110 protein-coding genes and 1 riboswitch (2 of these 111 only partly in view) are annotated in these 115343 nt (G+C 45.9%); of the genes, 74 read left to right on the top strand and 36 right to left on the bottom strand.

All coding sequences use genetic code 11. From position 1 onward, the window contains the following. The 16 genes from FHS17_RS18540 to FHS17_RS18615 form a co-directional block, all read left to right on the top strand. Positions 1–1533, top strand: partial view of a glycoside hydrolase family 95 protein gene (locus FHS17_RS18540; RefSeq protein ID WP_167279906.1) — the 3' portion only. 831 nt of this gene lie to the left of the window's left edge; 1533 of the gene's 2364 nt are visible here — the last part of the coding sequence; its start codon lies off the left edge, out of view; its stop codon occupies positions 1531–1533. A 98-nt stretch (positions 1534–1631) separates the two neighbouring features. Next, positions 1632–2177, top strand: coding sequence for a hypothetical protein (locus FHS17_RS18545; protein WP_167279907.1), 546 nt, complete (start codon positions 1632–1634; stop codon positions 2175–2177). Between the two features lie 215 nt (positions 2178–2392). Beyond that, positions 2393–4204, top strand: a complete 1812-nt coding sequence (locus tag FHS17_RS18550; RefSeq protein ID WP_167279908.1) for a sensor histidine kinase — start codon at positions 2393–2395, stop codon at positions 4202–4204. Further along, on the top strand, positions 4182–4949 hold the full coding sequence (locus tag FHS17_RS18555; protein WP_167279909.1) for a response regulator transcription factor: 768 nt from the start codon (positions 4182–4184) through the stop codon (positions 4947–4949). The genes FHS17_RS18550 and FHS17_RS18555 overlap by 23 nt, the downstream gene beginning before the upstream one ends. Positions 4950–5045: 96 nt before the next feature. Continuing rightward, the gene (locus FHS17_RS18560) at positions 5046–6371 is read left to right on the top strand and encodes an ABC transporter substrate-binding protein (protein WP_167279910.1); all 1326 of its coding nucleotides are present in this window, start codon (positions 5046–5048) and stop codon (positions 6369–6371) included. A gap of 110 nt (positions 6372–6481) precedes the next feature. Further along, complete coding sequence (locus tag FHS17_RS18565) at positions 6482–7366, top strand: carbohydrate ABC transporter permease (RefSeq protein WP_341805854.1); 885 nt, start codon at positions 6482–6484, stop codon at positions 7364–7366. 15 nt (positions 7367–7381) lie between these two features. Then, positions 7382–8209: a carbohydrate ABC transporter permease gene (locus tag FHS17_RS18570; RefSeq protein ID WP_167279911.1), complete on the top strand. Its 828-nt coding sequence runs from the start codon at positions 7382–7384 to the stop codon at positions 8207–8209. Beyond that, positions 8157–10478 (top strand): FAD-dependent oxidoreductase, encoded by a 2322-nt coding sequence (locus FHS17_RS18575; protein ID WP_341805855.1) that lies wholly within the window; start codon positions 8157–8159, stop codon positions 10476–10478. The genes FHS17_RS18570 and FHS17_RS18575 overlap by 53 nt, the downstream gene beginning before the upstream one ends. A 130-nt stretch (positions 10479–10608) precedes the next feature. After that, positions 10609–11010: an RrF2 family transcriptional regulator gene (locus FHS17_RS18580; RefSeq protein WP_167279913.1), complete on the top strand. Its 402-nt coding sequence runs from the start codon at positions 10609–10611 to the stop codon at positions 11008–11010. Positions 11011–11061: 51 nt separating this feature from the next. After that, a complete protein-coding gene (locus FHS17_RS18585; RefSeq protein WP_167279914.1) occupies positions 11062–11712 on the top strand; it encodes an MBL fold metallo-hydrolase in 651 nt (216 codons plus the stop codon). 33 nt (positions 11713–11745) lie between these two features. Continuing rightward, positions 11746–12849, top strand: a complete 1104-nt coding sequence (locus FHS17_RS18590) for an AbrB family transcriptional regulator (RefSeq protein WP_167279915.1) — start codon at positions 11746–11748, stop codon at positions 12847–12849. 222 nt (positions 12850–13071) lie between these two features. Further along, on the top strand, positions 13072–13527 hold the full coding sequence (locus FHS17_RS18595) for an SRPBCC domain-containing protein (RefSeq protein WP_167279916.1): 456 nt from the start codon (positions 13072–13074) through the stop codon (positions 13525–13527). Between the two features lie 235 nt (positions 13528–13762). Continuing rightward, entirely contained in the window at positions 13763–14728 is a 966-nt protein-coding gene (locus FHS17_RS30920; protein WP_279590368.1) for a hypothetical protein, read from the top strand. A 359-nt stretch (positions 14729–15087) separates the two neighbouring features. Further along, complete coding sequence (locus FHS17_RS18605) at positions 15088–15474, top strand: GIY-YIG nuclease family protein (protein ID WP_167279917.1); 387 nt, start codon at positions 15088–15090, stop codon at positions 15472–15474. Positions 15475–15599: 125 nt separating this feature from the next. Continuing rightward, on the top strand, positions 15600–16205 hold the full coding sequence (locus tag FHS17_RS18610; RefSeq protein ID WP_167279918.1) for a pentapeptide repeat-containing protein: 606 nt from the start codon (positions 15600–15602) through the stop codon (positions 16203–16205). A 27-nt stretch (positions 16206–16232) separates the two neighbouring features. Next, positions 16233–17090: a TolB family protein gene (locus tag FHS17_RS18615; protein WP_167279919.1), complete on the top strand. Its 858-nt coding sequence runs from the start codon at positions 16233–16235 to the stop codon at positions 17088–17090. A 67-nt stretch (positions 17091–17157) separates the two neighbouring features. Here FHS17_RS18615 and FHS17_RS18620 read toward each other — a convergent pair whose 3' ends face one another. The 4 genes from FHS17_RS18620 to FHS17_RS18635 form a co-directional block, all read right to left on the bottom strand. Next, entirely contained in the window at positions 17158–18354 is a 1197-nt protein-coding gene (locus FHS17_RS18620; protein ID WP_167279920.1) for a Ger(x)C family spore germination protein, read from the bottom strand. Continuing rightward, the gene (locus FHS17_RS18625; RefSeq protein WP_167279921.1) at positions 18347–19450 is read right to left on the bottom strand and encodes a GerAB/ArcD/ProY family transporter; all 1104 of its coding nucleotides are present in this window, start codon (positions 19448–19450) and stop codon (positions 18347–18349) included. The genes FHS17_RS18620 and FHS17_RS18625 overlap by 8 nt, the downstream gene beginning before the upstream one ends. 22 nt (positions 19451–19472) lie before the next feature. Then, entirely contained in the window at positions 19473–21101 is a 1629-nt protein-coding gene (locus tag FHS17_RS18630; RefSeq protein WP_167280078.1) for a spore germination protein, read from the bottom strand. A gap of 98 nt (positions 21102–21199) precedes the next feature. Then, a complete protein-coding gene (locus FHS17_RS18635) occupies positions 21200–22108 on the bottom strand; it encodes a LysR family transcriptional regulator (RefSeq protein WP_167279922.1) in 909 nt (302 codons plus the stop codon). A 168-nt stretch (positions 22109–22276) separates the two neighbouring features. Between FHS17_RS18635 and FHS17_RS18640 the strand changes: the two genes are divergently transcribed. Genes FHS17_RS18640 through FHS17_RS18650 form a run of 3 tightly spaced genes read left to right on the top strand, consistent with a single transcriptional unit; the run spans position 22277 to position 26191 of the window. Beyond that, a complete protein-coding gene (locus FHS17_RS18640) occupies positions 22277–23407 on the top strand; it encodes an ABC transporter substrate-binding protein (RefSeq protein WP_167279923.1) in 1131 nt (376 codons plus the stop codon). Between the two features lies 1 nt (position 23408). Then, positions 23409–25106 carry an ABC transporter permease subunit gene (locus FHS17_RS18645; protein WP_167279924.1) on the top strand — a complete coding sequence of 566 codons (1698 nt, stop codon included), beginning with the start codon at positions 23409–23411 and terminating at the stop codon, positions 25104–25106. Then, positions 25103–26191 carry an ABC transporter ATP-binding protein gene (locus tag FHS17_RS18650; RefSeq protein WP_167279925.1) on the top strand — a complete coding sequence of 363 codons (1089 nt, stop codon included), beginning with the start codon at positions 25103–25105 and terminating at the stop codon, positions 26189–26191. The genes FHS17_RS18645 and FHS17_RS18650 overlap by 4 nt, the downstream gene beginning before the upstream one ends. Before the next feature lie 75 nt (positions 26192–26266). On the opposite strand, the gene FHS17_RS18655 is transcribed toward FHS17_RS18650, so the two are convergent. The 3 genes from FHS17_RS18655 to FHS17_RS18665 form a co-directional block, all read right to left on the bottom strand. After that, entirely contained in the window at positions 26267–26941 is a 675-nt protein-coding gene (locus FHS17_RS18655) for a cupin domain-containing protein (protein ID WP_167279926.1), read from the bottom strand. A gap of 81 nt (positions 26942–27022) precedes the next feature. Beyond that, positions 27023–28261, bottom strand: coding sequence for an oxalate decarboxylase family bicupin (locus tag FHS17_RS18660; RefSeq protein WP_167279927.1), 1239 nt, complete (start codon positions 28259–28261; stop codon positions 27023–27025). Between the two features lie 111 nt (positions 28262–28372). After that, entirely contained in the window at positions 28373–29254 is an 882-nt protein-coding gene (locus FHS17_RS18665) for a pirin family protein (RefSeq protein WP_167279928.1), read from the bottom strand. Between the two features lie 442 nt (positions 29255–29696). Between FHS17_RS18665 and FHS17_RS18670 the strand changes: the two genes are divergently transcribed. Genes FHS17_RS18670 through FHS17_RS18685 form a run of 4 tightly spaced genes read left to right on the top strand, consistent with a single transcriptional unit; the run spans position 29697 to position 35492 of the window. Continuing rightward, positions 29697–29993: a hypothetical protein gene (locus FHS17_RS18670; RefSeq protein ID WP_167279929.1), complete on the top strand. Its 297-nt coding sequence runs from the start codon at positions 29697–29699 to the stop codon at positions 29991–29993. A gap of 29 nt (positions 29994–30022) precedes the next feature. Next, on the top strand, positions 30023–31918 hold the full coding sequence (locus tag FHS17_RS18675) for a putative thiazole-containing bacteriocin maturation protein (protein WP_167279930.1): 1896 nt from the start codon (positions 30023–30025) through the stop codon (positions 31916–31918). Then, a complete protein-coding gene (locus FHS17_RS18680) occupies positions 31915–33855 on the top strand; it encodes a TOMM precursor leader peptide-binding protein (RefSeq protein ID WP_167279931.1) in 1941 nt (646 codons plus the stop codon). The genes FHS17_RS18675 and FHS17_RS18680 overlap by 4 nt, the downstream gene beginning before the upstream one ends. Before the next feature lie 56 nt (positions 33856–33911). Beyond that, complete coding sequence (locus tag FHS17_RS18685) at positions 33912–35492, top strand: SagB family peptide dehydrogenase (RefSeq protein ID WP_167279932.1); 1581 nt, start codon at positions 33912–33914, stop codon at positions 35490–35492. A 62-nt stretch (positions 35493–35554) separates the two neighbouring features. Here the strand turns inward: FHS17_RS18685 and FHS17_RS18690 are convergent, their stop codons facing one another. The 8 genes from FHS17_RS18690 to FHS17_RS18725 all read right to left on the bottom strand — a co-directional run bounded on the left by FHS17_RS18690 (position 35555) and on the right by FHS17_RS18725 (position 42621). Then, positions 35555–36190 carry a hypothetical protein gene (locus FHS17_RS18690; RefSeq protein WP_167279933.1) on the bottom strand — a complete coding sequence of 212 codons (636 nt, stop codon included), beginning with the start codon at positions 36188–36190 and terminating at the stop codon, positions 35555–35557. Positions 36191–36499: 309 nt separating this feature from the next. Continuing rightward, positions 36500–38254, bottom strand: a complete 1755-nt coding sequence (gene ptsP, locus FHS17_RS18695; RefSeq protein WP_167279934.1) for a phosphoenolpyruvate--protein phosphotransferase — start codon at positions 38252–38254, stop codon at positions 36500–36502. A 9-nt stretch (positions 38255–38263) separates the two neighbouring features. Beyond that, on the bottom strand, positions 38264–38527 hold the full coding sequence (locus FHS17_RS18700; protein WP_167279935.1) for an HPr family phosphocarrier protein: 264 nt from the start codon (positions 38525–38527) through the stop codon (positions 38264–38266). A gap of 96 nt (positions 38528–38623) precedes the next feature. Further along, on the bottom strand, positions 38624–40069 hold the full coding sequence (gene nagE, locus FHS17_RS18705) for an N-acetylglucosamine-specific PTS transporter subunit IIBC (protein WP_167279936.1): 1446 nt from the start codon (positions 40067–40069) through the stop codon (positions 38624–38626). A gap of 25 nt (positions 40070–40094) precedes the next feature. After that, positions 40095–40583 carry a PTS sugar transporter subunit IIA gene (locus FHS17_RS18710; RefSeq protein ID WP_167279937.1) on the bottom strand — a complete coding sequence of 163 codons (489 nt, stop codon included), beginning with the start codon at positions 40581–40583 and terminating at the stop codon, positions 40095–40097. A gap of 46 nt (positions 40584–40629) precedes the next feature. Continuing rightward, positions 40630–41493, bottom strand: coding sequence for a PRD domain-containing protein (locus FHS17_RS18715; protein ID WP_341805857.1), 864 nt, complete (start codon positions 41491–41493; stop codon positions 40630–40632). A gap of 193 nt (positions 41494–41686) precedes the next feature. Beyond that, positions 41687–41980: a hypothetical protein gene (locus FHS17_RS18720; protein ID WP_167279939.1), complete on the bottom strand. Its 294-nt coding sequence runs from the start codon at positions 41978–41980 to the stop codon at positions 41687–41689. A gap of 38 nt (positions 41981–42018) precedes the next feature. Then, positions 42019–42621 carry a hypothetical protein gene (locus tag FHS17_RS18725; RefSeq protein WP_167279940.1) on the bottom strand — a complete coding sequence of 201 codons (603 nt, stop codon included), beginning with the start codon at positions 42619–42621 and terminating at the stop codon, positions 42019–42021. 228 nt (positions 42622–42849) lie between these two features. Here FHS17_RS18725 and FHS17_RS18730 point away from each other — a divergent pair, with 228 nt between their 5' ends. The 6 genes from FHS17_RS18730 (at position 42850) to FHS17_RS18755 (ending at position 49223) form a co-directional block, all read left to right on the top strand. After that, entirely contained in the window at positions 42850–43614 is a 765-nt protein-coding gene (locus FHS17_RS18730; protein ID WP_167279941.1) for a glycosyltransferase family 2 protein, read from the top strand. Continuing rightward, positions 43611–44507 carry an NAD-dependent epimerase/dehydratase family protein gene (locus tag FHS17_RS18735; protein ID WP_167279942.1) on the top strand — a complete coding sequence of 299 codons (897 nt, stop codon included), beginning with the start codon at positions 43611–43613 and terminating at the stop codon, positions 44505–44507. The genes FHS17_RS18730 and FHS17_RS18735 overlap by 4 nt, the downstream gene beginning before the upstream one ends. 205 nt (positions 44508–44712) lie before the next feature. Next, a complete protein-coding gene (locus FHS17_RS18740; protein WP_167279943.1) occupies positions 44713–45768 on the top strand; it encodes an LLM class flavin-dependent oxidoreductase in 1056 nt (351 codons plus the stop codon). Between the two features lie 83 nt (positions 45769–45851). Continuing rightward, positions 45852–46015, top strand: a riboswitch (FMN riboswitch). A gap of 126 nt (positions 46016–46141) precedes the next feature. Beyond that, a complete protein-coding gene (locus tag FHS17_RS18745; RefSeq protein WP_167279944.1) occupies positions 46142–47074 on the top strand; it encodes a DMT family transporter in 933 nt (310 codons plus the stop codon). Positions 47075–47150: 76 nt separating this feature from the next. Next, complete coding sequence (locus FHS17_RS18750; protein WP_167279945.1) at positions 47151–48137, top strand: Gfo/Idh/MocA family protein; 987 nt, start codon at positions 47151–47153, stop codon at positions 48135–48137. Between the two features lie 519 nt (positions 48138–48656). After that, on the top strand, positions 48657–49223 hold the full coding sequence (locus FHS17_RS18755; protein WP_167279946.1) for an NUDIX domain-containing protein: 567 nt from the start codon (positions 48657–48659) through the stop codon (positions 49221–49223). 74 nt (positions 49224–49297) lie between these two features. On the opposite strand, the gene sigZ is transcribed toward FHS17_RS18755, so the two are convergent. Continuing rightward, positions 49298–49894, bottom strand: a complete 597-nt coding sequence (gene sigZ / locus FHS17_RS18760; protein ID WP_167279947.1) for an RNA polymerase sigma factor SigZ — start codon at positions 49892–49894, stop codon at positions 49298–49300. A 112-nt stretch (positions 49895–50006) separates the two neighbouring features. Here sigZ and FHS17_RS30315 point away from each other — a divergent pair, with 112 nt between their 5' ends. Together FHS17_RS30315 and FHS17_RS18765 are read left to right on the top strand one after the other, a co-directional pair. Then, positions 50007–50165 (top strand): hypothetical protein, encoded by a 159-nt coding sequence (locus FHS17_RS30315; protein ID WP_208420450.1) that lies wholly within the window; start codon positions 50007–50009, stop codon positions 50163–50165. After that, positions 50119–51033: an aldo/keto reductase gene (locus FHS17_RS18765; RefSeq protein ID WP_208420451.1), complete on the top strand. Its 915-nt coding sequence runs from the start codon at positions 50119–50121 to the stop codon at positions 51031–51033. The genes FHS17_RS30315 and FHS17_RS18765 overlap by 47 nt, the downstream gene beginning before the upstream one ends. Positions 51034–51337: 304 nt before the next feature. Here the strand turns inward: FHS17_RS18765 and FHS17_RS18770 are convergent, their stop codons facing one another. From FHS17_RS18770 to FHS17_RS18785, 4 genes are all read right to left on the bottom strand, one after another. After that, positions 51338–52282, bottom strand: coding sequence for a ribose-phosphate diphosphokinase (locus FHS17_RS18770; protein WP_167279948.1), 945 nt, complete (start codon positions 52280–52282; stop codon positions 51338–51340). 194 nt (positions 52283–52476) lie between these two features. Next, positions 52477–53787, bottom strand: a complete 1311-nt coding sequence (locus tag FHS17_RS18775) for an ABC transporter substrate-binding protein (RefSeq protein ID WP_167279949.1) — start codon at positions 53785–53787, stop codon at positions 52477–52479. Positions 53788–53900: 113 nt separating this feature from the next. Next, complete coding sequence (locus tag FHS17_RS18780) at positions 53901–54731, bottom strand: carbohydrate ABC transporter permease (RefSeq protein WP_167279950.1); 831 nt, start codon at positions 54729–54731, stop codon at positions 53901–53903. Then, positions 54732–55589 (bottom strand): carbohydrate ABC transporter permease, encoded by an 858-nt coding sequence (locus tag FHS17_RS18785; protein ID WP_167280079.1) that lies wholly within the window; start codon positions 55587–55589, stop codon positions 54732–54734. A gap of 161 nt (positions 55590–55750) precedes the next feature. On the opposite strand from FHS17_RS18785, the gene FHS17_RS18790 reads away from it, so the two are divergent. Beyond that, positions 55751–57583 (top strand): cache domain-containing sensor histidine kinase, encoded by a 1833-nt coding sequence (locus FHS17_RS18790; RefSeq protein WP_167279951.1) that lies wholly within the window; start codon positions 55751–55753, stop codon positions 57581–57583. Beyond that, entirely contained in the window at positions 57580–59193 is a 1614-nt protein-coding gene (locus FHS17_RS18795; RefSeq protein WP_167279952.1) for a response regulator transcription factor, read from the top strand. The genes FHS17_RS18790 and FHS17_RS18795 overlap by 4 nt, the downstream gene beginning before the upstream one ends. A 268-nt stretch (positions 59194–59461) precedes the next feature. On the opposite strand, the gene FHS17_RS18800 is transcribed toward FHS17_RS18795, so the two are convergent. Both FHS17_RS18800 and FHS17_RS18805 read right to left on the bottom strand, forming a co-directional pair. Beyond that, entirely contained in the window at positions 59462–60223 is a 762-nt protein-coding gene (locus FHS17_RS18800) for an SDR family oxidoreductase (RefSeq protein ID WP_167279953.1), read from the bottom strand. After that, entirely contained in the window at positions 60220–60594 is a 375-nt protein-coding gene (locus FHS17_RS18805) for a MerR family transcriptional regulator (RefSeq protein WP_167279954.1), read from the bottom strand. The genes FHS17_RS18800 and FHS17_RS18805 overlap by 4 nt, the downstream gene beginning before the upstream one ends. Positions 60595–60782: 188 nt before the next feature. On the opposite strand from FHS17_RS18805, the gene FHS17_RS18810 reads away from it, so the two are divergent. Beyond that, a complete protein-coding gene (locus FHS17_RS18810; protein ID WP_167279955.1) occupies positions 60783–61538 on the top strand; it encodes a hypothetical protein in 756 nt (251 codons plus the stop codon). 53 nt (positions 61539–61591) lie between these two features. On the opposite strand, the gene trhO (FHS17_RS18815) is transcribed toward FHS17_RS18810, so the two are convergent. From trhO (FHS17_RS18815) to FHS17_RS18830, 4 genes are all read right to left on the bottom strand, one after another. Next, positions 61592–62485 carry an oxygen-dependent tRNA uridine(34) hydroxylase TrhO gene (gene trhO, locus FHS17_RS18815; protein ID WP_167279956.1) on the bottom strand — a complete coding sequence of 298 codons (894 nt, stop codon included), beginning with the start codon at positions 62483–62485 and terminating at the stop codon, positions 61592–61594. A gap of 4 nt (positions 62486–62489) precedes the next feature. Beyond that, a complete protein-coding gene (locus FHS17_RS18820; RefSeq protein WP_167279957.1) occupies positions 62490–62744 on the bottom strand; it encodes a DUF1450 domain-containing protein in 255 nt (84 codons plus the stop codon). A 6-nt stretch (positions 62745–62750) separates the two neighbouring features. Further along, the gene (trhO, locus tag FHS17_RS18825) at positions 62751–63674 is read right to left on the bottom strand and encodes an oxygen-dependent tRNA uridine(34) hydroxylase TrhO (RefSeq protein ID WP_167279958.1); all 924 of its coding nucleotides are present in this window, start codon (positions 63672–63674) and stop codon (positions 62751–62753) included. Positions 63675–63774: 100 nt separating this feature from the next. Further along, complete coding sequence (locus tag FHS17_RS18830) at positions 63775–64668, bottom strand: LysR family transcriptional regulator (protein ID WP_167279959.1); 894 nt, start codon at positions 64666–64668, stop codon at positions 63775–63777. Between the two features lie 107 nt (positions 64669–64775). On the opposite strand from FHS17_RS18830, the gene aroC reads away from it, so the two are divergent. From aroC to FHS17_RS30925, 4 genes are all read left to right on the top strand, one after another. After that, positions 64776–65831: a chorismate synthase gene (gene aroC / locus FHS17_RS18835; protein WP_167279960.1), complete on the top strand. Its 1056-nt coding sequence runs from the start codon at positions 64776–64778 to the stop codon at positions 65829–65831. A gap of 82 nt (positions 65832–65913) precedes the next feature. Next, complete coding sequence (locus FHS17_RS18840) at positions 65914–66603, top strand: TerC family protein (RefSeq protein WP_415639887.1); 690 nt, start codon at positions 65914–65916, stop codon at positions 66601–66603. Between the two features lie 126 nt (positions 66604–66729). After that, positions 66730–67161 (top strand): DUF4830 domain-containing protein, encoded by a 432-nt coding sequence (locus tag FHS17_RS18845; protein WP_243865425.1) that lies wholly within the window; start codon positions 66730–66732, stop codon positions 67159–67161. A gap of 198 nt (positions 67162–67359) precedes the next feature. Then, positions 67360–71037 carry a rhamnogalacturonan lyase family protein gene (locus FHS17_RS30925; RefSeq protein ID WP_167279962.1) on the top strand — a complete coding sequence of 1226 codons (3678 nt, stop codon included), beginning with the start codon at positions 67360–67362 and terminating at the stop codon, positions 71035–71037. 54 nt (positions 71038–71091) lie between these two features. On the opposite strand, the gene acnA is transcribed toward FHS17_RS30925, so the two are convergent. Then, a complete protein-coding gene (acnA, locus tag FHS17_RS18855; protein WP_167279963.1) occupies positions 71092–73800 on the bottom strand; it encodes an aconitate hydratase AcnA in 2709 nt (902 codons plus the stop codon). A 273-nt stretch (positions 73801–74073) separates the two neighbouring features. On the opposite strand from acnA, the gene FHS17_RS18860 reads away from it, so the two are divergent. Beyond that, the gene (locus FHS17_RS18860; RefSeq protein WP_167279964.1) at positions 74074–75093 is read left to right on the top strand and encodes an LLM class flavin-dependent oxidoreductase; all 1020 of its coding nucleotides are present in this window, start codon (positions 74074–74076) and stop codon (positions 75091–75093) included. A 196-nt stretch (positions 75094–75289) separates the two neighbouring features. Here FHS17_RS18860 and fabV read toward each other — a convergent pair whose 3' ends face one another. Together fabV and FHS17_RS18870 are read right to left on the bottom strand one after the other, a co-directional pair. After that, the gene (fabV, locus tag FHS17_RS18865) at positions 75290–76480 is read right to left on the bottom strand and encodes an enoyl-ACP reductase FabV (protein ID WP_167279965.1); all 1191 of its coding nucleotides are present in this window, start codon (positions 76478–76480) and stop codon (positions 75290–75292) included. Positions 76481–76679: 199 nt separating this feature from the next. Further along, positions 76680–76886 carry an alpha/beta-type small acid-soluble spore protein gene (locus tag FHS17_RS18870; protein WP_167279966.1) on the bottom strand — a complete coding sequence of 69 codons (207 nt, stop codon included), beginning with the start codon at positions 76884–76886 and terminating at the stop codon, positions 76680–76682. A 53-nt stretch (positions 76887–76939) separates the two neighbouring features. Here FHS17_RS18870 and FHS17_RS18875 point away from each other — a divergent pair, with 53 nt between their 5' ends. Both FHS17_RS18875 and FHS17_RS18880 read left to right on the top strand, forming a co-directional pair. Then, on the top strand, positions 76940–77380 hold the full coding sequence (locus FHS17_RS18875; RefSeq protein WP_243865426.1) for a phasin family protein: 441 nt from the start codon (positions 76940–76942) through the stop codon (positions 77378–77380). A 14-nt stretch (positions 77381–77394) separates the two neighbouring features. After that, entirely contained in the window at positions 77395–79062 is a 1668-nt protein-coding gene (locus tag FHS17_RS18880; RefSeq protein ID WP_167279967.1) for an ABC1 kinase family protein, read from the top strand. 267 nt (positions 79063–79329) lie between these two features. Here the strand turns inward: FHS17_RS18880 and FHS17_RS18885 are convergent, their stop codons facing one another. The 4 genes from FHS17_RS18885 to FHS17_RS18900 all read right to left on the bottom strand — a co-directional run bounded on the left by FHS17_RS18885 (position 79330) and on the right by FHS17_RS18900 (position 82540). Beyond that, complete coding sequence (locus FHS17_RS18885) at positions 79330–79692, bottom strand: hypothetical protein (protein ID WP_167279968.1); 363 nt, start codon at positions 79690–79692, stop codon at positions 79330–79332. A 41-nt stretch (positions 79693–79733) separates the two neighbouring features. Beyond that, positions 79734–80426, bottom strand: coding sequence for a metal-dependent hydrolase (locus FHS17_RS18890; RefSeq protein WP_167280082.1), 693 nt, complete (start codon positions 80424–80426; stop codon positions 79734–79736). A 222-nt stretch (positions 80427–80648) separates the two neighbouring features. Continuing rightward, positions 80649–81536 (bottom strand): VOC family protein, encoded by an 888-nt coding sequence (locus tag FHS17_RS18895; RefSeq protein WP_167279969.1) that lies wholly within the window; start codon positions 81534–81536, stop codon positions 80649–80651. A 227-nt stretch (positions 81537–81763) separates the two neighbouring features. Then, a complete protein-coding gene (locus FHS17_RS18900) occupies positions 81764–82540 on the bottom strand; it encodes a Cof-type HAD-IIB family hydrolase (RefSeq protein ID WP_167279970.1) in 777 nt (258 codons plus the stop codon). 216 nt (positions 82541–82756) lie between these two features. On the opposite strand from FHS17_RS18900, the gene FHS17_RS18905 reads away from it, so the two are divergent. Then, positions 82757–83686, top strand: a complete 930-nt coding sequence (locus FHS17_RS18905) for a manganese-dependent inorganic pyrophosphatase (RefSeq protein WP_167279971.1) — start codon at positions 82757–82759, stop codon at positions 83684–83686. Positions 83687–83739: 53 nt separating this feature from the next. Here FHS17_RS18905 and FHS17_RS18910 read toward each other — a convergent pair whose 3' ends face one another. Both FHS17_RS18910 and FHS17_RS18915 read right to left on the bottom strand, forming a co-directional pair. Beyond that, entirely contained in the window at positions 83740–84243 is a 504-nt protein-coding gene (locus tag FHS17_RS18910; RefSeq protein ID WP_167279972.1) for a GNAT family N-acetyltransferase, read from the bottom strand. Between the two features lie 122 nt (positions 84244–84365). Then, positions 84366–84851, bottom strand: a complete 486-nt coding sequence (locus FHS17_RS18915; RefSeq protein WP_167279973.1) for a C40 family peptidase — start codon at positions 84849–84851, stop codon at positions 84366–84368. Between the two features lie 290 nt (positions 84852–85141). Between FHS17_RS18915 and FHS17_RS18920 the strand changes: the two genes are divergently transcribed. From FHS17_RS18920 to FHS17_RS19050, 27 genes are all read left to right on the top strand, one after another. Next, entirely contained in the window at positions 85142–85615 is a 474-nt protein-coding gene (locus FHS17_RS18920) for a MarR family winged helix-turn-helix transcriptional regulator (protein ID WP_167279974.1), read from the top strand. A gap of 3 nt (positions 85616–85618) precedes the next feature. Further along, on the top strand, positions 85619–87346 hold the full coding sequence (locus FHS17_RS18925) for an ABC transporter ATP-binding protein (RefSeq protein ID WP_167279975.1): 1728 nt from the start codon (positions 85619–85621) through the stop codon (positions 87344–87346). Next, entirely contained in the window at positions 87343–89223 is a 1881-nt protein-coding gene (locus FHS17_RS18930) for an ABC transporter transmembrane domain-containing protein (RefSeq protein WP_167279976.1), read from the top strand. Before FHS17_RS18925 ends, FHS17_RS18930 begins: the two co-directional genes overlap by 4 nt. Before the next feature lie 643 nt (positions 89224–89866). Then, positions 89867–90226: a hypothetical protein gene (locus tag FHS17_RS18935; protein ID WP_167279977.1), complete on the top strand. Its 360-nt coding sequence runs from the start codon at positions 89867–89869 to the stop codon at positions 90224–90226. A 10-nt stretch (positions 90227–90236) separates the two neighbouring features. Further along, entirely contained in the window at positions 90237–90695 is a 459-nt protein-coding gene (locus tag FHS17_RS18940) for an NUDIX domain-containing protein (RefSeq protein ID WP_167279978.1), read from the top strand. A gap of 168 nt (positions 90696–90863) precedes the next feature. After that, positions 90864–91160 carry a DUF4362 domain-containing protein gene (locus FHS17_RS18945; protein WP_167279979.1) on the top strand — a complete coding sequence of 99 codons (297 nt, stop codon included), beginning with the start codon at positions 90864–90866 and terminating at the stop codon, positions 91158–91160. Between the two features lie 21 nt (positions 91161–91181). Beyond that, positions 91182–91742, top strand: coding sequence for an AAA family ATPase (locus tag FHS17_RS18950; protein ID WP_167279980.1), 561 nt, complete (start codon positions 91182–91184; stop codon positions 91740–91742). 72 nt (positions 91743–91814) lie between these two features. Next, positions 91815–92228 (top strand): GNAT family N-acetyltransferase, encoded by a 414-nt coding sequence (locus tag FHS17_RS18955; protein ID WP_167279981.1) that lies wholly within the window; start codon positions 91815–91817, stop codon positions 92226–92228. A 24-nt stretch (positions 92229–92252) separates the two neighbouring features. Further along, a complete protein-coding gene (locus tag FHS17_RS18960; protein WP_167279982.1) occupies positions 92253–92552 on the top strand; it encodes a hypothetical protein in 300 nt (99 codons plus the stop codon). Then, positions 92542–93198 (top strand): HAD family hydrolase, encoded by a 657-nt coding sequence (locus tag FHS17_RS18965; protein WP_167279983.1) that lies wholly within the window; start codon positions 92542–92544, stop codon positions 93196–93198. The genes FHS17_RS18960 and FHS17_RS18965 overlap by 11 nt, the downstream gene beginning before the upstream one ends. Positions 93199–93238: 40 nt before the next feature. Continuing rightward, positions 93239–93706: a DUF2691 family protein gene (locus FHS17_RS18970; protein WP_167279984.1), complete on the top strand. Its 468-nt coding sequence runs from the start codon at positions 93239–93241 to the stop codon at positions 93704–93706. Between the two features lie 262 nt (positions 93707–93968). After that, positions 93969–95285, top strand: coding sequence for an ABC transporter substrate-binding protein (locus FHS17_RS18975; protein WP_167279985.1), 1317 nt, complete (start codon positions 93969–93971; stop codon positions 95283–95285). A 26-nt stretch (positions 95286–95311) separates the two neighbouring features. Further along, entirely contained in the window at positions 95312–96289 is a 978-nt protein-coding gene (locus FHS17_RS30640) for an ABC transporter permease subunit (protein WP_167279986.1), read from the top strand. 1 nt (position 96290) lies between these two features. Beyond that, the gene (locus FHS17_RS18985; protein ID WP_167279987.1) at positions 96291–97103 is read left to right on the top strand and encodes a carbohydrate ABC transporter permease; all 813 of its coding nucleotides are present in this window, start codon (positions 96291–96293) and stop codon (positions 97101–97103) included. Positions 97104–97161: 58 nt separating this feature from the next. Continuing rightward, entirely contained in the window at positions 97162–98982 is a 1821-nt protein-coding gene (locus tag FHS17_RS18990; protein WP_167279988.1) for a cache domain-containing sensor histidine kinase, read from the top strand. Positions 98983–98996: 14 nt separating this feature from the next. After that, positions 98997–100568, top strand: coding sequence for a response regulator (locus FHS17_RS18995; protein ID WP_167279989.1), 1572 nt, complete (start codon positions 98997–98999; stop codon positions 100566–100568). A 61-nt stretch (positions 100569–100629) separates the two neighbouring features. Continuing rightward, positions 100630–101883, top strand: coding sequence for an ABC transporter substrate-binding protein (locus FHS17_RS19000; RefSeq protein ID WP_167279990.1), 1254 nt, complete (start codon positions 100630–100632; stop codon positions 101881–101883). A 56-nt stretch (positions 101884–101939) separates the two neighbouring features. After that, positions 101940–102320, top strand: coding sequence for a GNAT family N-acetyltransferase (locus tag FHS17_RS19005; protein WP_243865427.1), 381 nt, complete (start codon positions 101940–101942; stop codon positions 102318–102320). A 420-nt stretch (positions 102321–102740) separates the two neighbouring features. Further along, positions 102741–104381, top strand: coding sequence for a type 2 periplasmic-binding domain-containing protein (locus tag FHS17_RS19010; RefSeq protein WP_167279991.1), 1641 nt, complete (start codon positions 102741–102743; stop codon positions 104379–104381). Between the two features lie 142 nt (positions 104382–104523). Beyond that, positions 104524–105378: an ABC transporter permease gene (locus FHS17_RS19015; RefSeq protein ID WP_208420472.1), complete on the top strand. Its 855-nt coding sequence runs from the start codon at positions 104524–104526 to the stop codon at positions 105376–105378. An 11-nt stretch (positions 105379–105389) separates the two neighbouring features. After that, positions 105390–106271 carry a carbohydrate ABC transporter permease gene (locus FHS17_RS19020; protein WP_167279993.1) on the top strand — a complete coding sequence of 294 codons (882 nt, stop codon included), beginning with the start codon at positions 105390–105392 and terminating at the stop codon, positions 106269–106271. A gap of 29 nt (positions 106272–106300) precedes the next feature. Further along, complete coding sequence (locus tag FHS17_RS19025; RefSeq protein ID WP_167280084.1) at positions 106301–107431, top strand: glycoside hydrolase family 88 protein; 1131 nt, start codon at positions 106301–106303, stop codon at positions 107429–107431. A 187-nt stretch (positions 107432–107618) separates the two neighbouring features. Beyond that, positions 107619–109988, top strand: coding sequence for a helix-turn-helix domain-containing protein (locus tag FHS17_RS19030; protein ID WP_167279994.1), 2370 nt, complete (start codon positions 107619–107621; stop codon positions 109986–109988). A gap of 19 nt (positions 109989–110007) precedes the next feature. After that, entirely contained in the window at positions 110008–111612 is a 1605-nt protein-coding gene (locus tag FHS17_RS19035; RefSeq protein ID WP_167279995.1) for an extracellular solute-binding protein, read from the top strand. 93 nt (positions 111613–111705) lie between these two features. Further along, positions 111706–112101, top strand: coding sequence for a phage holin family protein (locus tag FHS17_RS19040; RefSeq protein WP_243865428.1), 396 nt, complete (start codon positions 111706–111708; stop codon positions 112099–112101). A 75-nt stretch (positions 112102–112176) separates the two neighbouring features. Continuing rightward, the gene (locus tag FHS17_RS19045) at positions 112177–112563 is read left to right on the top strand and encodes a YhjD family protein (RefSeq protein ID WP_167279996.1); all 387 of its coding nucleotides are present in this window, start codon (positions 112177–112179) and stop codon (positions 112561–112563) included. 143 nt (positions 112564–112706) lie between these two features. Next, on the top strand, positions 112707–113096 hold the full coding sequence (locus FHS17_RS19050) for a cytochrome C oxidase subunit II (RefSeq protein ID WP_167279997.1): 390 nt from the start codon (positions 112707–112709) through the stop codon (positions 113094–113096). A 48-nt stretch (positions 113097–113144) separates the two neighbouring features. On the opposite strand, the gene FHS17_RS19055 is transcribed toward FHS17_RS19050, so the two are convergent. Continuing rightward, positions 113145–113402: a hypothetical protein gene (locus tag FHS17_RS19055; protein ID WP_167279998.1), complete on the bottom strand. Its 258-nt coding sequence runs from the start codon at positions 113400–113402 to the stop codon at positions 113145–113147. A gap of 109 nt (positions 113403–113511) precedes the next feature. Between FHS17_RS19055 and FHS17_RS19060 the strand changes: the two genes are divergently transcribed. From FHS17_RS19060 to FHS17_RS19075, 5 genes are all read left to right on the top strand, one after another. Further along, complete coding sequence (locus tag FHS17_RS19060; protein ID WP_167279999.1) at positions 113512–113802, top strand: Dabb family protein; 291 nt, start codon at positions 113512–113514, stop codon at positions 113800–113802. Positions 113803–113827: 25 nt separating this feature from the next. Continuing rightward, complete coding sequence (locus FHS17_RS30930; RefSeq protein ID WP_279590370.1) at positions 113828–113950, top strand: hypothetical protein; 123 nt, start codon at positions 113828–113830, stop codon at positions 113948–113950. A gap of 3 nt (positions 113951–113953) precedes the next feature. Then, positions 113954–114373 carry a DUF86 domain-containing protein gene (locus FHS17_RS19065; protein WP_167280000.1) on the top strand — a complete coding sequence of 140 codons (420 nt, stop codon included), beginning with the start codon at positions 113954–113956 and terminating at the stop codon, positions 114371–114373. Between the two features lie 76 nt (positions 114374–114449). Beyond that, positions 114450–115109, top strand: coding sequence for a helix-turn-helix transcriptional regulator (locus FHS17_RS19070; RefSeq protein WP_167280001.1), 660 nt, complete (start codon positions 114450–114452; stop codon positions 115107–115109). A gap of 124 nt (positions 115110–115233) precedes the next feature. Further along, a protein-coding gene (locus FHS17_RS19075; protein WP_167280002.1) for a DUF948 domain-containing protein crosses the window boundary here: on the top strand, positions 115234–115343 show its beginning. The gene runs 352 nt beyond the window's last position; only the first 110 of its 462 coding nucleotides appear in the window; it begins with the start codon at positions 115234–115236; the stop codon falls past the right edge of the window.

Here is a 115343-nt window from a genome sequence, read left to right on the forward strand (position 1 = left end):
CAAGCTGCTGCTGCACTTGGATTTGAGGCCCTTCGCGAACGTCATACAGCGGATCATCGTGCACTGTTTGACCGAGTATCCTTTTCTTTAACAGAAGTGGAGTCAGAAGACGATAAGCCAACTGATCAGAGACTGACTGATTACCAGGCAACTAAAAATGATCCGCATTTGGAAGCGCTATATTTCCATTACGGCAGATATTTGCTGATGGGAAGCTCAAGGCCGGGTACACAGCCAGCTAATCTTCAAGGCATATGGAATCCTCATGTTTCGCCGCCGTGGCATAGTGACTACACGATAAACATCAATACACAGATGAACTACTGGCCAGCGGAAGTATGTAATTTAAGCGAATGTCATGAGCCGCTCTTTACAATGCTGGAAGAGATGAGCGTGGTTGGCTCCCGTACAGCGAGAATCCATTATGGTAGCCGGGGTTGGACAGCGCATCATAATGTAGACTTGTGGCGGATGACGACACCAACTGGAGGAAGTGCAAGCTGGGCATTCTGGCCTCTAGGTGGAGCATGGCTTGTCCGGCAGGTATGGGAAAGCTACTTGTATAACATGGACAAAGTATTCCTGGGTGAAAAAGCATATCCGCTTCTGAAAGGTGCGGCATTGTTCTGTCTGGATTGGTTGGTTGATGGTCCAAATGGAGATCTGGTTACGAATCCTTCCACATCACCGGAGAATAAGTTCCTAACTGCTGATGGTGAGGCATGTAGTGTATCGTTTGGATCCACGATGGATATCGCCATTATCCGAGACTTGTTCCAGAACTGTCTAGAAGCAATTAATGTGCTTGAAGTCGACGAGTCAACGTTCCGTGATGAGCTTCTTGCCGCGCTTGATCGACTGCCTGCCTATAAGATTGGTCGTCACGGCCAGCTGCAAGAATGGTACGAGGATTTCGATGAGAGTGAACCGGGTCACCGGCATGTCTCCCATCTGTATGGTGTGTACCCAGGCAACGAAATTAATGAAGGTACGCCAGAGCTGCTCGCCGCAGTTATTGCTTCCTTGGACCGCAGGCTTGCCAATGGCGGCGGGCATACCGGCTGGAGCTGTGCATGGCTGCTTAATTTGTTCGCCCGCTTGAAAGATGAGAAACAGGCATATGGTGCTGTTCAGACCCTGCTTGCAAGATCAACGTACCCGAATTTGCTTGACGCCCATCCACCGTTCCAGATCGATGGAAACTTCGGCGGCAGTGCCGGCATGGCTGAGCTGCTGCTGCAAAGCCATTTGGGCGAAATTGAGCTGCTGCCTTCTTTGCCAGCTGCATGGGAAGCTGGTCAAATCAATGGCTTGAAGGCAAGAGGTGGATATATCGTTGGAATTCAGTGGGCAGACGGCAAGCTGAAGCAGGCTGTTATTGAGGCGAAGAAAAGCGGCTCATGCAAGATCCGATATACCGAGTCCGTGCAGGTTGAGGATGATCAAGGCACTACGATTGCCCTATTAGATGGAAGGTTTGAAGCGGAAGAAGGGCGCACCTACTTCGTAACTTTGACTTCTGCTGTTTTCTAGAAAAATAGGTGTCACCTCTTAGATGAATGCGGTAACAGTCTCCTCTCTCTAAAAATATGATGCTAGTAACTGCTCATAGCGAGAGAGGAGATTTATAAATGAAGAAGGCAAAAATCAGTTTATCTCCGCCTGAATTCACTTATTTTAACGAGATTAAGTATTCGATAGGCAAGGACCCGCTTGTACGGATCGGTCCCCTAGCGGATCTGGGGGACGGTCAATTCGAGGTCACCCTTTATGTCAAAGGTTTGAAAAAAGCTAAAGCGCTCGCTACACTGATTGCCCCTGATAAAGTGATTGGGGGAATTAACATTCATGTGAAGGTAGTAAATAACGGGAAAGTAGTTAGTCCAATTGAACGTGAATTATCTCCTCAAGAAATAGCAGCTTTGTACAGAATTGCATTCCGTACGAACCGTTTCTTTCATTTTGTTACCTTAAGAAGCATTTTTGGAAATACATTCGTATATCCGGTGTTCCGAATCAGAGTCATTCAGTTCTTCAATGATGATCTGTCTGATTTCTACGGCAACTATAATAACGTAGCAGCACTTGTGTTCCGAAACGTGCTTCGTACTGTTATTGATGACATTCCGATTCAATTATCGACTGATAAGAAGAAGTCTTGCAAAAAGAAGAAATAATATAGAGGAGGGGCTTTCCTTACGTCTTAAATGACAATGGGAAAGTCCCTTTAATATGCTTTATGGATTTGTGATGCTCTCAAAACTAGCCCGTTTTCCTGTAATAGCAGGAAGGCGGGCTTTTGTTTCTTTGATTGGGCAAAAAACTCACTTGCGGACGGGCATACCTGTCAAGTAAATTGAGAGGTATAAAAGCCTTGGAGGACTGAGCTGTAATGCTGACACGATGGTTCCGCCGAATTACACCGGATACGTTTAAACACCGGATACTGCTTTCCTTCCTGTTATTCCTCCTTGTTCCGATCGCGCTGTTATTTCTCTACAATTTCCGGGAGACGGAAGTGCTGCTTCAGCGGAATGCTTCGGACAAAAATATTGAGCAGCTGGAGGGAATCAAGAATGATCTTGTTGATCTAATGAGCCTTGTGATGAAGACAGGGATGCTGCTTGAGCAAGATTCTGTTCTTCGTCAAGTGATGCAGGAGCCGGGGAATTATGATGCCATTAATCGCAAAAGAATCGTAGAAAATAAATTCGCAGGAATTGAAAACAGCTTTTTCCTAACGGGAGCTACGGTGTACTATACCTTAATCGACTTAAAAGGAAACGCTTACACTTCTTATGCGCCAGAGAATTCCTTGAATTACGCGGCTATAAGCTCGGAGGATTGGGTCCAGGAGCTGAAGCGGGAGGGAGGGCAGCGATACATTTGGAAGCCAAATGATGTGTCGACTGTTGTACGGGAGAGAAATGGCGATCGAATGCTCAGCCTTTACGAAGTGATGCGGGACGATGGACTTAAGCCTTTTGCTTACGGACGGTTCAGTATCGATTATGAGGAATGGTTCGCTATCAAAACTACAGGCGGCGAAGGAGAAGGGACTTACTTCTTGCTGGATGCCAAGGGCAATCTCATGCTTCAATCGGATTCCGATGAGCAGGTACCGGCGGATGTAACTACTAGTATCGTTCAAACCGCTCAAAGCGGGGATGCGGACCCTTCGTCCAAATCGATTGTGAATAATCATATGATGTACACCTATAGCAAGATTCAAGAGCTGGACGGGTACTTTGTGAAAAAGGTTCCGCTTTCCTTATTGTTTGAAGAAGTAGACAAGCAGAAAAAACGATTTTTTGCCGCGTACGGTGCCATACTGCTCCTGTTCGTACTTCTGACTTACTTTATTTCATCAACCGTTACCGGACCTTTGAAGCTCCTTCAACGCAAGATGGAAACGACAGTGAAGTCGAATCTGAAGGCGAAGCTGCCGGAGCAAGGAAGGGGCGAGATTCTGGCCTTGACTTCAAGCTTTAACTCTATGATCACAGACATTAATGATTTGCTGGAGCGTTTGAAGCTGGAGGAGCGGCAGAAGCAGTTCGTCAGGTTCCAAGTGCTGCTGGGGCAGATGAATCCTCACTTTCTGCTGAATACACTAAACACAATTAAAAGCATTGCACTAGATAAGGAAGAAGATGATATTTATGAGATTTGCGTAGGGCTTGGGAAGATCTTAGAAACGTCACTGAATATGGAGGTCGACCTTATTCTGCTGAAGGATGAGCTTGTCCTTAATGAATCGTACATGGACATCCAGCGCAAACGGTTTGGGCATGGCATCGAGCTTCGCTATGAGATAAGAGGAGAATTGGAATATGCCTTGATTCCGAAATTTTGTTTACAGCCATTGGTGGAAAATGCGTTGCTGCACGGCTTTGGGCAATCACAGCGTGAAGGACGTATCGATATTCGTGCAACAACAAGGAACAAGCTGTTGATTCTGGAAGTAGAGGATAATGGTATCGGGATGAGGAAAGCGCAGGAGAATCAGTCAACGAGGAAACGAAAGAGCATTGGTGTTCAAAATCTGCGGGAGAGCCTAGAGCTTATGTTCAAAAATCAGCCTTCAGGACTTGTCTTAGAATCAACAGATGAAGGAACGAAGGTCATGATGCATTTTCCGCTATTATTGTCCAAGCCATACGCAAAGGAGGGGATTACCGATGTGGCGAACATTGATCGTTGAAGATGAACAGCATGCGAGGGCAAGTCTGCGCAAATTGTTCAAGAAGGCAGATATCCCGTTTGAAATTATAGGTGAAGCGGTAAACGGGGAAGAGGGCTTGCAGCTTATTCGGGAACTTCAACCTGATGTTGTCATCTCTGATATCTTTATGCCGGTTATGGATGGTGTCCGATTATTGCAGCTGACAAGGGAAGAAGGCTACGAATGCCGCTTTGTCATGCTGACGGCTGTCAGTGAATTCGAGTATGCGCGGCAGGCGGTTGAGCACGGAGCTTCGGGTTATTTGATGAAGCTGTCTCTTGATTTGCCGGGTCTAAAGCAAGCGATGGAGAAAGTGTCTGCGGAGCTGGCGAAAATGGAAAAGCTTCGCCGGGCGGACAAGTGGTTCCCAGACAAGTCTGCCAAGCAACCAACCGATCATCCCGAGATGAACCGGATTATTGCATATATTGAAGAGCATTTCGCCGAAGAGATTACACTTAAAAGCCTAGCTGACTTCATCCGTATGGATGCGAGTTATGTGAGTGATTTGTTTAAGAAAAAGACGGGCACAACACTTATACACTACATTCAGAACCGCCGCATTCAAGCGGCGAAGATGCTGCTCACCGAGACGGAACGCACGGTTAGTGATATCGGTCACTCAGTTGGATTTGAGAATGACAACTACTTCATCAAGATCTTTAAGCGGTGGTGTGGTGTTACGCCTAATGAATACCGGAAAGATCAAAAATTCGTTCTATGAATATCCAAACGCTGTTCATCCCCCGATCGCCGGGCTGGTGATAAAGTTAAAGACGTAGCAGACGAGAGCTTATCATCTTCATAAGGGGGAAGACGAATGATACGAAAAGGTTGGTTAAAGGTTGTACTCATCACGACTTTGGCTGCTTCAATCCTTGGAGCATGCGGAAGCAACAACAATAACAATAATGGGAATGCTGGTCAAAATGCTGGTACGGCAAGCGAATCGCAAGCGGGTGAGAAGGTCAAGCTCACTATGTGGGGTGCCGTTCCTGCTGAAGCAGGTCCGCAAGAAGTCATCGACACTTGGAATAAGGAAAATCCGAATATTCAGGTCGAATACATCCGTTATGTCAATGATGATCCAGGCAACCTGAAGCTGGATACGGCGCTCATGACGGGCCAGGATGCAGACTTGTTCATCAACTATACGGTTAACCTTTTACAGAAAAGGGTAGATGCGGGTGTTGCTCTGGATCTTAGCAGCAAGACGGACTATAACATCGATGAGCAAATGGGTGTGGATGCCGCTCAGTGGAAAATCGACGGAAAATATTATGGCATTCCGACCAAGAAAAATATGCTGTTCATCTGGTTTAACAAAAACATGCTGGATGAAGCAGGGCTTCCGGTTCCGCCAGTGGATTGGACATGGTCGGATCTGAGAGAGTATGCCAATAAACTGAAGAAAGATAATGTATACGGGCTTTTACAGCATGATGCCGCCTTTACAGCTACGATTGACGGAACGATTGCCGGACTTGGCGTAACGAAACCGGATGGTACCTCGAACTTCGATAATGACTTGTGGAAGCAGCAGCTCCAGATTTTGCATGACATGATGTTTGTCGACAAATCAACTCCTGAGTACGGCGAGCAAGTGACAAGCAAGATGCCGGTAGATACGATGTTCCTGAAGGGTGAAGCAGCAATGCTGAGCGCAGGGGAGTTTATTTTCCGCAATGCCAATAACCTGAAGGATTATCCGCATGACTTCAAAATTGCCTTTGCAACAATTCCACAAGTGACGGCAGATCAGAAGGATTACAAATATGCAGGCGGCTTGGGGGATTTCCTCTCGGTTAACGCAAAGTCGAAGCATCAAGAGGCAGCCTGGGAATTTGCGAAATGGTATGCGGACGGCGGTATGCTGCCGATGGCAAGCGGCGGACGTATTCCATCCTCAAAGAGTGTGGATAACAAACAAGCGATGGATTTGCTCCTGAAAGGCTTAGAGGATAAATATGATTCGGAATCGATGAACAAGGTTGTGTTTGGACAATTCCCATCCTTCCAACTAAATGTTCCAAAGCAGGCAATTGATGCCCGTAAAGAAGAGTATGAGAAGTATTTCCTGAACGAGCAGGATATCGATACAACGCTTAAAAATATGGCTAAGCGTCATCAGCAATATATCAAGTAACCGGATACAGACATTAACCCTCCAAAGAGAGAAGAAGGATCATCCGCTTCCTTCTTCTCTCTTTGCTATATTCAGAAAGCTCTTAACGATAAAGAAAGGCGGCGATTTCTGTGAAAAGGAAAAGCTGGATTCAGAAGCAAGGCTGGATTGGTTATGTGTTTATTTTGCCTAATATGCTGGGTATCCTGGCATTCTTTATTTTACCAGCCCTATTCTCTTTCGGGATGATGTTTACGGATTATCAATTTGCTAATCCAAATTGGAAGTTTACCGGGATGGATAATATTAGCCGTATGTTCGGTGATGAACAGTTCTATGCCTCAATTAAATATACAGTCATATTCTTATTGTCAGTTCCGGTATCGCTGGCTATTGCATTCCTTGTCGCTCTTGTGCTGAATCGCAGTGTGTATTTGAAGGGATTGCTCAGAGGAATGTTTTTCCTGCCTTATATTTCGAGCGGCGTTGCCGTTGCATTCGTCTGGATGCTGTTGTTTCAGCCATCTCAAGGGCCAATTAATGAAGTCCTTCGCCTGATCGGTATCGTATCGCCTCCAGGCTGGTTTGCGGATTCTGACTCGGCTATGTATGCGATTGACGTGGTGCAAATCTGGTTCATGTTAGGCTACAACATGATCATTTATCTAGCTGCGTTACAGGAGATTTCAACTGAGCAGCTCGAAGCGGCAAGGATCGATGGTGCGAGCAGTGCGACTATTACATGGAAAATTGTATGGCCGCTCGTTAGTCCAACGACCTTTATGCTGTTGATTACGGGTCTGATTATGACGGTTAAATCCTTCTCTCTCATCCAGGCGATTACGGGCGGTGGACCAAGCGGAAGTACTACGATTTTGTCTCTGTTCGTCTACAAAACGGCTTTCAGCTATTACGAGATGGGTTATGCGTCAACGATTTCCTGGTTCCTGTTCGCTGTTATTCTCGTCATTACCATCATTCAATGGGTCGGCCAAAAACGCTGGGTCCATTATTAGAGAGGAGCTAGCCCTATGATTGAAACAAAAAATAACCTCTCGGTTAAGCTTTCCGTCACGATTCTTATGCTTCTCGCAGGATTGTTTATGATTGTCCCTTTCTTATGGATGATCAGCACATCCTTCCAAACACCAAGTGAAGTGTTCCGGCAATGGCTTCCTTCGAGGCTTGATTGGAGCAGCCATCAGCGGATTTGGACGGGGAGCTATAATTTTCTTCCCTATTATTTGAATTCGATCAAGATTGCGGTTATTGGTACTGCAGGTGCCGTCCTCTTGTCAGCGCTTGCTGCTTATGGCTTTGCACGTACGGAATTTAAAGGGAGGAATACACTTTTCATGGTATATTTATCCATGATGATGATTCCGCCTCAGGTGGTCTTTGTTCCGAAGTTTATTATGTTTAACTGGCTTCATATTTACAACACGCATTGGGCATTGATCTTGCCCGCTATGTTCTCGATTTTCGGAGTATTTATGCTTCGTCAGTTCTTTCTTAGTATTCCAAAGGAGATTACAGAATCTGCTTTTCTCGATGGAGCCGGCCATTTCCGGATATTTTTCAAGCTGGTATTGCCGTTAGCCAAACCAGCACTTGCGACATTCGCTATTATCGACTTTTCCTGGCAATGGAATGATTATGAGAATGCACTTGTGTTCCTGCAAAGTCCAAAGCTGTACACGATTCCTCTTGGCCTCCAGAATTTCGTTCTGGAAAACAATGTTGACTATAACGGTATGATGGCAGCCTCATCGGCAGCAATTATTCCTATGATTCTAGTATTCCTGCTTGGTCAGAAATACATTATCCAAGGCGTATCCAGCTCGGCAGTTAAAGGCTAATCCAAAGGAGGCTTATTTCATGAGACAAGAGATTGTGAAGTCCGATGTAACGGTTATTGGTGGAGGCTTGGCAGGTATTAGTGCTGCAATCGCGGCGGCAAGGTTAGGGCAAAAGGTTGCGTTGGTTCATAATCGCTCTGTACTTGGAGGCAATTCCAGCTCCGAGGTACGTGTGTGGGTATGTGGTGCAACAGGACATGGTGTTAATCGCTATGCACGGGAGACCGGTATTATGGGAGAATTATTTATTCAGAACCAATACCGGAATCCGGAAGGTAATCCTTATCTCTGGGATCTTACGCTGCTGGAGGCTGTAAAGGCGGAACCAAATCTTACACTATTCCTGAATACGGATGTAAGAGAAGTCGAAGCAGACGGTGAACTGGATAACCGGATTATCCGAAGCGTGAATGGATGGATGATGGGATCAGAGCGGGAGATCACATTCGAAAGCGAGGTTTTTCTTGACTGTACCGGGGATGGACTAGTCGGATTCCTGGCGGGAGCGGCGTATCGCATCGGGCGTGAAGCTCGTGATGAGTTCGGGGAAGACTGGGCGCCTGAAGTGGCTGACGATATCACGCTTGGCAGCACGCTGCTCTTCTACACGAAGGATGTAGGCAAGCCAGTCCGATTCGTTGCACCAGCCTTTGCTAAGGATATTACGACAACCTCCATTCCACTTAAACGTGTTATTCGGAGCGGTGACTCCGGTTGTCATTACTGGTGGATTGAATGGGGCGGTGAACTTGATACGGTTCATGAGAATGAACGTATCCGGGATGAACTATGGTCTGTTATTTATGGGATCTGGGACTTCATCAAGAACTCTGGCAGGTTTGAAGCTGAGAACATGACGCTGGAGTGGGTAGGGTCGATTCCAGGTAAACGCGAATTCCGCAGGTTCCTTGGAGATACGATTCTGACGCAAAATGATGTGATCTCCCAGGTGCCATTCGAAGACCGTATTGCCTTTGGCGGCTGGTCCATCGACCTTCATCCACCACAAGGGGTGTATGCGACCGAAAGCGGCTCCAAGCATCTGCATGCAGACGGGATTTATCATATTCCGTTTGGTTCCTTGTACTCCCGGAACGTCAGCAATCTGCTATTCGCAGGACGTAATGTCAGTGCCTCGCATGTAGCCTTCGGAACCACTCGTGTAATGGCGACTTGCGCAGTAATGGGTGAAGCAGCTGGTGTTGGTGCAGCCTTGTCGGTAATCAAGGGCGTTACTCCGCGGGAACTGCGGGAAAAGCATCTGAACGAGCTGCAGCAAACGATGCTGCGCACCGATGCTTCGGTTATCGGCCTGCATAATACTGATTCTTCTGACCTTGCAAGAAAAGGGACAGTCATGTCATCCAGCACAATGACAGGCATTTTGCTTGACCGGGCTTCGGAGGAGTATGCTCTTAAATCCGATGTTGGTTTCATCTTCCCAGCGGAAGATGGTTTTGCTGGACTAAGTCTACTTGTGACTTCCCTTAAGGAGACAAGTTTAACCATAGAGCTGTGGGATACAGGACGGGCGGAAAATTATGTGCCTGCCAACTGCAGACAAGAGCTTCAGGTTTATGTGGGTACAGGAGAAAAACAATGGATTGATGTGCCAGCGGACGCTACGAGGTTCGCAGGTGAGTCATGTAATGTATTCGTTATTGTACGTGCGAATGAAGAGGTAAGCTTGTATAAGTCGGATACGCCATTATCTGGTGTACTCGCCTTCGAGCGTGGAGTCAAACCTGTTGTCAGCTCCGATTTGGAAGACCATCAGCCTGATCAGCCGGTTATTGAATGGTCGATGAAACGACTCGTTCGTCAGCCATTCTGCTTTGCAGTTGAGACGAGCGCCTATTCTGCTGCTAAAGTTGTTGACGGGTATGTCCGGCCGTTTGGCGGTCCACATCTATGGGTATCCGAGCCGCTGGTGGAAGGCCGTGAGGAATGGGTGGAGGTCTCGCTGCCAAGAACCGCGGATGTCCAGGACATTCATATCACGTTTAATGATGATGTGAATGAGGATCTGATTAATCTGCATCATCATGAGACACCGTTCCTTATTATTCCGGAGCTAGTGATGTCATATGAGTTACAAGCTTATACTAATGGCGATTGGATTACCGTTGCGAGCGACTGCCATAACCGGACACGTAAAAAAATCCATACCTTGGAGAATGCGGTAAAAACAGACCGAATTCGAATCGTGGTTAAGGAAACGAACGGCGGCAATCGCGCGGAAGTGGTTGAAGTTCGGATTTATGAATAATAGATAAACGAATATACGGGTAGGCTGGAATCGAGCGATTCCAGCCGTTTCTTTAATCGGTTTGTGATAAAATATAATGTGTGCTAAAATTAGCACACATAAATATGAAGGAGGAAGCAATCGAGCAGCTATGGCTACATTGAAACGGTTTGGATTTGGCGTACAAGCTTTAATTGTATTGGCTTCTCAGTCGGAGCTGCTGACCAGCAGCGAAATTGCAGAGCAAATTCATTGTGAACCAACTGCCTTGCGTAAAATTTTATCGCAGCTCGTCGAAGGCGGCATTATTGAAGTGAAGCAAGGACGTTCAGGTGGTTACCAGCTGGCCAAACGGCCGGAGCAGGTTACACTTCGTGAGGTATATCAGACGGTTCATGAGGAAGAACCGCCGTGGGATCGTATGCTGGATACAACGGGCAAGCATCATTTCGGCAAGAAGGTGAATGAGTCTTTCCAGAAGATTATGGGAGATATATCCGAACAGGTTTATTTTGTGCTCGGTAATTATACGATTGCGGATTTATTGGACTAAGTTTTTTTATTCTAAATTGTGCAAAAAATAGCACATATAAAGGTGAGAGAAATGAAAATTAAATGGTATGGGCAATCTTCTTTCTTACTGACAACAGACGAAGGAACACGTGTATTAATCGATCCTTACGGGCGCCTTCTTGGCTATCGCATGCCTAAAGGTATTGAATCGGATATTGTTATTGTGACACATAATCATAAGGATCATAATCAGATTCAGGTAGCGTCCGGTGAATATATGCTCGTTAATCAGCCAAGGGAATATAAGAAAAAAGAGGTATCCATTAAAGGGATTGCAACCTTTCACGATAAGGCAGGCGGCAAGAAGCGTGGACCTAATATCGTCTTTGTTATTAAGGCAGGAGATGTGACCGTATGCCATTGTGGGGATCTTGGACATCTGCTGACTGAAGAACAAGTGCGTCAGATTGGTAAGGTAGATATTCTGATGGTTCCAGCAGGAGGTAAAATGGTATTAGGTGGAGTTGAAGCCGCCGAGGTGATGCGTCAGCTTCAGCCGACAATCGCGATTCCAATGCATTACCGGACGAAAGCGCTGGGACTCCCAGGTAAGCTGATGTTCGAAAAGGTTGAGAAATTTACGGCGGCTGCATGCGTTAAGACGCAGGAAGTTCGTGAGCTTGATGTCACGAAGGATACTTTGTCCGATTATGCAGGTGTCCTTACTTTCCTGTATGATTAACAAATAAGGAAATTAATAACGATAGGCAGGCAAATGACGGTGGACTCAAATGGATTCAAATTTATAGTGACACTTGTAACAGCAGTTGGCGGCGGAGTGATCTTTAGTCTTCTTCATACACCGATTCCGTGGCTCCTTGGGCCAATGATAGCCGTGTTAATCGGATCAAATGTATGGAAGGGCAAATATAGGTGGCCCGGACAAATTCGTAATTCCGGTATGATTATTGTTGGTTATACGATTGGTCTTTCGATGACAGGGGCAGCTCTGAAAGAAATGGGACATCAGCTGCCTACGATGTGTCTGATGACGATCATCTTGCTGCTGTTATGCGGAAGTATCGCTTTTGCAGTATCCAAGCTGTCGGATACGGATTTCAAAACCGCCTTACTTGGCGCCATACCTGGAGGATTATCGCAGGTGCTTGCATTAGCGGAGGAGACGAAAGGCGTTAATCTGACAGTTGTTACGGTTACGCAGGTGGTCAGGCTGATGATTATTGTCATTGGTATTCCGCTGCTTGTGTTCAGTCCGATCTTTGGTCAGGTGCATGATGCAGCAGCAGCAGCAGCGGTGTCACTCACAACCAACCAGGCCAATTGGGCGGACTTGTTCCCCAATATTCTTATCTTTGCTCCAATTTGTGTGATATGTGCGGTAGCTGGTAACCGGATCAATTTCCCTACTGCGTACCTGCTTGGACCAGCCATTGCTACAGCTGCTCTGCAAGGCGCGGGCCTGCATGGTCCAGCACTTCCTGCGGGTCTAATCAGTGCGGCACAGCTGATGATTGGTACGTATGTTGGTTTATTACTTAAGCCAGGCAAGCTTCAGCGGAAGGTAAGGACGTTTTCTTTTGCTATTGGAAGCGGGTTGGTCCTCATGATCTTTGCTTGGGGAGTTAGTGAGCTGCTTACTGTCCTACACCCAGTCTCAAGATCAACGGCTTTGCTTAGCCTTGCACCTGGAGGAATGGACCAGATGGGGATATTGGCACACGAGATTGATGCCGATCTGTCGATGGTATCGGGGTATCAATTGTTCCGGACTTTCTTTATCTTCTTTGCGGTACCGCCTATTCTGCGCCTATTATTTAAGATCAAACGGAAAGGTTCAGTTACGGAGCAGCCGCAGTAAACTTTTATGGATGGCATTCTCAATACCCGTCTTGGCGGGGGAATTTATTAAGGACTTGAGACATTATGTTTCAAGTCTATTTGTTCCAAACGGGACAGCTACACGTGCCGAAGCAGCAGTGCTGTTGCTACGTCTGCTAGAGCAATAAGAAATTTGTATGAATTACCATATTCCTCATGTTATGCTAGGCTGGAGTGTATTCCTATGTTGGGATGTGATAGAATGCAAGACGTTCAATTAGATCGTAATCAGCTTACATTTGAAAGTCTCATACAGGCTCCAATAGATCGTGTATGGGCAGCCATTACGACTTCAGAAGGAACAAGAGAAACCTTGTTTGGCTGTTCAATCGAATCCACGTTTGAGCCAGGAGCACGTATTGAGTTCAGAGGTCAAGGTGCAGATGGGGATAATACTCTTCATGTGTACGGTTTTGTCCGCCACTATGAGCCAAATGTGGAATTCGCTTATGAGCAGCATGCTGCACCAGCTTATGATCCCGATCATGAGACGACCTATTGCGATATGACCTTTAAGCTCATACCTGAAGGGGAGGCAACACGTTTGGTGTTTACCTGTAATTGGACAGCAGGAAATCGGGGATATGAGCATGCGAAAGCAAGCTATCCGGAATCCGATTATATGGATGCTATCAAAAGATTCGCCGAAGCTCGTTAATTGGATAAAGCCGTGTAAATGGATTTTTCATTTACACGGCTTTTTTGTGAGAATAGCCCTTTTTAAGCCAAGCATGACAAGTGCATATACCATGAGGCTCTTGTCCGACATAGATTAACGGGACAACGACCATGGAGGTGCAGGTTTGACAGCCGTAACCCGGAAATCTAAAAAGCATAAGCATTGTAAACGCAAGATTATTTGCCGTCATAAAAGAAAACCTTGCAGAATTAGGATGACGGATGCTGAGTTTGCACGTTTAATTAGTATCTTGGAAGGCATCAATAATGAGCTTCCTACTGCGCTTACACACATGGATTCCGAGCACAATCATGGCTTAATGATGCAACATATCCGGCTGATGGACTTTGTAGGGAAATCCGGAATGTGCCGCAAAAAGCTGCTTCTGAAGCTGATTGGAGATTTCATTGATCTGCTTAGAAGAATAGAAGTGTCTATCATTGATAAGGTTATTGAACAGCAACTTATTATTAATGAGCTGTTTATTATCATGGAGACCGTTAACTTAACGACTGTGCAGCAAAATACGTTTAATACAATAATCAATCAAATTAATAATACGATTAATATTTTTGGAAATCAGGGGCCTACAGGTCCGCAGGGGCCAACAGGTATTCAAGGTCCAGTGGGGCCGCAAGGTGTGCAGGGTATACAAGGCCCGACAGGAGCTCAAGGACCTCAAGGAGAGCAAGGACCGGCGGGAGCATTCTCGCCTGCTTATGCCAACTTGTATGACAACGCGGCACAAACGTTAGTCAATGGTCAGGCTGTTCGGTTTAATCAATTTGATCAGCCGTCATCCGTAATTGCAGGTGGGATTATAGCTACGGCTACGTCCCTGACGGTACCGACCGCAGGCGATTATACAACAGATTGGAGCGTTTCCTTTCTGCCGCCGCCAACCCATTGTGCATTTGGGATTTTTATTAACGGGGTGTTACATCCGGCGACCACTTCAGGGCTTGCTGTCACAGATGGTCAGCAAGTTAATAATGTAGGGGCGACTGCCATTGCACGGTTAGCTGCTGGTGATGTAGTGGAGCTTCGTGCTCTTATACCACCAACCAGTACACAAGTCGCGATTAATATAAGCGCGGTCATCCAATATCCGCCGTTTGGCGGAGTGGCAGACCAGCCAATTGCTAGTGCGTCGTTGAGGATTATTAAGTTAACGGCTTAACAATAAGGAAAGCGCTGGGATGAACATGACATCCCGGCGCTTTTAATTATTGTCGTGGCCATGCTAACGAATCGTGAGATGCTTATTTAGCGAAAAACATCTGCCTCACGAATCTAACGAATCCTGATAACGCTATTTGGCTTGTTGGTGGCAAAATGATGGGAATAAGTGGAGAATAGTGTTATGAGGATTCGTTACAAATTCAAGCGTATCGATTTTGAGCAAATAGCATTATGTAGATTCGTTAGCCGGGCCAGGCTTTTTTGTCGTGGTTGACGCATAGCTAGGGCATATGCTATCTTTGAATTCGTTACTTATTTAGTAAATTAGTAAATAAGTATGGAGGAGATGATCAAACAATGGAAAAGCAGCGAAAGAGAGAACTAGGAACAGCCTATTCGCAATCTTTTCGACGGATGGGCGTTTATCAGATTCGGAATGTAGAGAACGGCAAAATACTAGTATTAGGCAGTATGGATCTGGATGGGGCGAAAAACAGACTGGCCTTTATGCAGCAGACGAATACGAACACCGTATTTGAATTACAACAGGATTGGAACAAATATGGTGCCAGCTGTTTTGTATTTGAAGAGTTGGATTCAATCAAGCCACGCGAAGAGCATTTGAACGACCGTTCCGAATTGAAAAAATATCAGGCGGAAGTCGACGCACTCCTTGAGCTATGGATCGAGAAGCTTCAACCTTACGATGAGATCGGCTATAACCGTCGGCCTCGGGCCAATTAGATTTCTATAAAAGAACCCGCTGCTTCCTTGGAGGCTGCGGGTTCTTTTTCTCGCTCCATTGCGGCACTTAGATTGACAATTCTCTCTCCAATCGTTAACCTATCAACGAGCAGGAGGTGCGATCTATGTTGACTTATACGGACGAACAATTCGAAGGTATTGATTTCAGTGGACAAGACTTTAGGGAAGCCGAGCTGACCCGCTGTACATTTACCAAGTGCAAATTCATCAATACCTCCTTGGAGGAAGTTACAACATCGGGCTGCAGGTTTATGGAATGTGATTTCCACGGCGCCTCGCTTAATGCTTCTATTCATACGGAGTCGGCCTTTATGAACTGCCGCTTTGAACATGCGAATCTGTTCGTATCCAAGTTTTCCTTTTGTAAAATGACAGGCTCTGACTTCTCAGGCGCAGAATTGAATGGGATTACGATTGTACAAGGTGATTGGTCGTATACGAACTTAAGGCATGTTAAATTGGATAAGCAAAATTTGAAAGAGGTTCGTTTCGTAGAGTCGGATCTTATGGGTGCTTCACTTGAAAAAGCCGATCTGCGCAAATGTGACTTCACACGTGCGAACTTGACGCAAACCAATCTGAGCGGAGCGGATCTGCGAGGGGCAGAGCTGGAAGGCATCCCTGTGCATGTCCTTAATGTGAAAGGCGCACGGATGGACACTGCTCAGGCAATTATGCTGCTAAGATCGCTTGGCGCAAAGGTAGAATAACGAATCGTACATAAAGGAGTAATGTTCATGGCCGAAACGGCAGGCATCACCAGCTTTCTTGAGACAGTGAATGTAGAGTCAGGCGAGCGCCGCAATCTGGCGCAATTTGATTATTTGATTGAAGCACCTAACTGGACAAGCGATGGCAAGACACTTATTTATAACAGCAAGGGCCGGATCTATAGTTTTGATATGGTTTCAGGTGAAAGTAAAGAGATTTATTCTTCATTTGCTGTTCATTGCAATAACGATCATGTCCTCTCTCCTGATAACTCGGAACTGGCTGTGAGCCATCATACGAAGGAAGATGGACAGTCTCGTATTTATATTTTCCCTCTAGAGGGTGGAGATCCTGTATTGGTTACGCCAATGGGACCTAGCTATCTGCATGGTTGGTCGCCTGATGGACGTACACTTGCTTATTGTGCGGAACGAAAAGGCCAATATGATATCTATACAATTCCGGCGATTGGCGGCGAAGAAGTACAGCTGACGAATACGCCTGGTCTTGATGATGGTCCAGAATATTCGCCGGATGGCGAATATATCTGGTTCAACTCGGTTAGAACGGGTCTGATGCAGGTATGGCGGATGAAGGCAGATGGCAGCGAGCAGACACAAATGACGTTTGATGAGAGCAACAGCTGGTTCCCACATGTATCTCCTGATGGTCAGACCGTAGCGTATATTACATACCGCAAAGGCGATGTTGAACCAGGTGATCACCCGGCGAACAAGCATGTGGAGATCCGACTTATGCCAAGTGGTGGCGGCGAATATCGGACGCTTGTCCAGCTGTTTGGCGGGCAAGGGACAATCAATGTGAACTCCTGGTCACCAGACAGCAAGCAGCTTGCTTTTGTAAGCTATCAATTGGGAAATTAGTATCATGGGGAAAGCCGCCTACTGTCTGATGTGAGGATGACAGCAGGCGGCTTTTTTTGTAAACAGCTTATTCTGTTTCAGTAATGGAACCAAAATCCGTAACACTTATATCGTAGGTGAAGTTAACCTCTGAACGGCTGAACGTATCATCCCAATCATCCTCCACCTGCTTCCAGACGGAAGGATACACAATAGCAAGCCGATTACCGAATCCGGCAACATCTACTTTATATTTGGATTGCAGCTTATTCATTAGTGCTTGTACCATTTTGGCAAATTTCTCTTCAATGATCTTACTGGTTTTCTCCGCATAGTAATTTGTTGAAGGAATGTTGTTTTTGTTCCAGGTTTCAATGAGGCGTCCTTCCACAGCGAGATGTACCTTAAAGGATATTTTTCCTTCATCCACATGGGGGCTAATTTTACTTTTTATAGATTTGATTTCGTAAGTTAACGGCTGGTTGTCCCAGTCGTAGGCTTTAATCGCTCCGGCTTTCCCTTTGTTAGTAATCCAAGCTAGACATTCCGCATCTTCCTGATTTAAGTTTCCGATCCAATGACCGGAAGATCCTTTGATGATGCCAGCCCCGGAAAATTCGATTTGCCCACCTCCTGACACAAGGTTCTGCAGAACAAAGCTTCTTTTAGTTTTCATCAATGCATCTAGTTTGGATAGAGTAACGAAATCAAGCACTTTGCTGGTTCTCATTTGATTTCGGTACATGCCTGTAATATGAAATGAAGGTATTTCATTGGGTTCACTAGATTCAAGTGTTTCCTTGGCATCTCCCTGACTGATATACACTTTGGTACTGGGACGAATATCGTTGTCGCGCAGGACAAAGTCAGACATCTGCTCGATTGTTTGCTTTCTTAGCAATTTAGAGGAGATGACAATGACCTTAAGATGGTGTCCGATAATTGGCCGGTCGAGACGGATGGAGAACTGGCGGAAAATTTCCAGTATGGAATCACCACTGCCAGAGACATTTAGATAAGGTTTTTTTGTACTACCTGTATTATTTTTGTCTTTTGTGCCTACGGTTTTCATCGGAACAATCTGGATGGTGGTCATTACCTTGTTGTGCTTGGAATACTCCGCGCCTTTCGCTTCGAATTCCTCCTCGATAGGAGCTGGCTGTCCAATATCAAGTGCCATGCCGGTGTACATCGCAAGATCTTCGATTTCTTTACTGCTCCAACAGCCGGTCAATACGAAAGGAAGGAGAAGATACAAAAATATCATTTTATATGATCTATACATGTTGTTTTAATCCCTTTTTTCGTATGATCCAGATGAACGAGAGCAGAACCGGCAGCAGCAGAAATAGTGTTAGTCCCATGGTACCTATAGCATCACCGAGGGCAAATACATCTTGAATACTTTTGGGAACCATAGCCGCGAGGAAGATCAATGGAACCATAACATAGATGACAGAAGTAATGGAGAATTTAAATAATTGAGATACCCCGAGAGAGGCTTGGAAAAAGAAACTGCAGAAATTGCAGAACATTTGCATCAGCCAAATCACCATTAACGGAAACTCCAATCGCTCCACAAAAAAACCAGTATATTCAAAGCTCCTAATTAAGTCTATAGTTGGCCAGGTGCTGGTGATTACGGCATCTGCGGTGAGACCTCCAATTACGAAGACGATCGTCAGAAAATAAAGGGCGAACGGTATCGCAATACCTCCCATCATCGCTTTGACTGCCTGGTGGGGATGCTGCATAAAGGCAACAAGTGTCATGACAACCTCGCAGCCTGTATATACCAGAACAGATGACTTTAAGCCATGAAGGACCGGGAGGACGCCGCTGCCAAGAACAGGGCGCAAATTGTTAATATCGAATAAACGAAGGCTAAATCCGTAAGAAGCGAGCAGCACCAATATAGTGATCGGGAAAATGATTTGAAAAACCCGGGCGATAGAATTAATACCACCTAAGACCAGATAAGTACCTACCCAAATAAATGGCAGAATAACAGCCCAGATTGGCGTACCTTCCAGCAGAAAAAACAGTGTAACCTCTGCGAGAGATCGGATCTCAAAGCCTGCGATCAGAATAAAATAAACAACTAGCAACAGACACAGTACTTTGCTGGGAAACTTCCCGGCAATTCTGCCTGCATACTGAAAGACTGTTTGTCCCGGAAACTGTTGAGATAATTTGACCATAAGCAGTATGGCAAGCATGACGATTATACCGCCGAGCAAAATAGTGAGCCAAGAATCAGGAGTCTTCATATCTTGGGTAATGCTGCGTGGCATGGTGAGAATTCCGGCGCCAAGCACCGTATTCGTTAGGAAGACACCAGCTTGTGAAGTCGTGATTTTATCATCTGTACGATTGAACAAGGTGATCCTCCTAACGTGATTATTATGATTTTCGTTTGCTGTCCTTTGTCTTCAGCATAGCCGGTCTTCGCTTCATCAGGGAGAGAGGGGCACGGAAAAAGAGATCCTTCCAGTCCGTTGCCCGAAATGGAGATGCTGGAGTTAGATAAGGAACACCAAAGCTCTTTAATTTGGTCAGGTGACTGCACAATAACAAGAAGAACAGGATCGTTCCGAACATCCCGAGGAACGCTGCGAACATCATACTTACAAATCGCAGGAGGCGAAGGGTGACTCCAGCGCTGTAAGTTGGAATCGAAAAGGAAGAGATTGCTGTTACCGCTACAACGATGACGAGGAAGGGACTAACAATGCCTGCTTGAACGGCGGCGTCGCCGATAATGAGGCCGCCGACAATGCCCATGGCAGGTCCAATTGGCTTCGGCAATCGAATCCCCGCCTCCCGCAATATTTCAATTGAAACTTCAAGGATGAGAACTTCAATCAGCGCGGGAAATGGAACGCCTTGCCTTGTCTCAATAATGGATATTGCTAGTTCCGTCGGAATCAGACCGGGGTGAAAGGCGATCAACGAAATATAGAGCGCAGGGCCCATTAAGGCCACGAAGGCAGCGCCAAAACGCAGCATCCGCAGCAGTGAGCCTGGAATCCATCGCTCATAATAATCCTCGGGTGTTTGTAAAAGCATGCTGAAGGTAACGGGAACGATTAAAGCAAAAGGTGTCCCGTCCAGCAAAATAGCAATTCGTCCTTCGAGCAAAGCATTGATAACACGGTCGGGACGTTCTGTATTCTGAACCTGTTGAAAAGGGCTTAAATAGTTATCTTCGATTAATTGTTCAATGTAACCGGAATCGGCAAGGAAGTCTGAATTCAGGTTGTTGACTCGAGTCTGAACCTCCTGAAGCAGATCAGGATTAACGATATCCTTCATGTAGGCAATTACAAGATCCTTCTGTAAGCGAGTACCTACGAGATAGCTTTTCATTTCCAATTGGTCACTGAAACCTTGGCGGCGCAGCATAGACGTATTTTCGCTTAATACCTCGGAGAAACCAAGTCTTGGACCTCGAATCAACGCTTCAGAGACAGGCTCATCAATCGAGCGGTTAGCCCCGTTTGGAAACTCTATCAGCAGGCCATGCGGCATGCCTTCGATAAGTAGACCAGCATGTCCGAACAGTACAGAGCGATTAAAGTTGTCGATATCGGAAATAGTGGACAAGCTGCTGAATGGAAGCAAATCCTCAGCTTTGCTCGGTTCAGCCAGAACATCGCCTGTTGCCTTAAACATTAAGAATTCCATCATCTTCATATTAAGAATGCGTTCATTTTGCATGCCATCTACGCAAAACAGTGTTCCTCGTGCATTCAGCTTTGTAAGCGGGAATTCTCTGGTATGCAAGTCGCTGTTGCTGCCAATTTTCGAAAGGATAGCTTGTAAATCGGTTTGGTAATCCCCACTGAAAGGTGTGGCGGCACGCGTAGATTCTAAAGTTTGACTGACCTTATTAGTGTCAAGGTTCTTTCCAGTTCCAACAAAAGAATGAAGCGTTTTATAGATCCTTGTTGCCAAGATCGGTACGAGGAGCGCAATAAGAGCCTGACAAAAAACGATCCAGTCCGGGATATGATGAGCGATGGAAGACAGGAAAGACAAGGATGTATTCCTCCCTAAGCTGCTGCATTTAACTTGTGTCTTTCAAGTTTTCCAATGTTTGCTTGATTTTAGTCAGAAAGCAATAACAATTAACCGGAAGTCGTTAAGTGGTCAAGGCAGGAAAGCTTCATATATTGGATAAATGTCCGTACATGATAGGCCATCATATCTTCCTTCCGATAAGCCAGACAAATATGGCGCTGCTGAACTTTACCAGGTAAATCGCGAAGGACAAGCTCCTTTGACTCTACTTCTCTTGTTACACTCCGCCATGGAAGAATACCAACACCAATGCCATGTTTGACAGATTCCTTGATCGTCTCAATAGCACCAAGCTCCATGCCAACCTGCCATTGCAGCCCGTTTTCTCTAGCCCACAGATCGGACAGCTCTCTGGAAGTCGAGCCATGCTCATGCAAAAGGAAGGACTGCGTTCTAAGATCCTCGATTGTAATGTGCTCTTGCAAGGTGAGCGGATGGTTAGAGGGAAGAACCAGCTTTAGATCATCATCTGCAAGCGGGATAATCTCGACGTCATCCATCGGACGTACGATTAATGATACAATCGCGACATCAATGTCGAATTCCTTTAGCAGCTTCATGACGGTTCCGGCTTTCTTTACCGTCATTTGCGGCATCACTTTCTCATAACTCGCTTGAAAAGCAGCCAAATAAGGCGGAAGGAAATACGTGGCAGGCGTGTAACTGGCGCCTATTTTTAATTGTCCACGTCCTTGCTCCCGATGCTCCTTCATCAGTTGGCTGGATTCATCCAGCAGAGCACAGATCCGTTTAGCATAAGGAAGCAGCGTTTGTCCCGCATCGGTTAGACGCAGCTGCCGGGGGTGTTTATAGAACAGCTCCACACCTATTGTTTCCTCTAGTTTTTTCAAATGAAAGCTTACGGTTGGCTGCTTGAGCTGAAGCTCAGCGGCTACCTCTGTTAAGGTGGATAGACGTGCTGCATGTGCAAATACGCGTAGCTGCTGGATATTCATCTGGGGTTCATCTCCTCATCTCTTCTTGCCATACTATAGATAATTTCGATGAACCTATCAATATGGATAGATGTTATTTAATGTAATCTTATCATTCGCTTAATCTTCCATTTACAAAACCTCGTTAATCTGAGAATGAAAGAAGAAGATACTGGAGGGGTAAGAGAAATGGTAAACGGATATAAAATGAAGGGTCTTATGCTTGTCAGTGTTCTGATGGCAACAGCAGCACTGTCGGCATGTGGCAACAACAGCAATAATGAGGCGAATACAGCAGCAGCTGCTAATGCTGCTGCAACTACAGAAGCAAGCACGGAGCCAACGGTCGATGCCGCTGCGGAAAGCCCGGCTGCAGATACAGCAGACAAGAGTGAGCCGCTTGTTGTGTATTTGAACGACTTTGATGATATCGTAAAACCAATGTTCGAAGAGAAAACAGGCTACAAGCTGGAGATCGTCTCCGGTAATGGGGCAGAAATCGCTTCCCGGATCGAAGCGGAGAAAGGCAATCCGCATTGGGATGTTGTATGGATGGACTCGATGCCTACCATTGACCAAATGGGCAAAAACGGACAGCTTTTGGACAGCTGGGCACCAGGCAATCTGGACGGCTTGACGGACTTTGCGAAAGGTCTTGTTCCAGCTAACAACACTTACTTCCCAACAGGTGAACATGCTGCATCCGTTATCGTGTATAACACGAAAGCCTTTGATGCAAACAGCGCTCCAAAAACATGGGATGACCTGCTTGATGCCAAATTCAAAGGTGCAGTAGGTATGGCCGACCCAGCTGTAGCAGCACCAGCTTATCCGTTTGTAGCATGGTTCTTCCAATCGGAAGGTATGGATAAAGGCAAAAGCTATTTTGACAACCTGCTCAAAAATGATGTGCATGTGTATCCGAAAAACCCTAACGTAGCAAAAGCACTAACTGATGGCGAGATCAAAGCAGCAGCTTTGCAAGAGAGTAATGCTTACACCCTCAAAAATGCTGGTGAGCCGGTTGATATTATTTGGCCAGCTGAAGGTGCTCCTGCATCGGTGCGTGTAGCGGCGATTCAAAAAGAATCCAAGCATCTGGATGCTGCTAAAGCATTTGTTGAATTCCTGCTTGATCCGGCAACCCAGCAGGCATTGATTGATAAAGGTGATGAAAGCTACTTCGAACCATCCGTAAAAGGAGTTAACGCGAAGGCTGATCGTGCGGCAGATGCGAAGCTGGTTGTGGCAGAAGCGGGTTGGGCTGGCGAGCATGAAGGCGAGATTAAACAATGGTTTGCAGACAAAGCGGTAAAATAACGTGAGGTTCCGATACCCATCACAAGGAAACCGGACTGGCTGGCTCGTGCTGGCCGTCCTTTTCCTACTTATATTACTGCCGCTAATTGCTGTTGTGATCCAAGTACTCCTGCCGGGAGTATTTTTTGGTCGTTTGAAGCTCGGGAATTTATCACTGCTGCTTGATGTGTTCCGCCGGCCGCTATGGTATGTGTCATTAAAAAACTCCGTTACTCTGGGAATAGGCTCTACGGTGCTGGGGACGATTGTTGGGACAGCCATTGCCATGGCCCGTGCCAATTGGGCATTCCGCGGTGCACGGCTGCTGGATTTTGCGGTATGGATTCTGATCATTACACCATCATTCATACTAGCACAAGGCTGGGTTATGTTTGCATCAGCCGATGGACTTGCTGCACAGTGGTTTGGCTGGCATAGTCTGCACTCGTTTATTTTCCAGCCAATTGGACTTATTTTCGTCATGACACTTAGTAAGTTTCCGCTTGCTTATTTGACGGTCTATTCCGCCTTGGAGTGGAGAGTTGACCGGCTTAGTGAGGCAGCGCGTTTATCCGGAGGATCGAGATGGACGGTATGGCGGACGATTGAAGCTCCGCTGCTGCTTCCAGCTATTTGCTCTGGTGCGATGCTTGTCTTTATGGATACCGTGGGCGACTTTGGTCTGCCGGCATCGATTGCAACGATTTTCCGATTTCCGACATTGCCATACTCGATTTATTCGGCTCTGTATACATCACCGATCCGGTTCGATATGGCCGGGGCGTTATCCTTCTATCTCGTACTCTTAATTGCACTTGCGATGAGCGTTCAGCTGTATGCGATGCGCAAATCCCGGTACGATTTCTTATCATCACGGGCGACTCGATCAGAACCGAAGAAGCCGCGTAAAGGCGGGATTTATCTCGTTATCGGCAATATCGTTTTCCTTGCTGTTGTGATTGGTATTCCATTTGGCTCCAACCTGCTCACGTCTATATCCGGCAGTTCATCCGCAGGCAAAGGGCGGGAGCTGACGCTAGAATATTATAAAGCTTTGTTCGGCGGAGATAATGACACCTTGCTCGAAGGGCTTGCTCATTCCCTCGAGATTGCTGCAGTTGCGGCTGTTATTGGTCTACTGGTTGGCTTCCTTGTCGCATATGTTCTGACCTATTCGCAGTTTAAGCTTCGCAAGACGATTGATGTGATTTCGCTTGTGTCACTGGCTGTGCCAGGAATTGTGCTTGGGATCGGCTACATTTTCATCTGGAATCAAGCATGGCTGGAGAAAATCGGGCTCTTGCTGTACGGCACGCCATGGATTCTTATCCTGGCTAGTGTAGCGGGGGTTATCCCGGTCATTACGAGGGTTGTTGTTGGAGCGATGGCCAAGGTGCCAAGGCAATTATTGTCTGCAGCGCAGATGCAGGGTGCTTCCTTCCACCAGCGGATCATTTCCATCCTTGTTCCTCTAATTAAAGGAGCGCTTCTCTATGCGGGACTTGCCGCGTTTGGCGCAAGCGTGTTTGATCTGGCGATCTCCTCCATCTTGTATCCGCCTAACTTCATGACACTTCCAGTTGTCATTAACAAGGCGTTCGAAGATTTACAGTTTGGATACGCGGCAGCTGCCACGCTGACGGGCGGAGGCATTGTTATTCTCATTATTGCTGTGATGGAGCTGCTCATAAAACCTTCAAGAAAGCGAGTAAAACAATGACCAACACAATATTAGAAGTCGAACGGCTGGGGAAATCGTATGGCGGCTCTCATATGGCTTTGCGGGACATCAATTTCTCCGTCAAGCAGGGCGAAATTATTAGTGTGCTTGGACCTTCCGGCTGCGGCAAATCAACCTTGCTTCAGCTTATCGCAGGGTTGCAGCAGCCAGATGAGGGAGAAATCCGTCTGCGTGGAACAACAGTGGCAACGGTATCGCGATTAGTTCCTCCAGAAAAGCGCGGGATCAACATGGTGTTTCAAGACTATGCTTTATGGCCACATATGACGATTTACGATAACATTGCTTATGGTTTACGCAGGCAAAAGATCCCTGCAGCCGCAATCCGCGAACAAATCGCGGAGCTGGTTGCTCTGCTGCATCTGGAAGGTCTTGAGGATCGGCTTCCGCCGCAATTATCCGGCGGTCAGCAGCAGCGTGTTGCGATTGCGCGAGCGTTAGCGACTAAGCCTGATTTACTGCTGCTTGATGAACCATTGTCTAATTTGGACATGAGGCTCCGTATCGAGATGCGTTCCGAGATGGCTTACTTGTTCCGTCAGCTTGGTACGACAGTATTCCATGTGACCCATGATCCAGACGAAGCGTTTGCGATGGCCGATCGTCTTATGATTATGCGTGCCGGCGCTGTTGATCAGATCGATCGTCCGCAAGTTTGTTATGACCGGCCGGCGACTTTGTCAGCTGCCATGCTGCTTGGTGCAGGCAATCGATTAAAGAGTAAGCTTGTCCGGCATGGTGAGCATGCGACGGTTCGAATTGCCGAGCATGTGATTGTTGGTATTTCGCCTGGTTATTCGAAAGCGGAAGGAGCAGAGGCTGTTGATCTGCTGTTCCGTCCGGATTCAGCGATTTGGCAGTCCATCCCTTCGACGAAAGCCAATCATCTGCCTGTCCATATTCTTCATAGTGTATTTGAAGGTAAACGTTGGAGGGTGCTGGCGAAGACCACAGATGGTCAGCCGATTTCGTTCCTAAATGACGATTATTTGGATGCGGGTATGGAAGGCAGCCTGCATATCAGCGCATCAGATGCTTTTGTATTCCCGCAGCAGTCAGCGTAAAGCTTAAAATGAAAGAGACAGTTGTACCAAACCGCTCGAGAGCGGCGTGGTACAACTCTTTTTTAACACCACATATTAGAAAAAATAGTTTGGCTGCTGAAAAAATCCGAATGGCTGCGGATACGGCTGCGGGTATTGCTGTGGATGATGTTGTGGTCCATAGGGGAATTGGGGGTAGGGCTGCTGTTCCTCCTGCTCACGGGGCATGGGCTGCGGCTGGCAATTGGCAGGTGGTCCAATGAAGACTGTCTCAGTAATTGGCGCTAATGTTTCTTTGACCATCTGTTCGTTCAGGCAATAAGTATGGGCGAACACGCCAGGTGGGGTTAGGCGCAGCATATCGGATAACCCAATAAATTCGGGTACAGGAGCGTCAAAGATTGCAAGCAGATGAGTGTTATCGACTGTAGCGATTTCGTAATGCATCCAGCCTTGCGGGATGTTGGCTACTTGGCCGGGTTGAATCGGGAAATTAAGCAATTGTTTGGTGAACGGGTTGATCAGCGATACGACAGCAGAACCCGAAATACAATACACAAGCTCGGTTGCGTTCTGATGGATATGCGGCTCAACAACATTTGATCTGCTGAGGTAAATATCAAGCAAAGATACGTTACCAAGTGTATTTAACTGTTCAATCGACAATGTATTGATGAAGTTGCGGTTGTCTTTTTTGAAAGTTGTATTTTTGTTAACGTCATACCAAAACTGCACATTAGGGGAAGTGAAATCCATATAGGATACCGCCACTAGTTCTCCGCCTTTCTTATAAGGACATAAGGATTAAAGTCTAATGGGATATCCTATGCGTTCGCCCGGTATGACGTTCGTCTATTTCAGGTAAGACTTGCCTGGATACTTGACGACTGGCCACTTTTCCTTACGTAATGCATTCAATAATTCAGGTCCAACATGAAGGTTATCCCGCACAAGATCTTTTGGCGTAAGCGCCATCCATTGGTTCAGGGAAACATCCATAAAACGGTCGCTCTTGAACATTTCAAGGAACCATAAGGATTGATCACCAGTGTTCTGAATGTAATGCCCAAATGCAAATGGGACGTAGCCAACATCCCCAGCCCGATAATCAAATGTTCTGGCAGCTCCGTTGCCGGCAAATACAGTCATTCTTCCTTGTCCGGTCAAATAATACTGCCATTCGTCATTATTAGGATGCCAATGAAGCTCTCTCATTCCGCCAGGTTTGATCTCAACAAGTGCTGCGGCTATTGTCTTTGCAGCGTGGAAGTTGGTTGAATCGGCAATACGTACCGTACCGCCAGGGGTAACAATAGGTGTTTGCGCTAGAAGCCGATATTTGAAGCTTTGTGGAATGGTTCCGTATGGAGAGTGAACCTGCTGGCTTTCAAGTGATCCAGGTACTTCATCTTGAAAAATATAAAGCTGATCCGTTGGAATCGAATCAAAAGCGTTCTCTGGAACGCCAAAATTGGCACATAACACATCCTTTGGTGTATGTGCGAACCAATCGGAGATCGATAAGGTGTTCAGATCAGAGAATTTACCGTCGTCAAATACAAGCAGGAACTCGCAGCCGTGCTCCAGCCCTTGAATGGAATGAGGCAATCCTGCTGGGAAAAACCACAAATCGCCTGCAGCAACGTCAGCAATAAAGTTACGCCCATCCTGGTCAACGGAAGTAATTCTGGCGCTGCCCCAAATCATATACGCCCACTCGGACTGCTGATGCCAATGCAATTCACGTACACCGCCAGGTGTAAGGTACATATTTACGCCTGCAAGTGTTGTGGCGATTGGTAGTTCCCGTACTGTAATCTCACGCGACCAGCCGCCTTGGTTGAGCTGCATATGGGTATCGGAGAACGAAAATTTCAGGTTCGGCACAAGTCCGTTATCGGTCACTGGAGGCCGCAGCATATCGGGATTCTCCAAATCCCGCATAATATCTCGCGGGCCCAGATCAGGACCTCCGGCGTTATCGCTTGGCCGATATGGCTGAGGAACTGCAAAAGGCTCTTCTTGTCCATACTTCTTGTCAGGGGGAGCATTTGAAGCATTGGAATTGCTGCCGGAATTGGAGTCGTTCATACCATTCCCTCCTCATTAAAGGCTATTCAAGCATGCATATGACAGCAGGGTTGGTTATTATGAGGCAGGCTGGCAGAAAAAAGCCGGGCAATCTGCCCGGCGGTCATCGTTTTAGAAATCTGTAGATCCCATTTTTCCATCCTGGAAGTCCACAAAGGCTTGGAATACTTCTTGACGGCTATTCATCACAAACGGTCCTTGCTGAAAGACCGGCTCGTCAATAGGCTCACCGCTCAGGACTATGACAACGGTATCGTCCGTTAAGCCTTTAATCTCTATAGCGCCATCCATATTGGTGAAGAGAATGAAGTCGCCCTCAGCTGCTGCCCTGTCTCCATTGATGACAGCGCTGCCTTTCAGTACCATGGCTGCTGTATTGTAAGTCGCGGGAAGCTCGAAGCTGGCTTTGCCACCAGCTTTGAACGAGATATCGAACAGATTAACTGAAGTGAAGGTTTGGGCAGGGCCGGTTACGCCATTAAAGCTGCCGGCGATGACACGTACCGTGCCGCCGTCATCGGGAAGGTCGGCATATCCCATATCTGTTTTCAGAAGCTCCTGATATTTTGGCGGATGCATTTTGTGCGCGCGGGGGAGATTGACCCACAGCTGAATCATTTGGAACAAACCGCCGCGCTCGGAGAAGCTTTTCTCATGATACTCCTTGTGCAGCAATCCGGAGCCTGCCGTCATCCATTGCACATCGCCGGGGCCGATAATGCCATGGTTTCCTTTGTTGTCATGATGCTCGACATACCCTTCATAAGCAATCGTTACCGTCTCGAAGCCGCGGTGCGGATGTGCGCCAACGCCTTTAACTTGAGTGCTTGGAGGGAATACGAACGGCGCATTATAATCCATCAGAATGAAAGGACTGAAGCGCTGGCCGAAGTTCGTGCCTCCTGGAAAATAGTTGGATACCCGGAAGCCGTCGCCGACCATATGGACCGGAGGTCCTTGAAATACGCCTTCTACTGCACGAAATGTTGTCATGATCAAAGCACCCCTTTATCTGAATGTTGTTGATTAGTGATTATCTTAAAATAAAGATACTATAAAAAAGTAAGTATGTAAAGAGGAGCCTAAACAAAAGAGACGCTAATCATAATAATACTAGGCAGGCTGACAAAAAGGTTAGACCTTTTTGCAGCCTTTTTTTGTGCTTCACTTTTACTCTAGGCAAGTAGGTGAATGGGCTAGTAACACTAGCGGAGGTTTTTTCATACGTATATCTCATGAACGATTATCGGCATATGACCAGTTTGGGCTGTTCTCATTTGCATCTTTGTGGATGCTGGTGATCATCACATGAACATATAACGGAGGCTTACTAAGATGAATGAATTTAAGAACAACCTTCAAAATTTGAATACGGATGCGTTTAAAGCGAGCGGTATGAAGCCGAATGCGGGTCAAGGTCAAGTGGATCCTAATAATGCGCGTCTATGTATCGGCTTTTGCATCGGCTTTTGCGTCGGATTTTGTTCTTGCGGAGGTTGTGGAGGTTGTGCTAGATGTGGAGGCTTTGGCGGCTGCGCACGTTGTGGTGGTGGCTGTGCCCGTTGCGGCGGCTGTGCCCGTTGTCGTTAAAAGTTATCTATTGAATGTAAATACAGGTTCAAGACATCTCTGCAAACGCTTTTGGTTTGCAGAGGTGTCTTTCTATGCATGTGCGGGCATGACGGACAAGTGGCCTTACATACCTTTATTAAGGAAGTCATGTGACGAATAGTTAGATTTCATAAAAAGGAGGAATGAAATTTGGATCCTTCCACGCGTCTTAAAGTGAGAGGCGATACTTTTTTTCTCCCCAGCTCGGACGGAAGTGTCTTTTTCCGCAACAATATTGGTTCATTTCGGATGGAAGGCAGCACCATTGATCAATGGATAGAAAAGTTAATACCTGTATTTAATGGTGAGCATACGATGCATGATTTAACGGATGGATTACCAGAACAACACCGTAATCATGTTTATGAGATTGCAAAAGTATTGTATGCGAACGGTTATGTCCAAGATGTAAGCCAGGATCGTCCGCATCAGCTGCAAGAGAGTATCGTTAAGAAATATAATTCACAAATTGAATTCCTGGACAGCTTTGACGGGTCAGGTGCATTCCGGTTTCAATTGTATCGTCAGTCCAGCGTGCTTGTCGTTGGAACTGGCACTTTTTTGGTTTCTCTTGTCAAGTCATTATTTGAATCCGGCATGCCGCAATTCCACTTTCTAGGCTTGAACATGGAAACGGCGAATCGAACACGGATTTGGGAGCTGGAGCAGTATTATCGGAGGTTTGATTCAGAGGTCAAGGTGGACGAGATCAGCTTGCCGAATAATGCGGTTGTGGATTGGACTTCGATCGTAGAGCCATATGATGCCGTATTGTTCGTCTCGGATCAAGATGGAGAACCGGAGCTAAGATTACTTAATGAAAGTTGCCGACAAAAAAACAAGGTTCTATTGCTGGCAGTTATTTTTGAGCAAGCTGGTCTAGCGGTTCCGCTTTCGTATTCTAACTCGGAGGGTGATTGGGAATCAGCATGGCGCAGAGTCCATCATTCTGCGATTTATAAGGATACAGATTTGCATACGGCTTCGCCTGTTGCGGAAGCGCTGCTCGCTAATGTAATCGTCTTCGAATGGTTGAAAACAGCAGCAGAAGTAACAAAAATAGAGAAAAATAATAAACTGTTTCTACTTAATTTAGAGACGTTGGAAGGGAATTGGCATTCGTTTCTTTCCCATCCATTCGCTCATGGTCACCGATTCATTGAGAGGATCGAAGATATCGAGCTGCAAGCGGGAACGGATGCAGAGAAACGAGTTTCAAGTGAATTGCTGCCTTTCTTCAGTCAGCTAACGTCAACGGAGACAGGCATTTTCCATATTTGGGAGGAAGGGGAGCTAAGACAACTTCCGCTTTCGCAGTGCCGTGTTCAGCCTGTTGATCCACTGTCAGTTGGCCCAGCGCTTCTTCTTCCTGAAATGATTTGCAATGGTTATAAGCATGAAGAGGCACGAAGGGAAGCGGGTCTTCGTGGAATCGAGGCTTACGTGTCGCATATGAATTTTGATGAGATTGTCAGCGTAGGCGCGGGCGAGACGATCCAGGAAGGCGTTTGCCGCGCTTTGCAAAAGTATTTAATGAATGCACGGATAAAGCTGTATGAGACTCAAGAACCGTCAATCACGCCGGTGAAGCTGAGTGATGTAAGTGATGAAAGATGCCGTTATTATATAAATGCTCTAACAACGATGCAAGGGGCACCAACGTTTGGACGGGGGAAGGACGTATTAGGTTTTCCAATTGTATGGTTGCATGCGAATGACCGGTGGTATGATGCCGCCGATCTCAATGTAACCAGGGCACTTCGGAGCGTATTAATGACTGCCCTGTTTGATGCTCAAAACAAAGCTGATCTAATTGCGGGGAAAGTGCATCATGTTGCAGTAAATATAAAAGAATCCAGTATGGACTCTATTTCGATACCCGCATGTGATCCATTCGAGCATCGAGAGGTTCTGCAGATGGCCGTGCAGCAATTAAATCGCATCCACAAGCGTTTGCACGTATTTGACTTAACGCCAGAACCTTTCTTGAGAGAGGGACTGGCGGGCGTATACGGCGTCTCGCTCCGAGAGGTGGTTGAAGAATGAGCGCTATTGTGGCGATTGTAGGCGTAGGTCAGCTTGCGGACTATGTAAACGATATTTTATCCGCAAGTTGTCAGCTTGTAAGAGTGAATGAACTGGCTTCCGAGTTGCCAGAAACGACTGAACTTGCGCTCGTGCTTAGTGATGGCAACGATGCTTCCTCTCATCTTTTCGCAGAGGATGTTTTCAAGAAATCGGGTATTCCGTGGTTGCGCGGGTTTGTCGCATTTGGTGAAGGCGTTATTGGTCCGCTTGTCGTTCATGGGAAGGCAGGCTGCTCGCAATGCGCCGATCTGCGGCGTTTAATGGCTGGAAATGATCGAAAGGACATGTGGGAGCTGCAGCATTTGTTCATGCATGGAGAAGTTTTCCCCGATATTTGGTCTTCTCGCAGCGGACTATTGTATATGGCTCATCTTATTGCAGCAGAAGCCCACAGCTTTCTTATCCGTCATACGTCTCATCTTGAAAATCATATTAAGCTCATACACTTGCAAACGCTCAACAGCTCGGCTCATTTTTTTTTACCGGATCCGCAGTGTACCGTATGTGGGGAAATACCGGATGACACCGCGACAGCTTCGCAAATACAGCTGCAGTCCAGCCCGAAAATCAGTGAAAACAGCTACCGCACCCGTTCAATGGTTGAGTTGAAGGCGGTTCTTTCCCATGATTATCTGGACAATCGCAGCGGCCTTTTGAACGGAAAAATGATTGACCTTATATCGCCATTTGCCGACGCCAGCATCATTTTACCGATGTTCTCAGGGGATGAAGGCTGCGCGGGGCGCACGAATTCTTTCGAGGACAGTGAAATGACAGCGATATTGGAAGGATTGGAACGTTATTGCGGCATCTCGCCGCGAGGGAAGAAGACAGCGGTTCATGACAGTTTCAATCATTTAACAGAGATTGCGCTGGACCCCTCTCGAGTAGGAACACATGACAAGGCGCAGTATGAGCGGCCTGATTTTCCGTTTCAACCCTTTGATCCAAGCAGGAAAATCGATTGGGTGTGGGGGTATTCGTTCTTGCGGGAGAAGCCGATCCTCGTGCCAGAACTGCTCGCTTATTACAGCTCCGGCTGCGGTCACGGCTTTGTATATGAAACCTCGAATGGCTGCGCTATAGGAGGAAGCTTGGAGGAAGCTGTATTTTACGGGATATTGGAGGTTGTGGAACGGGATTCTTTTCTAATGACGTGGTATGCGCAGCTGCCTCTCGCTCCATTAGATCCCTATTCCACGGGTGATCTTGAAATGAACTTAATGGTCCAGCGACTGCGCGATGTCTTCGGTTATGATGTGCATGTGTTCGATTCGACGATGGAGCACGGCATTCCAAGCGTGTGGGTGCTTGCCAAAAACAGAACAAATCAAGGCATAAATATGATTTGCGCCGCAGGGGCGCATCTTGATCCCGTGAGGGCGGCAAAAGGCGCGATTCATGAGATAGCGGGCATGCTGCTTGCGTTTAACGAAAAGTTGGAGGAGAACCGCGGGCAATATCAACAAATGCTGCATGATCCTTTTCTCGTTCGGCAAATGGATGATCACTCCATGTTGTACGGCTTGAAGGAAGCAGAGGAACGTCTGAATTTCCTGCTCGCTAATGATCGTCCGGTCCTCTCGTTTAAAGAAGCTTTTAAACCAAGGGCGAAGCATGCGGATTTAAAAGATGAATTAAACATGTTGATCAAAACTTTCAGTAACCTGAATCTGGAGGTAATTGTTGTTAATCAATCAACCCCAGAGACGCTGAGAAATGGACTTCATTGTGTGAAGGTGCTCATTCCCGGCATGCTTCCCATGACGTTTGGTCAACACCTTGTCCGCTTGACTGGACTGGAGCGGGTACTGCGAATACCAGCAGAGCTGGGCTATGTAAAGGAGCAGCTTAAACAAGAACAACTTAATTGTCATCCGCATCCGTTTCCGTAGGTGTTTCTTCTCGTGTACGCTTTTTTTCCTTGTACTGGAACTTAGGAGGAGGAGAAATGAGTCTGAAGGCATTTTTGCACCAACTGCAATACGACCCTGACAAAACGAAACCACAAGATGTGGAGGTTGATTGGGAGGACGCGCCTCTGCCGTATAAGTTATATCGTCATTTGCCTGTATTTCCTCTCGCTTCCGATGTTCCGCTAGAACTAACGGGCAAGCAAGGGCAAGAGAAACCAACCCTTCGGGATATCGGGTATTTTCTTTGGTACACCTTCGGTCTGGCACAGCTTAGTCAATCTGTTATGGAGCAATATACGGGGGAGGAATGGGAAAGCTCATTGCAGCTTTGCAGACGATTTGTTCCTTCAGGCGGAGGCCTTTATCCGAGCGAAATTTATTTGTATTTGAAGCTGGAGGAATTGCCTTATGGGATTTATCATTATGATGCGGCTCATCATCGTTTGATTTTATTGCGTGAAGGTCAATTTGATTCCTATGTGGGCAAGGCCTTAGCTAATCGCTGCGACGTAACAAGCTGCTTCGCGGTTGCTTTTGTTTCGACTGTATTTTGGAAAAACTTTTATAAATACAATAATTTCTCGTATCGTTTGCAGGGGCTGGACGCAGGTTTGTTAATAGGCCAGCTCCTTGAGGTGGCGAAGCGTTTTGACTTCGAGGCGGGAGTGTACTTTCAGTTTCTTGACCGTGCCATCAACCATTTGCTTGGATTATCTGAAGCAGAGGAAAGTGTATATGCTGTAATTCCGCTTGTGGTAGATTCAAGCATGGAATGGTTCTGCAATGACATTAGCAATAAAAATCGGATGTCGTCAGCAGAATTATGCAATGAGCTTCCAATCATTAAGCACGATCACTATATGCGTTCAAAAAAAGTATTGGACTATCCAATGCTGACCAAGCTGAACGAAGCGTCCATACTGGGTTCCACCCTTTCATTTAAACAGCTAGGAAGGGAGCAAAAGGTAGTCTATCAAAGCGATAATTACACTTTGCCTCAAGTAAATAGACTGACGTATGATTTAGCAGAGGTGTGCAGGCAGCGATATTCGCCGGAAAATGAATTTGTATTAGAAGCAGTGAGTCAGTCGGATTTAGCGGCACTATTGCAAGAGATTATGATTTCCTATCACTATCGAAATGATCTGGATGGTTCGATCCGCAGTCCAATGCCTCGCGTAAAACTATATGGCTGCTTTTATGGCGTTGAAGGAATTCGTAATGGTGCCTATCAATATGACAATATAGCACATGCGTTGCAGCTTGTTAGGGCTGGTGATCATAGGCCATGGCTTCAGAATGGGATGTCCTTGGATAATGTGAACTTATTCCAGGTACCGCTGAGCTTCCATGTGACGGGCGATCTGGGGCATCATCATGCCGAGCTTGGTTACCGCGGCTATCGGATTCAACAAATGGAAACGGGGATGTTGGTTCAGCGCTTGCTGCTTGCTGCCTGTGCATCCGGAATGGAAGGACGTCCGCTGCTTGGATTTGACGTTAATTCCATGAATGAGCTTTATGGATTGACCCCGCTCAGACAAACGAGCTTGATCCAAATCCCGATCGGCCCCTGTCGGGGTCGTTCGCGGCTTGAGGGCAGTTTATCACAATAAATGATTTTGAAATAAAAGAGTAGATTGAATGTCATTACCATTCAATCTACTCTTTTATAATATTAACCTTCAGGCTGATGAAATTCTGCCTTCTTTTGCAGTTCACCAGTTGGCTGGCAATTGACTGGGTAATGCAGGTGATGATGAACATGCATCATAGGATGGAACCAAGCATGATGATAATCTAATGTATCGAGCTCCCATCCATCGTGATGATGATCGAAGAGCATGTGCTCATCCCACATATCATGCATCATCGGATGATAGTCATGCATCATTGGATGGTAGTCATGCATCATCGGATGGTAGTCATGCATCATCGGATGATAGTCATGCATCATCGGATGGTAGTCATGCATCATCGGATGGTAGTCATGCATCATTGGATGATAGTCATCCATCATGGGATGGTAGTAATGCATGTGGTGGAAGTCGTCGTACATGTAAGGAAAGTGATGCATCTGACTAACATCAACGCAGCAATGATATTTGGGGGGAGCTGGCTGCTCTTTAACAGTTTGAGGTCCCAAATTTTCCTGGTTAGGGCTTGATTGCAGTTGAGGACTCCAATTTTCCTGATTTGGGCTTGATTGTATCATTTGATGTCCCCAATTGGCCTGATTCGGGTTTGTTTGCATTTGTTGGTGATACTCAGGCATAACAGCCGATTGTGGCATAAAAGATTGGTTGCGTAACATGGTGTGCCTCCTTTTTATGATACTCTACAATATGCTTTGAACGAAAAAAGGGCACTTATCCCTATAAAATAGGCTGTAACCCTAAGTATGTAAGAATAGGACAAAACGAAGATGGTGACGCCTGATTACTAGTGGTTAGAAGTATATGGCGGTTTCTGTATCAAACTCTTGGATTAGAATCTCTAAGATTCTTTCAAGATTTATGCTGCTGTTTACGGTAATCGGAAATAAAATAAGTCAAAATCCCGATCAGAACTTCTGATCGGGATTTTCGTCAATGATGATTGGTTGAAAGTCGTCTTTTTATTTTTAAGCCTTAAGTTCCGGAACCTGTAGTTCTACATAAGTCCGGACCGCCTCTGCATCGTCCATATCAAGCACGGCTTCTGCAAGAGCGGCAAGCTTCGAACGATCGAGACGAGAGAGGAAAGCCCGGGCAGGGAGGACAGCGGATGCACTCATCGAGAATTCATCAAGGCCCATCCCAAGAAGGATAGGAAGGGCGATAGGTGTTCCGGCCATCTCGCCGCACATGCCGACCCACTTGTTCTCCTGATGCGCTGCTCTTATCACTTGATGGATCAGACGCAACACAGGAGGGTGGAGTGGGTCGGATAAATAACCAAGCTTCGGATTCATCCGATCTGCCGCCATCGTGTATTGTACGAGATCATTAGTTCCGATGCTGAAGAAGTCAACTTCACGCGCGAAACGATCAGCCATCTGAGCAGCAGCAGGAATCTCAATCATAATGCCGGCTTCGATCTGTTCGTTAAAAGCGATGTTCTCGTTTTTAAGCTCTTCTTTAGCTTGTTCGAGCAACGCCTTAGCTGCACGCCATTCACCTAGAGTGGCGATCATCGGAAACATAATTTTCAGGTTGCCGAATGCACTTGCTCTTAAGACGGCTCGAAGCTGTGTCTTGAACAGATCAGGACGATCTAGACAAATTCGAATCGCTCGATAGCCGAGAAACGGATTGTCTTCTTTCTCGAGCTGAAGGCTTGGAAGCTCCTTGTCGCCGCCGATGTCCATCGTCCGAATGACGATTGGAGCATCTTGGCCAAATGCTTCTGCCGCTTCTTTATAAGCAGTGAACTGCTCATCCTCGGTCGGCAGATCAGGACGGCCCATATACAGAAATTCTGTACGGAAAAGGCCAACGCCTTCGGCGCCGCGCTCCTGAGCTTGGCGAGCATCTTGCACAGAACCGATGTTGGCAACGAGCTCAACCTGGTGACCGTCCGCACTAACGGAAGGTTTGCCGCGGAATTGGTCCAGCTCTGCGCGTTGATTCACCGCATGCTGCTGCAGCGACTGATAACGAGCGAGTTCTTCTGCTTCAGGTTCGACAAGAACAATTCCTGCAGTACCATCTACGATAACTAGCTGTCCATCCTCTATCTGAAGTGCAGCATCACCAACGCCAACGATAGCGGGAATACCAACGGATCGAGCGATGATAGCAGAGTGGGAGGTTCGTCCTCCGGCTGCCGTTACAAATCCGCCAATAACGGAAGGGTCAAGCTGAGCCGTATCCGATGGAGTCAGATCGACAGCGAACAAGATGGACTTTTCAGTTGATCCAGCTGCCGAGGTTTGAACGGCCTCGGATTCAGAGCCATTGCCAAGCTTACGGATTACGCGGCGGCTGACATCACGAACATCTGCCGCACGTTCCCGCAAATACTCATCGTCAAGGGCAGCAAGCATCACAGCAACTTCTTCGCCGGATTCATTCATCGCCGCCTCAGCCTTGTAACGCTGGCTGCGAATCCGCTCCTGCGCAGCTCCGATTAACTCCTCATCTTCAAGCAGCATCAGATGAGCTTCAAAGATTTCGGCTTCATTCTCACGGCCATCCGCTTTCATCTTCTCGAAAAGCTCTTGAAGCTCACCGCTAGCAGCAGCTACCGCAGCGTCGAACCTGCTAAGCTCGGCTTGTTCTTCTCCCGCCTCGACATAAGTTACGCCTTGCGGGATGGTCTCTTCACGGAGGATGACCGCTCGGCCGATTGCATAACCTTCCGATGCGGCGATCCCTTTCATCTCGGTTGCCATCATAACTGCCTCCTACTCTGCTTCCGCAGAAGCGAGTACAGCACCAATTGCGTCAACCGCAGCTTCAGCTTTCTCTCCATCGGCACTGACCGTTACGGTATCATTTTGTTTGGCGCCGATCGAGAGCACGTTAACCAAGCTTTTCGCGCTTACTTTCCTTCCGCCTTTCTCAATATGAACGGTACCTTCACACAGCTTTGCCGCTTCAACAATTTTTTTAGCAGGACGGGCGTGAATGCCCGTCGGGTTTGCAACTACGTATGATTTCTCCACCATAAGTCCTCCTAAAAAGAATTGCCACTAATGTGGCTTACCTCTAGCCATATCTGGCGATTCTTACTTCGTAAGCATTCTCTAATAACATATATCTATTTACATCCGTTTTTTAATCTGTTCTTTCAAACGTTCTGATTGTGTACCAAAGATAGCCTGAACGGCACCTTTGCCAAGACGCATAACGCCTGCTGCGCCAAGTTTTTTCAGCTCTGCGTCATTTACGGCTTTCTCGTCTTTTACGATGAGGCGAAGGCGGGTAATACAAGCATCGATGCTCTCGATATTATCGGAACCACCAAGTGCTGCAAGAACTCTGCCTGCTTTATCGTCGGCGTTAACTACTTCACCGCTGCCTTCTTCTTCCTCGAGGACATCATCTTCACGTCCAGGTGTTTTCAAATTCAGCTTCACGATAACGACGCGGAACAGGACGTAATACACAACAGCGTAAACCAGACCAATTGGGATAATCATCCAGCCCTTCGTTGACAGCGGATAGTTGATCGCATAATCAAGGAAGCCTGCCGAGAAGCCAAAGCCATGGTGAATGCCGAGCTCAACAACCAGCCATGCACTGATACCGCTTAACACGGCGTGGATGATATAAAGCACTGGTGCTACGAACATAAAAGCAAATTCAAGCGGCTCTGTAATACCTGTCAGGAAGGAAGCAAGAGCCGAGCCAATAAAGATGGAAGAGACTAGCTTGCGTTTTTCTGGTTTGGCTGTGTGAATGATCGCAAATGCTGCAGCCGGAAGGGCGAACATCATGATTGGGAAGAAGCCTGTCATGAACATACCCGCTGTTGGGTCGCCTGCGAAGAAGCGATGCAGGTCACCATGAACAACATTACCTGCTGCATCTGTGTAATCACCAATTTGGAACCAAGCGATTGCATTAATAACGTGGTGCAGACCAAATGGAATGAGGAGTCTATTCGCCGTCATAAACAGGAATGCGCCAACTCCGCCAAGGTCTACAATCCAGCGGCCGAACGTATCGAGCCACGATTGGACAGGTCCCCAGATCAGACCAAAGATTAGACCTACGATAACCATTGCGAATGAGGTAACAATCGGTACAAACCGCTTGCCGCCAAAGAAGCCAAGCCAGTCCGGCAGCTTAATATCATGGTATTTATTATAAAGGTAAGAAGCAACAAGACCTGCAATGATACCGCCAAGCACGCCCATATTAAGCGTCGTGTCTTTCTCAACAAGTCCCGTAAATACAGTAGGGATTTTGCTAAGCACATTGGTGAGGACGAGGTAAGCAATTACGGCAGCGAGTGTCGCAACCGCATCACCGGCCATCCCAATTGCCACGCCGATGGCGAAGATCAGAGGCAGGTTATCAAAGATTGCAGATCCGCCTGCTGCAAGGAACGGGGCGATATACTGGTTCAGGAATTCACCGAAGTTACCAAATCCAAAATCTTTGACATAATCGATATTACCAAAGCGTAGTAACAGAGCTGCCGCAGGCAGTGCTGCGACAGGAAGCATTAAAGATTTACCGATTTTTTGCAGAAATCCGAGCATCTTATCTCACTCCATGTTCAGTAGTTTAGGTTTTCATAACGACCGTAATCGTATCCGGATCACCGGCTTTTACCGTCTTATAGGTGCTTTCCACTTTCTCTGCACCGTCTTCATTCGCCACGATAATTGGCGTTACAACCGGATAACCCGCACTGCGGATTTTGTCCAGGTCGCATTCGAGAAGCGTTTGACCAGCTTTGAAGGAATTCCCAGTCTTCACATGTGCTTTGAAGCCGTCGCCGTTCAGCGCTACGGTGTTGATACCGACGTGAATAAGCAGCTGCAGTCCGGACGAATGCTCAATAATCAAAGCATGATGCGTATCGATCAGATGGCTTACAGTTCCATCGAAAGGTGCAATGACCAGTCCATCACTAGGCTCGATCGCTACGCCGTCACCCATTAAGCCTTGTGCGAATGCTTCGTCTGGCACCTCGCTAAGCGGAACAACTTTACCACTGATTGGTGCAGCTACACTTACAGCATTATTTGTTTTTTTGCCAAACCATTTCATATGATCTACTCCTTGCTATCCATGTTTAGTCATGTTGTCTGTATGTTTAATTGTCTGCATCTACGGACCGGAATAACCGATACAAGTGCATGGCGAGGTAACCAACTTCATCGGGAGAGACTGTAAGCTTAAGTCTTTCTCCAATCATTTGAGCAATTACTTCCGCCTGACGATGCTCAGTAGGTATCTTGTCTCTAATCTCTGCAGCGAACGGATTGGCCGACTCTTTGCTTTGCAGAATGCGTTCCATCATGTACCGAAGATGCATGATCAGCCTTGCGTAATCAGAGCTTTTCCTCTGCAGAGGTGCTCCGCGCCATTCTTCAATTCGCTCCACGATCTCGTTCATCAGCTCCGTTAGCTGAACAAGCTGTCCCGCTGTTACGGACCCTGCTGCTGAATAAACGTGATACGTTAGAAATCCAACTTCATCTTCAGGGATAATGACGTCGAATTTCTCGCTAATCATCTTGGCCGCTTTAGCTGCAATTTTGTACTCTTGGGGATAACACATTTTCGTTTCGTATAGAAAAGGATTGACGATTTCCATGCCATTTCTTAACCGGTAGACGACAAACTGGATATGACTTGGCAAGGCAAAATACACTTTTGGATCGACAGGTGTCCCAAGCCTTTCCCTAATCTCATCAATGATCTGCTCAGAGATGTGAACCACATCCTGATCAAGCTCTTCGAGCAATGAGTGGTATTGCAAGGCTTTGTCACGGTCGTCCAGCCGGTAACGCTTCTCAATTCGTGGGTCCTCCGCATCGATATGTTTTTGGCCCTTGCACGAGAAGCCGATGCCTTTGCCAAACAGCACATATTCTCTCGATGAGTTCGGTTCCATCGTAAGTATGACATTGTTCCCAACAATCCGATCGATCCGAAGCAGCCCCGTAAGTCCCACGCCAATCCCTCCTCTCAGTAGTAAATTCCCCATTTTGAGCACAAAAAAACCAAGGAAAGAGACCGCCGTATTACGGGCGGATGCTCTCCTTGGCTCATGCCTAGTCGGACTAGTAACATGCCAAAAGGCTTGTTATATATTTGGCTCGATATCACTATAAAACATGGAACCGTTTACGTCAATTGAAAAATATTCATTCATCCTGCTCCTCCACTATGATTCTGGAGACCTGATGCACGGTATTTGCATTGGAGACCAATCTCACACTCAGCATGATATCTATATCTCCGGCCAGAATGTCGAAAGTGATGGTTTCCCGTTGGCCGGGTTCATTATTGCCAAGCAGAAGGCGGGATAAATCTTGCTGCTCAGAAAGCAGACCATTAATAAAGACCGTGCCGGGGACGATTATCCCATTACGTGCCTCAACGATGAGTTGTTTGTTGGTGACTAGTACGCTGCCAGAGTTGATAACACTTACTTGCACAGTACCAGTTCCATCTGTAGGAACGGGAACAATGGGGGTTACCTGCCGGTTACCGTTCCGAGTGGGGGAGTTGAAAATCCGGTAATTGGTATATCAACGGGTTCTCCGCCATTAAAGATCACGTCGCCGCATACATAGACGCTTATATTACGCATAGATAAACCGGGGCTTTCAACCATCACTTTAAGCGTCCAGCCAGCGCAGCTGCTCGAGTTCGTAATAACAGGTGCATGTGTCGTTCCAGGAATGGAGCCTGTCGTATAGAAGCCGCTTCCGCCGCTTCTTACGAGTGTCGTAACATCGGCAGATCGGACATAAAAAATATCGATTTCGGCAGCCGTGGCTGGGTCGGGTGTCACTTGAACGGAGCTGCCGTTTGGCAGTGTGAAGGTAATAGGATCATTTAGAAAAGCAGACACATCATCTACAAAATTCGTTGTAGATCCTCCCCAGATCAATTCTGCATATAAAACCGTACTCGAAAGCGGAAGTTCGAGCAGGGCGGCTGAGCTGTTTTGTCTAAAATTGAGAGTGGTCCCAGCCGGGAAGCCTTGTACCTGCATAGAGGTATCTGTTGTAATGAATGCGCCGATGTCATCGTCGTCAAAGCCTAATAAACCAAGCGTATTTCCTGTAATCATTACGGCTCCTCTGGCCGTTGTATTAAATCGCAATAGACAAGGCAATGGTTGTCCCTCCACAACTTAACCGGCAGTGATCATGCTATATACCCATCTTATGAATGAACGGGTATATGAAGACCGTAAATCCACGCTCAACTAGAGGCGGTGGTGAACCTCTTCATATTCATTCTCATATAATGGAAGATAAGGTATTTTAATAGAAACATAGGTGGAGGTGGTGATAAGATGACAACGCTTATTTCCCATTTCTACAATGAACAGTATTTGCTGCCCTGGTGGCTCATGCACCATGTCCCCTTATTTGATCATGGGATACTCATTAATAGAGGATCTACCGACCATTCTGTCGAGATTATTCGGAAGATGGCTCCCCATTGGGAAATCCGGAATAGTAAAGTGCCAGATTTTCATGCGATTGAGGTTGACCGTGAAGTGATGAACGTCGAGAAGCAGGTTTCCGGCTGGAAAATGGTACTGAACACAACCGAATTCCTGGTCTGCCGGAATGGTAAGCAGTTGTTTTCGATTCTGGATACGCTTGGCGGTAAAATGTACTCCATTCGAACGATCACAATGATTGATCTTCCCGGCTACTACAGCGATCCTATCTATGCGCAGCCACTCGTTAAGCAGCGTTATCACGGTGTTTTCCCATCTGATCCGAAATCTCCTTATATTGGAAGGTTTATTCATAGATACAGAAGTGGTGAGTATTATGCAGGCCGGCATTGGACGTCAAAACCTCACCAGGTACTGCTGCATCCGGTGTTTATTATGAAGTTTTCATTCAGTCCATGGAATAACGCCATGCGTGTGAGGAAGCTGCAGATTGGTCCAACCTTACCAGTAAATACTTCGAAAAATGGTATGGGTGGCCATCATCTATTTACGGCACAGGAGCTTGAAGCACAATATTTATCTTTTGCTAGTCTGACAGGGGATTTAAGACAAATACCAGAATGTCAGGCTTTAAGGTTATGGCAGCCATGAACAAGGTAGCTGTTACTGGAGCATCAGGATGGATCGGAAGATACGTAGTTAAACAACTTGTTGCCAAAGGTTATGAAGTCCATGCCACCTATAGACGGACTCCGCTTTCACTCGTCGGCGGAACCTGGCATCAGGTGAATCTACTGAGTGGAGAGGAAGCCATTCGATTTATTGAAAAGGTGAAGCCTGACTCACTTATTCATCTGGCTTGGGACGCGGTTCCACCACATTGCTATCGTTCCTTATCTAATTATGAATGGACAAGGAGCAGTATGGGGCTGATTCATCATTTTGTCCAGTCAGGTGGTCAGAGAGTAGTTGTGGCTGGTACTGGAGCAGAATATGTATGGGAAGAAGGGATTTTGTCAGAGACAACCTCTCGTGATTCGTATGCCCATGCGTACGCGGCCAGCAAGAATAGTCTTCGAATCTGGCTGCAATCTTACGCCGAAATAGCCGGGTTTAGTGCCGCATGGGGGAGAGTGTTCCATCTATACGGTCCACATGATCCAGGAAACAGGCTTGTTAGTGCAATGGTTAATGCTTTATTGAAGAAGGAAGAAGCATTCTGCAAATATGGCGGAATATATCGGGATTACTTATATATTGAGGACGCAGCAGATGCGTTTGTTGCCTTGTTGGAAAGCCGTTGCCAAGGTACGGTTAATATAGCTTCCGGAAAGTCCGTCCAATTACAGCAGCTCGTAGGCCTAATAGGAGAGAAGTTGGGGGAAGATAGTCTCATCAGCTTCGGAAAAGATGTGCCAATTGAGCCTCTATTTATAGGGGTGGATGTCACAAGGCTGACGAATGAAGTACAATGGAAGCCAAGCTACACACTAACTGAAGGGCTCAAGCGAACAATTCAATGGCATGCCGCGCAGATGGAGTAATCCTTATTCTGCATCGCCTGCACGGAATTGGCCGCTTCTTTTTTTGCGGGTTTGCTTGACGAAAGCTGTAATATTAGGCACAATTACTTAGATAGTTTACTTACTATACGTATATAACTTACTTTACGTATTTGGATAGGAACGGAAGCATGGCTAATCATTGGATGATGTCATCACGTTTAGCTTTGCTGAGGAGGACATTCAGATGGATTCACCACAGAATAACGGACAATTTGAATTTGGTATTTATACACTAGGTGATCTTGCGGTTAATTCCGATACCGGGGAATTAAAAAATGCCGGAGATCGAATGAAAGAAATTATTAAGGCTGCTATTATCGCCGATGAAGCGGGAATTGATGTATTTGGGGTTGGTGAACATCATCGGCTGGACTTTGTTCTCTCCTCACCTCCAGTAGTACTTGCCGCGATTGCACAGGCTACATCTCGCATTCGACTAACGAGTGCAACAACGGTCCTTGGAACTGCAGATCCGGTAAGAGTGTTTGAAGACTTTGCTACTCTTGATCTCATCTCGGATGGACGTGCGGAGATTATCGCCGGACGTGGCGCTTATATTGAATCTTTTCCTTTGTTCGGGTACGAACTGGTTGATTATAAAGAGCTGTTCGCAGAGAAGCTGGAATTAATGAATCAGCTCAATTTATCTGAACGAGTAACATGGAGCGGCAGACTTCGGACTCCACTTGATGAAGCGGAGATTGCACCACGTCCGGCACAGCCAAAGCTTCCGTTATGGGTTGGTGTTGGCAGTACGGCAGAAAGTGCAGCCCTCGCAGGTAAACAAGGGGCAGGTATGGCACTTGCACTGCTTGGGGGAGAACCGTCTAAATACAAGCATTTGGTCGATTGTTATAGAGAAGCGGGCATTGCTGCTGGATATCGGCAGGAAGATTTGCGAGTTGCCATTACCGGTCATTGCTACGTTGCGAAGACGACAGAGCAGGCTTTGGATGAATTCTTCGTTGGTTATAGTACCTATTATTCGCAGTTTATGGGTGGCAAGGAAAGTGGAAAGCCTCTTACGCGAGAGGAGTTCGAAGTGATTGCCCAATTTCTTGCTGTAGGCAGCCCTGAGCTGATTGCGGAAAAAATTGTTTCACAGCATGAGCTGTTTGGGCATTCCCGGTTTATGGCTCAGATGGACATCGGTGGTATGCCACTGTCTCAAGTCATGAATTCGATCGAGCTGTTGGCCAAGGAAGTTGCCCCTCTGGTTAGAGAGGCATTAAAGAAATAGCTGTTTCCTAATTCTTACTATTCGCACTAGACAACTCGGATAATCGGCGTTATACTCAATCCAATCAATTAAAAAAATGGAATAAGGATCTTCGGGGCAGGGTGGAATTCCTGACCGGCGGTAAATGCTTATCTATCTATTAAGAGGAGTAAGCAAAGCCCGCGACTCCCTGAGCTGACAACAGCAAGGGGACTGACTTGGTGGAACTCCAAGGCCGACGGTATAGTCCGGATGATAGAAGATCACTTGATTAAGCTTGCAGAAGGCGGGAAACCGCTCGAATGCATGTTTATTTAAGTCGGCCCCGATTCGCGCGATAAGCGTGAGTCGGGGCTTTTTTGCTCTCGTCCTGTATTCAGAAGGAGTATTTAAGATGAACAACGTTACCGCATCACCCATGATTCGGACAAAAACACCAATCCGGGCAGAATTCTGGCTGGTCGTACTGGGGGCAGCGCTATGGGGCGTTGATCCGGTATTTCGTATTATTTTGCTGAAAACACTCACTTCCACACAAATCGTATTGCTGGAGCATGTGATCTTGTTTCTTGCGGCAGCGCCTGTATTATGGAAACATCGTGCAGAGCTGCGAGGAGTCCGTCTTCGTCAACTAGGTGCTTTGCTCTTTATTTCTTGGGGAGGCTCGGCGCTTGCGACGATCTTATTCACGCAAGGGCTCGCGCACGGAAACCCTAATGCCGTATTGCTCTTGCAGAAGCTGCAGCCTTTGTTTGCCATTGTATTGGCAAGGGTGCTGCTGAAAGAGCTGCTGCCAGCAAAGATTGGTCCACTGCTTGTAATCGCGCTTGTTGGGACATACTTGCTTACGTTTGGCTTTACGCTGCCATTTGGCCATATGAACGAATTTGTTCAGGTAGGCAGCTTGTTGTCACTTGGTGCAGCTGCATTATGGGGCGGCTCAACAGTGATGGGACGTTACCTGCTGGGCAGTATGAAATATGAGACTGTTACATCGCTGCGCTTCATGCTGGCATTGCCATTGTTATTGGTCATTACTTGGTCAGAAGGAGCAGCATGGAAGATGTCCGAAGGAACTGATCTTGCGGCTGTTATCGTCAATTTACTGCTGCAAGCACTGCTGCCGGGACTTCTCAGTTTGCTTGTCTATTATAAAGGGTTAAGTGTAATTAAAGCGTCTTATGCAACTATTGCCGAGCTTAGTTTCCCGATGGTAGGCGTGCTGCTCAACTGGACAGTATTTGGGCAAGTGATTACAATGGCTCAACTTGTTGGCTTTGTATTTATATGGTTTACGTTATTTTTCATTTCGAGACAGCAGAATTAAGGACTGGATTCTGAGTCTTAAACCGCTTTCATATCAGCTGAAATGCTGATATACTGCGGTTGGAGGTGTAGAAATAATGGAAAATAAAACGATAAAATGGGGTATTCTTGGAGCAGGCTGGATTGCATCCCAATTTGCCCGTGACTTGGCACATGCACAAGATGTGCAGCTTACTGCAGTTGGTTCACGTTCAAAGGAAAAGGCTGAGGCTTTTGCAGAAAAGTTCGGCTTTGCGCATGCCTATGGCAGCTATGAAGAACTAGTTAATGATGCTGAGATCGATATTATTTATGTAGCAACGCCTCACCCTTCGCATAAAGAGCATGTACTGCAGTGTCTGCGTGCAGGCAAAGCAGTCATTTGTGAGAAGCCGTTTACGGTAAATGTGAAAGAAGCAGAGGAAGTTGTGCAGTTCGCCAGAGAGAATAAGATCTTCTTGATGGAAGCCATGTGGACAAGATTCCTGCCAGTTATCCGTAAAGTCCGCGAATGGATTGCTGAAGGCCGAATTGGCGATGTACGCCTGATTAGAGCAGACTTTGGCTTCCGTACAGGAGTGAACCCTGAAGGACGATTGTTTAACCCGGCACTTGCCGGTGGCGCGCTCCTTGACGTTGGTATTTATCCGTTATCCTTTGCTTCTATGTTACTTGGTGCGAATCCAAAGCAAGTATTAAGCACGGCGCAGCTCGGTGAGACTGGCGTTGATGAGGAATGCAGCATCCTTTTATCGTATGAGGGTGGTCAAACCGCGATGTTGAGTTCAGCGATCAGGCTGAATTCAGGAAGCGACGCCTACATAATTGGTACTGCAGGTTCAATCCGTGTTCCATCCTTCTTTAATGCTAAAACTGCGACCATTACTGCAGAAGACGGAACGGAAGAGACGTTTGCTGATGATCGCACAACACTTGGTTATGTTTATGAAGCAGAGGCAGCAGGACAATATCTGCGCGAAGGCAAGCTCGAGAGCGATATCATCTCGCTGGATGAAACGCTGCAGCTAATGCGTATGATGGATGGTATCCGTCAGCAATGGGGACTTCGTTATCCATTTGAGTAATAAATATTATAGGTTACAACGACACTGTTTCAGCTACTGGAGCAGTGTTTTTTATTTTGGAGTGGATCACAATCTTATCAGCAGGTTGTGGAATTGTCGTGCAAACACGTTAGATTGGATTTTATACAACCATATTTGTATGCCTCAACTGCTATAGCTTCTACGTTGGATTTCCTCCAATTGATTGAACCTGATAAGCCTACTCCGGGTTGTAAGGTGCCGATTATGCTGTATCATATCCAATGTAGCTGAGATAAAGCCGAACTAAAGTGCAATTTGGCTGGATAGAATCCAACCTGATTCATTTAGATAAAAAAGTAGCCCACATCTGGGATGTGGGCCAAAAGACAAGCTATATCAAATAGGGAGTATGGTTAATTATGTTCTCCCAATATTAAACAAAGCTGAAAAGAACGTTAGTTTCACATAAAAAAATGCGGGCATATCGCGGCTCAGCTAAGGTATAATGTTCACTATATTATGAGCGAGTCAATTATCGGCGATGAGGGAGACTTTTATATGGAAAATATTAATTTTTGTCTCGCATGCGGGGATAAATTAGAAGTTCGGAACATTGGCGGAGAAGACCGTAAGGCATGTCCAAGCTGCAGCTTTGTACATTGGGGTAACTACAGCATTGGGGTAGGTGCTTGTGTTGTAAAGGATAATAAAGTGCTGCTCGTTCGCCGCGCCCAAGAACCAGGTAAAGGGTATTGGACAACGCCAGGTGGTTATATTGAACAGCTGGAGCATATTAGAGGCTCTATTGCCCGTGAAGTTTGGGAAGAGACAGGCGTTCGTGCGATTGTTACCAAAATTATCGGCCTGCGGGATCGGCCTCATACCGTTCATGATATCTATATCACCTTCGAGATGGAGTACATAGATGGCGAGCCACGTCCTGACGACGTGGAGGTAGACGGAGCAGGCTTCTTCAGCCTTGAGGAGATGGAGTCGATGAACGTCGCTGATCTGACAGCATGGCAGGTCGATATCGCCTTAAACGGCGGCGAAGGCGGCTTACATGAAGACACCCATCCAATCCGTGAAAGCCTCAAGAAATACGGGTTGTACCGGACGAAGTAAACTCCAAATGGCGCTTCAAACTGAGAACAGTTTGAAGCGTCATTTTTTATGTAATAGGAAAGGAAACAAAACGATTATATCGAATTAGGAAAACATGTAAATATTATCATGCTTGCATTTGGATTATTTTTCAGTACAGGCTTATCGAGCACGACCTCGTAATTAACGATATTTCCATACCGGTCCGCTTCAATCTCGCAGCAGCTTTTCATCATTGCTTTGACTATCTCTCTGCCACGCTGAACTCTGGATTTCGCACCGGAATAAGAAAGGTTGAGTCGTTCGCTGAGCTCTTTTTGTGATAGCCCTTTTAGCTCAGTCAGCTCAACTGCCACCCGGTATTTGTCCGGCAATTTCTTCATCACCGACAACATGCCTTCCGCAGCCTTCATAGTGTAATCTTCCTTTAATTCTTCCTCTGGCAGCTCTTCGTGTTCAGTCAGCATAACGGTCCGATTGGATTTGCGATAATGGTCGATAATGCTGTTACGGGCGATCTGAAAAAGCCAAGCTTTCGCTTTCTCATCGTCCTTGAGCTGTCCGATCCCCTCATGTGCCTTCATAAAGATGTTCTGGACAATATCTTCGGCATCGGCAGTCTGATTTATCTTGCTTAGCACAAAGCTTCGAATATGCCCATGATGTTCCTCCCATAACGACTCGAGTGTCAAGGACTTACGCTCCCTTCAAAATATAACAATATATTTTTTTGTAATTTTGCGTCCATTGCAAAAGATCTTCGTCTCCAGTAGTGTAAATCAATTTATGGAGGTTGAAAAGATCATGAAATACAATTTACTTGGTAATACAGGAGTATATGTGTCGGAAATTGGTCTTGGGACAATGACATTTGGTGAAGGAGAAAAATGGGGGGCATTCGGGGGGCTTGGTGAGAATGAGTCGGCTTTACTTGTCGATCAAGCGCTCGAGTGCCGGAGTTAACTTCTTCGATACAGCCAATGAATATGCAGATGGACAATCGGAAGTATTACTGGGCAAGGCATTGCATACCAGACGTCATCAAGCGATTATTGCCACGAAACTTAGAGGACGTATGGGTCAAGGGCCTAATGATCTTGGCTTATCCCGGCTTCATATCATCCGTCAGACGGAAGAAAGTCTTAAGCGTCTTGGCACCGACTACATCGATCTATTGCAAATTCATAACCCAGACCAGCTAACCGATTGGGAAGAGACGCTTCGAGCGTTGGATGACCTGGTTCGAAGCGGCAAGGTGCGTTATATCGGGAACTCTAACATGAATGGTTGGAGTATTATGAAGACACGTGCAATCTCACAGATCCATGGACTAAACGCCTTCAAAAGCAGCCAATCCTACTATTCACTTGCTGCACGCGAAATTGAGCGGGAGATCATCCCTGTTCTGCAAGATCAGCAAATGGGCCTAATTGTCTGGAGTCCTTTATCAGGCGGCTTCCTAACCGGCAAATATACAAGAAATAATCAAGGCAGTGACAGTGATAGGCACGCGTTTCTTTCTTTTCCGCCCGTGGATCGGGATAAAGTCTTCCCAATTATTGATGTACTTCAGGAGATCGCAGCAACACGCGAGACGACTATTGCCCAAATTGCACTAGCCTGGGTGCTTAACCAGAAAGCAGTCACGAGTGTCGTTATAGGTGCCAAACGCCCAGAGCAGCTGCAAGAAAATCTAGGCGCTAGTGGCATTCGTTTGACAGAAGATGAATTATTCAAATTGGATCAGGTCAGTAGTCTTCCGATCGAATACCCGGCGTGGCCTTTCCTGGAAGGTGATGACTCGATTGTGAGGAAGCATTCAGTAGAGTAATGGTTCACTGCTGTACCTGCAAACAACAAATAGAGCCCCGGAACTATATCCGGGGCTCTATTGTTTTCCCTGTCCCTCCCAGATAAAAAGGGGGAGGGACGAAGCATTTGGAAGGAAGAGGGTGCGGAAGGAAAGTATCGTTTGAAGGAGCGCAGCGCTTGCCTTTGGGAGTCTTGAAATCACATTTAAAATTCTAATCGAATTTCAAGATCCCAACGCAACACCGAATTGAGAAAAGGATTTAATCTTTTCTCAATTGGGTGTACCGAAGACGATACTTTCCTGCAGCACATAACTAACTTCCTTACATCTGCTTCGTCTTAAACAACGTGTTTATCGACCCGCCGTTGTTAATAATCTTCAAAGCCGTAGCAAGCAGATCTGCCATCGGCAGTACAATAAACTTCTCCGAATGGTTCGGATCTATTGCAATCGTATCCGTAATGACGACCTCTTTAATGTAGGGATGCGACAGCTTCTCGAGTGCATTTTCCGAGAATAAGCCATGGGTAGCACAAATATAAGCGTCATTAGCGCCACGTTTATGCAAAGCCTCAACAACATTGACAATTGTACCGCCTGTATCGATCAAATCTTCAATAATAATCGGTGTCATACCTTCGACTTCACCGATAATATGCGTAATTTTCGTCTTGTTGTGAGCTGGACGATTCTTGATCATAATCGCAAACGGACAGTTCATATAGTTGGCAAGCTTCTCAGCTGTTGTTGCACGCCCGGCATCAGGGGAAACAACGACTGGATTTTTAATGTTCTTTGCCTTCAAATAATCCGTGATAAGATCAAGAGCTGTAATATGATCGACCGGAATTTCGAAAAAGCCTTGGATCGCATCGGCATGAAGATCCACGGTAATAATGCGGTCGGCGCCTACCGTTGTAAGCACATCCGCAACCAGCTTCGCGGAAATAGGTTCACGCGGGGCTGCTTTACGTTCCTGACGAGCATAGCCGTAATAGGGCATAACGATATTAATCGTCTTTGCGGAAGCCCGCTTTGCTGCATCTATCATGATCATGAGTTCGACTAAATTCTCATTTACCGGGTGAGACAAGGATTGAACGATATAGACATGGGCAGAACGAATCGATTCGATATATCTTAAGCTGATTTCTCCACTTTGCAGCCTGGAAATCTCAATGTCCCCAAGCGGAACGTTAAGCTGCCGGCATAGCTCTTCTGCTAGCGGGCGGTTCGATGAACCGGAAAAAATTTTTACATTTTGCATCCGCTTGAATCCTCCTGAAAAGAAAATGATATATATTTTTGTAGTAACTCTTGCTTTGTAAAACCTTTATCTTGCGATATACAGTTAGTCCCATTATAGCCTTTCTGTTTGCAAATTCAAAATGACCTGTGTCCCAAAAAGAAGAGCGGTTTTGAAAAGTCCGCTTGAGACCTTTCAAAACCGCCCTAATCTTCTTATTTGCTTACGATATCTTGGATGGCTTTCTCGAGCTTGTCGAGGAGCTGATCTTTATCAATTGATCCGCCTTGGTATTCTTGCATTGCAGCACCCCAGCCTTGTGGAACGCCGTCTGGATAATGGCCCCACAGCCAGCCGCCTGCAGTTGCCGCTTGCTCGGATACAGCTACACCCATTTGGCCGATTTCATCAGCTGTAGGTTTGATCGAAGTAAGAGCAGGGATGAATTTGAATTCTTTCGTCAAATACGATTTGCCTGTGTCGGATGTAACCATCCAGTTCAGGAACGCTTTTGCTTCTTCTGCATTTTTGGATTTGCTGTTTACGATCCAGAAGTTCGCAGGTCCTGTGTAGATATGTGCATTGCCGCTGTCGTCAATTGGAATAGGGAGAAGGCCAACATTCAACTTAGCAACTTTATCAACGTCACCTTGGATCCAGTTACCTTGTTGAATCATCGCTGTTTTACCCGAAGCGAAGTTTGCAACTTGTGTAGCATAGTCAGTGGTCAGCTTGTCTTTTTGGCTGTATTTGAAGACAACATCAACGTAGTTAATCCATTTTTTGAATACATCATTATCTTTGAAGTTTGCGCTTCCGTCTTTTGTTCCATTAATGAAAGCAAGTGGATCTGTCTGCTCAGCAAGGGCTACGTTGATCGTGTGGTGACCGATCGACCACCATTCGTTGGTTGTCGAGAATGGCGTAATGCCTGCTGCATCGAGTTGTTTCGCAGCTGCTTCAAGCTCTGTCAACGTTTTAGGAAGAGTTGTGATGCCAGCTTTTTCAAACAGATCTTTGTTATAGAAGATACCGTAGCCTTCGATGTTCATTGGCATACCAAGCAGTTTGCCATCAACTTGTGCAGGAGCAGCAGCTGCTGGGATAACATCCTTCGCCCAACCTTCGCCGGACAAGTCTGTTGCACGGTCGTAGTAAGCTTCAAGCGCGGCATTACCTTCGGAGTTGAAGATCTCTGGTTCGGAGCCGGAAGCGATTTCAGCTTTCAGCAGGGCATTGTAATCTTCGCCGCCGCCATGGGTTTCAACTTCAACTTTAACGCCAGTTTCTTTCTCATATTGTTCAGCCATACGGTTGAGTGCATCGGCAATCTCAACTTTGAATTGGAATACCTTGATTGTTACGTTCTTTTTTGGAGTTGTAGTTGCTTCTGTTGTTGCATTTGCAGATTCAGCAGGCTTGTTCGTTGCTTCAGAACCTGTATTATTGTTGTTGTTGTTGTTACCACAGCCGGCAGCCGTCAAAGTCAGGATAGCTGCAGCGAGAAGAATTGAAAGCTTTTTCATTTCGTTAACCTCCCCATTATGGTCGAACTGTTCTCTTTACAAGTTTGATTATATGGAAGCTTAAAGCCAAGAAACACAGACGTTTTTGTCGTGAAAAGTGCAAAATATTGATTTCACCCTTTAAGCGATCCGGAAGAGATGCCTTCGATAATATGTTTTTGAAGCATCAGGAACATGATAATGATTGGTGTAATCCCCATGGTCAGACCAGCTAAAGCGAGATCCCATTGCTTCGTATATTGCCCAAAGAAGCGGGTAATCGCAAGCGGAATGGTCGTCAAATCCTTGTTGGAGCCAATAATAAGAACAGGCAACAGATAGTCATTCCAAATCCATAAGCCGTTCAAAATAATGACTGTAACGATAATAGGACGAAGCAGCGGGAATACGATCCGCCAAAATACGCCGTAAGGCGAGCATCCGTCAACAACAGCAGCCTCTTCAATCTCAAGCGGAACACTCTTGATAAAGCCATGGAACAGGAATACCGACAGCGACAATCCAAATCCGAGATAACAGACGACAATACCAAACAGGTTAGCGCGAAGCTCCAGGAAGCTCGTCACGCGTACCAGCTGCAGCATAACCGATTGGAACGGAATGATCATTGCCGAGATGAAGCAGGTAAACAGGATTTTATTAAAAACGGTAGGCTTCCGAACAATCCGATAGCCGGTCATCGCACTAATGATGACGATGCCTGTTACGCTGATGCCGGTAATCAGAATGGAATTCCACAGCGCTTTCGGAAATTTAATAATATCCCAAACCTTCGAGTAATTCGAGAAAAGATACTTGTCCGGGAGCGATGCGGCGTCCACCATAATTTCGCCTAAAGCTTTAAGCGAATTGACGAGTACGAAATAAAAAGGTGCTATGAATATCAGAGCAAGCAAGATGGCTGCAGTTGCAATAGCCCAGAGCCTGGAACGGGAAGCTGTCATTTAAGCTTCAACCTCCTTCCGTTTGGTCAGCCACACTTGTGTGACGGCAATAATCGATACTGCGAAGAAGAAGAGCATCGCTTTGGCAGTACCTAATCCGTAGCGGTTGTTAACCAGCGCCTCGGCATAAATGTTATAAGCAAGCGATTGGGTAGAAGTACCCGGACCACCTTTGGTCAAGGACAAGTTTAGATCGAACATTTTGAAAGCACCAGAAGTCGTTAGGAATAAACATACTGTAATGGCAGGCATAACGAGCGGCATAATCACTTTACGAACCGTCTGCAAGTAACTAGCGCCATCAATTGTTGCTGCTTCCATCAAGTCTTTTGGTACACCAACAATTGCAGCGATGTAAATAACCATCATGTAGCCGGTAGTCTGCCAGACGAAGACGATCACGAGTCCCCAGAAGCCGGTCTCAGGAGTGCCAAGCCAAGGAAGCTCGAAGAAGTGCCAGCCTGTCATTTCGCCGATTGTTTTGAACCCTTTGGTGAAAATAAATTGCCAGATGTAACCAAGCAGAATGCCGCCAATCATGTTTGGCAGGAAGAAAATCGTCCGGAGCGTATTCCGGCCACGCATCGGGCGGGTTAACAAAAGCCCAAGGAGAAGTGCCAATATATTCGTCACCACAACCGTAACGACCGTAAACTTCAGTGTGAATTTAAAGGCTGCCCAGAACTTATCGTCATTCGTAAAGATCCGGTGGATGTTATCCATACCGATCCATTTGGCCTTATCCAGATCGAGGCCGTTCCATTCGGTGAACGAGAAGTAGAAGCCAAGCAGGAACGGAATAAGTACGATAATCGTGAAGACGATCATACCAGGTCCGACAAATACAAGCTGCTGCATCCATTCGTTTGATTTTTTTCGTAAGTTCACTTTTGATCCCCCTTGAAAATGTGACTTCAATGTCGATGTGTATAGCTAGACTATAAACAGTTATTGAAATTTGAACCACCGATAGATATGATGGGTTTGGTGTAATATATTGACCTTGGGGGTAGGACGTCATGTTTGCGTTCGCAACAAGTATTAACCGAAAATTGATGGCGCTCTTGCTTGCCGTTACGATTATTCCGATCACCGTATCCATGATTATCTCGAATTATTACATCAAGGATAAGGTTACGGAGCAGTCGATTCACGAGAATCAGAATCTGCTTGCATTAGGCAAAAACAATATATTAGGCTATATGGACAAGATCAACGAAAACTCGCTTGATGTGTATTTGAATATCAATAAGTCCAACTCGCTTTATGCCTTGATCGAGAGAGGCGAGTCGCCAAATGTGAATGTGCCGATGTTCGATGAGAAGAACAATTTGCAGATTTACACCCATATGCTGAACATCTATCAATCAACAAATGGGATTTTGCAAATTCAGCTGCAAATTGGGGATGGCAAGCTTACGTATCTGATGGCGCGTGGATTTTTCCGGAGAGGCATCAATCAGCAGCTAGAATGGCCGGCAAGTCATGGGACAAGCCCTAAGCCGTTCGTTGAGGCGACACATACGAGTGGACATTATAATTTGGATTGGAGTCATGCTGTCAAAGAGGAAAGCGTTTTCACCTTGCGCAGGCCGATCATCAGGACACCTAGCGATGAAGTCATTGGTTACCTCTCGATGGATGTTAAGTCAGCTGACCTCAATCAGATTTGCAAGCAGCTTACGATGTCGTCCGAGGAACAGCTTTATCTTATTGATCGAAACCGAAATTTTGTATGCTCCGTGAATGGTCAGGAGGACCAATCACAGCTGAAATGGACCGATCAAGTACTGGCCTCTGACCAGGAAAACGGCGTCATTAAGTGGAAAGATCAGTCATTTTCCGGCATTGTGATCTATGATACATTGAGTACCAATTATATGGATTGGGTTGTTGTGAAGCAGCTGCCTTACTCGTATTTATACGAAAGTGCAACGACGATCCGGACGATTAATACATCCGTTATCGGTATCTTTATGGTGCTTGCGGTCATTGCCAGCTTCTTAGTTACCTACCAGTTTACGAAGCCGATCAAGCGGCTGATTGGCCATATCAATCAGGTTCAATCCGGTAATTTCAATGTTGTAGTTCCGGTGCAGCGGAAGGACGAAATTGGTATTTTGGCAAGGCGATTTAATACGATGATTCATACGATCCGGGACTTGATTAACAGCGAATATCGGCTTGAGATCGCGAACAAGACGAATCAGCTGAGGGCGATGCAGGCCCAGATTAATCCGCATTTTTTGTACAATGCTTTGCAGTCTATTGGTACGCTCGCTCTTCATGCAGGTGCACCAAAGGTTTATACACTCATCACTGCTATTGCGAAAATGATGCGTTACAACATGAATACAAGCGAGTCGGTTGTGCCATTTGCTATGGAATTAAATCATGCGAAAGCTTATCTCGAGCTTCAGCAGCAGAGATTTAATGAGCAGCTGACCGTTCATTATGAGATTGATCCGGCTTCATTGCATGTGCAGGTACCTAAGATGCTGCTGCAGCCGTTGATTGAGAACTATTTTAAGCATGGTTATGAGACATCTGGGCGAAACGGCATCCTGCAGCTGTTCTCTGAGGTGACAGATGAAGGCAGATGGCTGACAGTGCGGATTGAGGATAATGGCAGCGGGATGGACCCGGATAAGCTGCGGGAGCTTCAGCAGCTATTGCTCCGTTCAACAGGAGCGCTGCTGGAGGAACAGAAGAGTATCGGCATCAGCAATGTATGGATGCGTCTGAAGCTCTATTACAACGAAGAAGCGGAGATGAGTATTGAATCGGCGCCTTCGGGCGGGTTCATGGTCACGCTGAGATTACCTGTACAAGAGCTGGAGGAACGAGCATGAATATACTCATAGTGGATGATGAACAGCATGTACGCGAAGCCATTAAGCTGCTGATTGATTGGGAACAGCTAGGCATTCATCAAATTTTTGAAGCAGATAACGGTGATTCTGCCATTGAGCTGCTTGGAAAGATTCAACCTGAGATTGTGATTACAGATATGCGGATGCCAAACCGTGATGGTGTGGAGCTGCTAGCCTGGATGAAAGAGCATGGTCGTAAGAGTAAATCAATTGTCATCAGCGGTTATGATGACTTCCATCTGGTGCGAAGCTCTATGAAATATGGCGGTCAGGATTATCTGCTTAAGCCGATTGATCCCGAGCAGCTAACGGAAGCTCTTCAGAAAGCGAAGCTTAGCTGGGAACAGGAGGATCAAGCACGTAGACTTGATCAGCAGCGCAGTATCGAGATCAATCAGATTAAGCCGGTGTACCGGGATAAGCTGTTCTCGACCATGATTAGTGAAGCTGGATCAGGCGTTCAGGTGACTGTGCCGGCGGTACTGAAAGAAGAGTTTGGGCTTGAAAATGTAGAGCAGTGCCAGGTCATTATTCTTAGCACGGGAATGCTGGAACCACAAATTTCCCGCAAATTTAACGGTAATCGGGATTTGCTTTCTTTTTGCCTGATTAATGTGTGTAACGAGATATTAAAGCAGAAAAATAGCGGATTTGCTTTCCGGCATTGGAACAGCGATCATGAGATTATTATTTTGCTATGGCATCGGCTCACGGAATGGGAAGCTTTATTGGCTCTCATAACAGAAGGTATCCTAAATTCGATTCATGGAAAATTCCATTATGGAGTAGGGCAGGCGCAGCCTTTTCCAAACGGATTGTTCTTATCGTATCAGGCTGCCCGCTCAGCATTGAAACAACGGAATTTGCTTGCGGAGAGCAGCTATATTCATCGAAGTGAACAAGGCTTTACAACAGGTGTCTATTCCTTAAGTATCGCATCTTATGAGGAACGTTTCCGGCTTGCGGTTTGGAGCGGCAAAGAGAAAGATATTGAGACGGCGGTGGAAAGTTTTCTGGATGCTGCCCGGGATCTGCCGGCTATTAGTCAGGAACAGGTTGAACTATGGCGCTTTGAATATGAGTCTATGCTGAGTCGCTGGCGGCAGGATCTTGCAGCGAAACAGGAGGTACAGGCAAGTTCTGAGCCACCTCCAGGTCTGCCATTATTCTTATTACTGGATGAACAAGGAAGGCTGTCATTGGAATTATGCAGACGTGAGCTTATTAACGGACTTACTGTTTTTGCGGCACTAACCGGTGCTGGAGGTAATAAAGAGCACAGCATTATGCGAGATATTGCGAAATATATGGAGCAGCATTATAACCGTGAGGTTACGCTCCAAGATATATCCGAGCGTTTTTATTTGAGCCGGGAATACATTTCACGCCGATTCAAGCAAGAGATGGGAGAGAACGTATTCGACTATCTAGGCCGTATTCGTGTAGAAAAAGCCAAGCTGCTGCTGCAAAATCCGAATCTGAAAATCGCTCAGATCGCCGAGATGGTCGGCTATGATGATGATAAATATTTCAGCAAGGTGTTTAAGAAGTTTGAGGGGCAGTCGCCTAACCAGTACCGGAAGTTATGATGCGCAGAAGTTTAATAGAGGTTCATGCTGCAAACTACGAATTCAAATGTTCTTCCGATCGCTGTTGCTCGGGGATTCCTAGATTGGAATTTTAATAAGTGGGAATCCCCGAGCAAAGGCGAACGCTGCGCTTCTCCAGAATCATTTGAACTTCTTCGTTTTTGTTTAACCTCTCTTAAAAAGTGCGCTCACAAAAATAAAAAACCAACCAAAAAGGAGCTTGCCATATGGCAGCTCCTTTTTGGTTAGCTGGATTAGTTTGTTTAATTTACTCGATCATATTTTTTGTTGCCTCGTACATGTTTGCTGCGTATTTGTCGATATCATCACGAGACATACGGAGGCGGTCTACGGAAGTGCCGTAGCCGATTTCGCTTTTGCCTTCTTCGAGCCCTTGGAATATGCCGTCTGCGAAGGCGTCGAGAGGTTCTCCATGCACATGAAGACCTGCTCCGCCTAGGTTGGTGTTTACTGCCGGAGGTGCAACCTCAATGACTTCAACCGATGTATCCGAAAGCTGGAGTCTAAGCCCCATTGTGAAGGAATGGAGAGCCGCTTTTGTAGCCGAATAGATGGGTGCAATTGCAAATGGTGTGAAGGCTAGTCCGGATGTAACGTTGATAATCGCCGCATTTTCTTTAGCTGCAAAGAAGGGAGCAAACAGTATTGAAAGATGGAAAGGCGCCTCGATGTTGGTTGTAATCTCTTTGGCAAAATAACTCCAGTCATTCTTTACATCCGCATTGAGCACGCTGAAACGCTGCTGGATTCCTGCGTTATTAACCAGCACATTAACTTCTGGGTAATTTGTCGTAACCCAATCAAACAAAGCAATACGTTCAGCTTCACTATCCAGATCACTGACACGAGTAATGAGGCCAGGTGTTTTTTCTTGTGCCTCTTGCAGGACATTCTCACGTCGTCCAGTAACAATGACGGTGTTGCCGGCTTTTAAGAAGCGTTCTGCAAAAGCTAATCCGATTCCTGAACTTCCGCCTGTAATGAGTATTGTATTTCCTGTAAGCTTCATAGTAACGCCTCCTGAATGCGATTAGTGTAACGTGTGATTTTCTCTTCAATCCCTTTCAGGGATTCATTCATTAACGAAATTTCAGCAAGCACATCTTGCTTATGGTTGTTCATCATCTCTAGTCGCAGCTCGATCGTGCTGTCCCCTTCGATGATCCAATCGATATATTGCTTGATTTCACTAATTGACATGTGGGTGTTTTTCAAACAGCCAACCGTTACAAGCAGTGAAATCTGATCCTCTGAAAATAACCGCCTGCCAGCTTCATCACGCTCAATTATCGGCAGTAAGCCTTTCTTTTCATAAAAACGTAAGGTTGATTCCGGAATATTTAATCGGGCAGCAGCTTCACCAATGGAGTAATACTTCATCTGGAGTCCTCCAATTTATTGTCGACGGGAATATCATACGACTTAAACCTTGGTTTAAGTCAAGAAGAATGCGAAAAGAAATAATTTTTTACAGATGATATCCTCAGATAAGAACGGCTGAGCAGGAAATCTTGAAAAATTTGTTGAACTATTTTGGGAATGAAAATAAAAAATAGTGAGGTAGAAGCATGGGAAATGCTTATCAAATCCCTATACTGCTTGAACAACTAATGAGCTGGGAACGAGGGTTTTCACACGAAGTTGATTACTTAGAGACTCCAACAGGTCTTTATTTAGGAATAGATACTAAAGAAACAGGAGGGTATTTCTGTACACCAGTGGACTCATATCCATTCGCACGTACAGGAGTTGATGGTATACATTACGCCTTTTTAACCGATTTTGGTCATGTTACAAATTTGGATGAAGCACCAGTCATTCGAGTTTCTCCGATGGATTCGGACCGTGTGAGTCTTGTTGCCCGAAATCTGCATGACTTTTTCGCTTTATACTTATTCGATGAACTTGTAACCATGAATGAGTATTCGAGTGAAGAGGAATATTTGGAATACGTTCGTAAGGAAGAAGCGAAGGATTTAAATTCCGAGTGGTTTGATCATGACCGTTGGAAACGAGAAAAAGCAATTGTACAAAACTCAATTTCTGAAACGTTTAACATATTTCCAATATCGAACCCTGTTCAATATATGCAGGAGATTCGGCTTGAACGTAGTCTTCAAGTATCAACCCTAACAAAGGATTCTTTAGGTATTGTGTTATCAAAAGTAATACCAGGTGAAAGTGAGGTACTGATAGCTTCCGTTCGGGATTTTCAGTATTCGGCTTGTTTTGACAGAGCTATTATTGAGCCTCTCGCTAAGGAGCTTGTTCAATTGGGATTCATCCATGAGGCACAGTCTTTACTTGCTCGAATGCTGCAATAACCCGATCAAAAAAAACGCCACAGGAATGATCCTGTGGCGTTCCTTATATAACATTAGCTCACTTTACACTCGTCCGAACAATGACCTTCATGCTCTGCTTCACATTCCTCGCAGCAGATGTGGCGCTGGTCGCATGTGACATTCTTGCAGTTGACGTAACGGTCTTCCGGCTTGCCGCAATGATGGCATTTGCCAATGATAACATCCTCATCCGTCCGGTTAATTGGCACTGAGATACGATCATCAAAGACATAACATTTGCCGTCCCAGAGACGACCTTTTACTTCTTCATCTTTGCCGTACGTCACGATGCCGCCTTCCAACTGGGCAACATTAGAGAAGCCTTCTTCAAGAAGAACAGCTGTCAGCGTCTCGCAGCGAATACCACCCGTGCAATACGTTAAGATAGGCTTATTCTTCGCATCTTCAGGCAGATTCTTGCGAATCCATTCCGGGAACTCACGGAACGACTCGACGGTAGGGCGAATCGCACCACGGAAGTGGCCGATATCATATTCGTAATCATTCCGTCCGTCAACGACAATCACATCTTCATGCTGAAGCTGATCGTAGAACTCCTTGGGTGACAAGCGTTTGCCAGTCTTCACATTCGGGTCAAGCTTCTTGTCATAACGCAGGGTTACTAACTCTTTCTTATGACGGACGAACAGCTTCTTGAATACGTGGCCGTCCGAATCATCAATCTTATAGGTAATGTCTTTAAAGAGCGGATGCTCATTCATATACGCCATATAAGCATCGGTTTGCTCAATTGTCCCGGAGCAAGTACCATTAATGCCTTGCTCAGAGATGAGAATGCGGCCCTTCACGCCAAGCTGCTTGCAGAAGCGCAGATGCTCAGCGGTCAATTGCTCGGGATTTTCCACATGCACATATTTATAATAGAGCAAAATGCGGTAAGATTTATTTTCGATAGTATCGGTCATTGGCTTACTCTCCAAAAAACTGTTTGATTTCCTCTTGCACAGCTTCTTCTACCTGCTTGAGGCATTCTTCCTTCGTATCCGCATAGATACGGTTCTCATTCACCATGGCATACGGTCTTGCCCGGCACAAATTACACATATTCAAGCAATCCGTGCGCATGACTGCCGCTTCCGGGAATTTATCTTCAATCTCCTCAAGTGGCAGCAGTGCCATCTCGTTACGGGTACATACCTCGACGACAACAAGCCCTAGTCCCATCTTTTATCACCGACCTGATAAAACTTTTAATTGACGTTTTGGTTCGTCATTCACTTTACACTCTGGCGAGCAGTAGCTCTCATGCTCAGCTTCACACTCAGGGCAGCAAATATGCTTACGGTGGCAAAGGTCGTCCGCACAGTTGATGTAGCGGTCTTCTGCTTTGCCGCAATGATAGCACTTGCCGACGATAATATCCTCGTCCGTCCGATTAATCGGTACGGAAATACGCTCATCAAACACATAACATTTGCCGTCCCATAGATGGCCTTTTACTTCTTCATCTTTACCATAAGTGACAATGCCGCCATCCAATTGAGCAACATCAGAGAAGCCTTCTTCAAGAAGTACGGCTGTCAAAGTCTCACAGCGGATACCGCCTGTACAATAGGTCAGGACGGTTTTGTCCTTTGCATCTTCAGGCAGGTTTTTGCGAAGCCATTCCGGAAACTCACGGAACGATTCAACCGTAGGACGGATCGCACCACGGAAATGGCCAATATCATATTCATAATCGTTGCGGCCGTCGATAATAATAACGTCATCACGCTGCAACTGCTCGTGGAATTCTTTCGGCGACAGGTGTTTACCTGTACGTACATTCGGATCAAGCTTCTTATCATAACGAAGGGTAACAAGCTCCTTCTTATGACGAACGAAGATTTTTTTGAACACATGCCCTTCGGATTCATCAATTTTGTAGACCATGTCTGCGAACAGCGGATTGCTGCGCATATGCGCGATGTAAGCATCTGTCTGTTCAATTGTACCGGAGCAGGTGCCGTTAATGCCTTGCTCGGAGATGAGAATGCGGCCTTTTACACCAAGATCTTTACAGAATTGAAGATGCTCAGCTGTAAGCTCTTCAGGGTTGTCTATATGCACGTACTTATAGTACAAAAGAATACGATAAGGTTTGTTTTCGCTCATGTCTAACGCTCCATTATTTAAGATTATCATTATATGTTAAAACTCTTAAATCACTTAGTCAACAACGAACAAGCGATACTTCTTGTCTAAATCAAGGTATTTATTGGGCCATTACCTCTTTCAGGAAAATGGAGGAACTGGCTGGCAATGTTGCATCTTTCCTTGTGACGACACCAATGGCACGTGTAGGCAGCGCCTCAAGCAATTGAACTTCGAATAACGTACCGTTATCCAGCTCCTGCTGAGCAAATCTACGGGTAATAAAAGCAGTCCCATAACCTCGCTGCGTGAACTCGATAATCATCTCCGTACTAGTCAGTTCAATGTCCGGCTCCTTATATATGCCATGAGCAGCAAGCCAATGCTCGACAAACAAACGCGTACTGCTGCCTGCCGTGGGTAATAATAAAGGAAGCTTAAGCAGTTCCCGAACGGAAATTGGTTCAGCGGCAAGCTCTCGGTATGCTTGACCAACTAAGAAACAATCTTGAATAGCCATTAGGGGCTGAATAGCAAGCTCTTGATCGTCAAATGGCAGATGCACGAAGCCTAGATCAATATTTTCTTCCTTTAACTGCTTGGAAATTTCATTTGTCTTGCTTTGTTGGAGACGGATCCGAACCTGCGGATGCTCAGCATGAAATTTATCAATATAAGGCAGAAGAATATGTTTAATAATTGGACCACTTGCGCCTATACGAAGTTCACCGCCATGTAGATTGGCAAGCTCGAGCAGCTTACGTTCGCCACGCTCAATAAGCTGGAATGATTGCTCGATATAATCGAACAGTGCTTTGCCTTCAATAGTAAGCTTGACTCCTTTAGAGCCACGGTCAAATAATTTGACGCCAAGTGAATCCTCAAGCTGCTTGATGGCATAGCTAACTGACGGCTGAGTAACGTGAAGAATTTGAGCCGCCTTTGTGAAGTTGCCTGTTCTTGCCGTGTACAAAAAAATACGGTAGCTTTCCAAGTTATTTAATCCGTTTGGCATAAACCCTCTCTATCGCAAGGCTATTGTATTGTGATTTCATTTATTGCTCTTTTGAAATTATAATGAATTTAATCGAGATAGTCAAAAGAGAAAGGTTGGTTTTTTATATGTCAGGAAGCAGCTTTGGCACTCATTTCAAAATGACCACGTTTGGCGAATCACATGGCGAGGCAGTAGGCGTTATTATTGACGGTGTCACTCCAGGAGTTGAACTTACAGAAGCAGATATTCAAGTGCAAATGGACCGCCGTAAGCCAGGTCAATCCTCGGTTACTACACCACGTAAGGAATATGATATTATCCGCATTTTGTCTGGTGTATTCGAAGGCAAAACAACAGGCGCACCGCTTGCTGTTATGCTGAACAACACCGACATGAAATCGAAGGATTATGAGTCGAATCGTCGTTTGTTCCGTCCTGGTCATGCGGATTTCACTTATGTCCAAAAATATGGTCACCGCGACCATCGTGGAAGTGGACGTGCATCTGGCCGTGAAACGGCTGGTCGTGTGGCAGCTGGTGCGATTGCACGCAAATTGCTGGAAAGACGCGGCGTATCCATCGTTGCTTATACGAAAGAAGCTGGTGGTATTAAATGTGAGACACTTGATGAATCCATCATTGAAAAAAATCCAATGCGTGCAGGTGATCTGAATGCGGCGGAGAGAATGGTCAAACGTGTGGAAGAGCTGGCGGCAGCAGGCAACAGCTGCGGCGGTGTTGTAGAGTGTATCATCCGCGGCGTGAAGCCGGGGATTGGCGAGCCGGCATTTGATAAGCTGGATGCAGAACTGGCGAAAGCGATGCTGTCCATTGGTGCGGTAAAAGGTATCGAATTTGGCGCAGGCTTTGCAGCTACAACGATGCTTGGCAGCGAGCATAATGATGAAATGGACGCAAATGGCTTTTTGACTAACAATGCTGGCGGTATTGTTGGTGGGATCAGCACGGGTCAAGATATTATTTTCCGTATCGCGGTTAAACCAACCTCTTCGATCTCGCTGCCGCAGCAAACGGTTGACGAAGAAGGTACGGAGCATACAATTGAAACGATTGGCCGTCATGATCCGTGTATCTGCCCTCGTGTTGTGCCAGTAGTGGAAGCGATGGCCTGCATGGTTGTTGAAGATTTGTACAAGCGCAATACCGCTCTTCATGATTAATTATCAATAATTAATACAACCCTTGTGAAAAATAAACTATAATGATTGTTATTATGGTTTATCTTGCAAGAAAGAAGGGGAATTGGATTTGACGCCGTTTGAATTTTTAACTACATTGCTGTCCATTGTATTTATTGATCTTATTCTGGCTGGCGATAATGCGATTGTTATCGGTATGGCAGCGAAGAGACTGCCGAAAGAGCAGCAAAAAAAAGCGATCCTATATGGGACATTTGGGGCGATATTGCTTCGAATTGTTGCAACTTTACTTGTTGTTTACTTACTCGATATTCCTTGGCTGCTTGCTGCAGGGGGAATCGTACTTCTGTGGATCGCATACAAGCTGCTTGTACAGGAAGAGGACCATGGCAACATTAAAGCAGGTAACACGCTGTGGGCTTCTGTGTGGACGATCGTCATTGCAGATGCCGCAATGGGACTTGATAACGTTATTGCAGTAGCGGGAGCTGCAGGTGGCCATAAGCTGCTTGTGATCATCGGTCTCTTGATCAGTATTCCTATCGTGGTATGGGGAAGCACCTTGTTTATTAAGCTTCTGAGCAAGTTCCCTTGGATCATCTATGCGGGCTCGGCTGTACTGGCTTACACCGCTTCGAAGATGATTACCCATGAGCCAGCTTGGAAAGATTGGTTCGACGATAATCAAGTTATCAGATGGCTTATTATTGCCATTGCAGTTGTAGCTGTGCTTGGAGCCGGCTTATGGACAAACGAATGGAAGAAGAAGCATCCAACAACAGCACATGAATAAAAAATAAAGGGCTGTCCTAAGAGCAGATTTACTGCTTTTGGACAGCTTTTTTGTGCCTGTACGTGCAACTTTGTTTCATATGAAGCGTCTTGGAATAGAAAAGGAAAATAAAGGGAGGTGGGCGCTTTGAAGTTAAAAATAGCAGCTCTTATCGTCATTCTAATTATGCTGACCGGATGTACGGAAGATAAGAAGGAACAAGTTGTAATTGGTAATCAACTACATATTGCTTATCTGAAGGATTACGGGTGGAGTATTGATCGGTTTGGCTCAGAAATCAAATACGCAGCGGGAACTTTATGTGATTATAAAGAGCATATGGATACTATACGAACTCAGGGGCAAATGGATTTGACTCCATTTCTTAACCAGGAAGTTATAGAAACCGGATATATATTGAAGGAGAAAACAAAGCAATATAATCAGATTGTAGGTTACATTTTAGAATCACACGAAGAGATTATAGGTGGTAATTTGGAATTTAATAACGAGGTCGAACAAGCGGATGGAACCATTCGAGTAGACTCGGGTAAAATAACGCCGATGAAAATGCACTGATTTTTAAAGGTTTAGTACTGAAATTTGAGTAGAGATTTCCAAGTAAATCCCCTATGATAGGGCTGGTCCACATTCAACGAGAAGAAAGTGCATAGTGAAATTCATGTAACAGTATTAGACATCGGATAAGAAAGGAGGAGCTTGACCGGGATCCCCATCTTTACCTATGGCAGTTACAATGAATGGAGGCTGAATTTGATGCATTTTTCACGGAAAAGATCGGCTTATTCCAAGCTGTTAATAGCTTTAATGGTCTTTACTTTATTAGTCCCTTTGAATATCGCTCCTGCTTATGCGGCAGATGCGGCTGTTGTGAATGAGGATTTCTCTACATATCCATTAGGCCCGCTCACAATTGGAAGCGGTAACAATTGGACGAAGGAAGGAACTGCACCTGTTGTCGAAGTCAAGAATGATCAGGGAGCAGACCGCACCTATGCCGCTATCAGCCATGATCTGACTGGTTCCTCTTATTTCGGTCAACGATTTGCTCCTCAGACCGGAGGTATGATTCTACAATTCGATATCAATATGCCAACAAGCAAAGGCGGAACCTTCTGGGTAATGGAAGGGAAGGTTAACGCGACTAATGCTGCAGTCACTCGCTTCCAGATGGATGCGGGGATTTTCAAACGCTATAATGGTCCAACCCTCGTCACCTACGACTCTACGCACTGGTATCGTTTTATGATGATCTACAATATCCCGAAAAAGAAATATGCTTTGAGCATCGTAGATTTGAATACGGGTGAAACCGTGAGCTCGAATGAAGATTTCTACAGTGCAAGGGAAAGAATAAGCAGCTTTGGCTTCTTCACCAATGCTGGCGGCGGCCGTTACAATCTGGCTAACGTAAAGGTGACTTCGCTTGATCTTGCTCTGTCGGATTTGCAGCTTAGCGCTGACGACTTTGTTCCTTCTTTCTCTTTTGACCCAACGAATGAGAACTACAGCTTTGATGTGCCATACTCCTCGAATGATCTGACAGTTACTCCAACAGCAAGCAACGCTGATGGTGTCAATCTCAAAGTAGGGAATTCAAGTGTAGCAAGCGGAGATCCAATTACCGTACCGTTAACGGTACCTTCAACAACGGTTGACGTAACCGTGAGTTCGAACGATTATACGGATGTATCCCGAACGTATACGCTACAAGTTAATAAGCTGGACAAGGCCCCTGCTGTAACGGATGTTTCGGCGGAAGGGCATGATGGCAAAGTGCAAATCGGCTGGAAAGCGCCTCTTGATCCTGCCTATAAAGCTGCGAATATCTACATTGTGAAATCAGATGGTTCAGAACTACTTGCTGCTACTGTTCCTAAAGGCGAGTACATTGCTTCTATTGACGGATTGGAGAACGAAACGGCTTATACCTTTAAAGTAACAGGTGTGTATGCTTATGACGGTGAAGGCGATACGGAGTCTGCGGCGGTCAGTATAAGCGAGACGCCTAAGCAGGTTCCAGCTAGACAAATGGAGGATTTGGGTAGAGGACTAGTAGCGATTGAAGAAGATGGTCAGATCTTTGTTTCCTGGCGTCTCCTTGGTACAGAGCCCGACAATCTCGGATTCAATCTGTATCGTAATGGCGTCAAAATCAACGCTGCTCCCATTCAAACCAGCACCAATTATGTTGATGAGAATGGAACTTCGGATTCTTCTTACTACGTTCGTGCAGTGCTGAACGGTACGGAACAGGAGCCTTCTGAGACGGTAACACCATGGGACACCAACTACCTCACCGTACCGATTGAAAAGCCTGCCGATGGCGTAACAAGTGTTGGCGAGGCTTATACTTACCGCGCGAATGATGCGTCCGTAGGTGATCTAGATGGAGACGGAACTTACGAAATTGTACTGAAATGGGATCCAAGCAACTCGAAAGATAACTCCCAATCGGGTATTACAGGCAATACTTATTTGGATGCTTACAAAATGGACGGCACACGTCTGTGGAGAATTGATATGGGTCCAAACATTCGCTCTGGTGCACATTATTTGCAGCCAATGGTTTATGACTTGGATGGAGACGGTAAAGCAGAAGTAGCAGCTCGGACAGCTGACGGAACCATTGACGGTACCGGAACTGTTATTGGCGATGCAGCAGCGGATTATCGCAATGACGGCGGTTATGTACTGGAAGGTCCGGAATATTTCACGATATTCGAAGGATCAACCGGCAAAGCACTTGCTACGGAAGATTATGATCCGCCAAGAGGCAATATCGGAGACTGGGGAGATACGTACGGTAACCGGATTGACCGGTTTGGCGCAGCGATTGCCTATTTGGATGGACAGCGTCCAAGCCTTATTTTGCAACGTGGTTATTATACTCGAATGGTGCTTGTCGCTTACAACTGGAGAGATGGTGAGCTGAGCAAAGTATGGAAATATGATTCTCCGAATCCTGGATACGGGCAGGGGAACCATCAGCTTAGCGTGGGTGATGTAGATGCCGACGGCAAGGATGAGATCATTACCGGCAATACAGCTGTAGATGATGACGGCACTTTACTATGGAGCACTAAGCTCGGTCATGGCGATGCCATGCATCTAGGCGACTTGATTCCTTCACATCTGGGCCTTGAGTTGTGGACAGTGCAGGAAGAGACAGGCAGCCCATACTCGGCAACGATGATTGATGCACGGACAGGTACACCGTTATATGGACAGCCTCAGGTTGGCGCGGATACGGGTAGGGGATTGTCGGCTGATGTAGACCCAAGATATGAAGGTGAAGAATCCTGGGCCATTGATGCAACGAAGTCGGCAGCTACGGAAAGCAATCTGAACGGCTTCATGTACAATGCAGAAGGTAAGAAAATATCGACCGTAATCCCGACTTCTAACTTTGCCATCTGGTGGGACGGCGATTTGAGCCGTGAGCTTCTGGATCATGATTGGAATGCGGCTACCGGTAACGGTGTTCCGAGGATTGATAAGTGGGATTATGAGAACAATCAGCTCGATCGACTTGAGACTTTTAGCGGTACATTTTCCAATAACGGGACAAAAGGTAACCCCTCTCTGCAAGCCGATCTTCTTGGCGACTGGAGAGAAGAGGTTGTTGTTAGAACGGAAGACAGTAGCGCGCTTCGTATCTATTCCACAACAGCTGTAACGGATCAGAAGATACGTACACTGATGCACGACCCGATATACAGGCTGGGTATCGCGTGGCAGAACACAGGCTATAATCAGCCGCCGCATACAAGCTTCTATCTGGGTAACGGAATGGATACGCCAGCAGCACCTAATATTTATCTTGTAGATACAACGGCACCTTCAACATCGGATAATGCTCCTAGTGGATGGGTGAATCATGATGTAACGGTTAACTTAACGACTAGTGACAATGTTTCCGGCGTTGCAGCTACTTACTATACGTTGGATGGAGGCGCGAAGCAGGAGGGGACGTCGCTTCATGTTATTGAGGATGGCGTGCATACTCTTGTCTATTGGAGCGAGGATCACAAAGGCAATGTAGAGGTTGCGCATTCAGTTAGTATTCAAATCGATAAGACAGCACCTGCATTGAAGGTAACGCTCGATAAAACAGAATTGTGGCCGGCGAATCATAAGCTGGTTAATGTAAATGCTGTTGTAGAAGGAACAGATCCTACTTCGGGGATTGCTTCCGTTGTATTGACCTCCATCACCAGCAATGAGACGCTGGCAGCAGGGAAGGATGCGGATATTCAAAGCGCTGATTACGGCACATTGGATCAGTCGTTCAGCCTGCGTGCAGAACGTTCCGGGGGTGTGGAAGGACGTACTTACACCATTACGTACACAGTAACTGACAAAGCCGGTAATGTAACAAATAAATCTGTTACCGTCGTTGTTCCTCATGATCAATCGGGTAAGAATAAATAGGAAATAAGCAAAAAAGGTGAGCCGCGAAGGCTCACCTTTCTTATTAAGAATGAATTAGTTCTGAATCATTTGACGCAGTACAGTTTGCAGGATACCGCCGTTACGGTAGTAGTCAACGTCCACAAGGGAGTCAAGACGTACGATAACTTTGAATTCCAGTTGCGAACCGTCTTCGCGAGTTGCGATAACGGAAACCAGGTCACCAGGTTGAACATCGTTCGTCAGACCAACGATATCGAATGTTTCAAAGCCTGTCAGACCAAGCGCCTGCCAGCCTTGGCCAGCTTGGAATTGAAGTGGAAGAACACCCATACCAACCAGGTTGGAACGGTGGATACGTTCGAAGCTTTCTGTAATAACGGCTTTAACACCCAGAAGGAACGTACCTTTTGCTGCCCAGTCACGGGAGCTGCCTGTACCGTACTCTTTACCGCCGAGTACAACCAGGTTTGTTTTGTCTGCTTGGTATTGCATCGATGCTTCGTATACGGAAGTTACTTCGCCAGTAGGCTGGTAAGTCGAGAAGCCGCCTTCAGTACCTGGAGCCATGTGGTTACGAATACGGATGTTCGCGAATGTACCACGAACCATCACTTCGTGATGACCACGACGGGAACCATAGGAGTTGAAGTCTTTCTTCTCAACGCCGTTAGCGATCAGATATTTACCGCCTGGAGCATCTGGACGGATGCTGCCTGCAGGCGAGATATGGTCAGTTGTAACCGAGTCGCCAAGAGCAAGCAACGTTTTTGCTGCTTTGATGTCTTCAACGTCACGGATGCCGTCAGCAAGGCTGTCGAAGAACGGCGGGTTAGCGATGTAAGTGGATTTTGGATCCCACTCGTACAGTTCGCCTTCTGGTACTGGAATAGCGTTCCAACGTTCGTTTTGCGTGTATACATTCTCGTATTTCGCACGGAACATTTCTGGGGACAACGAAGCGCTCATCGCATCAGCGATTTCTTGGTTTGTTGGCCAGATGTCTTTCAGGAAGACTGGCTCGCCTTGCGGATCAAAGCCGATTGGCTCGCTTGCAAAGTCGATGTTAACTGTACCAGCAAGTGCGTAAGCAACAACTAGTGGCGGCGATGCCAGGTAGTTAGCTTTGATTTGCGCGTGGATACGGCCTTCAAAGTTACGGTTACCGGACAATACAGCAGCAACTGTCATGTCGTTGTCAGCGATAGCTTGGCTAACGTCGTCTGGCAATGGACCGGAGTTACCGATACAAGTTGCGCAGCCATAACCTGCAACGTGGAAGCCAAGAGCTTCAAGGGACTCGAGCAGGCCAGCTTTTACGAGATAGTCAGTAACAACCAGGGAACCTGGAGTCAGCGAGCTCTTCACGTATTCTGGTTTCACGAGACCACGAGCGACAGCTTTCTGCGCAACAAGGCCAGCGCCAACCATAACGCTAGGGTTAGAAGTATTTGTACAGCTTGTGATTGCGGCCAGTACAACTGCGCCTGCTTTCATTTCGCTGACTTTGCCGTTAGCGTGGTTAATAGTAACAACTTCTTCTGTTTTCTCTTCTGTCAGGCCGTAACCGCCTTTGTCGACTGGCTTGCGAACGATTTCGTTCCAAGCTTCTTTCATCGAAGTCAGCTCGATACGGTCTTGCGGACGTTTAGGACCAGCAAGGGAAGGTACAACAGTAGCCAGATCAAGTTCAACTACTTCAGTGAAGGTAGGGTCTGGCGTAGCATCTGTACGGAACATGCCTTGAGCTTTGTAGTAAGCCTCAACCAGCTCGATTTGCTCTTCTGTACGGCCAGTAGCGCGCAAGAATTCAAGTGTAGTTGTATCAACAGGGAAGAAACCAACTGTTGCGCCATACTCAGGAGCCATGTTGGCAACTGTAGCACGGTCAGGCAGGCTGATGTTGGACAGGCCGGAACCGAAGAACTCGACGAATTTGCCTACAACGCCTTTTTTACGAAGCAATTGCGTGATTGTCAGGGCAAGGTCAGTCGCTGTAGCGCCTTCTGCCAAGCTGCCAGTCAGTTTGAAGCCGATAACTTCAGGAGTTACGAAGTAGAGTGGTTGACCAAGCATACCAGCTTCTGCTTCGATACCGCCAACGCCCCAGCCAACGATACCAAGACCGTTGATCATAGTCGTATGGGAGTCAGTACCTACAAGGGAATCTGGGAATACGAAAGTTTCGCCGTCAACTGTTTTTGTAGCAGCAACGGATGCCAGGTACTCCAAGTTAACTTGGTGAACGATACCTGTATCTGGTGGTACAGCACGGAAATTATCGAATGCCGTTTGTGCCCAACGGAAGAAGCGGTAGCGCTCTGCATTCCGTTCGAACTCGATACGTTGGTTGATTTCCAGTGCGTCTGGGGAACCAAACGCGTCAACCATTACCGAGTGGTCGATTACGAGATCGACAGGTACAAGCGGGTTGATTTTTTTAGGGTCGCCGCCAGCTCTTTTAACTGTTTCACGCATTGCTGCAAGGTCAACAACAACTGGTACACCAGTCAAGTCTTGCAGTACGATACGGGAAGGAATGAATGGAATTTCTTTGTCATCGCGGTTAACCGCCCAGTCAGCCAGTTGTTTCACATGCTCTTTCGTAATAGCACGGCCGTCGAATTGACGAACTGCGCCTTCGAGCAATACTTTAATGGAAAATGGAAGTTTAGAAATTTCGCCGAGTCCTTGGTCCTCAAGTCCTTGCAAACGATAGTAAGCATACGACTTGCCGCCGACTTCCAGGCTGGACCGTACAGAGTATTGATCTTGGTTTGCCATGTGCGGGAATTCCTCCTTGGAATAATGTTGACGATTTTGCTTGTTTCATTCTGTGAAACTCTATTTCAAAAATCGTTATGTCCTTATTATAGCTCGAATAATGGGGTTTCGTAAAGCGTAAACAAACAGTCATTGGCGGAAATTCAGGGGATTTTTGTGCAGACTAAGGAGGAATTGCTTATTGGTTTCCACAAGTCACTTACTAATGTATAGCAGAGTGAAAAGAACTTCGTTATAATAGACATGATGTCATGAGGAAAAGGAGTGTTAAAGATGTTTTCGATTAAAAAGCTTGGCAACGTCAAGCTATCCATATTAGATCTTGCACCAATTGTTGAAGGTTCTACCGCGTCTGACGCTTTGCGCAACAGCCTTGATCTTGCTCAGCACGCAGAAAAATGGGGTTATACTCGTTACTGGGTTGCTGAACATCACAGTATGCCTGGTATTGCTAGCTCGGCTACTTCGCTAGTTATTGGTCATATTGCCGGCGGTACATCAACCATTCGAGTTGGCTCAGGCGGTATTATGCTGCCAAATCATGCCCCGCTTGTTATCGCGGAGCAGTTCGGAACGCTGGAATCACTTTATCCTGGGCGAATTGATCTTGGTCTTGGACGTGCTCCAGGCAGCGACCGACAGACGATGGTGGCGTTACGCCGTGATTTGTATGGTGGTGGCGGCGAGAACTTCCCGGCGATGCTTGAGGAGCTTCGCGGGTATTTTAGAGGGCCGGAGTCCGAGAGAGCGGTTCGTGCTGTGCCTGGTGAAGGGCTGGATGTGCCGATCTGGCTGCTTGGATCGAGTGACTTCAGCGCAAGACTTGCTGGAGAGCTTGGCCTTCCGTTTGGCTTTGCGAGCCATTTCTCGCCGGACTTTACGCTGCCTGCGCTGGACATTTATCGCAGCAGCTTCAAGCCATCAGCTTATCTGGATAAACCGTATGCAATGGTGGGAGTGAATGCGATCGCAGCCGATACGGATGAACATGCCGTATGGCTTGGTACAACACTGGAGCAGCAGTTCCTCAACCTTATTCGAGGCGGAGTGCCTAGAAAAATTCAGCCACCAGCTGAGCTGGAAGGGCAAGCGAACCCTCATGAGCTTACGGCTGTTCGTAATCAGCTTCGGTCATCCATTAAGGGCAGCCCGCAGACTGTTGAAGAGAAGCTAAATGCGTTCATTGAGCAGACACAGGCGGATGAAGTGATCATCAACTGTGCAATCTATGATCATCAGGAGCGGCTCAAGTCATATGAGCTGATTGCTCAGCTTGGAATTAAGGGGCAGTAAAGGAGAGTTGGCTTAACGATGTGCGACATCGTTAAGCCTGCGAAAGAGCTCTGATTAGTGTGTCTTAACGATGCGCGACATCGTTAAGGTGCTTAGAGTAGGCTGAGCAAGCCAAATCGAGCAGAGCTGGGCCTTTTGTTTGGAACATAAAAAGGACGGAGCAGGCGAGCCTGCTCCGTCTTTTTGCATCTATTAATTAGCGAAGATTTGGAATATCTACTTCTGGGCTTGTGTCTGCTTCATAATCAACGCCGTCGGTTTCAAAGCCGAACAGCTGGAAGAACTCGCGGCGGTAGCCTTCAAGATCAGACAGCTCATACACGTTCTCCGTTGTAATCTCGCTCCACAGCTTGTCTACTTCTGCTTGTACATCTGCACGCATTTCCCAGTCATCCATACGGATAAGGCCTTTTTCGTCAACTGGTGTTGGGCCATCAGTATAGAGGCGTGTTGCGAACATACGGTACATTTGCTCGATGCAGCCTTCGTGGATGCCTTTTTCCTTCATCACTTTGAAGAGGGCCGAGATGTACAGTGGAACGACAGGAATCGCCGAGCTTGATTGTGTAACCAGGGCTTTGGCAACCGCTACATAAGCACGTCCTCCAGTGGACGATAGCTGCTCAGTCAGTCGGCGCGCTGTAACTTCAAGATCGTTTTTCGCTTTGCCGATTGTTCCGTCGCGGTATACAGCATGCGTAATTTCTGGACCAACATAGGAGTATGCAAGAGTTGTTGTGCCTTCAGCAAGAACGCCTGCCGCTTGCAGCTCGTCGATCCACATTTGCCAGTCTTCGCCGCCCATAACAGTAATCGTCTGGCTGATTTCTTCTTCAGTAGCCGGTTCGATTGTAGCATCTGTAACAATGCCATTATGGAAGTTAACGGTTTTGTTCGTGTACGTTTGGCCGATTGGTTTAATAACCGAATTGAACACTTCGCCAGTCTTCGGATGAATGCGGCGTGGGGCAGCAACGCTGTATACGACCAGATCAACCGAGCCAAGCTCAGTGCGGATCAGATCGATAGTTCTTGCTTTCGTTTCGTCGGAGAAAGCATCACCAGAGAGGCTGAACGATTTCAAGCCGGCCTCTGCAGCAGCTTTCTCAAAAGCTGCGGAGTTGTACCAGCCTGGCTTAGCTGTACGGGAGCCTTCAGCTCCTTTACTAGTGAAAACGCCAACCGTGCTGGCACCTGCGCCAAACGAAGCTACGATGCGTGATGCCAGGCCGTAGCCTGTAGATGCGCCAATAACAAGCACGTTACGGGGACCTTCAATTTTTGGCTGCGACTGCACATATTCTACTTGGCTCTCAACTTGCTTTGCGCAGCCTGCTGGATGAGAGGTTGTACAAATAAAGCCGCGTGATTTTGGTTTGATAATCATATGGTAAATTCCTTTCTTCATTCAATTCATATGTATGGGTATTTACGATGGGGCTAATTCATTTTACCGATTTTCAGCTCCAAATGGAAGTTCATGCTCGAAGGAATTCACAAAAAACAGGGCTAATCCCATTAAGCAGTAACATCTGCCGGGTTCAGCCCTTGTTGTATTGGTATGTAAAAGCTTAAAACACAGCTTACTAGTAACGACCAGCGATTTGCTGCTCTGCAAGCTGGACGAGACGTTTCGTAATAGATCCACCAATAGACCCCATCTCACGAGTGGTCATATGGCCGTAATAGCCGTCAGCGGGGAGAGTAATGCCAAGCTCTTGTGCGATCTCGTACTTTAATTGTTCGAGTGCAGCGCGAGCTCCCGGGACTAACAATGAGTTGCGGTTCGACATCTGTTATGCCTCCTAAAAAGATTTATCCAACAAATAAGCTTCTTGGCGTTATTATGCGAAAAGCGAAAAAGGATTATTCGTTAATTCCTCCTGATTTTACCGATAATGGTTCACTTGCTCAGGTGGATGACTGTAATCGGGCCAAGTTGCATAAACTGGATATATTCCATAATGGCTGGTTAGGAGTGATTACAGTGAAAGATTTGTTCGGAAGGGCTGTATCGTTTGGACTTGGATTTGCAGTGACAAGTAAGGAGCAGCTAGAGAAGCTGGCAGATGAATGGGTGAAAAAAGGTGAGATCACTAAAGCCGAGTCCTCCGTTTATGTTGATGAGCTTCTGAAGAAAGGCGAAGAAACACGTAATAAGATTGAAGAAATGATCCGAGATCGGGTCCAAGCGATTGTTGGAGAAAGATATGTGACACGGGAGCAATACGAGCAGCTTGAGCAGCGAGTGGTGGCGCTGGAACATAAAGAAACACCTGTTGATTGAACTGAGGCGCATGTATGAGCATAAAATCGAAATTCCGGCATTTGCAGCGGTATAGGGAAATTGCCATCGCTTTTGTCCGCAACGGCTTCGGGTATCTTGTCAAAGATCTGGGGCTGCCGGATACCGGTTTGCTGCTGCATGGCGGTGAAAGACAGGACATTCGTAAACGCGGAGTCGGCGAGCGGCTTCGCATGTTTCTAGAGGAGCTTGGTCCAACATTCGTCAAGCTTGGTCAAATGGCAAGCATACGGCCTGACCTAATTCCTGCGGGAATCATTGCAGAGCTGGAACGACTGCAGGATCATGTTCAGCCTTTCTCTTACCTGGAAGCGGTACATATTATTGAAGATGAGCTTGGTTCGCCAATTGAGCGTTTATTTGCCGAGTTCAGTGAAGTGCCGCTGGCATCTGCTTCAATCGGGCAGGTCTATCGGGCGAAGCTGATGGATGGCACCCACGTCGCGGTAAAAGTGCAGCGTCCGTACATTCAAAAGGTCATTGAGACCGATCTGGATATATTGTCCGAGCTTGCACGGGTAGCTGAAAATCGCCTGGAATGGGCGCGTAACTATCGGCTTCGCGATATGATGGATGAGATTTCAAGAGCACTGAGGGCTGAACTGGATTATGGGCTGGAAGCCCGAAATGCGGAACGGTTCGCCCAGCAAAGCAGCAAGCTTGATGGTGTAATCATCCCGGCGATCTATTGGGAATATTCCAGTAAGCTTGTTCTGACCATGGACTATGTGGAAGGAATTAAGCTGTCGGATCGTGAACGTCTCGATGAAGAGGGACATAATTGCAAAAAGCTAGCTGAGCGATATTCCAAAGCGATTTTTCATCAAGTACTCGTGGACGGTTTTTTCCACGGGGATCCGCATCCAGGCAATATGCTCGCTTTACCCGATGGGACCTTGGCTTTTCTTGATTTTGGGATGGTCGGACGATTATCTCCGGATATGAAGCAGCATTTTGCCACATTTGTTATTGGTCTGCGCAATCAAAGTACAAGTACCATTATTCGGGCGATTAATGGCATGGGGTTTATCCCGGAAGATACGAATAGGAAGGCGCTTCGGGCTGATGTTGACGAGATGAGGGACAAATATTATGAAGTGCCTCTCAGTCAGGTAAAGCTAGGCGAATCCGTTAACGAGCTGTTTGCGCTCGCTTTCCGTCATGGCATACGTATTCCGTCTGAACTGACTTTGCTTGGTAAAACCTTTTTGACGATGGAAGGGGTAGTAACGGCGCTGGATCCGGAATTCAGTGTGTTTGATGTTGCGGAGCCATTTGGCCGTAAGCTGGTGATGGAGAAGCTGGATCCGCGCCGGCTTGCCCGGAAGTGGATGGATGATCTTCCTGATTATTTGGAGCTGTTATCTGATCTTCCGCTCAGCTTGCGTAGTGTGCTCAATTCCATGCGGAAAGGCAGGCTGGGGCTGGATCTCGCGATTCCGGAGTTAAATGCTGTCCTGAAAAAAATGGACCAAATCAGCAATCGGCTAAGCTTAAGTATCGTGCTGTTGTCGTTCAGTATTATTATGGTGGGCCTCATTATCGGCTCATCGATGGGACATCAGAGTACGGTGCTGTGGAATATACCGGCGATTGAGATTGGATTTGGGATTGCGACAGTTTTGTTTGTTTGGTTGATTGTGGCGATAATCCGGAGTAGATAGCGGATTAGAGGAAAAGAGTTATTTGTATAGATTGGGGAATAACGGAATGTATCTCCTTGCAGTCCAACCGAATGTGTGACAGTATTGAATTTCTGTCACACATTCGGTGGGGTTATTAGAGTGAAATTTGAATCAACTCGTTCTCAACGAGATTTCACTCTAATAAAGGCAAACGCTTCGCTCCTCCAGGAGATACATTGCCTCTATTCCTTATCTATTTTTTGGGGGACAGTGGAAAGGAGCAGGGAAATCTCCCTGCTCCTTTTTTTATAGTCTTCTGCGGTTGAAGTATTTGATGAATAGACAGGCGAGAAGCATGACAAGGATGGCTATACCGGCTTTGATAGCCTCGCCGGAGTTATCTTGCTGGTTCGTCGTTGTGCCCATACCGCCCATGCCTCCGAAGCCGCCGCCTCTCATACCGCCGCCACCGCCACCTTGGAACCCATCCGGTGGTTGACCCATGTCGCCGCCTTGAAATCCATCCGTCGGCTGGTCCATGTCGTCACCCTGGAACCCTCCAGGTGGCTCGCCCATATCGGCTCCGCCTTGAGCAATGCCTTGCTGCTGAGCATCTGCATCATTGGCACCTTGGGCTGCTGCCCCTTGCTGGCGGCCGCCGCCTTGCATACCTCCGAAGCCATAGTCGGAAGACAGCTTTGATGCAGTAATTAGATAGACAGCTTTTGGCCGGGTTCGAGCAGCTGGCCTCTTAAGCCTTTTGCCTCGAGTGCTTGCACGAAAGCTTCTGCGTCCTGGCGGATAATCGGGAACGAGTTGTAATGAACAGGGATGGTCAGCTTCGCGCCGAACCATTCTGCTGCTTGAAGTGCATCTTCAGGTCCCATCGTGTAGTGATCACCGATTGGGATGAGAGCTACGTCAATGTCATAACGGTCGCCGATCATCTTCATATCTCCGAATAAGCCCGTATCGCCAGTATGGAGAATGGTTTTCCCATCAATCGTAATGATATAGCCGCCTGGCATACCGCCATAAATAATGCGCTGCTCTTCTGCAATTGTAATGCCGGAGCTGTGGAAAGCCTGGATCATCTTCGCTTTAGCAAAGCCTAGATCAACAGTACCACCAATGTTCATACCAATGGTCTCGACGCCCTTCCAGGACATATAAGTAGCAAGCTCGACATTAGCAACTACCGGAGCATTATTCGCTTTGGAGATTGGCTCTGCATCAAGAATATGATCGACGTGAGCATGTGTCAGAAGAATGGAATTTACTTTAATATCTTTCGGTTTAGTGACTGCAAGTTCATTGCCTCTTAAAAAGGGGTCAATCACAAGCGAGTTGTCTCCAGATGAAATCTGTACACAAGAATGACCGTGGAAAATAATATCTGTCATCATAACAGCTCCTTAAAAGAATTATCACACAAATGGTCTGGATAAGACTATTCGTGATGATTCTTGCCTCGTAAGCATAAGCCTTAAAAGAATTATCACACAAATGGTCAGGATAAGACTATTCGTGATGATTCTTGCAACGTAAGCATAAGCCTAAAGAATTATCACACAAATGGTCTGGATAAGACTATTCGTGATGATTCTTGCAACGTAAGCATATGCTTAATCGTTTTGTTGGACAAGTTTGGTGGTAAGTTTAATACGAACACTTGAAGGGTCAGTAACAAAGGCAGTGCCATCATCTTGCTGTTCGACGGTTACGCCAGCGGCAAGCAGACGCTCGAGGGTGGAGGACAGCTCGCCATGGTCCGGGTACACGATGGTGTAATAATCAAGACCAGTTGATTGCGGTGAAGGAGCGGGTGCTCCGATACCTGCCCATATATTAAGCCCAAGATGGTGATGATAACCGCCAGCAGATACGAATAAAGCCCGCATCTGGGCGTAATCGCCGACTATATCAAAGCCAAGCAAGCCATTGTAAAAGGCTCGTGACTCCGGAAGGCCTGCTGTATGAAGATGGACATGGCCCATAATCGTCTCAGGCGGCAAACCTTTCGATATATCTTCTTCGCCGGCCTCCTGTAATAGACCTTCCCAATCGATCGGATCCGTTGCCATGACATAATCGCCATTGGCATCACGTTTCCACTCAGATCGTGGTCTGTCAGCATAAATCTCAATTCCATTATTATCTGGGTCCGAGAGGTACAGCGCTTCACTAACCAGATGATCGGCCTGACCAATTGGTGTGCGGTGGGCAATCAGCCGTTTGAGCACTATGCCAAGTTCCTTGCGGTTTGGCAGCAACAAAGCGTAATGGTACAATCCGGTCGTTCTTCTGCGTTCCGGGGCTACAACAGCATCCGGTATTTGTTCAAGCAATACGAGAGTTGTCTGGCCATCAGCTGTCAAAGCGGCGGTATGTTCGGTTTGATTCAATACCTTAAGTCCAATAATTTCCGTATAGTAGCGAAGAGATTGTGCCAGGTTGCTGATTTTTAGTTTTACTTCGCCAAGTTTTGTGTCTGGATGAATGCTTATGGACATGATGAAGCCCTCCTTCGCTCGGTTACTTTTTGTAAATAAATATAAATAATATATTTAGTGTTGTCAAGTTATGGACTGGTAAAGGAGAGCTTGAGAGACGGGAGAGAGAAGGGCTTAAGAGGTGGTGTCAACAGTCAATGGTTAGTTTGGAAAAAGAAGCCGATTAAGATACATGGGTATCAGAAAAAAATAAAAAACCCGCGGGATCCGCGGGCTGTTCAATCACATTATTTAATTAGACCGGCATGTACAAGACCTTTGCGGATGCCGCTCTCACTCACATGCGAAGTAACATAGTTGGCGAAAGGCATCAGCTCTTTGTGGGAATTGCCCATAGCAATACCGAGACCAACTACCTCGAGCATTTCTTTATCATTCAGGCCGTCTCCAAAAGCGACAGCTTCCTCTGGAGCGATGTTAAGAAGCTTCAGCAGCGCCTTGATACCTTGAGCTTTGGAGCCGTCATTTGTAAGAACGTCCATAGCCGTCTCATGCCAGCGGATGAACCGCAGACCTGGATTAGCCTCTTCGTATAGATGCTCTTCCTCAGCGGTACAATGTAAGAAGATCTGATAGACATCTTCATTCTGCCAGAAATCCGGATCGAATCCAGGCTGCGCAACCTGCAGGGATGCAACGGAATTAAAGACATGAGGATGTGACTCCGTATTCCGGTAAAAAGCGTTATGTCCTTCATACACAAGGGTATGGTTGTGTGTATTGGCATGCTTCACTAAGATCTCCACGTCTTCGCGAGGAATCGGACGGTGATAGATCGCTTCGCCTTTGTACACCACATAGGCGCCGTTCAGACTAACATAAGAATCAATACCAAGCTGCTCAGCAATTGGAGCGAAGAAATAAGGCGCTCTGCCTGTTGCGATTACGGCAGGAACACCACTTGCTTGCAGTTCGCGGATTGCATCAATTGTATCCTGTGGAATTTGTTTTTCCTCATCAAGTAACGTACCGTCGATGTCAAAGAAAGCAATTTTATAAGACATAAGTAGGCTCTCCTATTCTCTTATTACGGATTTCTATATATTGAGGTACTATACCATCGAATTCTGTTATTAGGCAAGCTTCAAAGGCTGGAATAATCGAGCAAAAGAGCGGCAGGATATGATCTTCTCACCGTGTAAAATAGTAGGAATAAAACGCATAATGCGATATAATCAGTGTTGGGTTTCTATAAATGGGAAATAAGGAGAATGCACACAATGGAAAAAACATTGATCTTCGGACATAAAAATCCGGATACAGATACAATCTGTTCTGCGATTGCCTATGCGGAATTGAAAGCGAAACTTGGTTTTAACGTAGAAGCAGTACGCCTTGGCGACGTTAACGGCGAAACACAATATGCACTGGATACATTCAAAACAGAAGCTCCACGTTTTGTTGAGACAGTAGCAGGTGAAGTAAACAACGTTATTCTCGTTGACCATAACGAGCGCCAGCAAAGCGTTTCCGATATTGACAAAGTTCGCGTTGTTGAAGTTATCGATCACCACCGTATCGCAAACTTCGAGACTGCTGGTCCTTTGTACTTCCGTGCTGAGCCAGTTGGCTGTACAGCGACAATTCTTAACAAATTGTACAAAGAAAACGGCGTAGAGATCCGCAAAGAAATCGCTGGTCTGATGCTTTCCGCTATTATCTCGGACTCCCTTCTGTTCAAATCGCCTACTTGCACAGATCAAGACGTAGCAGCAGCTCGTGAGCTGGCTGAAATCGCTGGTGTTGACGCTGACGTATATGGCCTTGAAATGCTGAAAGCTGGCGCTGATCTTCGCGACAAAACAATTGCACAGCTTCTGTCCCTTGATGCTAAAGAATTCTCGATGGGCAGCGCTAAAGTTGAAATCGCTCAAGTAAACGCGGTTGATACCAACGACGTACTTGTTCGCCAAGCTGATCTTGAAGCAGCAATCAACGAAATCATCGCACAAAAAGGTCTTGATCTGTTCGTACTTGTTGTAACAGACATTCTGAACAGCGATTCCATCGCACTTACTTTGGGTTCCAAAGCAGCTGCGGTTGAACAAGCTTACAACGTAACGTTGGAAAGCAACAAAGCTCTTCTTAAAGGCGTAGTTTCGCGTAAATCGCAGATTGTTCCTGTTTTGACTGAGACGCTGAGCAAATAAGCTTCTATATAATAGAAGAAAGACCGTTTTCTCGTTTGAGAAAACGGTCTTTTTTACGTTAAGAACAGCACCATATTTTCCTCGTCCCAATATTGTCCTCCGGATTTCATGGCATTACGTTCAATTCCAAATACCTTAAAACCGCAGCTAGCATAAAGTTGTTTGGCTGCAGCATTGTCGGATATGACGGTCAGGTTGATTTGCTCCAGGCCATCCAGAAGGGAGGCTCTTCTCACCAGTTCCTGAATCAGGGCTTTACCTAATCCTTGACCTCGAGAATCTGGTGCAACATACATGGCATAGATAGTTCCTTTATGGATGATCTTAGTTCTTGATTCCCTAACGAAAGTAACCATCCCAACAAGGTGGTTGTCCTCAAAAGCACCCAAAGTAAAACGGCCGTCATCAGGTTTAATCTGCTGACGGATCTCTTCTATGGGCCGAGCGCTCTGAATCTCATAAGTGGTTAAGAAGGCCTCGGGGCTGTCCAGCAAAGAATGAAGCCGAAGCTCATGGCAACATTCAGCATCTTCTATATCCAAAACTCTAATCTCCAAGTCGACCCCTCCAAATGTATCTGCTCTTCCACCAACAATTCCATAAGAATGACAAATTATCCTTTAAGCACATAAAAAAATGGCTGAGCTGGAAGCTCAACCATTTTGTATGTGAAATGAGATTAGTTTATTACGCGGCGTGCAGTTACATATTTGGTATTCCAGTAAGAGCTGGACATATCCGATACAGTTACGCCTTGGCTAGTGGAGCTGTGAAGAATTTTTTTAGAACCGGCATAGATGGCTACATGGCTGATGCTGATTCCATTTGTTCTGAAGAAAACAAGGTCACCCGTGCTTAGTTCCGTTTTTGGTACCTTTTTGCCAACAGCTGCTTGCTCGCTTGCTGTACGTGGCAGGTTAACATCTAGGCCGGCGAACATAAATTTCGTGAAGGAGGAGCAGTCAAAAGCATATGTAATGCCGACCGGGGCACCGTATTTATAAGGTACTCCTAAGTAGTTTTTTCCTTCACTAATTAAAGCCAGGGATTTTGCAGTTGCAGCCTCTGCATGGTTCGAGTTGGAGCTTAAGGTGAAAGCAGACAATGCGATTGTAGCAAGAATACTTAAAGTCATTAATTTTTTAAGGGATTTTAGTGTTTTCATGGTTGTATGGTTTCCTTTCGTTTGTAAATTCATTCGAATTCAGATTCCATCTTGGCTGGATTTACTATAACACAATCAAAACAACACAAATTCTTACAATTAGAGAGAAAGGCTGGTGAAACGTAAGGGCATTCATCTTTATGAGAAATAAATGAGAATCTCCTAAGAATCCCCTGCAATAAATCTCATTTAGATTGACGAGGGTAAAATGTTGAAATATAATTAGGTAGCCAATTAATGTGGGTACTAAAATAATTGGTGACTTACATATTTAAAGTTGAGGTGATCAAATGGCCGGCGGTGGAGAAGAGACCGCAGCGCGGAAACTGATTGAAATGTTTATGCTGTTCAATAAAATGAACTGGAATCATCAGCCGCTGGATCTTAAACAGAAGCATAGTGAGATTCGGCTGTTAGTTGTAATCAAGCGTATGGGCAAAGGGGAAGAAGGAATTAAAGTATCAGATTTAAGCCGTTTTCTGCGGGTAACCTCACCAACTGTTACACAGCTGCTAAACCGGCTGGAAGAGATGGGACTTATTTTACGCAAAGAGGATCCGAAAGACAGAAGAGCGGTACTGGTGTCCCTGACTGAAGAAGGAGAATTAACGGCCAAGAAGGCATTAAAGGGTTTTCAAGATCGGATGAACGGTCTTATTGAATATTTAGGCGATGAAGATACTGAGCATTTAACCCGATTGCTCAAGAAGACTACGACTTATTTCGAACAAATGAATCAGACTGATTCAGGTGGAGATGATTAAATAATGTTGAAATTGTTCCGCTATTTGAAGCCGTTTCGGCTATTTGTTATTGGTGTGTTAGTATTCGTCTTCCTGCAGACGCTGTCTGATTTGTATCTGCCAACATTAATGGCTGATATCGTTGACAAGGGTGTCTCGACAGGAGACAAGGCTTATATTTGGAAGATTGGCGGCTTTATGCTGCTTGTAGCGGCTGGAGGCGGGATATGCTCCGTGCTGGCCAGTTATTTTTCTTCGAAATCTGCAATGGGGTTTGGACGGGATGTCCGCACGAAGGTATTTGGACATGTAGAGAATTTCTCACTTCAAGAGTTTGATAAGATCGGCACTGCGTCCCTGATCACTCGGACTACGAATGATATTACACAGGTGCAGCAAGTGCTTATCATGATTCTTCGTATGATGATTACCGCACCAATGATGTGTATTGGCGGTATTATTATGGCTATTTCGAAGGATGCGAAGCTGTCGCTTGTATTTGTAGTCGTAATTCCGGTGCTTGCAGGCGCAATCTTCCTCGTTGTTCGCAAAGGGATTCCACTCTTTAAAGCGATGCAGGTGAAGATTGATAAGCTGAACCTTGTTCTTCGCGAAGGATTAACGGGTATTCGTGTTATCCGTTCGTTTGACCGTATTAGCTATGAGAACAAAAAGTTTGATGCAGCGAATGCGGATTTGACGGATACTGCGGTTCGTGTAAACAAAATTATGGCGGTTCTTATGCCGCTTATGATGCTGATCATGAACATCTCGACGATTGTTATTATCGCAATTGGCGGTATTCGGATTGACAACGGCAACATGGAAATTGGTTCATTGATGGCCTTTATCCAATATGGCATGCAAATTATGTTCTCGCTTCTTATGATGTCGATGATGCTCATTATGATTCCTCGTGCACAGGCATCGGCCGTGCGTATTAATGAAGTGCTTGAGATGGTGCCTACTTTGACAGACAAAGCGGTGACTAAGAAGAATAGTGGTAAAGAAGGGTATGTAGAGTTTAAAAACGTTACTTTCAGCTATCCTGGTGCAGAGCAGCCAGCGCTGTCTGATATTTCGTTCCAGGCAGGTCCAGGCGAGATTACAGCTATTATTGGCGGTACTGGTGCGGGTAAATCAACCCTTGTAAGCTTGATTCCACGCTTCTATGACGTAAATGACGGACAAGTCATCATTGATGGCATGGACATCAGAGATATGTCACAGGAGGATCTTCGCCACAGAATCGGTTTTGTGCCGCAAAAGGCAGTTCTCTTTACGGGCACGGTAGCGGAAAATATTCGTTACGGACATGAAGAAGCAACGGATGAAGAAGTCAAACATGCTGCAGCTATTGCACAGGCTTCGGAATTTATCGGCAAGATGGACAATGGTTATGATGCGCCAATTGCACAAGGCGGCAATAACGTATCAGGCGGCCAGAAACAACGCTTGTCTATTGCCCGTGCATTGGTGAGAAGACCAGAGATTTATGTATTTGATGACAGCTTCTCGGCGCTTGATTTCAAGACAGATGCGAAGCTGCGTGCTGCTCTGAAGCCGGAAATCGGTAATGCGACAGTGATGCTTGTTGCGCAGCGTGTAAGTACCGTTATGGACGCTGATCGTATTATTGTTCTGGACGAAGGGCGTATTGCGGGAATCGGCAATCACAAAGAGCTTATGCAAACATGCGATGTCTACAAGGAAATTGTATCATCGCAGCTGTCTGAGGAGGAGATCGCGTGAGCCAGCAAAAAGGTAATGGTCGTCCGCCGGGCGGTCCTGGTAAAGGCCCAGGCATGGGTGGCGGACCTGGTGGATTTGGAATGCCTGTACAAAAGGCGAAAAATTTTAAAGGAACGTTGTTCCGTTTAATGGCTTATTTGAAGCCGCATCAAACTAAGCTGATGCTTGTATTGCTGACAGCTATACTCAGTACCGTATTTAGTATCGTGAGCCCTAAAATTATGGGTAAAGCGATGACGAAGCTGTATGAAGGTTTTTTTGGAAAACAAAGCGGCGGTCCGGGTATCGATTTTGACGGGATTACTCAAATCCTGCTCATTCTCGTTGTCTTGTACATTATCAGCTCCGTGTTCAGCTATATTCAGCAATATTTGATGGCAGGTGTAGCGCAGAATACCGTTTATGATTTGCGTAAGCAGGTGAATGCGAAGTTCAATCGGCTGCCACTGAAGTATTTTGACTCCAAGTCTAATGGTGATATCTTAAGCCGTGTCGTCAATGACGTGGACAATATCGCTAATACGTTGCAGCAGAGCTTAACTCAGCTTATTACTTCAGTCATTACGTTGGTTGGTATTATCGTGATGATGCTTACGATCAGCCCACTGATGACGTTGATCGTATTCTTAACGATTCCGGTCAGTTTGGCGGCAACAGCTGTTATTGCAAAACGCTCGCAGAAGCATTTTGTGAAGCAGCAAGCCGAGCTTGGTAAGCTGAACGGTCATGTCGAAGAGATGTATACCGGCCATAAAATCGTTAAAGCTTTTGGCCATGAGAATAAATCGATTGAGAAATTCAATAAAATGAATGACGAATTGTATAATGCAGGCTGGCGTGCTCAATTTATCTCCGGCATCATTATGCCGATCATGAGTTTCATCGGTAACATCGGTTACGTCTTTGTCAGCATCGTTGGTGGTATTCTCGTAACGAAGAGAGCGATTGAGGTCGGTGATATTCTGGCTTTCATTCAATACACGAGACAGTTTACTTGGCCAATTACGCAGCTAGCGAATATTTCGAACGTGATCCAATCGACGATCGCTTCCGCAGAACGTGTATTTGAGCTTCTGGATGAGGAAGAGGAAGTGCCTGAGGCAAATCCTGCGAAAACAATCGCTCGTCCGAATGGTTCTGTCAAGTTCGATCAGGTGAAGTTTGGTTATACAGCTGACAAAACATTGATTGATAACATGAACATTGATGTGCAGCCAGGTCAGACTGTAGCTATCGTAGGTCCAACGGGCGCTGGTAAAACAACGCTGGTTAACCTGCTCATGCGGTTCTACGAGCTGAGTGAAGGACGGATTACCATTGATGGTGTCAATATTACCGATATGAGACGCAGTAATCTGCGGGGCATGTTCGGAATGGTGCTTCAGGATACATGGCTCTTTAATGGTACAATCCGCGATAATATCGCTTATGGTCGTGAAGGGGCAACGGAAGATGATGTCGTAAATGCAGCCAAAGCTGCTCATGCCGATCACTTCATTCGGACGCTGCCGGACGGTTATGATACGATCCTGAACGAAGAAGCATCGAATATTTCGCAAGGACAAAAGCAATTATTGACTATTGCCCGCGCAATATTGGCTGACCCATCTATTCTTATTCTTGATGAAGCAACCTCTAGTGTTGATACACGGACGGAAGTATTCATTCAGAAGGCAATGGGCCATCTGATGGAAGGTAGAACAAGCTTCGTTATCGCTCACCGTCTGTCGACAATTCGTGATGCCGACCTCATTCTTGTGATGAACCAAGGCTCGATTATCGAGCAAGGTACTCATGAGCAGCTTATTGAGCAAGGCGGCTTCTATGCGGATTTGTATAATAGTCAGTTTACAGGGAAAGTAATCGAGGCGGTATAGGGTGTTGCTGTGGAGCGGTAGGGCAGTGTGGAAGGGCAAGGGATTGCGGGTTTGTATCTCTTCCGGCCGCTGTTATCATTCTGAATATTGAACTTGTTAATATAACGAGTATTCAGAATGATAAAGGCGAACGCTTCGCTCCTCCAGAGATACAAACCCTCCATCCCCCTCCTACCCCTAAACCCCAACAGCAAAGCCTCCCCCGCATCGATATGGGGGGGAGGCAGGGAGAGATAAGAGAAAGCGTGATTCTATTGCGCTTTCTCTTTTTTGTTTTGAATTATAGATTTTTTTTTAACTCGATTTCATCTTGAATGGGATATTATAATTTCCGGTAAGAGGGATAGAGGGCTTTTGTATTCTTGCCTCATTACTGCGCTAGGATATACGTGGATAGTCGACATCCGCGTGTTTGATAAAATCTTAATGCATCTACGTTGTCATTTGTTGTGATGAGCCATATACCGCACTCAAGTACCCACAGTTCCTTTAGCCATTTCCGATCACTTTCTGTTAAAGACGGAAGTATTTCAACCTCGTTTATTTTTCCTATAGATCGTACTTGAACCTCCTTCTCTTATTAAACATGGCATAGTATAATTGTTAGTCCCAGGATATGGTAGTTAGTGATGGGGGGATTGGCATGAAACAGAGTTATAAGATGATAGTGATTGTTCTTTTATGCTGCTTGATGGCTGCTTGTGGGCAAAAGATCAAGGTATTTGAGGATTCTATAGACACGATTGGAACAAATGAATTGCTTATTAATTGCTCAAAAGAGGTTACAAAAGGCGAGTCCGATGTTGATAGTATCGGCTATTTGTGCCGCGTACTTATCAATGAAGATACTGTCATTCAGAACGAACAAGGCGAGCCCGTTCAGTTGTCAGAACTCACTACATCAGATGTCGTACGAATCACACCTGTTAAACCTAAAAATGTTAAAAAGGGTAAAAGAGAGTTCACGGCTAAAGAGATCGTTCTATTAAAAGATAAACCATAGGGGGGTTAACATGAGACCAATTCGTAACTCTGCTAAAGCTATTATTATTCAAAATGAGAGAATTTTATTGACGGTAAATAAAGATGATGACGGGTTGTTTTATATTTTTCCTGGTGGAGGACAGGAAGTAAGTGAGAATCTGCAGGATGCAGTGAGAAGAGAGTGTTTGGAGGAGCTTGGTGAAGAGGTGAATGTAGGCGACCTCATTTATGTTCGAGAATATATCGGAAAAAACCACGAATTTGCAGAATCGAATTCAGAGGCGCATCAGGTGGAGTTTTATTTTCAATGCTCGCTCATTTCTACGCATCCAACCTTTGAGAATATGACGATTCCAGATGCGAACCAAGTGGGTATCGAATGGATCGAGATCAACAAGCTGGATGAAATCAGGGTATATCCGAAAGCGATTGTCGAACCAATAAAAAACATGGATCGTGACACACGTTATTTGGGTGATGTGAATTAATATCTTAGTCATAAAGGTGGCTCAATGAATATTAGATATATTTCAATCCTTCTACTCATTCTGGTTATTTTAAGCTTATCTTCGTGCTCTAGCTCTGAACAGACCGCTCCCCAAACTAAGATAGGCAGTGATATCCTGAAGACTTTTGGTCAAGAGGATCTAGTACGGATGCAGCGGTTTGTAGATAGAGCTAACGAAGGAAAAGTTGATTATCTTATTGCTATCCCGTCTACTATTGAAGGGGGCTATGTGATCTACGATCTGTTATCAGACAGAGGCTCCATTAAAGTTAGAATGGATAATTCAAGAGATAATAATAGCAATGGCATCGGATTTGAATTAACGTGCAAGTCTATCAAATTCACACAAGAAGCTAATGAGCAAAATGTGGTAGTTGAACAGTGCAAAGGGCCTACTGGTGATATTCCACAGCATAAGTTGTTCACGTTTGATACAAAGCGATAATTCCTTTGAGGAGATGGCGAAATGAAGTTTATCCTGATCTTTGGTCCACAAGCTGTTGGGAAGATGACGATAGGTCATGAGCTTGAAAAAATCACTTCTTTAAAGCTGTTCCATAATCATCAGACGATTGAGCTTCTTCAGCCTTATTTTGGATTTAGTCCGGAGATGTGGCGGATATCGGATTTGATTCGCAAAGAAATATTCGAGCAGATGGCTCAGAATGACAAAGCAGGGTTGATATTCACCTACGTATGGGCGTTCGATCAGCCAAATGACTGGGAGTTTATTGAGCAGGCTTGTACCATTTTTGAATCAAAAGGGCATGAGGTTTGCTTTGTTGAGCTTGAGGCTGCCCTTGAAGAAAGATTAATTCGTAATCGGACTCCGCATCGGCTGCAGCATAAACCAACAAAACGGGATGTTGAGCAATCTGAGAAGAACTTAATGCTATCGATGGAGCAGCATCGGTTGAATTCTTTGCCTGGCGAGATTACAAGAAAGAACTATATACGAATCCAGACGAAGGATCTTGCTCCAGATGTTACAGCCTACTTGATTAAACAACGATTTCATTTGAAATAGGGAGTATGAGTACTGAAAGTAGAACGTGCAACGAAAGCTGATTTGCATGGATGGCTTATTTTAGCAGGGAAAGTGGAATATCTGTTTGGTCCAATGGTTAATGATCCTGAATTCATTCAAACGCTTGAACGAAATATTAGTGAGGGCCGTGCATTTTGTGTGAGGGAACAGGAAGGGTTAGCAGGGTCGCCTCTGCAAGGAGGCGTATTAATATCTACAAAAGAAGCACCAAAATATAAAATAGGCTGGCTGGCGGTTTCTTCTCAGGCAAGAAATAAAGGCGTAGCGACAGCACTCCTTCAATATGTCTTGCAGCTAATAAATACCCCGGCAGAAGTCTCTGTTATTACATTTGGCGAAGATGTTCCTGATGGGAAGCCTGCGAGAGAGCTATATAAGAAATTTGGCTTTGTCCCTCAAGAACAAATTTTGCTCAATGGTCCGCAAGATGGCAGTCGTCAGTTGTTTAGGCTTGCGCTAAGCTAATCGTTGATTGGAGGGAACATACATATGCGAATTGAAGAGAATCAAATTTTAGAGCTGCTCAACCGTCTGCCAAAAGGGGAACAAGAGGAATTATCGCGCATGCTAAACAAAGCATTTCAATCTGAAATATCGCTGACAACCGAGGCATTGGCCACGAATTCGTTAGAACAGCTGATTACTTTACGGGATATTATTCAGGGGTACATCTTAACGAAGAATTATGTGCCCAATATTATTGACGCGTACAATATTATCGATACTGAGAAGCTGCCAAGTAAAATAAGTTTTGGTTCGATAAAGGAGACTCCTGAAAATGGAGATTAAAGCTGTGCTCTTTGATCTGGATGGCACATTGCTCGATCGGGATACTTCGCTTGGATTATTTGTTAACGATCAATATGATCGAATCCCTCAGTTTCATTTGGTTGAGAAAGACTTTTTTGTAAAACGATTTATCGAACTCGACCATCATGGTTACGTATGGAAGGACAAGGTCTATCAACAGCTGCTAAGTGAATTCCATATTCAAAATATGAGTTGGGAAGAGCTGCTGAAGGATTATCTTAGCTCTTTTCAAAAGCATTGTGTCGGGTTTCCTAACCTGATCAGTATGCTTTCTCGGCTAAAGAGTCATGGTGTAAAAATCGCACTAATATCAAATGGTTATGGACAGTTTCAATACGATAATTTTAAAGCTCTAGGGATCAGCGAATACTTCGATGAGGTTCTTATTTCGGAATGGGAAGGTTTGCGAAAGCCGGATCCGGCTATCTTCCAGCGAGCACTAAATAATCTAGGTGTTCAAGCCGAAGAAGCTGTATTTGTAGGTGACCATCCAGATGCCGATATAAGAGCAAGCCGCGCGGTTGGGATGAAAGCCGTGTGGAAACATAACTCCTCATACTCCTCGGATGTATTAGCGGACGCCATCATTTACGATCTGGAGGAGCTAATTCCCATAATTTTTTAAGTAAATTAAACACAGTTGGCAGGGGTGAAACTTCGATATCATGAACAGAGGAGTTAGCTTTGAAATCCCTAATGAATATGGGAAATACCTTGCTGAGATATTAAAGCCAATAGAGATAACAGCATCTAATTGGTACATTGGCGGTGAAGAATCCTATATCGTGGGGGATGGTACTTTAAATATTCCATTATTTGATGGTGAAATATTTGGAATGGAAGGCTCGAGTCTGAAAGATATCATAGAGAATAACGAGTACTATTTGATATTTGCTAATTTAAAAGCTTTCCCAAAAGAAACAGAAGTCTTTGATATTCCAAGCTACGAAGAATTCCTAAATAGTTCATGTCAGCTTGTTCTTTTAGTAATTGATTCTTCTTATATTACGGTTTACTGTAAGGATCAAGATCAGCTTGAAGGAATATTTATTAATGCTAATTCCTTAGGTTTTGATAAAGTGAATTACATTACCGACGAAAACGACTTTCGAACAAAGCTGTCTGTGTGGTAAGCAGCATAGCCATTAAATAACGACTCCTATCTCCATATATGGGATAAGGGTCTTTTTTTGCTTTCATTTCTACACCAATCGTAAGATCGTCTACCTGTGATCAGCTAAGAAGTGAGCAAATCTTATTTTTGTACTCTTAAGTTGAGCGTTTTATCGGTTTGGCTGAGGGAGTAAACACGGTAAAGTGTGTATTAAGAAAGCACTTACATATTCGTAAAAGCGCTTTCCCAACCATGGTTAAGATGAGAGGGGTAGTCGAAACATGTTAGCAAAAAAGAAAGCAGGAATCATGCTGACCGCAGGAATGGCGCTGACTTTGGCTCTGTCCGGATGTTCGTCGAACAATAACGGAGGCACAAATGAAGTTGCGAATAACAAAGCAAATGAACAGAACACAGGAAGCAAGAGCAGCAAAGCTGTAGAAATTACGTTCTGGAATATGTTCGGCGGCGGGGAAGGCGATTTCGTAGACCAGATTATTAAAGGATTTAACGACTCCCAGCAAGAGGTTGTTGTGAAGCAGCTGCGGCTGGAATCAAATGAATATTACGCGAAGCTTGGCACTGCACTTTCCTCTTCCAAAGGTCCGGATGTGGCCGTAGCCCACGTTGACCGGATTTCTCCATTCGTGAAAGCGAAGCAGCTTGTTCCAATCGATGAGCTTGCGACTAAAGTTGGCTTCGATCTTGGCCAGATCAGCTCATCGAATATGGAAAGCGTATCGTATGACGGCAAACCGTATGCAGTGCCGCTGGACACCCATTTCCACATGTTTTATTACAATAAGGACATTCTTAAAAAAGCTAATCTTCTAAATGCGGATGAGACTCCTAAATTTGACACGATGAGCCCGGAAGGATACTTGAATACACTGGCACAAATTAAAACAGCTGTCCCGGATGTGCAGGCAATGGCCGTTAATACACCATATTTCCAAGAGCCGTTCTTGAATATGTATTATGAGGCTGGCGGAGATATCCTGTCTGCGGATATGACGAAAGCAGCTATTAACAACGATAAGGCACTAAGTGTCTTGAAGTTCTATGATGAGATCTATTCCAAACAATATGCGGACATCAATGATAAGAATCCTTGGGATACGTTCAGCAATGGCAAAGCCGCATTTTGGTTTGGCGGTGTATGGGAAGCAGGCGTACTGCTAGGTGATACTTCGAAACATATCGGTGCAATGCCATTGCCTGCAATCTTTGGCAGCCAGACACATTGGGGAAGCTCGCATACCCTTGTTATTCCATCGTATGTCTCTGCTGAGAAGCAAGAGGCAGCCGCTAAGTTTATGAAGTACTTCTCTGAAGTAGGCGGTCAGACTTGGGGGAAAGCAGGGCATGTTCCTGCGAATAGTAACGTGACTAGCAGTGACGAGTATAACAAGCTGCCATACCGTTCGTTCTTTATTGAAGCACAGAAGACCGTGAAATTCGCACCACAAACCGATAATTATACAACGATTATTACGACGATTTCCGAAGTGCTGCAGAACGTTATTTTCCATAATGAATCGCCTGAAGATGGCCTGAAGGACATGGAGAAGCAAATCAACGAGATTTTAGCTAACTAACAGGCTCGCTAAGGAGACCAAGGGTAGTGGGGATTAAAATCTCTGCTGCCTCGGCTCTCCTAATGAATGAACAGCAAGGAGATCGTAATATGGAGATGAAACCGAAAGAGCTGCGTAAGAAAAAAATAGGAATGCAAGCGATAGCCGAACTGAAAGCTATTGTGTATATAGTGCCGTTTTTGATCCCGTTTATCATTTTCTACTTGTGGCCCGTTCTTCGAGGTGGCTGGATCAGTCTGCATGTGTGGAATATTCAAGGGATGCAGCGGTATGTGGCGTTAGACAATTATAAGCGGATCTTTGAAAACAGCGATTTTTACAAGTATTTATGGAACTCATTTTATTTTGTACTCATCTGTGCTCCAACGGTTATCGTATTAGGCTTGATTTTAGCGCTAATTATTAATCAACGGATTTGGATGAGGACGCTTATTCGTTCTGTCTATTTTCTGCCGTATGTCATGTCGGTATCGGTTATGAGCTTTATTTGGCTGAAACTGTTTGACCCGAAGAATGGACCGGTAAATGCTTTATTAGGACTGCTTGGATTGCCTCAGGATATTAATTGGCTGACCGATCACCGGTTCGTATGGTGGGCCATTACCATTGCGACAGATTGGTGGACAGTGGGCTTCGTCATGGTCCTCTTTCTGGCGGGACTTCAGGAAATTCCTCAGGATCATTATGAAGCAGCTACGATTGACGGAGCGGGAGCTTGGAGCAAGTTCTGGTATATTACTTTGCCGGGATTGTCACGAGTGATGAAAATCCAGGTTTTCTATCAAGTGATCAGCTGTTTGAAATTATTTGGTCAAGTTCAGATTATGACCGGCGGCGGTCCGGGAGATTCAACGAATACGATGATTCGTTATATTTACGTGACGGGTTTCAAAAAGGACATGTTTGGTTTTGCTTCGGCTCAGTCCATCGTATTTTGCATCATCATGCTTCTCATTGCGGTCATTCAATTTAAATTAACGGATCGAAAGAATGGAGGGGAATAACATGAACAAGTGGGCTGTTAACATCATTGCAATCGTACTGGCGATTCTATTCATTTTCCCTCTCATCTGGATGCTGTTAGTCTCCTTGAAGCCGGACGGAACGAATGTGTATACGATGGCAGACTGGATTCATTTTACCGATTTGACATTAAGCAATTATAAGAAAGTCATTACGGGTTCCGAGATCCTAAGATGGACCTGGAACAGTGCTGTTATTGGTGTCATTACAACTCTGCTATCGATATTTCTCAGCTCTCTGGCGGCTTATTCGTTCTCCAAGCTGCCGTTTAAGAGTAAAGGTATCTTATTTATTGTTATTACTTCAGGTCTCCTTATTCCAACGGAAGCTATCCTGATTCCGCTTTATGAAACAACGCTGCATCTGAATTTGATTGACAGCAAGTGGGCGATTATCCTGCCTGGCATTACCAATCCAATCGGTATCCTGCTGCTCAAGCAGTTTATGGACGGTGTCCCGAAGGATTACATTGAAGCTGCGCAAATCGATGGAAGCGGGAATTTCCGGATTTGGTGGAACATTTGCTTGCCGCTCACGAAATCAGCGATGGTCTCGGTGGGGATATTCTTTCTTATTTTATCGTGGAATAATTTCCTATGGCCATATCTCTCTATTACATCGGAAGAAAATATGATATTATCGGCAGGACTGCCTACCTTTTTATCGAATAATATTATGTCTTTAAATATGATCATGACAGCGAGCGGCATTGCAGCGATTCCAACGATTGTCGTTTTCGCACTTCTTCAGCGGCACATCGTGCAAGGTGTGGCGATGTCTGGAGTGAAAGGCTAATGACAATGAAGTCGCTGGCAAGAGTGAACCGCGTGTCCTGCAGGAGCAGCGAGGAATAATGATAAAAAAGTTCGGCTGGGCATTGCCCTCGATGAATATATGGAAGAGCAGCATACGCTACAAATGGATGCTGCTCTTATTTCTATTTTCCCTTACACCATTAATCATAATGGGCACCATCTCCTACTCCCTCTCCAAATCAACCATTAATGAAAAGGTAACCGCGTATTCGGAGCAGCTGCTGAAGCAGACGGCAGATAATATCGACACCCGGCTTGGCATTTATAAAGATTTGATGATGCAGGTCGTCAATAACGGAGAGATTGTTAGGATGCTGCGGGACATGGATCGGGCGAGTTCCTCGAATTCCTATGATATCGACAGCTTGTCGCTTACGACAAAGCTTTCAACCATTATTGCAATTAATCAGGACATTCAATCCATATCGTTTATTTCAAAGGATCATTATATAAAAGGTATCTACCGCTGGAAGAACCGCACGCCAAAAGACGTAAGCGGTTTCTTGACGACGCTTGAGGATGGAAGCAATTTCAGATGGTTCCCAACGCGCTTTAACACGTACGTAGACAGCTTGAATACGCAGAGTGTTGATGTGTTTTCGCTAGCCAAACAGATTTATAAGACTTCTGACGATAGTCCGGTAGGCATTATTGCTGTACTGGATATTCGTGGTGAAGTGTTGAGAGAACTGGGCTCGAGCTCTACGAACAACGATCGGGATATACAAAGCTTCGTCATTGATGGGCAGGGGCAAATTGTCTCTTATGGCGACAATAGCATGATTGGGAGAAATGTAAGTGAGGTGCTTGGCGAACAAGGCTATAGTCAGATTGTACACTCCGGCCAGGACGAGTTTCGTTTTCCGCTAGAAGAACACGGGAAAAAGCTGATTGTTAATTTCAAAAAGCTGCATACCAACAACTGGATCGTTGTAAATGTCATTTCCGAATCGGTCTTGTACAAGGATTCTGACCGGCTGCTTAGAATGTTCTGGATTATTGCGCTGCTGTGTATTGTCTTATCCATTGTGACGGCTATATTCTTAGCCAATTCCATTAGTAACCCAATCCTTAAGATGATCCGGCTGATGAGGCAGGTTATGTCGGGGGATTTGACCGTTCGCTTCCGGGTGAGGAAGCATAGCGACGAGTTTGATATATTAGGCAGCAACTTCAATTATATGGTCGCCAGGATCGATGAGCTGCTGAAGACTGTATATGAGGAGCAGAACCAGAAGAGAAATGCGGAGCTGAAGGCTCTGCAGGCCCAGATCAATCCTCATTTTCTGTATAATACCCTTGATATCATTAAGTGGACGGCACTTATCCAGAAAGCGAATAATGCTGCAGAGATGGTTAGCCTCTTATCACGTCTGCTGCGGATTAGCTTGGACAAAGACAAAGAGACGGTAACGGTAGAAGAGGAGATCGAGCATGTACAGTGCTATCTCGGTATTCAGAAGTTCCGCTTTCATTATAATATCGAGACCAATGTTTACGTAGAGGACGCGGTCCGCCATTTGCAGACACCAAAGCTGATCCTCCAGCCAATCGTCGAAAATGCCATTTTGCATGCTTTTTCCGATTCCGAGCAGCAGGGGCAAATTGATATTACATGTGTTAGAGGATCGGATGGAGGTATATGCTTCCAAATTGCCGATAACGGAAAAGGGATGGATCCTGCTTTTGCAAAGAGTCTTCTCAGGCATCATGAGACGGGCGAAAAGACGGGAGGAATCGGGCTCGCTAACGTTGATGAACGAATTAAGCTGATCAGCGGCAAGGCGTATGGCATCGATATTGTAAGCGAGCCGGAATCAGGCACCATTATTACAATCCGGCTTCCTTACTTGGAATAGGAGAGATTCAGCTGATGTACAGGGTACTAATAGTGGAAGATGAATTTATTGTGCGTTATGGCATTCGTTCTATGATCGACTGGGAAAAGGCAGGAATAGAAGTGACGGGTGAAGCTGCCAATGGGAAAGAGGCATTGGAGCTCATTCACCTGAATCCGCCTGATATTCTCATCACGGATATAAAGATGCCAATCATGGACGGCATTCAGCTCATTAAAGAAGTGCGGAACAGCGGATACGCGATGAAAATTATCATTTTAAGCAATCTCGAAGAGTTTCAATATGCTCAGAAAGCGATTAGCCATGGTGTATCCGAATATTTGATTAAGTCGGATATGATGCCGCGGGACTTCGAGAAAGCACTGATGAATGTGAAGGTCTCACTCGATTCGATTGGAGGACAAGCAACGATTGACGAGCCAGCGCGCAAGGAAAAGCTTCTTCTGGGGCTGATCGAAGGCAGTTCATATGAAGAGGTTATTATCGAGGAAGCAGAGCTTGGTGAGCTGCACATGCCTGCGTTTCTCCTGCATATTTTTATACATTCGACAGACCGTGGGTTTATTGAGAAGCAGCATGTGATTCATGAGACGATTGAGCACATAGGGGGAGATCGGAAGTTTGCCGTCTTTGCAGATAAGCAAGGGGAAATAAACGTTCTTCTGCCTATTCCTCATCGTGCGAGTAGTGCTGAAACAGTATCGGAAGAAATTTGGGCAAAGCAGCTGGCGAGGAACATTTTGTCCAATTTGGCGGATGGTTATGGGCTGGACTGTACGATTGGATTAAGCGGCAGAGCTTGTCAATGGACGGAATTAAGTAAGGCCTATAGCCAGGCTACGGCTGCTGCCAAACAAAGATTGTTTTTAGGGACTGGAAAAGTAATTGCCTATTCGGAGCTTACCGCTGCAAAAGAGGATGGCGGCACACCAATCAAGGTGAGCCAGTCGCATATTCATACTCTTCTTTATGGATTACAAACGAAAGAACTGAACGAATATGTGGGAAGTTTGTTTGATCAGCTGGGCCAACGGAAGGATCCAGATCTTGTGCAGATCATATCTCTGGAGCTGCTTATGATATTAACTTCTATGTGGCCAGATGTATCCAATGATCAAGATCAAGTGCTTCATCTGAAAAAGCAATATTTTGATCAACTATCCAAGCTTGAGACGATTAAACAAAGCCGGGAGTGGTTTATCCAGGCATTCGCCGAACTGCAGGATCATATGATTCGTATCTACAACAGTGATCGGAATAGTATTGTAAAAGCCACGCAGTATATTCAACAGCATTATCAGCAGGAGATATCTTTGCAATCGATTAGTCAATTTGTTCATTTAAGCAAAAATTATTTTGCAAACTTGTTCAAGAAAGAAGTGGGAGAAAGCTTCCTGGAATATGTAACAAGAGTACGTATTGAGAAAGCAAAGGTACTTCTTGCTGGAGAGATGAAAGCTGCCGAAGTTGGACAACTGGTTGGAATTCCGGATCCCAAATATTTCTCCAAAGTATTCAAGAAGATAACAGGAGCAACCCCATCCGAATATAGAAGCTTGGTGAAAGAGGATAAAGAAGTGTTTTGAGAAAATACGGACTACTGAAGGTGAAAGTGTGGGGAAAAAGCTTTCTGTAAGATTGGTAAACATGATTAGCATAGTGGTGTGTATAAGCCTATTGTCAGGATGTACCGGTCCAAGTGAATCACGGGACACAAACCATAACGTTCCCAAAGCGCCAGTCGAGATTCTGTTCTGGAATCCATTTGGAGGCGGTGAGGGCGACTATGTAGGTCAGATCATCAAGGCATACAACGAGTCTCAACAGGGAGTTGTCGTCAGGCAGCTTCGATTGGAATCCAATGAATACTATGTTCGATTAGGCACGGCATTATCTTTTGGGAAAGGGCCTGATGTGGCCGTTGCTCATGCTGACCGGGTATCGCCGTTTGTAAAAGCGAAGCAAATTATGCCGCTCGACGAGCTGATGCAGCTGTCCGGGTTCGATGTCAGCGCAATTGCGGAAGAGAATAGAAAAAACGTCGCTTATGACGGTAAAACGTATGCTGTTCCGCTGGATACACATTTTCATATGCTTTATTACAACAAGGATTTGCTGACGGAAGCCGGTATGAATGAGAGTGATGTGACCTCTATGCTGCATCAGATCACTCCACAGGCCTTTATGGATTTTCTTGCCTCGCTGCGGGATCGTCTTCCAGGTGTACAGCCGCTTGCGGTGAATACACCATTTTTCCAGGAGCCATTCCTCGATATGTATTACCAAGCCGGGGGTGAGCTGCTTAATCCCGATTTGAAGCATGCAGCTGTCAACAATGATAAAGCACTGGAAGTGCTTCGATTTTTTCAGGAGCTGTATGCGAATGATCTAAGTGATCTGAATGATAAAACGCCATGGGATACCTTCCATAATGGCAAGGCTGTATTTTGGATAGGAGGTATCTGGGAAGCTGGACATCATCTCGGAGATGCTTCTCTTCATAGCGGCATTATGGAGCTGCCATCTTTATTTGGCGGGAATGAGCAATGGGGAAGCTCGCATACTCTGGTTATACCGACCTATGTGACGAAAGAGAAGCAGCTAGCTGCGATGTCCTTCATCCAGTATTTCTCTGAGGTAGGCAGCTTGACCTGGGGGGAAGCGGGTCATGTTCCGGCTAATCCAATTGTGCAAAATGATGCCCTGTATCAGAACCTGCCTTATCGCAAGCTGTTTCTAGAAGCTGCAAAGCATGTGAAGCTGGCGCCAAATACAGATAAATACGCAGCTTTGTATACCGTTCTGTCCGAAGAGCTGCAGAACATCATCGCAAACCAGCTTGACCCTGTCAAAGGTCTAGAGGATCTGGAGCAAAAATTAAATGAGCTGTTAGCGAGTTGATGAGCTTTATCAGGCTTAATGATATAGGGAGAGATGATTAACTGGAACTTCTAATTATGATCAATTTACCTATTGAACCGCATGAAGTTCCTCTATTAAGAGAGCTTGTGGGATGGGATGGACGGTATTCTGATTATCCAGCTTTATTTGAACGCTGCAATTTCTGGGCTGGACTCAGGGATGACAAGAATGAGCTTATTGCATTTGGTTATGTCGCGGGAATGGGATTACAACATGGTTATATGGAAGACATCATCGTACATCCAGATCATCAGAGAAAAGGAATAGGTCAGGCCTTGGTAAAGAAACTACTACAAGAGTCTGATCAAGTGGGGCTTGAGATTGTAACATTAACATTCGATATAAAGCACCAAACGTTCTACACAGGTTGTGGGTTCGTTCCTTGTTCTGGAGGACTATGGAGAAAAAAGGTTTAGGTGATATGGATAGAGGTATCGGGAATTATCCGACCTCTATCCATTTTTTCTTCCTCTCTACCCTAGAGAAGGGGAAGGAATAGAGGAAATGTATCTCCTGAAGGAGCGAAGCGCTCACCTTTGCTTGTACTTTGCAACCTTTTAAAATTGTTCAAGCAAAGTACAAGCAACAGTGACCGAAGGAGGTACATTTCTGCCATTCCAAATCCCTGCTCATCTTCCAATTCTCGATTTTCCCCATTGCATTGTACAAATCATCACTTCATCTCTTTTCCATCAATCAATCCAAATGGCGAAATCATCAATTCCCCCCTTATCAAATCCCCATCCCATTGCACATTTTGCCCATATCGACGTAATCGCCTCTCCGTTAATCTGTGGATGTAGCCATTCACTACACAAATAAACGGAGGTAGGGTCATGAACAAATGGGTAGCAGGTTCACTTAGCATTGCATTGCTGGGAACAATGCTTGCAGCGTGTTCTTCTAATAATGAAAAGAACAGCTCGAGCAGCAACACAGGCAATAACGGCAACAATTCGGCAGAACAGCCGGCAGAAGCAACAACATATCCAATTAAGACAGATAAGACGCTTTCGTATTGGGGCGAGATTAACGGTCAATTGATCGGCGTGAAAGAATCACACAAAGATATTCCGTTCTTCCAAGACTGGCAGAAGGTGACCGGTGTACCGCTGGAGTTCACCGAACCGCCAACGGGACAAGTAAAAGAGGCCTTTAACGTAATGCTCGCTTCCGGCAAGCTGCCGGATATGGTGGAGTACAACTTCATTGGTGATTTCCCAGGTGGTCCAGAGAAAGCAATCCAAGACGGCTACATCGTGAAGCTGAATGATCTGATTGATAAATACGCACCTAACCTGAAGAAGTACCTGCAGGACAATCCGGATATTGACAAAATGGTGAAAACGGACAGCGGCAGCTACTACGCGTTCCCGTTCATCCGTGGTGATGAATATCTTCGTGTCTTCCAAGGTCCAATTATCCGCAAAGACTGGCTCGATGAGCTTGGCCTGCCGGTTCCGGAAACGATTGACGATTGGACAGCTGCTCTTACAGCATTCAAAGAGAAAAAAGGGGCAGCTGCGCCACTTACGTTCAACAGCAAACCACGTTTCTTTAATGATGGCGGCAACGGTGCCTTCATGGGAGCATTTGGCGTAACTCGCGGCTTCTACCAAGAAGACGGCAAGGTTGTATTTGGCCCTGAGCAAGACGGCTATAAACAATATCTGTCGCTGTTCCGCGACTGGTACTCCAAAGGTCTGATCGACAAAAATATCGCAACAGCAGACACCAAATCGGTGGACAGCAACATCGCATCCGGTTCAACGGGAGCATCGATCGGCAATGCTGGCGGCGGTATTGGCAAATGGCAGCCGCTAGTAGAAGCGAAGGATCCGAAAGCTGTTCTGGTCGGCGCACCATATCCTGTCCTGAAGAAAGGCGACACGCCAAAATTCGGTCAGCACAACACGGCGTACGCATCCGAAGGTACAGTTGCGATTACTACACAGGCGAAAGATCCAGCGCTCGCTGTCAAAATGCTTGACTACGGCTACAGCAAAGAAGGCGGCTTGTTCTTCAACTTTGGTACAGCAGGCGTCAGCTACAACATGGTAAATGACTACCCGACCTACACAGATCTTCTGCTCAAAAACCCGGACAAGCTTGCTCCTGCACAAGCGATCTCGCTGTATGCACGCGGCAGCTATAATGGTCCATTCGTTCAGGACAAACGTTATGCGGAGCAATTCTTTGCTCTTCAATCGCAGCGTGATGCAGTAACGACATGGCAAAAAACCGATGCAGCGAAATACCAGCTGCCGCCAATTACGCCATCACCAGAAGAATCCTCTGAGTATGCAGCGATCATGAATGACATCAACACACTTGTAGACGAAATGTCACTCAAGATCGTTTTGGGTACGGACCCAGTCGAGGCGTTCGACAAGTATGTGGAGAAAATGAAATCGCTCAACTTGGATCGTGCGATCGAGATACAGCAAGCGGCTCTTGACCGTTATAACAGCCGTTAATAGATAGAAGTCCGAGGAGGAGAGGGCTATGCCTTCTCCCTCTCCCTCAATATGGAGCGAGGTGAACACCGACGTGGCAAATCCGCAAGTCAAGAAGAACCGAATCGTCAGCGATTTTAAGCTTAACAAACTATTGTATCTGATGATGCTTCCAGTCATCGCCTACTATATTATTTTTCACTACATTCCCATGTACGGGGCACTAATTGCATTTAAAGACTATTCGCCGATGAAAGGCATTCTAGGCAGCGATTGGGTAGGACTCAAGCATTTCCACGACTTTTTCAACAGTTATTACTTTATACGGATCCTGAAGAATACGCTTGTCATCAGTTTATATTCGCTAATCTTTGAGTTTCCCGCACCGATTCTGCTGGCACTGCTCATTAACGAGGTTCGCAACAAGACATTCAAACGGGTAGCCCAGACGATCACGTATATGCCTTACTTTATTTCTCTTGTCGTTATTTGCGGGATTATTACGGACTTTACGAATGGTGACGGCATTATTAATAGATTGTTTATGCTGTTTGGGTATGATGGCCAAGCGATGCTGCAGAGGCCGGAGCTCTTCCGTCCGATTTATATTTTGTCAGAGATTTGGCAGCGGATTGGCTGGGAGTCGATTATCTATATCGCGGCTTTAATGAGTATTGATCAGGAGCAGTATGAAGCAGCAAGAATGGATGGCGCAAGCCGGTTGAAGCAGATTTTCTACATTACGATCCCTGGCATTCTGCCGACCATCACTATCATGTTCATTCTGCGGATGGGGAATATGCTTAACGTTGGTTTTGAGAAAATCATTCTGTTATACAACCCGGTTACATACGATACGGCGGATGTTATATCCTCCTTCGTTTACCGGAAAGGGTTATTGGAATTTGGCTGGAGCTACAGCTCGGCGGTTGGTTTATTCAACTCGGTTGTGAACCTGCTCTTGCTCGTAACCGCTAATTATATCAGCCGCAAAGTGAATAAAAGCAGCTTATGGTGAGGTGAGAATAGATGCAAATAAAGGCGACCTTCTCGGAGAGAGTATTCGACGTAATCATTTACGCCGTTCTGACGATATTGATCGTATCAACGTTATACCCGCTGTTATATGTGCTGTTCGCCTCCTTCAGTAATGCAGGACAGCTTGTAGCGAACAAAGGCATTTTATGGCATCCGCTGGGATTCAGCTGGGAGGCCTACACAAGCGTATTCAAGAATCCGGGTATTACGACCGGTTATAAAAATACCTTGTTCATCCTTGTGTTCGGCACCGTGCTTAATCTGATTATGACAGCGCTTGGTGCGTATGTGCTTTCCCGCAACAATGTGCTATGGAATAATTTGTTTATGGGGCTCATTCTATTAACCATGTTTTTCGGAGGCGGCCTCATTCCGTTATACCTAGTAGTGAAGGGAGTAGGCTTGCTTAATACGTTATGGGCAACCATTATTCCGTTTGCGATCGGCACCTTTAACCTGATCATTATGCGGACAGCGTTTAAGGGGATTCCAGAGGCACTCGAAGAATCGGCCAAAATTGACGGAGCGAATCATTTCACAATTTTGTTCCGCATTATTATTCCACTGTCCATGCCTGTTATCGCGGTTATGATCCTGTATTATGCTGTGGACAAATGGAATGGCTGGTTCTACGCATCTATCTTTATTAGAAGCCGGGAGCTGTTCCCTCTGCAGCTGGTGCTGCGTGAAATTCTAATCGCGAACTCCACTGACAGTATGTCATCAGGGGCTTCGGCAGGAGATCGGTTCCAGATCGGCGAAACGATCAAATATGCAACCATTATGGTTGCGACCGTACCTATTCTATGTGTCTATCCATTCGTACAGCGTTTCTTCGTAAAAGGCGTTATGGTAGGTTCCGTTAAAGGCTAATTCTAATTGAACATTTGGGAGGCAGGATGATGCAGACTAGTTCAACGCAACAGACACTTGATCGTTCACAGATTTGGAAACAGCTCGAAGAAAAAGTAGAGCGCATGATCGCCCAAATCGGAGATAAGTCTTCGCATGTTGCAAAAGCAGATGGCATTTATGATGATCAGAAGATTGACTGGTGGACCTCGGGTTTTTGGCCAGGTATTCTCTGGCTGATGAACGAAGTGACTGGTAAGGAAGAATATAAGATGGCAGCTTGGAATTGGGATGAGCGGCTGGAAGCGCAAATGCTAGTTCCCAATTCCTTTGATCATGATGTAGGCTTTCACTTCCTGCCAACGGCGGTTGCAAAATACCGGATTACCGGTGATCAAGACGCTCGTCGCCGTGGTTTGTTTGCTGCCAACTTCATGACGGGCCGTTTCAACCTGAACGGCAGATTCATCCGTGCCTGGAATGGTGATATGCATGGCTGGTCGATTATTGATACTTGTATGAATCTATCTCTCTTATATTGGGCTTCGACGGAAAGCGGAGATCCGAGGTTCGCGCATATCGCAAGCGCACATGCCGATACCGTGCTCCGTCATTTCATCAGAGAAGACGGCTCTGTCAATCACATTGTCTGCTTTGATCCAGAAACCGGCGAATTTGATCAGGTGCGCGGCGGTCAAGGGGCAGCACCAAATTCCGGCTGGAGCCGCGGCGCTTCTTGGGCGCTGTACGGGTTGGCGAATACGTACCGTTACACGGGCAATATCGAATACTTGCGTGCGGCTCAGCGTGTTGCCCATTACTTCATTGCGAATTTGCCAGATGATCATGTTCCGCATTGGGATTTCCGGGCATCGGAGCAAATGGAGGAAGAGCCGCGTGATACCTCAGCTGGTGCGATTGCAGCCTCAGGTCTAATCGAGCTGGCAGCTCTTTTAACAGAAAAGGAAGGGCGCGTATACCGCGAAGCAGCGGAGCGGATTCTGGCATCCCTTTATGCTAACTACGGTACTTGGGATGAACCATCGCATGAGGCAATCTTAAAGCATGGTACTGGACATAAACCGGCGGGACAAAATGTCGATGTATCGCTCATTTACGGAGACTATTTCTTCGTTGAAGCCATTGCCAAATTAAACGGCTGGAAACAGCGCATGTTCTAATCAGTTTCATAGACACCCTAACTAATAGCTCGAATGGAGGAATCCAAACGGGCTATTTGTGCTGTTTTAGGGTGGAAATATCGCTTAGTTGAGCTATCGTCAATCGTTTTGAACATATTGTAACTTCCGAATGTGCCTTTTCTATGCTTATAATAGGGGTCTAAAGCTAAGGCGAGGAGATTTCGGCTTGAACATTCGATCCATATGGCAGAAACGGAAGAGCATCATTGTGACATGGCTCATTTCCTATTGTGCGGTATTATTCGTACCTATTCTAATCAGCTTAATTGTATATTCACAGTCGAGTGCAGCCCTTCGCAGCGAGATTCATCGTGCGAATGATTCGCTGCTCAAACAGGTTGGCTATACGATCGACAATCAGGTTGATCAGATGAAACGGTTGACGATGGAGCTGACCTGGAATGCCAGGCTGCAAACCTTAATGTATTCGAACAGATCCGAAGCGGATGTACAGTTTGATGCCTATCAGCTCGTGAAGGAGTTTCAAACCTATCAATCCTCCTATGCATCCATAGATGAATTTTACGTGACGTGGGAGCGGGAGCATGCGGTTTTGCGCTCCGGTAACGTCCGGGATATGAAGACGGCGTTCGCAACGTTACATGAGACGGGACAAATGGATTATGACGGATGGGTGAAAGCCATTGAGGGCTCCGAGCATAATCAATTTACGGTACTGCCGCATACCGATGCACACTTGAATCAGACCGCTATTGCTTATATCACTCACTTGCCGAAGGATTTGAACGGCAGGAAGGCTGGTACGGTTGTTGTGATGACGGATCTGGCGAGATTCCAAGATGCAATAGAAAGCATCTCGGGTTATAGCGGCGGCTATGTGCTTATCTTGAATCGCAATAATGAGGTGCTGCTGTCCAATCTGCCGAAGAAGCAGGGCGAAGAGGCTGTTCTGCAAAGGGTAATGAGCGGCGGCAAGGAGATGCCAACCTCATTGAAATCGGGTGGCTCGGAAATTTTCTACCTGCAATCGTCCGTATCGGATCTCAAGTATGCGCTTGTGATTCCAAGCAGTATTTATTGGCAGAAAGCCGAATATGTACGCAAGCTTACCTTGGTAAGTATTCTGATTAGCGTGATGGGCGCAGGGGTACTCACATGGTTCTTCATGCGCCGCAACTATTCGCCTATTCAAAAGCTGGTGCAGTCGTTATCGGATAAAAATACAACGGATGAGCATACCGAATGGAATGAGCTCAGCTTCATTCAACGGGCTATCAGCAGGACGCGAAGCGAGAAGGACAATATTGTGATGCAGCTTCAAATGCACCATAATGTCCTGCGTTCGAATATGCTGAGCAGGCTGCTCAAAGGGCGGCTGGATTCCCCTATTCCATATGAAGAAGCTTTTAAGACCTATCGGATGGAGCAAATCTCAGAGGATTACGCGGTTATTTTATTTGTGATCGAGAATGATGAAAGCCTTTACGAGAAGCTGCCAGGTATCGATGATAATGACCGCAGAAGATTCATCCAGTTCATCATCAGCAACGTTGTGGAGGAACTCGCAGGACGATATAAACATGCGGGTTATGTGGCAGAAGTGGATGATATGATGGTCTGTCTCGTTAATTTATCTGCTGAAGATGAAGGTGAAGATGAGGGCGATTATAAGAACGATCTGCATGGAATCGCGACAGAGGCACAGCGCTTCTTGAAGCGTTATGATATGGACCTTACGGTTGCGATCGGCGGCAAGCACAGCTCATTACCGGGTATTGCGGCAGCCTATAATGAAGCGGTAGATGCGATGGAATATAAAATGGTACTTGGCAAAAAAGGCATCATCACGTATGACGAGATTCGTACGATGCCTTCAGAGGACGTCCAATTTGGCTATTATTACCCGCTGCAGGCCGAGCAGCAGCTGATTAATCTAATTAAGGTTGGCGACTTTGAACAAGCCTCCGCCTTCATGAATGAGATTACGGAACGTAACTTCCATCAACCGGTTATGTCGTTAACGCTGGCCAAATGTTTTATGTTTAATCTGGTTGGGACAATGGTGAAGGCTATTAATGAACTTGGTAATGGAGAGGGAAGTGTGCTGAACGATAATCCGAAATGGATGGACAGCATTCTCGCCTGTGATACCGTTCAGGAGATGCAGCAGGAGCTTCATTCTTTACTAAGGGATGTATGCGCTTTCGCTTCTACAAGGATGGAAACTAATGTGACTCATGAACGTGCGGAGTCACTGCGAGATCTGACGGCACGTGTTGCCGGATATATTGAAGAAAACTTTAGTGATTCGAATATGAACGTAAATACGATCGGAGAGTATTTTGATCTGAAGGGCAGTTATTTGTCCAAGCTGTTTAAGACGCAGACAGGGGAAGGAATGCTTGATTATCTTCATAAGTATCGGATTCAACAGGCGAAGCGCCGGATGACTGAAAATCAAGAATCCGTTAATGAGGTGTCAAAGGCTGTTGGCTATAATGATGCGGCGACATTTATCCGGGTATTCAAAAAGTATGAAGGAATTACACCAGGCAAATACAAAGAAATGAATTAGCGCCTAGGAGGCTAATAAGATGATGAAACACCACATAATGACGATCCTCCTGATCGCAGTCTTTACGATAACTAGTCTGACCGGCTGCAAGCAATCAAATAATGCGGAACTGCCCGAGCTATCTGATTCCAATCAAGATCAAACAACGGAGGAACCTACGCTGACGTATTGGGCCGAATTAAACGGCAATGCGGCCAGCGTCAAACCAAGCTTCCAAGAAGTTCCCTTCTTCCAGGAATGGCAGGAGCGGACAGGCGTTAAGCTAAAGTTTATTCAGCCTCCTTCGAATCAAGCGAAGCAGGCACTAAACATCATGCTGGCTTCGGGAGAGCTACCGGACATGATCGAATATGAATGGGCATCTTTTCCCGGCGGTCCCGAGAAGGCGATTAATGATGGTTATATTCTGAAGCTGAATGATCTAATCGACCAGTATGCTCCTAATCTGAAACGGTATTTACAGGAGCATCCGGATATCGACAAGCAGATCAAGACCGCTGACGGCAGCTATTACGTTTTCCCATTTATACAGGGCGATGTAAGGCTTAGAACTTATCAAGGTCCGATTATCCGCAAGGATTGGCTGGATGAACTGGGCTTGTCCGTTCCGGTTACGATTGATGACTGGCACAACGTGCTGAAGGCGTTTAAGGAGAAAAAAGGGGTCAAGGCGCCATTAACCTTCCTTAGTACACCAAGCCCGTTGTTTGGTATTGAGAACGGTGCTTTTGTTGGAGCATTTGGTATCAAGAAAGGCTTCTATTTAAAAGATGGACAAGTCCAATTCGGCCCAATGGAACCAAGCTATAAGCAGTTTCTATCCTTGTTCCGGGAATGGTATAAGGAAGGTCTGATCGACAGGAATATCGCAACAGTGGATACAAGAACGATCGACTCCAGTATGGTGACAGGAAGAAGCGGGGCAAGTATCTGGAATGCCGGCTCTGGTATCGGAACCTGGCTGCCCCTAATAAAGGAGAAAGACCCTAAGGCGGAGTTCGTCGCTGCGCCATATCCGGTGCTTCATGAAGGGGATCGGCCGATGTTTGGGCAGCGAGTGAATCCTTATATGAGCAGTGGAGGAGTTGCGATCTCCGCGAAGAGCAGCAATGCCGTGGAAGCTGTGCGAATGCTGGATTATGGCTATGGTGAGGAAGGCCATTTGCTGTTCAACTTCGGCATCGAAGGCGTCAGCTATACGATGGAGGACGGTAAACCGACTTACACAGACCTTATTTTGCACAATCCGGATAAGCTTGCCCCTTCTCAAGCAATTGCCATGTACAGCAGAGCCAGCTATTTTGGTCCGTTTGTACAAGATGTTGCTTATATGGAGCAATATTATATGCTGCAGGAACAGAAAGACGCGGTGGATATTTGGGCAAATACTGACGCGGACAAATATATGCTGCCGCCGGTTCAGAAGACGGAGCGGGAAAGTGCAGAGCTCTCAGCGATTATGCAGGATGTGACGACGCTTGTAGACGAGATGTCGCTTCGGATCATTATTGGTATTGATCCGCTGGATTCCTTCGATGACTATGTTACTCAGCTTAAAGCATTAAACATCAACCGTGCCATTGCGATCCAAAAGGCTGCATTGGACCGTTACAATGCACATTAGCCCTTTTCATAGAATAACAATCAAATGAACATACCACCTGTCCCTTATCTGCATAAGATAGATAGATTAAATGGCAGAAAGGGGTGGCGAGAATTGCAGTTAGTCATGGTATGCTCGGTTAGCGGCATAGTCGGCTCTATGATTACTTTTGCATTCGGTGGTTGGATGGAATCTCTCACGTTGTTAGTAGTTGCAATGGGCATTGATTATGTATCTGGTATTACCGCATCGATTAAAGAAGGAAGAGGTCTAAACAGCTTCTTTGGAGCTTGGGGTCTAGCGCGCAAGGGAATGATGCTTCTCGTCATTCTTCTAGCACATCGGATTGATATTTTGCTTGAATTGGATAATGTTACAATGGGAGCAGCAATCTATTTCTATATTGCGAATGAAATCATTTCCATAATAGAGAACTATGGTCGAATCGGCCTGCCGCTCCCAGACCGGCTCCGCAAAATCATTGAAGTGCTGAAGGATAAAGGGAAGTAAGTTTTAGGGTTGCATCGTCCAAGCTGTGTTCGTTATAATGAGAACAAATGTTCGATTTATAGGGGGCGGTTATCTTTGGCTATCCGGCATGCAGACTTGCAGGAACGGGTGAGCAATACTCCAACAGATGAAGATATGGCGCTTGTACAGCGTCATATCCTGCTTGGAATTGTGATGCTCATATTGGATCATGATATAAGGGTGATGGGGACAGGCTCCATTAAGCTTCCAAGATTGTATGAATCACTGCTTCGTGGTGTACAGGACCGGGTATTGCTTGATCAGGCTGCGCTTCGCATCAAGTTTAGAGAAGCTGGTATTAAGCCTGTTGAGGAGCGGAGGCAGAAGGATGGCCTCGACACATTCTATATGTGCAGAGGGAGCAAACATCACTGTTACCTGCCTTGGAGTTTTTTGAAGGCAGAATCTGAGCAATTAATAAAGCAATACTTCAAAGCATAAGACACAAAAAGTTCATTGATTTGTCATATTCGGGAAAAAACTTTTCCTAATTCTGCAGTTTAAGGTTGAGAACTTCGGACGATCTTATGTAATATAAGAACTAAACACTAAGACATTAAGATCGCAAAGGGGAGCACGTAGCAATGCACAAATGGATCATGTTCGTACTATTATCAGCGGCCTCTCTTCTGGGGGTATACTTGCTGACATTCGGCCTCCCAGCTAAGCCGGTAGATGAATCCGCTTCACTTCCTGAAGGTACTGTATTAGTTAAGGTTGAAGCGAACAGCGACTTTACTTATGGCGAAGAGGAATACAAAGTTAAAGTTGGCGACAAAGTTATTCTTAAGCTGCAAAATAAAAGCGGTATCCACGGGTTGAAAATCGATGAACTGAACGTTGATCTCGAAGGTGACAACCTGGAGACTAACCTCGAATTCGACAAGCCAGGTGAATATGTGATGCATTGCTCCGTTCCATGTGGTACAGGTCATATGGAGATGAAAACAAAGCTTATCGTAGAAGCGGCATAATGTAAGATGGAACAGAAAGAGGAGCCTTGCGGCTCCTCTTTCGATTTGTTAAGCTTCACGGCGATCCTGGTTTCTGCCGCGTTCGATCAGTTTGTCTGCAATGAATCCGAGCAGCGCCCAGGATGCAACCGTTAGAATATACATCAGCAGGACATTAACATCATGGATATCAACGAACAAGTCCACGACCCAAGCCGGTATGCTGAACATAAAGAACACGAAATTATGCGGGTCGTAGCCGGTTGAATTATAGACACATAGTGCAAGTCCTATGAGAGTAGCGACAAATGTAACGGGATAGCGCATAACGTACCGATCCTTTCTCAGGCTAATGTTGCCGTAATGCGACTGCTTGGGTTATTATGTGACAAAAGGATATTTGTCATTCGACAAGTTGAAGGGAGCATGACCATTAATGATTACACATATTGTATTGTTTAAACTGAAGGATAACAGTGAAGAAAGCGTCGAACGTTCGGCTCAAGTATTAAGAAATATGGAAGGCAAGATCGATGAACTGAAATCAATTGAGGTTGGACTTGATGTTATTCATTCGGCTCGCTCTTACGATATCGCTCTAATTACGAAATTTGAGTCACTCGAAGCGCTGGAAGCGTATCAAGTTCATCCGGTACATAAAGTAGTCATCGAGCATATGAACGAAGTGCGCGAAGCTTCTGTCGCGATTGACTTCGTTAGCGAATAGCGGCAAGGGGAGCGCGGACAAGTTCATGGGAGACGTATTCGAGATTATGACCTATCTAATCGTGATTCTCATCAGCAGTGTTGTGATGGTGGCATGGTTAAAGAGAAAAGGGAAAAAGAAGAAAGCAAGGCTGAAAGCGGGCGAATAAAGTATGTATTATGTAAATCGAGAGCAAATTGAAGTAAGACTTCAAGCCATTCCTGACATTGCATCAGCGCTGCAATCATTGGCATCCAATTGGCAGGGCACTTTACTTGAAGGGCTGGCTCAAGAACGGGCTTTGCATCTTGCGATTGAGACAATTACTGATGTAGGCAGTTATTTGATTGATGGGTTTATATTGAGGGACGCAAGCAGTTATGAGGATATTATCGAGATTACCGGTGAAGCTGGTGCTTTCCCTGCAGCCATACAGCCGCTGCTAATCGAGCTTGTTAAGCTTCGTAAGCCGATTGTACAAGACTATTACAGCTGGCCAAGAACGGAACTTCACGCGATGACTCGCGAGCTGCCGGATCAACTTCGTGAGTTTGGTCATTCTGTTGAACAGTATTTGGAACGCGAACTATAGCATTAATCCAATTTACGAAAAGAATGAAATACGTTACAATGGCCCTAACAAAGCCTGCGAAGGTGGTTATGGGTTGATGCTTAATTTAGAAACGGAATCCCGCAGCGTTGAAGGTACCACACGGGGCCGAATATTGTTATTGCTTAAGACAAATGGCAGATTAAGCGCAGGACAGCTGTCCAGCGAGCTTGGTTTGACTGAAATGGCTGTAAGAAGGCATATGTATGCACTGGAGCGGGAAGGAAGCATCAGTGTCATTTCTGTTAAACAAGCCATGGGCCGGCCTATTCATACTTACGAGTTGACGATGCAAGCGGATGATCGTTTTCCGAAAAACTATAATTTGCTTGCGATTGATTTACTGGAAGAGCTGTCAGAAGATCCGGAGACGGCAGGACTAATTACCCGCATGTTCGAAGGTCGTCAGAAGAAGCTGCTCGATCGATATGAGCCAAGGATGACCGGCAAAAGCCTGGAGCAGAAAGTAGCGGAGCTGGAATTGATTCAGAATGCCGGGGGCTACATGGCAAAAGCAGAAGATAAGGCGAATGGTCAATACATTCTACATGAATATAACTGCCCGATTGCACAAGTGGCAGGTAAATATGAGCAAGCGTGCAGCTGTGAGCTGTCTTTATTCGAATCCTTGCTTCAAACGAAGGTTGAACGGACGGAATGCCTCGCCAAGGGCGGAGGAAGATGCAGCTATACGATCGGAATAGAAAACGGAAGCTAATGGTTGATTGCTAACCATTAGCTTTTTTTTGTTGTGCGCTCTTGTGTCAAGACAAGCCCATGCTGCTTATAATGGCAATACGAAATGGGCATTCGCCCGCTCGGGGCTAAAGGAGGGAATGGTCATGACGGTTATGGAATGGAGCGCGCTTATCGCTGCGATAGCTTTTGTAGCTCTTGCTGTTGGTTTGCTGCTAGGCGTGTACACAGCACTCGGCAGGCTGGCAAAGCTGCA

This window comes from Paenibacillus lupini (genome assembly GCF_011761355.1).
Lineage (GTDB): Bacteria > Bacillota > Bacilli > Paenibacillales > Paenibacillaceae > Pristimantibacillus > Pristimantibacillus lupini.

Coding starts and splice junctions, on each gene's coding strand:
- FHS17_RS18605 (WP_167279917.1), top strand. CDS start 15,088: ATGGAAAAGCAGCGAAAGAGAGAACTAGGAACAGCCTATTCGCAATCT.
- FHS17_RS18555 (WP_167279909.1), top strand. CDS start 4,182: ATGTGGCGAACATTGATCGTTGAAGATGAACAGCATGCGAGGGCAAGT.
- acnA (WP_167279963.1), bottom strand. CDS start 73,800: ATGGCAAACCAAGATCAATACTCTGTACGGTCCAGCCTGGAAGTCGGC.
- FHS17_RS18805 (WP_167279954.1), bottom strand. CDS start 60,594: ATGAAGTATTACTCCATTGGTGAAGCTGCTGCCCGATTAAATATTCCG.
- FHS17_RS18665 (WP_167279928.1), bottom strand. CDS start 29,254: ATGACAACATTTCGTGCAGTAGAAGGCGTATTTCAAGGACCTCCGGTC.
- FHS17_RS18940 (WP_167279978.1), top strand. CDS start 90,237: ATGAGACCAATTCGTAACTCTGCTAAAGCTATTATTATTCAAAATGAG.
- FHS17_RS18990 (WP_167279988.1), top strand. CDS start 97,162: ATGATAAAAAAGTTCGGCTGGGCATTGCCCTCGATGAATATATGGAAG.
- FHS17_RS18905 (WP_167279971.1), top strand. CDS start 82,757: ATGGAAAAAACATTGATCTTCGGACATAAAAATCCGGATACAGATACA.
- FHS17_RS18635 (WP_167279922.1), bottom strand. CDS start 22,108: ATGAATATCCAGCAGCTACGCGTATTTGCACATGCAGCACGTCTATCC.
- FHS17_RS18995 (WP_167279989.1), top strand. CDS start 98,997: ATGTACAGGGTACTAATAGTGGAAGATGAATTTATTGTGCGTTATGGC.
- FHS17_RS18890 (WP_167280082.1), bottom strand. CDS start 80,426: ATGACAGATATTATTTTCCACGGTCATTCTTGTGTACAGATTTCATCT.
- FHS17_RS18770 (WP_167279948.1), bottom strand. CDS start 52,282: ATGCAAAATGTAAAAATTTTTTCCGGTTCATCGAACCGCCCGCTAGCA.
- FHS17_RS18610 (WP_167279918.1), top strand. CDS start 15,600: ATGTTGACTTATACGGACGAACAATTCGAAGGTATTGATTTCAGTGGA.
- FHS17_RS18975 (WP_167279985.1), top strand. CDS start 93,969: ATGTTAGCAAAAAAGAAAGCAGGAATCATGCTGACCGCAGGAATGGCG.
- FHS17_RS18680 (WP_167279931.1), top strand. CDS start 31,915: ATGAGCGCTATTGTGGCGATTGTAGGCGTAGGTCAGCTTGCGGACTAT.
- FHS17_RS19070 (WP_167280001.1), top strand. CDS start 114,450: ATGCTTAATTTAGAAACGGAATCCCGCAGCGTTGAAGGTACCACACGG.
- FHS17_RS18590 (WP_167279915.1), top strand. CDS start 11,746: ATGACGGTGGACTCAAATGGATTCAAATTTATAGTGACACTTGTAACA.
- FHS17_RS18780 (WP_167279950.1), bottom strand. CDS start 54,731: ATGACAGCTTCCCGTTCCAGGCTCTGGGCTATTGCAACTGCAGCCATC.
- FHS17_RS19065 (WP_167280000.1), top strand. CDS start 113,954: ATGTATTATGTAAATCGAGAGCAAATTGAAGTAAGACTTCAAGCCATT.
- FHS17_RS18790 (WP_167279951.1), top strand. CDS start 55,751: ATGTTTGCGTTCGCAACAAGTATTAACCGAAAATTGATGGCGCTCTTG.
- FHS17_RS18560 (WP_167279910.1), top strand. CDS start 5,046: ATGATACGAAAAGGTTGGTTAAAGGTTGTACTCATCACGACTTTGGCT.
- FHS17_RS18925 (WP_167279975.1), top strand. CDS start 85,619: ATGTTGAAATTGTTCCGCTATTTGAAGCCGTTTCGGCTATTTGTTATT.
- FHS17_RS19035 (WP_167279995.1), top strand. CDS start 110,008: ATGATGAAACACCACATAATGACGATCCTCCTGATCGCAGTCTTTACG.
- FHS17_RS19050 (WP_167279997.1), top strand. CDS start 112,707: ATGCACAAATGGATCATGTTCGTACTATTATCAGCGGCCTCTCTTCTG.
- FHS17_RS18640 (WP_167279923.1), top strand. CDS start 22,277: ATGGTAAACGGATATAAAATGAAGGGTCTTATGCTTGTCAGTGTTCTG.
- FHS17_RS18860 (WP_167279964.1), top strand. CDS start 74,074: ATGTTTTCGATTAAAAAGCTTGGCAACGTCAAGCTATCCATATTAGAT.
- FHS17_RS18550 (WP_167279908.1), top strand. CDS start 2,393: ATGCTGACACGATGGTTCCGCCGAATTACACCGGATACGTTTAAACAC.
- FHS17_RS18765 (WP_208420451.1), top strand. CDS start 50,119: ATGAGTCGGCTTTACTTGTCGATCAAGCGCTCGAGTGCCGGAGTTAAC.
- FHS17_RS18920 (WP_167279974.1), top strand. CDS start 85,142: ATGGCCGGCGGTGGAGAAGAGACCGCAGCGCGGAAACTGATTGAAATG.
- FHS17_RS19015 (WP_208420472.1), top strand. CDS start 104,524: ATGATGCTTCCAGTCATCGCCTACTATATTATTTTTCACTACATTCCC.
- FHS17_RS30315 (WP_208420450.1), top strand. CDS start 50,007: ATGAAATACAATTTACTTGGTAATACAGGAGTATATGTGTCGGAAATT.
- trhO (WP_167279958.1), bottom strand. CDS start 63,674: ATGAGCGAAAACAAACCTTATCGTATTCTTTTGTACTATAAGTACGTG.
- FHS17_RS18875 (WP_243865426.1), top strand. CDS start 76,940: ATGCGAAAAGCGAAAAAGGATTATTCGTTAATTCCTCCTGATTTTACC.
- FHS17_RS18970 (WP_167279984.1), top strand. CDS start 93,239: ATGAACAGAGGAGTTAGCTTTGAAATCCCTAATGAATATGGGAAATAC.
- ptsP (WP_167279934.1), bottom strand. CDS start 38,254: ATGATGGCAACCGAGATGAAAGGGATCGCCGCATCGGAAGGTTATGCA.
- FHS17_RS18795 (WP_167279952.1), top strand. CDS start 57,580: ATGAATATACTCATAGTGGATGATGAACAGCATGTACGCGAAGCCATT.
- FHS17_RS18725 (WP_167279940.1), bottom strand. CDS start 42,621: ATGATTACAGGAAATACGCTTGGTTTATTAGGCTTTGACGACGATGAC.
- FHS17_RS18945 (WP_167279979.1), top strand. CDS start 90,864: ATGCAGCGGTTTGTAGATAGAGCTAACGAAGGAAAAGTTGATTATCTT.
- FHS17_RS18885 (WP_167279968.1), bottom strand. CDS start 79,692: ATGCAAGGCGGCGGCCGCCAGCAAGGGGCAGCAGCCCAAGGTGCCAAT.
- FHS17_RS18985 (WP_167279987.1), top strand. CDS start 96,291: ATGAACAAGTGGGCTGTTAACATCATTGCAATCGTACTGGCGATTCTA.
- FHS17_RS18820 (WP_167279957.1), bottom strand. CDS start 62,744: ATGGGACTAGGGCTTGTTGTCGTCGAGGTATGTACCCGTAACGAGATG.
- FHS17_RS30925 (WP_167279962.1), top strand. CDS start 67,360: ATGCATTTTTCACGGAAAAGATCGGCTTATTCCAAGCTGTTAATAGCT.
- FHS17_RS19060 (WP_167279999.1), top strand. CDS start 113,512: ATGATTACACATATTGTATTGTTTAAACTGAAGGATAACAGTGAAGAA.
- FHS17_RS30920 (WP_279590368.1), top strand. CDS start 13,763: ATGACGGATGCTGAGTTTGCACGTTTAATTAGTATCTTGGAAGGCATC.
- fabV (WP_167279965.1), bottom strand. CDS start 76,480: ATGATTATCAAACCAAAATCACGCGGCTTTATTTGTACAACCTCTCAT.
- FHS17_RS19010 (WP_167279991.1), top strand. CDS start 102,741: ATGAACAAATGGGTAGCAGGTTCACTTAGCATTGCATTGCTGGGAACA.
- FHS17_RS18685 (WP_167279932.1), top strand. CDS start 33,912: ATGAGTCTGAAGGCATTTTTGCACCAACTGCAATACGACCCTGACAAA.
- FHS17_RS18870 (WP_167279966.1), bottom strand. CDS start 76,886: ATGTCGAACCGCAACTCATTGTTAGTCCCGGGAGCTCGCGCTGCACTC.
- FHS17_RS18935 (WP_167279977.1), top strand. CDS start 89,867: ATGAAACAGAGTTATAAGATGATAGTGATTGTTCTTTTATGCTGCTTG.
- aroC (WP_167279960.1), top strand. CDS start 64,776: ATGTCAGGAAGCAGCTTTGGCACTCATTTCAAAATGACCACGTTTGGC.
- FHS17_RS18900 (WP_167279970.1), bottom strand. CDS start 82,540: ATGTCTTATAAAATTGCTTTCTTTGACATCGACGGTACGTTACTTGAT.
- FHS17_RS19025 (WP_167280084.1), top strand. CDS start 106,301: ATGCAGACTAGTTCAACGCAACAGACACTTGATCGTTCACAGATTTGG.
- FHS17_RS19000 (WP_167279990.1), top strand. CDS start 100,630: ATGATTAGCATAGTGGTGTGTATAAGCCTATTGTCAGGATGTACCGGT.
- FHS17_RS18545 (WP_167279907.1), top strand. CDS start 1,632: ATGAAGAAGGCAAAAATCAGTTTATCTCCGCCTGAATTCACTTATTTT.
- FHS17_RS18580 (WP_167279913.1), top strand. CDS start 10,609: ATGGCTACATTGAAACGGTTTGGATTTGGCGTACAAGCTTTAATTGTA.
- FHS17_RS18660 (WP_167279927.1), bottom strand. CDS start 28,261: ATGAACGACTCCAATTCCGGCAGCAATTCCAATGCTTCAAATGCTCCC.
- FHS17_RS18735 (WP_167279942.1), top strand. CDS start 43,611: ATGAACAAGGTAGCTGTTACTGGAGCATCAGGATGGATCGGAAGATAC.
- FHS17_RS18730 (WP_167279941.1), top strand. CDS start 42,850: ATGACAACGCTTATTTCCCATTTCTACAATGAACAGTATTTGCTGCCC.
- FHS17_RS18960 (WP_167279982.1), top strand. CDS start 92,253: ATGCGAATTGAAGAGAATCAAATTTTAGAGCTGCTCAACCGTCTGCCA.
- FHS17_RS18785 (WP_167280079.1), bottom strand. CDS start 55,589: ATGCAGCAGCTTGTATTTGTCGGACCTGGTATGATCGTCTTCACGATT.
- FHS17_RS18800 (WP_167279953.1), bottom strand. CDS start 60,223: ATGAAGCTTACAGGAAATACAATACTCATTACAGGCGGAAGTTCAGGA.
- FHS17_RS18620 (WP_167279920.1), bottom strand. CDS start 18,354: ATGTATAGATCATATAAAATGATATTTTTGTATCTTCTCCTTCCTTTC.
- FHS17_RS18700 (WP_167279935.1), bottom strand. CDS start 38,527: ATGGTGGAGAAATCATACGTAGTTGCAAACCCGACGGGCATTCACGCC.
- FHS17_RS19005 (WP_243865427.1), top strand. CDS start 101,940: ATGATCAATTTACCTATTGAACCGCATGAAGTTCCTCTATTAAGAGAG.
- FHS17_RS18775 (WP_167279949.1), bottom strand. CDS start 53,787: ATGAAAAAGCTTTCAATTCTTCTCGCTGCAGCTATCCTGACTTTGACG.
- FHS17_RS18915 (WP_167279973.1), bottom strand. CDS start 84,851: ATGAAAACACTAAAATCCCTTAAAAAATTAATGACTTTAAGTATTCTT.
- FHS17_RS18570 (WP_167279911.1), top strand. CDS start 7,382: ATGATTGAAACAAAAAATAACCTCTCGGTTAAGCTTTCCGTCACGATT.
- FHS17_RS18965 (WP_167279983.1), top strand. CDS start 92,542: ATGGAGATTAAAGCTGTGCTCTTTGATCTGGATGGCACATTGCTCGAT.
- FHS17_RS18830 (WP_167279959.1), bottom strand. CDS start 64,668: ATGCCAAACGGATTAAATAACTTGGAAAGCTACCGTATTTTTTTGTAC.
- FHS17_RS19020 (WP_167279993.1), top strand. CDS start 105,390: ATGCAAATAAAGGCGACCTTCTCGGAGAGAGTATTCGACGTAATCATT.
- FHS17_RS18670 (WP_167279929.1), top strand. CDS start 29,697: ATGCGCGTCTATGTATCGGCTTTTGCATCGGCTTTTGCGTCGGATTTT.
- FHS17_RS18585 (WP_167279914.1), top strand. CDS start 11,062: ATGAAAATTAAATGGTATGGGCAATCTTCTTTCTTACTGACAACAGAC.
- FHS17_RS18895 (WP_167279969.1), bottom strand. CDS start 81,536: ATGTCCATAAGCATTCATCCAGACACAAAACTTGGCGAAGTAAAACTA.
- trhO (WP_167279956.1), bottom strand. CDS start 62,485: ATGACCGATACTATCGAAAATAAATCTTACCGCATTTTGCTCTATTAT.
- FHS17_RS19055 (WP_167279998.1), bottom strand. CDS start 113,402: ATGCGCTATCCCGTTACATTTGTCGCTACTCTCATAGGACTTGCACTA.
- FHS17_RS18810 (WP_167279955.1), top strand. CDS start 60,783: ATGGGAAATGCTTATCAAATCCCTATACTGCTTGAACAACTAATGAGC.
- FHS17_RS18880 (WP_167279967.1), top strand. CDS start 77,395: ATGAGCATAAAATCGAAATTCCGGCATTTGCAGCGGTATAGGGAAATT.
- FHS17_RS18710 (WP_167279937.1), bottom strand. CDS start 40,583: ATGAAATGGTTTGGCAAAAAAACAAATAATGCTGTAAGTGTAGCTGCA.
- nagE (WP_167279936.1), bottom strand. CDS start 40,069: ATGCTCGGATTTCTGCAAAAAATCGGTAAATCTTTAATGCTTCCTGTC.
- FHS17_RS18950 (WP_167279980.1), top strand. CDS start 91,182: ATGAAGTTTATCCTGATCTTTGGTCCACAAGCTGTTGGGAAGATGACG.
- FHS17_RS18745 (WP_167279944.1), top strand. CDS start 46,142: ATGAACAACGTTACCGCATCACCCATGATTCGGACAAAAACACCAATC.
- FHS17_RS18750 (WP_167279945.1), top strand. CDS start 47,151: ATGGAAAATAAAACGATAAAATGGGGTATTCTTGGAGCAGGCTGGATT.
- FHS17_RS18755 (WP_167279946.1), top strand. CDS start 48,657: ATGGAAAATATTAATTTTTGTCTCGCATGCGGGGATAAATTAGAAGTT.
- FHS17_RS18650 (WP_167279925.1), top strand. CDS start 25,103: ATGACCAACACAATATTAGAAGTCGAACGGCTGGGGAAATCGTATGGC.
- FHS17_RS18615 (WP_167279919.1), top strand. CDS start 16,233: ATGGCCGAAACGGCAGGCATCACCAGCTTTCTTGAGACAGTGAATGTA.
- FHS17_RS30930 (WP_279590370.1), top strand. CDS start 113,828: ATGGGAGACGTATTCGAGATTATGACCTATCTAATCGTGATTCTCATC.
- FHS17_RS18740 (WP_167279943.1), top strand. CDS start 44,713: ATGGATTCACCACAGAATAACGGACAATTTGAATTTGGTATTTATACA.
- FHS17_RS18595 (WP_167279916.1), top strand. CDS start 13,072: ATGCAAGACGTTCAATTAGATCGTAATCAGCTTACATTTGAAAGTCTC.
- FHS17_RS18690 (WP_167279933.1), bottom strand. CDS start 36,190: ATGTTACGCAACCAATCTTTTATGCCACAATCGGCTGTTATGCCTGAG.